This is a genomic window from Mesorhizobium sp. WSM4822 (assembly GCF_055811155.1).
On record NZ_JBVVQM010000008.1, the window covers coordinates 113,284 to 224,451 of the forward strand.

Consider the following 111,168-nt stretch of genomic DNA (forward strand, 5'->3'; position numbering starts at 1 on the left):
TTTGTGGCGTGTTTTTTTTTGTTTTCTTCGGCTTTTTTTCTGCCCTGTGGCGGGGGGCTTTGTTCGCCCCCCCCCCCCCCCCCAGCCCCCCGCGCGCCCCCCCCCCCCCCCCCCCCCTTCTGTTGACGTCACGTCAGCCTTTGTTTCGATGCAGGTCGTTTTTCCAAAACCGGAACCGCTTCGGGCGACATGCATCAGCTGTCGCGGAGCTTGACCAGATCGTTCAGCAGCCCGCCGGTTCCGTTGTGGACGGTCAGCCGCTCGACCTTGCCGGCGATGGTTTCCAGAGCCTCGAGCTCCTTCAACCGCAGCATCACCGGGTTTTCCGCCATCACCCTGGCCGTGTTGAGGAGGGAACGCGTCGCGTTCGTCTCCTCGCGGCGACGGATGATGTTGGCCTCGGCCTGCTTTTCGGCCGACACCACCTGGTTGAGGATCTCGCGCATCTCGCCCGGCAGGATGACATCCTTGAGCGCGATATCGCTGACCTCCACCCCGATCTCGGCCATATCGGCGCGGACCTTGCCAGCGGCCTCCTCGTCGATCGTCACCTTCTTTTCAAGGATCTGATCGAGTGTCAGCGCGCCAAGGGTCTTGCGGAAGGCGTACTGCAGGGCGCGGTAAAGGGCTTCGGAGAAGTCCTTCACCATGCTCACCGCCTTGACAGGATCGACGACCCGGTATTCGGCCGCGATGTTGACGCGGATCGTCACGCGATCCTTGGTCAGCACTTCCTGCCCGGCAACGTCGAGCGACTGGCGCTTGAGGTCGACGACCTTGATCTGCACCATGCGTCCGACGTTCCAGAAGCCATGCACGCCCGCCGTCAGCGTCCTGACCAGAACACCGTCGATGAACAGCAGTCCGGCCTGACCGTCGACGACCGGATGGACGGACATCAATTCCGCCTTCCGGGCCTGGCCGAGCCGGCGCATGACCGCCGCATCGATGGCGAGATCGACTGATGTGTCGATCAGCGTCACCTTCCACGGGCCGGCATCCGTCCACAGCACCAGCTTGCGGTCCGGCGCCAGCACGGCGTGCAGATTGCCGTCACGCTCGATGATGGCGACATCCGTGCGCCCGGTGCGAACGACGGTGAAATGACGCGCGGCTACATCCGGGAGCTTGTCGAACAACGCCTTCTCGTATGCCGAAACGAATTCCGGGTTCTTCAGATCGTGCCGGGACACTTCGAGGCTGCCGCGCCGGTTGGCGAGCCAGTGCTCGCCCGGCAGCAGGACAGTCTTGATTTCCCCCTTGTGGAGGGTGAGGGCACGTTCGTTTTCCTTTACGAGGACGCGCTCGCGCCCAAGAACCTTGTCGAGAATTGTCATTGTCTTACTCCTGTCGGGCATGGCCCCATGCGAGGCGTCAAGTCATGCGTCGATCGTTCCTTTCGTTTCTCGTTTCACGTCGTCTCTTGCGTCATAGCCCGGGCACGAATGATCCGGGGACTGGTGGCATCAATCCGTGGCGGGCCTTCGGGAGCGGATCGCGGGGCAGTGAAGCGGGCGCCGGAGGCCTTGGCCTCCCTTGCCGGCGACGCTGCGCCTTGATCGTCACCGCGGGCCTGGCCGCGAGCCGATGGCGAGAGACGCTTGGGATGATCCGCGCCCGAGGGCTTGGGCCATCCGTCCAGTCTTTCGCATTCCAGTCCCCGGACCGTTTTTCGGATGGCTTTTCAGGCCAATGGAGAAGGAATCGAACCTTCGACAGTCAGATTAACAATCTGATGCTCTAACCAAACTGAGCTATCCGTGGTGCAGATGAAGGGAATTGAACCCCCGACCTCCGGACCCAAATCCGGCGCTCTCCCGCTGAGCTACATCCGCGATCCCAATCCCCAAAGCAGCGCCGTATACAGGGCGGCAAAGCCGCCTGCACGGGCGGAGGCGAAAGCTCCAACCGTTTTGCTCACTTCGGTTCTCGTGACCGGGAGCGCGCCTATAGCCCCTGCGACGGGTTGTCGCAAGCGGCATTGTCGTGGCGGATTTGCGGCTTCTTGCGGCGGTGGCATTTAGGCAACACCGCTTTCGACGTCAGCGATCGCGCGCAGGGCGCTCAGAAGGTGACGCGGCCGAGCACGCGCAGGCCATCGCCCTGCGGCTCCACGACCACGGCCTCGCCTTCGCGCGGTGAGATGCCGGTCAGCGCCACGATGTCTTCCAGATGGGTAACCATGACCAGATTGTCGGAGCCGGAATAGGCGCGGATTTCTTTCAGGATCGCCGCGATCTGCGCGGCTTTCTGCGCCTCGTCGCCCTTCAGGAGATCGAGCGGAGCAAACAGCTCCGGCTCGGCCTCGAAGGCGATGCGGGCAGTGTCGAGGCAGCGGCAATAGCGGCTGGACAACACGCGCTCGATCGGTGCCGCACGGGCGGCAAACAGAGCGCCGATCTTGCTCGCCTGTTGCTTGCCACGCGCCGACAGGTTCATCTGGGTGGCACAACTGTCGATGTCGAAATTGGCCGGGTCGGTGGTGCCGGTGACCATGGCATGACGCAGCAGCACGACGTGTCCGCCATCGCGCAGCAGCGCCCAGCCTGCATCCGTGGCGTGGGCTACGCCGGGAATAAGAAACAGGAACAACGCCAAGGCAAATCGAATCATCCGCTATCCTTCTCCGGTTCCCGGCAATGGGTTCCGGTGACGGGACATATAGGGACGGTAAAGCCAGCCGAAAGACAAGGCGCGGTCGGCGGGATGCGTAGACCTACTTCTTCGCCATCTGCTTCTTCACCAGATCGATCTTCTGGTCGGTGAGCGGGATGGGGATCGTGTAGCCGGCTTCGGTAAAGCCCTGCTTGGCGTTCTCGAAGAATTCGATCGCCTTTTGATATTCGGCCTTGCCCCCGCCATAGCTGGCTCGGTTCCAGCTGACGTCACCGAGATTGTTCTGCGCGAAGGCCCATTGCATGGGCAGGCCTTCCCTCGAGAATACCTTCAGCGTCGCCGTGAAGGCGGCCTCGGCATCACCGAGATATTTGCCGGTGCGTTCGAGATTTCCGAGGTTGAGTAGGCTCATGCCGATGCCGTTCTGGGCGTTGGCCCAGTCGACCGGTGCCGCGTCGACGGTGAGTACTTCGAGGGCTGCCCGGCGGGCCGCTATGGACTCAAGCAGGGTCCTGGAGTCGGCATTGCTCATGCTCAGCCAGTGCAGCGTCGAGCCGAGGCCGGCCTGGGCCAGCGCCCATTGGCGGGGATTCGTCTCGCGCTTGTACTCGCGCAACGCATCGCGGTAGGCGGCAATGGCTTCACCATAATGTTCCGGCTTGTCGGTCACGCCGCCCAGAAGCTGCAGCGTGTTGCCGAGATTGTAGTGGCTCATTGCCCAATCGCGAGGGAATTTCCGTCTGACATAGACCTGCTGGGTCGCCCGGAAGGCGCTCGCCGACTGCTCCAGCTTGGCCGCGTCGCGGGCGCGCTGGCCAAGCGTCTGGTAGATCGAACCGAGATTGTTCTGCGCCGACGCCCAGTCCATCGGGAAACGCTGCCGGGTAAAGACCGTCAGTGCATCATCATAGGCGGCCGCGGCCTCTTCAAGCGCGCCGGTGCCCATATCGAAGCGGGCGACACCGCTCAGCGCATTGCCGAGGTTGAGCCTGCTGGTCGCCCATGAGACGGGGAACGTCTCACGGGTTCGCACCTCGAGCGCGGCACGGAACGCGTCGGCCGCTTCGTTTAGCTTCGCCTTGTCGTTGAACTGAATGCCGAGCGACACCAGGGTGTTGCCGAGATTGTTCTCGACCATCGCCCATTCCACCGGCGCCTTTTCGCGTGTGTATTCCTCAAGCGCCAGCCGGTAGGCCGCCTCGGCTTGCGTCAGATGTTCGCCGGCGGCCTCGCGCTCGGAAAGCGCATAGAGCGCCAGGCCGAGATTGTTCTGCGAAGCGGCCCAGTCGAGCGGCACTTTTTCGCGCGGGCGTTTCTGGAGCGTCGCGCGCATCGCCACCACCGCCTCGTTCAGGCGCTTCGGGTCGCTCTCGCGCTCGCCGATCTTCAACAGCACATTGGCCAGATTGTTCTGCGCTGCGGCCCAGTTGAGATCGTCCTTCTCGCGCTCGAACACGACAAGGGAATCGCGAAAGATCCGCGCTGCCTCTTCAAGGCGCGCGGTCTCCGTCTCGCGCTCGCCGATGGTCTGCAGCACCACCGCCATGTTGTTGCGGGTGATGGCCCAGTCGCGATTCTGTTCGCCATTGGGGATGAAGTTCAGGATGGTGCGATAGGCATCGATGGAGTGCTGCAGCGCATCGAGGTCGCCGGTGGCGTAGCCGTAGGCGTTCAGCGCCTCGGCTTCCTGGTTCTTGTAGTTCCAGCGCAGCTTGTCGTCCCATTTTTCGGCCAGCGAAAACGCCTTGGCGTAGTCGCCGGCGGCGGATTTGTAGTCGAACACCAGCCCCGAGGCATCGGCGCGCCTGGCATAGATCGCGGCATCGGCAAGACGCTTCTGCTTGACGAGATCCTCGGCTTGATCGACCGCATCGTTGGTCTGCTCGACCCGGCCGACCGCATCGTCGAGGAATTTGCGCGCCGTCACGATGGCGCCCTGGCCGATCGCCTTGTCGGCGGAAGCGACAAGCCGTTTGATCTCCGGGTCGTCGGTGCGCAGTGCTGCACGCTCGGACATCATCTTCCTCAGGCGCTCGGCCTGGGCGTCGAGCACCTTTTGCAGGTCGGTCGGGTCTTCGGGGATCTTTTCCGTGCCGAGCGCCTTCAGCACGCCATAAAGCGCGTCGAGCGGCACGCCTTCCTGCAGCGAGGCCAGTTCCACCTGTGCCCGTTTGGGGTCGGGCAGGTCGGAAATCGTCAGCAGGAGCTGGCGCCTCTCGCCTGTGATCAGCCCGTCGTCGCCGGTCAGCTCCGCCGGTGCGACGCCGAAATAGAGCAGCCGGCGCAGGCTTTCATTGACCCAAGGGCGCTGCCTTGCCTTGGTGTCGAGATAGACCTCCTCCGTCACCATGCGCATGACCGAGCCGAACTCGGTGCCCTTCATCGCTGCGAGGTGGCGCAGCAAAGCGGATGCGTAAGGGCTGTTTTCACCGGCGGCGCCATCGAGTGCCGGACGCCCCGGTTCGGCGGCAAAGCCGACCACCGTGCCCAGGCTCGCGTCGGCCTCCGGCGCATTGCCCAGCGCCTTGGCGCCGCGCACAGGTTCCAGCCCGCCGGCACCGATGGGCGAGGCGGAAGCGGTCGGTGAGCGCCGTACCACTGCGTCGGCGGGGAATGGATTGGTGCGGCAGGCGTCGAGCAGCATGATCGTCACCGGCACTGTCTTTTTCAATGCCTCCATGAGGGCAGATATCGGCACAAGGCTGGTGCGGGCATCCTTCAGAGACGAGACGTCGGCATCGACCGGAACCAGATAGTTTTCGCCGCCGGCCTCGATGCCATGACCGGAGTAGTAGATGAAGGCGACATCGGCGCCGTCGGCATCTTCGGTGAACCGCTCCAGGTCGCGCTTCAGCTTGGTGGCGTCGCGGTCGGTGACGCTGCGGGCGTCGAAGCCAAGGTCGGTCAGCATCTTGGCCATGTCGCGGGCGTCGTTGGCGGGGTTGGGCAGGGCGGCGATGTGCAGGTAATTCGACTGGCCGATGATCAGCGCCACGCCCTTAAGGCTTTTCGTCTCGGCAACTGCAAGCGCGGTCGCGGCAAGGCAAAGCAGTGCGGCGACGATAGCCGTCAGCCATGCCCGCCGCAAACGACTAAGGTTCGAGAGTCCGACAAAAGCCATTTGTCGTTCGTGTCCGCCCTGATGATCCAAACCCTCTATAACGCTGCCAGCCGACGATGATCAAATTCAGGCGCGATTGCGTCGCGGTCGTGGCTCGCCTATCACGGGAAATTCGCCCGTCACGGTAAAAATGTCTCCGCTCACCGAAACCGTCCTTTTCGTCTTCAGCCTTGTCGCGCTCGGCTATCTCGCCGGGTTTACCGGCTATTTGAAGCCAGCGAGCGGCGAGGGGATAGCCGATTTCGCGATCAGCGTGGCGATGCCGCTGCTGTTGTTCCAGACCATGGTGAATGCCGATTTCCACGGCGTGGCGCCCTGGTCGCTGTGGGGCGCCTATTTCGCGGCCGTGGCGATCACCTGGGCCGCCGGCCATCTCGTCACCACGCGGGTGTTCGGGCGCGACGCACGCGCCGGCGTTGTCGGCGGCGTATCGTCGGCCTACTCCAACGTTGTCCTGCTCGGTGCTCCCTTTATTCTCGGCATATTCGGCCCGAGCGGCTTTGAAGTGCTGTCGCTGCTGGTCTCCGTGCATCTGCCGATCATGATGATGGCTTCCATCGTGCTCTTCGAGATGTTTGGCCGGAGCGGTAGCGAGCACGTGCATCCCCTGCGTGTCGTCAGAAGCTTTCTGAAACGGCTGTTTCTCAATCCGCTGATCATCGGCATTCTGGCCGGGCTTGCCTGGCGCATGACCGGGGCGCCATTGCCCGACCTTGCAATGCGTCTGGTCGATGCGCTGGCCGACACGGCAGGACCGGTGGCGCTGTTTGCCATGGGTCTCAGCCTGCGCCGCTTCGGCATATCAGGCAATGTCCGCCCGGCGCTGGCGCTTTCAGCGTTGAAGCTGTTCCTGATGCCGGCACTGGTTCTCGCCTTCGTGTGGCTGCTTGCGTTGCCGCCGTTGACGGCCAAGGTGGCGGTGGTGGTTGCGGCGCTGCCATCCGGCATCAATTCTTATCTCATCGCCGTTCAGTTCAACACCGGCCAGGCGCTGGCGTCGAACCAGATGACCATCGCAACGGCCTGTGCAGCCATCACCACGGCTTTCTGGCTGACTGTCGTCTTGCACGTTTTCGGGTAAGGCATCGGGGTAAGCACGTCGCCTGCTCTCGTCTCGCTGTGGCCCAAGCCCTATATGCCATCTTGCGATTGCTTGCGGGCCTTGCCCTCGGTAAAGAGCAGTGGCTCCGGCGTGCCGGCTTCAGTCCATGGCGCACGCTCACCGAAGATTTCACAGACCGGCCCGTCAGGGCGCTGAACGGAGGATAGACCATGCTTCAGAAAACCAGCCATTTCATGCGGCAGGCCAATCTCATCAACGGCGAGTGGGTGCAGGCCGACAGCGGCCAGACAGTCGACGTCAACAATCCGGCCACCGGTCTCAAGATCGGCACCGTGCCGAAGTCGGGCAAGGCCGAGACGCGCCGTGCCATCGAGGCCGCCGCCGCCGCCTTCAAATCGTGGCGCAAGACCACCGCGCTCGAGCGCTCGAAGCTGCTGCGCAAGCTGCATGACGCGATGATGGACAATCAGGACGTGCTGGCCGAACTGCTGACCATCGAGCAGGGCAAGTCGCTGTTCGAATCGAAGGGAGAGATTGGCTCCGCCGCGGCCTACATATTGTGGTTCGCCGAGGAAGGCCGTCGCACCTATGGCGATGTCGTGCCCTCACCATGGGCGGACCGCCGCATCCTGGTGACCAAGGAGCCGGTCGGCGTCATTGCCGCCATCACGCCATGGAATTTCCCGTCCTCGATGCTGGCTCGCAAACTCGGCCCGGCGCTCGCCGCCGGCTGCACCGCGGTGGTCAAGCCGGCGTCGCAGACGCCATATTCGGGCCTCGCTTGGGGTGCGCTCGCCGAGGAAGTCGGCTTCCCCAAGGGCGTCGTCAACATCCTGACCGGTTCGGCCAGCGAGATCGGCGACGAGATTTGCGCCAATCCGCTGGTGTCGAAGATCACATTCACCGGATCGACCGAGGTCGGCAAGCTTCTCATCCAGAAGTCGTCGGTCACCGTCAAGAAGGTATCGATGGAGCTCGGCGGCAACGCGCCGTTCATCGTTTTCGACGACGCCGACCTCGAGCGTGCAGTCGCCGGTGCGATCACCGCCAAGTACCGCAATTCCGGCCAGACCTGCGTCTGCACCAACCGCTTCCTTGTCCAGGCTGGTGTCTATGACAAGTTCGTCGAGAAGCTCGCTGCCGCCAGCAACGGGCTGAAGGTCGGCTCCGGCCTCGAGGACGGCGTGCAGCAGGGGCCGCTGATCGACGAGAAGGCGGTGGAAAAGGTCGAGGAACTGATCGCCGACGCCACATCCAAGGGCGGCAAGATCGTCGCCGGCGGCAAGCGCCATGCGCTCGGCGGTTCGTTCTTCCAGCCGACCGTCATTGCCAATGCGACGCCCAAGATGCGCTTCATGAAGGAAGAGATCTTTGGCCCGGTCGCACCGGTGTTCAAGTTCGAGACCGAAGAGGAAGCCGTCGCCCTCGCCAACGACACCGAATTCGGCCTCGCCTGCTACTTCTACACGGGCGATCTCGGCCGCGCCTTCCGTGTGATGGAAGGGCTGAAATACGGCATGGTCGGCGTCAATGAAGGCCTCATCACCACGCCGGAAGCGCCGTTCGGCGGCGTCAAGGAATCCGGCCTCGGCAAGGAAGGCGGACATCAGGGCATCGAGGATTACCTCGACACCAAATATGTCTGCATCGGCGGCCTCGGCCTCTGATAGGCTATCCCTGAGATGAGCAGGCCGATAGCCTGCCCATCTCTCGTGGGAAAACCAGCCGAAGTCTTCTGGATCAACTGGCATTTACGAGCATGGCGATGAAGGACGGCGAGGTTTTCGGCACGACGCAGGCTGGCGAGCAGGTGCGTCGCTTCACGATCAGGGGCGGCGGCATCACAGCCAACATCATCGGTCTGGGCGCGATCATCCAGGATCTGCGCCTGACCGGGCACGATGCTCCGCTGGTGCTCGGCTATGACAGCCTGGAAGGCTACGAGACGGATACGGCGTTCTTCGGTGCTGTCGTTGGCCGCTACGCCAACCGCATCCGCGACGGCCGCTTCACCATTGGCGGCAGCCGCTACCAGACCGAGCAAAACTTCCTCGACAAGCATACGCTGCATGGCGGCTCGCAAGGCTATTCCCACCGGCCGTGGACGGTTTCCTTGCATGGCAGGGATTTCGTCACGCTGACCCTGCACGATCCCGACGGCGCGATGGGTTTTCCCGGCGCGCTTGATGTCACCTGCACCTACCGGTTGAAGATCCCCGGCACGCTTAGCGTCGAGCTGACAGCCACCTGTGAGGAGCCGACGCTGTGCAATCTCACCCAGCATTCCTACTTCAACCTGGACGATGGCGGCGCCGGAGACATTCTCGACCACAGGATGATGTTGAATGCCGGCGCCTATCTGCCGGTCGATGGCGACATGATCCCGACCGGGGTGGTCAAGCCGGTTGACGGCACGCCGTTCGATTTCCGCCAGGCGCGGCCGTTGCGCATGGAGACCGAGGGCGAACAGCTGCCCTACGACCAGAATTTCTGCCTCGCTTCGACACGCGGGCCGCTCAAACAGGCGGCGTGGACGCAAGGCGCCAGTTCCGGTGTCGAGATGGAGGTCTGGACCACTGAGCCCGGCGTCCAGCTCTATACCGGCCAGTATGTGACGCCGCGCACCGGGCTGGAAGGGCGGAACTACAAGGCCTTTTGCGGTTTCTGCCTCGAGCCGCAGATTTGGCCGGATGCGCCGAACCGGCCCTATTTCCCGCAGGCGACGCTGTGGCCGGGCGCGATCTACCACCACGTCACGGAATACAGATTCCGGTTACCTTAGCCTTCGAACGCCGCCCGCAGCGTCTCGAACGGCGCCAGTGCGCCACGTACCTGCACCACGGCGGCGGCGACACGATGGGCACGGCGTGCGGCTTCCAGCGGGTCGTGACCGGCAAGTCGAGCCGCAAGATAGCCGCCGTTGAAGGAATCGCCGGCGCCCGTCGTATCGGCGGGAGCCGCGACATGGATCGCCGGCACGTCGCGCAGCGTTCCTCCTTTGGCGATCAGCGCCGGCGCTTCGCCATTCTTGACGACGACCTCGCCAACCAATTTCCCGATCCGTTTAGCGGTCGCTTGCGGCGTTGCATCCTCAAACAGCATCTGCTCGTCGGGAAAGGTTGGTAATGCGATATCAGTGACAGCAAGGGCTTCGACGATCGCTGCCTGCGCCTCCTCGCGCTCACGCCAGAGCCGCGGCCGGTAGTTGGGGTCGAAGGCGATAAGGGAACCAGCCGAACGCGCCTTGGCGACGGCGGCCAGCAACGCAGCGCGCGCGGCTTTGTCCAGAATTGCCAAAGTGATTCCGGAAAAATAGACAAGTTCCTGATTTTCCAGGTTTTTCGATAATGCGGCCGGGTCCGAGGCAAGCTGCCGCGCGGCGGCGTCGCCACGCCAATAGGTGAAGGAGCGTTCGGCTCCCGTCAGCGTGATGGCATAGAGGCCGGGCCGCGCGCCCGCTATGAGCGGGCTGGAGCCGATGCCAATGCCGTTTTCAGCGAAGAAATCGATCTGGCCTTGCGAGAACGGATCGTCGCCGAACGCCGAGACATAGGTTGCCGGCCGCTCAGCGCTCAGTGCATGCAGCGCCCACAGCGTGTTGAACGTGTCGCCGGCAAAACCCATGCGCCAGTTCGGTCCCGTCTGGCCCGACAGTTCGAGCATGCATTCGCCGATCGAGGCGACGCCGTTTCCCGCCATCTACAATCCTCCAGTGATCCCGGTGCTGTAGCTTTTTGCCACCGGCAGCGCCATGCTTGGCAAGCAGGGTTTTTTCCGTCACAGCGTTTTCCCACAGGCTGGCGGGATGCGATCCGTCCGGCAGAGCGTTGTCTGCGGAAGAGGAACCGGTTTGGCATCGATATGGCGTTATCTTCTGGCGGGTCTTGGTCTGGCTGCCTTGCTGGTCGGCATTCTCGCGGTCGTCTTCCTGACGGCGCCGCGGTCGTCGCTGCCTGCCGGCCCGGATGTCTCGCGGACGAAGAACACCGCCAACGCGCTGTTCGTGGCCAGCTTCGCGCCGGAGCGGGGTGTCGTACGGCAGGGCGAACTGCAATCCTGGCTGCTGACCTTGAAGACAAAGGCAGGAGTTCCGGTGGAAGGTGCCGCGATCGCGATTTCGGGCGGCATGCCACTGCACAGTCACGGCCTGCCGACCAGCCCGCAGGCGACCGACTATCTCGGCGACGGGCGTTATCGAATCGAAGGAGTGAAATTCACCATGAGCGGCTGGTGGCAGTTGCATTTCGCCATCTCGGCCACCGCCGGCTCCGACACGGTGCTCTTCAACGTGGTGCTGTGAGCAGGACATGAGGCGGCTTTCGCGTTTTCTGGCGCTGATGCTGGCCGTTGTCCTTGCCGGTTGCACGAAGCCGGATTTTTCCGACGCCGAGAAGACAACCATCGCCTCGCTGGCGCTGTCGTCCCTGCCGGCGCTCAAGCCCGACACCACCAATCGTTTTGCCGACGTGCCGGCGGCTGCCGCACTCGGCTCGACGCTGTTCTTCGATCAGGGCATGAGCGGTGACGGGTCGGTATCCTGTTCGACATGCCACAAGATCGACCGTCAGTTCCAGGACGACCTGCCGCAGGCGGTCGGGGTCGGCCGCACCAACCGGCGCACCATGCCACTGGCCGGCGTGGCGCGCGATCCCTGGTTCTTCTGGGATGGCCGCCGCGACAGCCTGTGGGCGCAAGCGCTGACGCCGCTCGAAAACCCGCTGGAGCAGGCGGGAAACCGCACCGCCTACGCGCATTACATCAAGGCGCGCTTCGGCGAACGCTATGAGCGCATCTTCGGGCCGCTGCCTGATTTTTCCGGCATGCCGTTGGATGCCAGCCCGCTTGGAAACGATGTCGAGAGGGCGGCCTGGAATGCGATGAGCGGCCCGCAGCGTGACGCCATCAACGGCGTCTTTGCCAATCTAGGCAAGGCAATTGCCGCCTTCGAACGCTCGATCGCGCCGGCGCCAACGCGCTTCGACCGCTTTGCGCTGGACCTCGCCACCGGTGCCGAGCCGAAGGGCGATGCTGTCTTTTCCAAACAAGAAATCCTTGGGCTTAAACTGTTCATCGGCAAGGCCAATTGCGTGACCTGTCACAACGGCTCGCGCTTCACCGACAACAGCTTCCACAACACCGGCGTGCCATCCGTTGCGGGCCTGCCGCCGGATCGCGGCCGTATCGAGGCCGTGCACCAAGTCGAGGCGGACCCGTTCAACTGCTTCGGCGCTTATCGCGATGGCGACGCCAGCGCCTGCGGCGAGTTGCGCTTCATGGTCAAGGATGCGCCCGAACTCGTTCGCGCCTACAAGACGCCATCGCTGCGCGGAGCGGCAACGCGGCCGCCCTATATGCATGCCGGGCAGTTTTCGTCGCTCGACGAGGTGGTGGCGCACTACGCCAAGGCTGCCCCCAGCGTCGAAGGGGTATCAGAGGTTCACCCGCTGGAGTTGTCGGATCGCGAGCGCGGAGCGCTGGTGGCGTTCCTGAAGACGCTGGCGGAGTGAGGTTGCCGGCGATAGGAATAGTTGAGCGAAGCGAGGCGAGTTGGTGCTGAAGCGAGCAAAGGAGGTTCTATGAGCCGGAGTATGATTCCCGTCGAGGAACCCGCCAAGGAATGGTTCAAGGATTCAAAATTCGCTGCCCAATATGAGGCATTGGAAGAGGAATTCGCAATCGCAGAGGCTTCGATCAAGGCTCGGTGCGAGAAACAGGAAGCCAAAGTCGTGGGGCGACCGCTGAGCGCCTAATTCCTTAAGCACGGACCGCATGCTTTGGCGATTGGCGCAAACATCCATCGCTTCGTCATCCTGGGGCGTAGCAAGGAGCGAAGCGACGCGGCGCAGACCCCAGGATCCATGCCGGGACTCGGAAGCGCTGCTGCGGTGCGGAATTCTGCTCCGCTGCATTCTTCGGCCGAGGTCGCGGCATGGATCCCAGGGTCTCCGCGACGGAGCTTCGCTCCTGCTTCGCCCTAGGATGACGAAGTTGGGGAGGCTTCAGCCATCCCTACGCTCTACCGATCCTTGACCGTCTCCATTGCCACGAAGGTCGAGGTCTGGGCGACATGGGGCAGGGCCGAGATGCGCTCGCCCAGGACGCGGCGATAGGCGGCGATATCCCGGGTGCGCACCTTCAGCAAATAGTCGAAGCTCGACGCCATCATGTGGCACTGCTCGATCTCCGGCACGGCCTGTACGGATCGGTTGAAGGCATCGAGCGCGGCGGATCGGGTGTCGGACAATTTCACCTGGACGAAAGCGACATGGCCTTCGCCCATGCGCTCGCGGTCGATGATCGCCTGGTAGCCTCTGATATAGCCGTCCTTTTCCAGCCGCTTCACCCGCGCCTGCACCGGCGTCTTCGACAGGCCGACCTTTGTCGCGAGTTCCGACATGGAAAGCCGGCCATCGCTTGCCAGCGCCGACAGGATATTCCTGTCGATGCGGTCCAATTGGTCTTCTATCATCGAAAATGCAGTCCATATGTCAGTTTTGAGCCGTTATGATAGATCGAATGACCTGCAATGTCGATTTCTTCGGACCGACTGAAAATTCGTACCTGTGCTAGCTTGCGCCATTCGGTCCGGTGACCGCCGGCCCGATCTCCTTTGCTCGATCCATGGGACCGCCATGCCAGCGCTCGATGCCATCCGCCAGCAGGTTCGCGCCAACTACCTGCCCGACGAAGACGAGGCCGTGAAGCGGCTTGCCGACGCTACGGCGCTCTCCGGGAAAGACCGCAAGGCGATCTCGGCACGGGCCGCCGATCTGGTGCGGGCGGTGCGCGGCTCGTCGGATCCTCGGCTGATGGAAGTCTTCCTCTCTGCCTATGGTCTCTCCACCAAGGAAGGCGTGGCGCTGATGTGCCTGGCCGAGGCGCTCTTGCGTGTGCCTGACACCGAAACGATGGACGACCTCATCGCCGACAAGATCGCGCCGCACGACTGGTCGGCGCATTCGGGCGGTTCAAGCTCCATCTTCGTCAATGCCTCGACCTGGGCGCTGATGCTGACCGGCCGCGTCCTCGATGAGGGCGAGGGCGGCATCGAGGGCACGCTGCGTTCTATGGTGCGGCGGCTCGGCGAGCCGGTCATCCGCAAGGCGGTGGCCGCCGCCATGCGTGAAATGGGCGAGCAGTTCGTGCTCGGCCGCACCATCACGGAAGCCGTCAAGCGCGGCCGGCCGATGACGCAGAAGGGCTACCTCTACTCCTTCGACATGCTGGGCGAGGCAGCCCGCACCGAGGCCGACGCCTTGCGCTATCATAAGGCCTATGCCGACGCGATTTCGTCGCTCGATTCCGGCTCCAACGGTCCTGACATCAGGCAGAACCACGGCATCTCGGTCAAGCTTTCGGCGCTGCATCCGCGCTACGAGGTGGCGCAGAAGGACGAGATGCTGCCTGTGATGGCAGACCGGCTCTTGTCGCTGGCGCTGGCCGCGCGCCATTCGCGCATGGGCCTCAACATCGATGCCGAGGAGGCCGACCGCCTCGATCTGTCGCTCGACGTCATCGAGCGGGTGCTGGCCGAGCCGGAGCTCGCCGGTTGGAACGGCTTTGGCGTGGTGGTGCAAGCGTATGGGCCACGCGCGGCCTTCGCCATCGATTGGCTCTATGCGCTGGCCAGGAAATACGACCGCAACATCATGGTGCGGCTGGTCAAGGGTGCCTATTGGGACACCGAGATCAAGCGCGCGCAGACGCTCGGACTGTCAGGCTATCCCGTCTTCACCCGCAAGACCAACACCGACGTTTCCTACATGGCTTGCGCGAAAAAGCTGCTATCGATGACCGACCGCATCTATCCGCAATTCGCCACCCACAATGCCCACACCGTCGCTGCCATCTTGGCGATGGCGGACAATCGCGATTCTTTCGAGTTCCAGCGCCTGCACGGCATGGGCGAGGCGCTGCACGAGACGGTGCGCCGGTCCGAAGGCACGCGCTGCCGCATCTATGCACCGGTCGGTGCGCATTCCGATCTGCTGGCCTATCTGGTCCGCCGGTTGCTGGAGAACGGCGCCAATTCCTCCTTCGTACACCAACTGACCGACGAGGACGTCGAGCCGGAGGACATTGCGCGCGATCCGCTCGAAACGGTCGAGAGCCAGGGTCCGGCCGCCAATCCGGCGATTGCCCGGCCTTCCCAAATTTTTGGGGCCGGGCGTCGCAATTCGAAAGGATTCGACATCACCGACACGGTGACGCTGGCGGCGATCGACACGGCCAGGGCGGCCTTCGCTGGGCCGGATCGTTGGCATGCCAAGCCGATCACCCGTGCCGCCGGCTACGGCAAGCAGCGTCCGATCGTCAACCCGGCAAAGCCTTCCGAAGTGGTCGGCACGGTCAGCGAAGCCGCCGCAAAGCAAGTCGCGACCGCCGTGCGCTTTGCCGTGGAAGCGCAACCGGCCTGGGCAAAACGTCCCGTTGCCGAGCGCGCTGCCATCCTCAATCGTGCCGCCGATCTCTATGAGGCGAATGCGGTCGAGTTCTTTGCACTCGCCACCCGCGAGGCCGGCAAATCGCTGGCCGACGGCGTCGCCGAAGTGCGCGAGGCCGTCGACTTCCTGCGTTACTACGCCACCGAGGCGGCCAATGCGGAGGCGGGCACGCAAGCGCGCGGCGCCATCGTCTGCATTTCGCCGTGGAATTTCCCGCTCGCCATCTTCACCGGCCAGATCGCGGCCGCGCTCGTCACCGGCAATTCGGTTATCGCCAAGCCAGCCGAACAGACGCCGCTGATCGCCTTCCGGGCTGTCGAGTTGCTGCGCGAGGCTGGCGTGCCGGAAGACGTCATCCAGCTTCTGCCCGGCGACGGCCCGTCGGTCGGTGGCCCGCTGACCGCTGACCCGCGCATTGCCGGCGTTTGCTTCACCGGCTCGACCGAGGTTGCCAAGCTGATCGAGAAGCAGCTGGCCGAGACGGCCGAGCCCGACGCCATGCTGATCGCCGAGACCGGCGGCCTTAACGCGATGATCGTCGATTCCACCGCGCTGCCCGAACAGGCGGTGCGCGACATCCTGGCCTCGGCCTTCCAGAGTGCCGGCCAGCGCTGCTCGGCGCTGCGCGTGCTCTATGTGCAGAAGGACGTCGAGAAGAAGATGCTGGAGATGCTGAAGGGCGCCATGGAGGCGCTCAATGTCGGCGATCCCTGGCGGATTTCGACCGATGTCGGCCCGGTCATCGACGACGAGGCACAGAACTCGATCCGCGAGTACTGCACGAAAATGGGCCTGCAGGGCCGGCTGATCGCCAAGCTAGAGGCACCCAAGGAGGGCCGCTTCGTCGCGCCGCACGTCTTCCGCGTCAAGGGTATCGAGGACATGGAGCGCGAGGTGTTCGGGCCGGTGCTGCATGTCGCCAGTTTCGACGCCGACGAGATCGACTCGGTCATCGCCGCCATCAACCGCAAGGGCTACGGCCTGACCTTCGGGCTGCACACCCGGATCGAGGGCCGCGTCCAGCATTTCGTCGACGGCATCCATGCCGGCAACATCTATGTCAACCGCAACCAGATCGGCGCCGTCGTCGGTTCGCAGCCGTTTGGCGGCGAGGGGCTTTCAGGCACCGGCCCGAAGGCCGGCGGCCCGCACTATCTCAGGCGCTTCCGCAAGGGGCCGGAGGCCGGCACGCATTTGCAGGATGGCCATAAGGTCACGGCGACCGAACTTGCCGACAATCTGCCGGATCCCGCACTTGGCGGCTGGTCGACGCGGCCCGACCGGATCGCCATTCTGAGGAAGCATCTGCGCGGCAAGGGTGCTGCGGCCATTGGTGCGGCCGCCGGCATCGATTTCGGCCAGGTCGACCTGCCTGGGCCGACCGGCGAGGCCAACACGCTGTCGCTGTCGCCACGCGGACGGGTGCTGTGCCTTGGTCCTGACGGCGATACGCTGCTGGCGCAGACGATCCAGGCGCTCGCCGCCGGCAATGCCGTGCTGGCCGTTGCGCCAGGTGCACCGGCAGCCCTTTCCGCGTTGACCGGCAAGGGCCTGCCGCTGGCCGCCATCGACGGCCGGCCGGATCCGGTCGAGGCGCGCGCGCTACGCGTCGACGTCGTCGCTTTTTCAGGCACGTCCGAGGCCGCGCGCATCGTGCGCAAGGTCATCGCCGACCGCTCCGGCCCGATCGTGCCGCTGGTCACGGAGGTGCTCAACCCGGCGGCTTATGCGCATGAACGGGCGGTCTGCGTCGACACCACCGCCGCGGGCGGCAATGCGAGCTTGCTGGCCGGGGCCTGACCCCCGGTCAACTTTTGTTTTTATGCATGTCGTTGTCCCAAAAATCGGGACCACTTTTGGCCGACATGCATTACGCGCCTTCGACGACCGAAAAACCCTCGAACTGGGGGTGGCCGAGATAGTGGACCTTTGTCGTGCCGACATTCCTGTGGGCGGCGCGGAAATTCTCGGACTTGGTCCAGGCGATAAAATCATCGTGGCTGGCCCACACCGTGTGCGACGCGAAAAGCGTGTAGCCTTCGGTCTCGTTGACCGGGCCACGCAGCAGATGGAATTCCCTAAACCCCTTCATCTCAGCAAGGCTGGAATCGCGGTTCTTCCAGACGGCTTCGAAGTCGTTCTCCGAGCCGGTCTGCACCTTGAAGCGGTTCATTGCGATGTACATGGCGGTTCCTTTCGTGCGGATGTTGATGATTGGCGGCTGCAGCGTTTGTTCTGCGCACATTCAAAATGGGCCGATTTCGGTCTCGAACTCCAGATTTGCGCTTGCTGCCTGTGGTGGAATCGGAGGGAAGGGGGCTGCCTTGCGGACAATGCCAAGCGCTGCCTGATCGAAAGCCGCCGATCCTGAGGTTTCCAGAATGCGCAACTCGTTTATGTTGCCCTTCCTGCCTATGACGAATGTGACAACCGCATTGTTGCGTGCCGCCAGCTGTAGGGAAGGCGGGAGGGTGCGATTGACGCTGCCGAGCTTTCTAAAAACATCGCCGCGGTAGTTGTCTTCCGCGGCCGTGCCTGCCTCTTTTTGCCTTTTGCCCTTGCTGGCTGCTTGCGCCGACCGGTCCTCGCCATCCGCCGTGCCGCGCTTCTCATCCGCCGTCTTTGAAGGGACAGCTGCCGGAGTTGGCCTGGCTCTAGGGATCGGAGGCTGCTCCGGAACGGCGACAGGCGCTTCCGTGCTCTCGGCCTGAACGGTCGGCTGCGCCGGCGTTTCGGCCTTGGGAGCCACGCTCTGGTCATCGGGGCGAGGGGCGCCGGCCGCCAATATGTCGGGCGTCACCGTCTGCTGTTTGACAGGTTCCGGCAAAGGCTTGAGCGGCTTTGCTGCGTCCTTCGCGGGTTGCGAAGGCTCCGTTGGCGGCATTGGCTTGGGCGGCGTTGCTGGCTGTGGCCTGGCCGGCTGCGGGTTCGGCACCAGTGCAACGTTTATTGCCGGCGCTTCCTTATCTAGCGCGCTGCCGGCCACATTGGTGCCCGACTGTTCACTACCTTCCGGCTGCTCGGCGTCCTGGAAACTGGAAATCCCCGTAGGGGAGATCAGAAAGGCCGCCGCCACCGCGACATGGAGCAGGCAGGAGACGACGATCGCCGCCGTCCATTTGCGGCTCCAGGCCGATGGCCGCGGCAGCGCGAGCGGCTCGCTTGGCTCTATGGTCAGCTCGGCGCCGGCCTCGGGGAGGGGATTGATGTCCTGCATGTCTCGCCGCGAGACCTGCAGCGACAAGAGCAGAGTTGTCAAATCAAGATCGTTCGCCGGCAGTCTGCTATCGCCGGCCAGAGGCTGCACTACGGTGTTTCGCGGGAATGCATGATGCAGCCCCACCTCAGACTCCGAAAGCGATCCCGGTCTTGGTGTCCGTCTTCAGCTTTCGCATGCAGGCGTTCGGTTCGACGCCGGTACCGGTGCATTCGGTCGCGCTGTTGATCAGCACGCGGCTGACTTTCGAGCACTCGGCGCCGGCCAGATCGAAACGCGTCACCTTGGTCTTGCCTGCCGGCAATTCCTTGAAGTCGAGCACGGTCAGCCGGTCGACGACGCCGGCCTCGTTGAACAGGGCGATCTCGAACGCCGCCTTGGACAGGTCGGCGCCGAGATTGTTGTTGACCACGAACGTCAGGCGGCAACCCTTGTCGGAAGGTTGCGCACCGTTGAGTTCAAGGGTCAGCGCAGGGACCGGCGCGGACTCTTGTGCCCATGCCGGAACCATCGCAAGCGACATCGCCAGCATCGAGGTCAGCAGACGAAGGGATGTCATCAAGCTCGTCATGGTCATCAGCCTCCAAATCGCATCGTCGCCGCCAGCTTCAGGGTGACGCCGGGCTCGTAGGCCGCGAAAACCGGCTGCGGCGGCTGGCCGGCCGTGGTCAGGTTGAGCGGGTTGGCGTATTTTACATCGAACAGATTGTCGGCGCGGAAATCAATCTTCAAATTGTCCGTCGCCTGGTAGCTGGCAAAAGCATTGACCAGCGTGTAGTCCTCGGCGATCGGATTGCCCTTGGGCTTGCCATTGTATTGCACTTCGCCGCCCACGGTTAGCTTGTCCTCGAGGAAGCGCAAGCCGAGCTGCGCGGTGACCTGGGATGAGGGGATGGTCAGCAGGTCGGCCCGAACGTCCTTGTAGGAAATGGTATGACCATTGGTGATTGAGGCCGAGAGCCCGGCATAGCCCCATCCGGCATCATAGACGCCCTCAAGTTCGAAGCCGTCGATCTTGGCCTTGGCAAAATTCTGGTACTGGAAGCATATCGGGATACCGGGTCCGCTCGGGCAGCCGGCTGTCGGGTCAAACCGCGACAGGGTAACGCCATCGATGTAGTCTTCGACATCGTTGTTGAAATAGGCTGCCTTGATGCGCAGCGCATCGCCGGCTTCGAGGATGTCATCCTGCTTGTAGTTGACGCCGAATTCGACGGTCTTTCCGGTTTCCGGCCGCAGATTGGGATTGGGCAGGAACGGGAAGGTGACACCTGCCGGATGGCGACCGCTGATCAGTGTTTCCGACAGGGAGGGTGACCGGTATCCTTCCGCATAGGTGCCGTAGAATTGCAGGCCGGCAAGGCTGGCGCTGTCGAAAGGCGAGACGCCGACGGTGATGCGCGGCGACAACCGGTCCCCCGACGTTTCGTGGGTGTCATCCTTGAGGCTGTAATTGTCGTAACGCAGCCCGGCGATGACTTCGAGCCACTCCCAGGTGAGCTTGTCCTGGACATAGGCGCCGGAGACGTTCCGCTTGCCGGAAGGCGTATAGAAGCTGTCGCCACCGGCCGTGCCGCCGGTCTCGACTTTATCGCCGGCCCAGTCGCCGCCATAGGTCAGTTCGTGCGCGATTCCCGCAGTCTCGAATCTGGACGTGTTCCAAATGTCGATGCTGGTCGTGCCGATGTCGAATGTCGATGTCGAGCCAGCCGGCAAAACAACTGGAAGGCCGGTGCTCGGGTCAAACCGGTTGAGAGGCACGAGGCTGGTCAGATCGAGATTGGTCTTGTTGTAGGAGGTGTTGATATGGAGATCGAGCCAGCTCTTGTCCTCATCCGTAATGTTGTAGCGGGCGGTGAAGGTGTTCGACTTCAGGTCGACGTCATTGACCGGCACGCCGCCGCTGATCTCGTTCCAGCCGTCGCTTGAGCCGACCCAGCCGAGCTTCAGCTCACTGTTGTCGGTCGGCCGGATGGTGGTCTTGAGCAGGCCGCTAAGCACATCGAAGCCGGTGCCCTTGACGGTGTCGCCACCGCCATCCTTGTAGTCGTCATAGTTGCGGTAGACGATGTTGCCGAGCACATCCCAGTTCTCGTTGAGGCGGTAGGCACCGGATGCGCTTGTTGTCCAGCCCTTGCCGTTGCTCTCATAGCGTCCCGTGACGGAGCCGGCCCATGTTTCTTCCGGCTTAAGGAAATCCCCGGCGTCCTTGGTGTCGAAGAAGACGACGCCGCCGATGGCGCCTGAGCCATAGGTGTTGGCGACAGGACCACGGATAACATCCACGGATTTGACGAGTTCGGGGTCGATGTAGAAGGTCGACTGCGTGCCGTGGTCGGAACGCTGGAAGTTCTGACGGGCGCCGTCGACGATGACCGCGACGCGACCAAAATCCTGCAAGCCTCGGATGTTGATACTGGTGCTGACGCGTCTGGCGTCGGCCTGCGCCGCGACACCGGGCACGCCAAGCAGCATCTCATTCGGCGTCGTCGCCATGCGGCGGTCGAGCTGTTCCTGGCCGACATGGCTGGTCGATGCCAGCGATTCGATCGCCGTCTCGCCGGTGCGGCTGATGACGAGGATCTTGTCGAGCAGCGTTGCTCCCGCTGGTGCGGCGTTTTCTTCTTCAGCCTTCTTCGTTTGCTCTGTCGGCTGCGCCGCTTGCTGGGCGTTAGCCAATTGCGCCGACAAGGCGATAGCCGCCACGCTTGCCAACAATGCCGCCGCGCCGTTCGCCGCCGACCGGCCACGCCATTCCCAAGTCACCAACCCCATGCCCCAACTCCAAAGTCCAGGTTTCATGCTGGCTGGCCCGGGGCTGGCTGGCATTTTTGATCGTCTCCGGCGTCTTAAATGTTGACTCATTTAATCCGGTATTGCACTGACTAATAAACATGATTATTCAAGTCAAGAAATGAATCGGATTACGCAACGCCTAGCCAGACGCCCGGCACAGGAAAGGGATCGACAGAGATGAACACCCACAATCCCAACGATTTTCGCTATCGCGTCCGCCGTTCCGACGATGCCTCGGCCCCCACCCGTTTCGACCGGGTTCCGCTGGCGGTGCGAACCCTGTCCAGCAACACTCTGTTCCAGGGCGAGCACGAGATCGGCATTGAGCATCACGGTGCGCTCTACCGGCTGAAGATCACCCGTCAGGGCAAGCTCATTCTCAACAAGTAAGGCTAGAGCGGTTCACCGTTTCACGGAAACGCCGAACCGCTCTAGCTCTTTGTTTTAACGCAATTCCGGACGGAAAACCCTTTCACACTTTTCCCGGAATTGCTCTAGGCAGCAGGGACGAAACATGGACCAGCGCGTAAAACCCGCCCCGCATGAAATCCGGCGGGCACGGACAGACAATCCGAAGACGCGCGAGCGTGATCTGGCTGCCCAGCTCGGCATTTCGGAAGCCGAACTGGTCGCCGCGCACTGCGGCGACGGTGTCGTGCGCGTCGAGCCGCGCGTCAACGATCTTCTGACCGGCCTCGAGGCCGTCGGCGAGGTCATGGCGCTGACCCGCAATGAGAGCGCGGTGCACGAAAAGATCGGCGTCTATGACAAGGTCGTCACCGGCAACCACAATGCCATGGTGCTTGGCGAAAACATCGACCTGCGCATCTTCCCGAAGGTCTGGGCACACGGCTTTGCCGTCGAGAAGCGAGACGGCGACGAAATCCGCCGCAGCCTGCAGTTTTTCGATGCGGCGGGCGAGGCCGTGCACAAGGTGCATTTGCGTCCGGCCTCCAGCCTCTATGCCTATCAGAAGCTGGTTGCCGCGCTCGAATCGTCCAATCAGGAGCCGACCGTCGACATTTCGGGACCACTCCCCGATGACGAGAGCCATGGCGACGAAGCGGCCGCCAATCTCGACGATCTGCGCGACCGCTGGAGCCGGCTGACCGATGTGCACCAGTTCTTCGGCATGCTGAAGACTCTGAAGCTCAGCCGCCGGCAGGCGGTGCGCCTGGTCGGGCAAGACTATGCCTGGCAGCTCGACAATGATGCCGTCCGTGCCATGTTTCATCACGCTGCGGAGGGCGAGATGCCGATCATGTGCTTTGTGGGAAACCGCGGCTGCATCCAGATCCATTCCGGTCCGATCAAGTCGATCAAGCCGATGGGGCCATGGATCAACGTGCTGGACGAAACCTTCCACCTGCATTTGCGGACCGACCACATCCAGGAGGTCTGGGCGGTGCGCAAGCCGACCAAGGACGGTCATGTCACCTCGCTCGAGGTCTATGATTCCGGCGGCAAGATGTTCATCCAGTTCTTCGGCAAGCGCCATGAAGGCGAAAGCGAGCGGGACGACTGGCGCTTCCTGGCGGAAAACCTGCCGCGCATCCCAAGCCCGACCGCAGCCTGAGGAAAATGCGATGCGTTTTTTCCCAAGATTGTCGACCGTGCGCGGATCTATTTTCGGGCCGGTGATCGGTCTCTCCATGGCTGTTATCGCACTGCAATCCGCCAGCGCCATGGAAGGCACGGCCGTGTTTGCCGATCCTTCGAAAATCGTGGCCGTTGGCGGCTCGATCACCGAGATCGTCTATGCGCTCGGCGAGGAAAAGCATCTGGTGGCTCGCGATTCCACCAGCCGGTACCCAAAGGCGGCGCTTGATCTGCCCGATGTCGGTTACATGCGTGCGCTGTCACCGGAAGGCGTGCTCTCGGTCAACCCGACCGGCATCCTGGCGTTGCATGGCAGCGGTCCCAAGGAAGCCGTCGACGTCTTGAAGAAGACGAGCGTCCCGTTCATCGAAGTGCCCGAGCACTATAGCCACGAAGGCATCCTCGAAAAGGTCCGTATCGTCGGCAAGGCGCTCGGCGTCGACGCCAAGGCCGAGGTGCTGGCCAGGGAACTCGATGCCAAGCTCACGGCAGCCGAGAAGCAGACGACGTCGATCAAGGAACGCAAGCGCATCCTGTTCGTGCTGTCGATACAGGGCGGCAAGATCCTGGCGGCCGGCAGCGAGACCGCGGCCGACGGTATGGTCAAGCTGGCTGGCGGCGTCAACGCGGTCGAGGGCTTTTCCGGCTACAAGCAAATGTCCGACGAGGCGATTATAACCGCCAGACCGGACGTGATCCTGATGATGAGCAATGCCGGGCCTCCGGTGTCGGACGACGAACTGTTCGGCAATCCGTCGATCGCCTCCACGCCGGCCGGAACGGCGCGCAAGCTGATCCGCGTCGACGGCGCCTATCTGCTCGGCTTCGGTCCACGCACGGCCGATGCCATCCACGACCTCGCTGTCTCGCTTTATGGCGGGCAGGTCACGGACTGAACGGGCGGATCATGGTCGATCAATCGATCGCCGGCCCGGTGATGGCAAGCGTATCCGGAGGCGACAGGTCGGGCCGCGCCCGCATCGTCATCCTTCTGCTGTGCCTGGGGCTGGCGGCTGCCATTTTTCTGTCGCTGACATCGGGGGCTTCGGACGCATCGGCCGTCAACGTCATCGGGGGCTGGCTGTTCGGCACAGTGCCTGATGACGCCGCGGTGAGCGCCCGCGACAGCCTGATCGTCTATGACATCCGCCTGCCGCGAATCATCCTCGGCATGCTGGTCGGCGCGGCGCTCGCGGTCTCCGGCGCGGTCATGCAGGGACTGTTCCGCAATCCGCTGGCCGACCCCGGCCTGATCGGCGTCTCGGCCGGCTCCAGCCTCGGCGCGGTTGCCGTCATCGTGCTCGGCGCCACGATATTGGCTCCGGTGACCGCCTTGCTCGGCACGCTCGCACTGCCGCTGGCGGCCTTCTGTGGCGGGCTCGCCACCACGCTGGTGCTTTACCAGGTCGCGACGCGGCGGGGGCAAACCTCGGTTGCCACAATGCTGCTTGCCGGCATCGCGCTGGCGGCGCTCGCCATGGCGCTGACCGGCATCCTCATCTTCATGGCCGACGATCGCCAGTTGCGCGACCTGACCTTCTGGCAACTCGGATCGCTCGGCGGCGCAACCTGGGCGAAGATCGCGTCGGTAGGGCCGATCATCGTGCTGGCGCTGGCGGCGATGCCGTTCCTGGCACGCGGCCTCAACGCGCTGGCGCTTGGCGAGGCGACCGCCGGTCATCTCGGCATTCCGGTGCAGCGGCTGAAATACACGGCCATCGTCGGCGTCTCTGCCGCGGTCGGCGCATCCGTCGCCGTCAGCGGCGGCATCGGCTTCGTCGGCATCGTGGTACCGCATCTGCTGCGCCTGCTGATCGGTCCGGACAATCGCTATCTGCTGCCGGCGTCGGCGCTGCTCGGTGCCTCGCTGCTGCTTCTGGCCGACGCGGTCGCACGCACCATCGTTGCGCCGGCCGAACTGCCGATAGGCATCGTCACCGCGATAGCGGGCGCGCCGTTTTTCCTTTGGATCCTGCTGCGCAAGCGCGGCGTGGTTGATTTGTGAGGCTTGATGATCGAGGCCAAGGATGTTTCGATTGATATCGCCGGCAAGCCTATCGTCAGCGGTATCGATTTCCACGCGCGGCCCGGCGAGATCGCCGCCATCGTCGGCCCCAATGGTTCGGGCAAGACGACCTTCCTCAAAGCGCTTTCCGGCGAACTCGCCTACACCGGGCGCGTTGCCCTCAACGGCCGAGATCTCTCGACGATGAAGCCGGTCGAGGTGGCCGTCCATCGTGCGGTGCTGCCGCAGGCGACGACGCTGTCGTTCCCGTTCACCGTGCGGGAAGTGGTCAAGCTCGGCCTTGTCGGCGGCCGCTCAGGCGTCTTGCCGGGCGAGGATGCGCGGCTGCCGGAACGGGCGCTGGCGCGTGTCGATCTCGACGGCTTTGCCGGCCGTTTCTACCAGGAGCTTTCGGGCGGCGAGCAACAGCGCGTTCAGCTCGCACGCGTGCTGAGCCAGGTCTGGGCACCGGTGCTCGACGGCAAGCCGCGCTTTCTGTTCCTCGACGAGCCGGTTTCCAGCCTCGACATCAAGCACCAGCTGATCATCATGAACATTGCCCGCGACTTCGCCAGAAGGGGCGGCGGCGTGGTCGCCATCCTGCACGACCTCAATCTGACGGCCATGTATGCCGACCGGATCTTCGTCATGCATCGCGGCAGGCTAGCCGCCACCGGGTCGCCGCGGGATGTGCTGAGCGATGACCTGATCGAAAAAGTGTTCGACTGCCGGCTCAGGGTCGGCGTGCTGCCGGCCGGCAATATGCCGTTCGTGCTGCCTCAGTCAGCGGCCTGATTGCAGATCTAGCCCGCGCCCCTGCTGGGTCAGGCAGCTGGTGCGCGGCGCTCCAGCATGTCGATTCCGAGCAGGTTGCGCACATTTGGACGTGCCGCCACGAGGTCGGCGATCGTATAGCGCTCCAGCACGGCGAAGAACGCGTTCAGCGCCTCGCGCAGCGCCGAGTTCAGCGCGCAGCTATCGACGAGCGGGCATTCGGCGGCATCGTTCTCGAAGCATTCGGCCATAGCGAAGCTCTCTTCTGTCACGCGCACGACATCGAACAGGCTGATGGCTTCGGCCGCCCGGCCAAGCTTGACGCCGCCATTCCTACCGCGCACGGTCTGGACGAGGCCGTGCTCGACCAGGGGCTGCAGGATCTTGAACAGGAAAAGCTCCGACACCGAATAGGCGGCCGCGATCTCGGGGATGCGGCTCAATCGGTCATCATTGGCCGCGCAATACATCAAGATGCGCATGGCATAGTTGGTCTGGCGCGTAAGCCGCATTTTGTCCTCACAAGGCACTGGTGCGGTGCAACCACGCCAGATCTGGAAATTTTGCTGATATGGCTTTGACCCGAATTTCCGGATTCGCCACATTGGCTCGGGCGGAATATGGCCTATACCTTGGAATAATTCCAGACTAGCTTCGTGCGATAGATGAATTTTCTCCTCAACTTTGTGTGCGCGGCCGGGGAAAGTTCCGGACGAAACCCGCTGTCGCGGGTATTTCGGCCATCGGAACACTAAATAGGCTGAGATCGACGAGGAGCGGCTCACCCATGTCACAATCGGCTTCGCCCCTGGCGCCGGTCCGTTTCGATGCCGAGGCGGATGCCAAGCTTTCCGCGTTGCGGCGGACAAAATTCCTTGCGGCGGCCGCACTGGCGCTTTGCGTGCTGGTGTTTGCGCTCGCCAAATCCTTCGAGCGCACCTATCCATGGCTCGGCTTCGTCGCCGCCTTTGCCGAGGCCGCGACCATCGGCGGTCTGGCCGACTGGTACGCGGTGGTGGCGCTGTTCAGGCGGCCGCTGGGGCTGCCGATCCCGCACACGGCCATCATCCCGGAGAACCAGAACCGCATCGCCGACAATCTCGGTCGCTTCATCGAGGTCAACTTCCTGGCGCCTGAACCGGTGCGCGAAAAGCTCGCCGAGGTGGATTTCTCGGCACTCGTCGCCGACTGGCTGGCCGATACGGAGCGCGCCGCCGGCCTGTCGCGCTTCGTCGTGCGGCTGGTGCCGCAGACGCTGGCCGCTGTCGAGCAATCCGGCCTGCGCGGCTTCGTCACCAGCCGCATGCTGGAACAGATCGAAAAGGTGCCGTTGGCGCCGCTGGCCGCCGAGCTGTTGTCAGCGCTTACCGACGACCGCCGTCACCAAAAACTGTTCGACGAGTTCACCAAGGTGATCGGCAGGTTCCTCAATGACGAAAAGGCGCTGGCGACGATGCGCGAAAAGATCCGCGAGGAACTGCCGTCGCTGTTCAACCTGTTCCGTGCCGACGCCTATCTCCTGAAGAAGATCGTCGCCTCGGCCGGCTCGCTTCTCGACGAGGTGAGGGCCGATCCCGACCACCCGATGCGCGCCGAATTCGACCGCTTCGCCCAAGGCTTCGTCGAGAAGCTGAGAACATCGAAGCAATACGCCAAACGGGCCGAGAAGCTGAAGCGCGACTTCCTGGCCCGGCCGGAGGTAAAGGGGTTGGCCGGCGAGATGTGGGCAAGCCTCAGCCAGTTCATCGAGCAGGACGCCAAGGCGCCGAATTCGGTTGTCCGCGCGCATCTTGCCAACATGTTCGTCGAGGTCGGTCGCCATCTTGCCGGGGATGCGCAGATCCGGGCCGACATGAACCAAGGGTTCGTGGTGGCTCTGGCGTCGTTCGTGGAGAGCCAGAAGGCCGGCGTGTCGACATTCATCGCCGACCAGGTCAAGCGCTGGGATCTTGCGCAGCTCACGCGGCTGATCGAGATGAACATCGGTCGGGACCTGCAGTATATCCGCTTCAACGGCATGATCATCGGCGGGCTCGCCGGTGTCGTGCTCTATGTGGCCGAGCGGCTGTTCCTCGTGAATTGATGCGCGACCAGACTGGCGCTCACTCCTCCGTGTCCGAATGGACTCACGGCATGCGAGTGCTATTCTCCCGCCGAGGGTGCCCGCATCATGCGGCAAAGGGGAGCAAACGAGCATGGCGAAACAACCGGAATCCGATTCCTTCATGGACATGTTCGGCAGGTTCGGCCGCGACCTGAAGGTGCCCAATGTCGATGTCGAGGCGATCCTCGCCCATCACCGCAAGAACCTCGAAGCGCTAGAGAAATCGGCACGAGCCAGTGCCGCCGGCGCGACCTCGCTGTTGTCCAGGCAGCGCGAGATGCTGGAGGACACGCTGCGCGAGGTCACGGACATGGCGCAAAGCTACAGGGCGCCGGGCAATCCGCAGGAACTGATGACCAAACAGACGGAGTTTGCCAGAAAGTCTTTCGAAGTCGCATTGAAGAATGCGGGCGAAGTGGCTGAACTGGTCAAGAAATCCGGCGCCGAATCGGTCGACATCCTGCGCACGCGCATCAAGGAGGCGATGGAGGAAATCCGCGCCGGCTACGAGAAGAAGTAGCGGAAATGGCCGAGGCTGGCTCGTTGCTGCCAGCGGCCCCTGAAGCCTGGAAATCCCGATTTAGCCTGCGACTGCGCTCGCGGCGTGGCACGATTGCGGCCGAAACCGGCGGAACGGATTCGCGCCGAGCGAATTGACAGAGGCCGTCAGTTCGTGGTCCGGAGGCTTTGGAAGCGATCGGGAAACCAGGAATGAACGAAATACGGCCTAAAGCGCCGCCGACCTACGAGCAGTTGAGGATGATGGCCGGGCAGGAGCTTGGCGTATCGGAGTGGACGACGGTCGACCAGAACCGCATCGACCAGTTCGCCGAATGCACCGGCGACCACCAATGGATCCATGTCGACCCTGAAAGGGCGCGGCGGCAAAGCCCGTTCCGCACGACGATTGCGCATGGCTATCTGACGCTGTCGATCATCGGCGCACTGGCGCTCGGCATGGGCATCGTGCCCGAGAACACCCAGGCTGCCTTCAATTATGGCTTCGACAAGGTGCGCTTCCTGGCGCCGGTCAAGGTCGGCGCGCGCATCAGGCTGCGCATCACGCTGCTGTCCATGGAGGACAGGGGTCCCGGCCAGTATCTCATGAAGGCAGCCAATACGGTCGAGATCGAAGGCGAGGAAAAGCCTGCCTTGACGGCTGAAACGCTGGTCATGCTCTATGAACGCCGCAAGCGGGCAGGCGCCTGAGCCTGTTTGGGAATTCTACTCTCTGAGCGGTGTGGCGCGTCACGAACCCCTGGATTCCGTGCGGCCTGCGGCGCGGGCAGAGAGCAGCGCGAGGACCAGCGCGATCAGCGCCAGCACTGTCGCCGTCTGAAATGTGACCTGCATCCCCCGGGCGGCCTCGGAACTCAGAAGACCAATGCTTTGGTGCTTTTCGGCCGATGCGACGGCGAATATGGCACCCATCAACGAGGCGCCGGTGATCAGCCCGAGATTGCGCGAAAGGTTGAGCAGGCCGGAGACGACGCCGCGCTGGCCGGCACTGATGCCGGCCATGACGGCTGCATTGTTGGATGTCTGGAACAGCGCGTAGCCGATGCAGGTGACGGTGATCGGAACGACATAGCCGGCAATGCCGAGCGTCACCATGGCGAGCGACAGCAGGAACGTGCCTGTCGTGAGGCTGAGCAGGCCGGCGACCATCATCTTGTGGGCGCCGAAGCGATCGGTCAGGCGTCCAGCCACCAGCGCCGACAGGGCCGAGACAAGCGGCCCGGTCGACAGCACGAGGCCGACCATTGCGGCATCGAGCCCAAGTCCTCGCGAAAGATAGAACGGGGCAACCACCAAAGTCGCCATCATTACCGTCGCGACAACGAGGCTCATGGCGAGGCTGGCGCTCAGTTGGAAGTCGCGGAAGCTGGCAAGCTGGATCAAGGGGTTTTTCACACTCGCCTGCGCGGCGGCGAAAAGAAAAACACCGATGCCGGCAGCGACCAGCAGGCCGACGTTGAGCGGTCCGAAATTGCCTCTGCCAAGCGTCATGGCCAGCGCATAGGCGGCCAATGTCAGGGCCAGCAGGGCAGTGCCCATGACATCGAACGTGCCTCGGTCGAGCCGCGCGGTTTTATTGCGTGCCGGCAAGGCACGCCAGGCGAGAGCGAAGGTGAGCACACCCAGCGGGACATTGACGAGGAAGATCGCGCGCCAGCCAAAGCCGGCGATCAAAAGGCCGCCGAGCGAGGGGCCAAGTGTCGTGCCGATCGCGGACATGGCGCCGAGCAGGCCCATGGCGCTGCCAATTCTGTCTTTGGTCACGGTTTCGGCGACAAAGGCCAGCGTCAGCGCCATCATCAGCGCCGCGCCAAGTCCCTGCACGGCGCGTGCGGCGATCAGCAGCCACAGCGTCGGCGCCAGGCCGCAGAGCACCGATGCCGATGTGAACAGCGCGATGCCGCCAAGCAGCAACGGCCGGCGTCCAAACATGTCGGCCAGCCGGCCGGCGCTGACGATCAGTGTGGTGATGGCGAGCAGATAGGCCAGAACAACCCATTGCACGGACTGGAACGTCGCGCCGAAATTCTGCATCAGCGACGGCAGCCCGACGCTGGCAATGCTGGTTCCCAGCGACGACAGCAGCGTGGCGAGCGACAGGCTTGCCAACGCCCAGCTGGCGGATTGCATCCGTGGTGACGCCGATGTCAGCCCGTCCCGATTTTGCTCAGCGATTGCCACGGCGATCTCCTTCCACCAGTCCCACAACCGGAACTGCTGGAGATCTAGTTCTTTGGCCAATGTGGCGGAAGGCGCAGCATTTGCATCTTATTCGTGCGTTTGGCGCCATATCATGCCATTATCTGCCGATGACATCACCCGATCTCAACTTACTGTTCGCTCTCGACGTCCTGCTGACCGAAGGCAGCGTGGCGCGTGCCGCCAGCCGCCTGCGCCTCAGCCCCTCGGCTATGAGCCGGACGCTGGCGCGGCTGCGCGAGGCCACGGGCGATCCGCTGCTGGTTCGCGCCGGTCGCGGCCTGGTGGCGACGCCGCGTGCGGAAGAACTGCGACAACAGGTGGGCCGTGTCGTCCAGGATGCGGAGGCGCTGCTGCGCCCTGCCACCTTGCTCGATCTCCCGAGCCTGGACAGGGTCTTCACGCTGCGCACCAATGAGAGCTTCGTCGAAGAATTCGCACCTCGTCTCGTTGCCCGTATCCAGGCCGATGCGCCCGGCGTGCGGCTGCGCTTTGCGCCGAAGTCCGATAGAGACGTCATGTCGCTGCGCGATGCGGCGATCGACCTGGACATAGGCGTCGCTGGCGAGACCGGACCGGAGGTGCGCATCCAGGCATTGCTTCGCGACTGCTTCATCGGCGCCGTGCGAATGGGCCATCCGTTGAGCGAGGGCGCGGTGACGCCGGAGCGCTATGCCGCAGGCCGGCACATCAGCGTTTCACGGCGTGGCCGCGAGAAAGGGCCGATCGACGAGGCTTTGAACCGGCTCGGGCTGCAGCGGACGGTCGTGTGCATGGTTTCCGGGTTCTCGGCAGCCCTTGCCATGGCCCGCACATCAGACCTGATCGCAAGCGTTCCGGAGCGGCATACCGAGGGTGCACGCACCGGCATGCACAGTTTTCCCCTGCCGGTTGCCACCGCCGAGGTCACCATCTCCATGCTCTGGCATCCGCGCCTCGATGCCGATCCGGCGCAACGCTGGTTGCGCGACCGCGTGCGGGAGGTCTGCGCGGCGTCGCGCTGACAACGATGAGAAGCCTGCGCCAACCGCCCAGGCTTCTCATCTGTCCCGTCTATTCGGTTTGGCGTTTCTGCAAATGCCTCAGTGCGCCTAGTGTGAGCGTCGCCATGACCGAACAGTAGCCCACCAGCGGCCACGCCGTGTCTCCATCAAGCAGGATGACGAACAGCGTGCCGAGGATGCCGACGACAAGGCTCTGGATGCAGAAGTAGAGCGCGACGGCGGTTCCCGCGACATCGCCGAACGCCTCGAGTGCACCGTTCGCGGTGACTGAGACAGCGAAGACGATACCCGCGGCAACGACCCACATCGGTAAGACGAATGTCGCGAAGGACGGCGCCGCGAACAGTTGCCCGGCCGCCAGCAGAGCCGCGCCGAGCAGCAACATCGCCATGCCTCTGATAGCACTGCCCGCAATGCCCCAACGTGCAATGAACTTTTTGGCGAAGCGGGTGGTCACGATCATCACCAGCGCCGCGGTGGCGAAGGCCAGGCTGAAACCGAGCTGTGAAAAGCCGGCGCGGTCCATGAGCACCCGGGGCGCCGTCGAAAAGAACACGAAGAAGGCGCCCATGGCGGCACTGAAGCCGAGCGTATACGCCCAGAAGGCGAAGCTGGAGAGAATGGGACGAAACGCCATTCGCCTGTCGTTGCCATTCAATGGTCGTGTTTCATGCCATCTCGGCCATGCATTGAGGGTGGCGGCTACCGCCAGACCGCCGAGCGTCAGGAAGATCGCGCGCCAGCCGAGATTGTCGGCGATCAACGCACCGGCAATCGGCCCTAACGCCGGCACGAAGGCCAGCATCGAACTGAACAGGCCGTAGATGACGGCACTTTCAAGCCTCTGCGCATAGACGTCGCGAACCGTTGCAAAGGTCGCAACGAGAACGGCGGATGCACCGATGGCCTGCACGACCCGCAAGGCAACGAACACCATGGCCAGCGAGGTGCAGGCGAGCAGGACGGAAGCGCCTGCAAACAAAAGCGCGCTGCCGATCAGCACCGGACGCCTGCCGATCCTGTCGGAAATCGGGCCGAAGACGATTTGGCCGAGCCCAAGACAGATCATGTAGAGGCTCAGCGTCAGTTGGATGACATCAGGCGATGTCTTGAGGATCTCCGGCATCGCCGGGACGATCGGGAGGTAGATGTCCATGGCCAGCGAGGCCAGGATGTCGAAGGGCGCCATCAGCACCATGGCTGCTGGCAGGGAAGTGGTCCATGTCGGGTTTTTTGGACAAGGCATGATTGAACATCCGCTCAAATGGCTACATTTGGCGGCGATCTGCCGTTCTCACTGAAGATGGGAAATGACGGGCCGCCGCAACAACGAAGTGCTGTTGCGGCCTACTTGTCTGCTGACTTGCTGGTTCCCATAGTCGCTATCCCGGATCGCGCGGATATTCTCTCGACGCGCAGATCCGTCCCTTAGCAGCCGGAGTTTGTCCAGGCAACAGGATCAGCTTGGTCGCGTCATCGCAGCCTCGATCACCCTGAAAATCCGCTCGTCCGCGCATTGGGCAGCGTTGAAGCGCAGGAAGCGGCCAGCCGTCCCGGACAGGCTGAATGCGTTGCCGGGCGCCAGCACGATATTGTCGGCCAGAGCGCGGCGGGCCACTTCGGCCGCATCGACGCCATCCGGCAGACTGCACCACAGGAACAGGCCGGCCGGCTGGTCGATCCAGGGTGAGATGCCGATCGCCTTCAGGCGGGCGCCCGTCTCGCCCATGGCGCGCGCAAGCCGTGCGCGCAGCAAATCCATGTGCTTCCGGTAACTGCCGTCTTTGAGCAGCGTCAGCACCAATTCGGCCGCAAGCCGGCCGCCGCCAAAGGTGGTGGCGATCTTCAGGTCGGTCAGGGGCTCGATCCAGTCGCGGGGGGCTGCGATGAAGCCGCAGCGAACCGACGCCGACAGCGTCTTGGAGAAGCTGCCGATATGGACGACGCGGTTCAGACCATCGAACGCCGCCAGCCTGGGGGCGGGCGCATGTTCGAAATCGGCGAAGATGTCGTCTTCGACGATGGTCAGATCCGACTGGTCGGCGAGCTTGAGCAGCCGATGCGCGGTGACTGGCGACAGCACCGCGCCGGTCGGGTTGTGGATGGCGGAATTGGTGATGTAGAGGCGCGGCCGATGCTCGGCCAACGCCTGCGCGAACAGATCGATATCCGGCCCCGACGGCGTGTAGGGAACGCTGACGACCTTGGCCCGGTGGGCGCGCAACAAAGCGTGGAAGTTGAAGTAACAGGGGTCGTCGACCAGCACGGTGTCGCCGGGCTCGATCAGGAACCGGCACAGGAGGTCGATGGCCTGCGTGCCTGATTCCGTCAGCATGATCTGCTCGGGAGAGGCCTCGATGCCGTGCCCGGCCATACGCCGCGCCAGCAATTGCCGCAGCGGCGGCAGGCCGAGCGGCGTGCCGTAATCGGCCAGTGCGACATCGTCGGCACGCGCTACCGTGCGCAGTGCCCGGCGCAGACCTGCCTGCGGCATCCACGAGGCCGGCAGCCAGCCGCAGCCGGGTTTCAGCATGTCGTCGCCGGCCTCCAGGGACTGGCGTGAGATCCAGAGTGGATCGACCGCGCGGTCGAGGCGGGGGCCGATTTCGGCCAGCGACAGCGGCGCCAGCGATCCGGCGGCATAGAATCCGGAGCCCGGCCGCGAGCGGATCGTCCCTTCGGCGGCGAGCCGCTCATAGGCTTCGACCACGGTGGATTTGGACACTCGCATGGATTTGGCAAAGGCGCGGATCGACGGCAATTGCGCTCCCGGCGTCAGGCTGCGCGCCGCGATCCGCTGGCGGATCGTCGCCATGATACCTTCGACCAGCGTTCCGCTGCTCTCGCTTCCTGTGGTCTGTTTGTCCATCCGTACTGCTCTGCTAAGCATGACAGTTTTGCATAATTGTACCGCATTGTCTCTGGCGATGCCACCGGCTCCGCGCGATACGGAGCCGACAAACGGAGCATACGATGGACAAGACCGCGAGCGGCTGGATGAATGGATTCATCGGCGTGTTGATCTTCAGCGGCTCCCTGCCGGCAACGCGCGTGGCGGTGAAGGATTTCGATCCGACATTCCTGACCTCGGCCCGGGCGGCGATTGCCGGCCTGCTTGGCCTGGCGCTGCTGCTTCTGTTCCGGCAGAAACGCCCGGAGCGCGGCGATCTGCTGTCGCTGGTGATCGTCGCACTTGGCGTGGTTGTCGGCTTTCCCTTGCTGACCGCGTTGGCGCTCAAGCACGTCACCACGGCCCATTCCATCATCTTCGTCGGCCTGCTGCCGTTGGCCACTGCGATCTTCGGCGTGCTGCGCGGCGGCGACCGTCCGCGCCCGGCGTTCTGGCTGTTTTCATGCATCGGCAGCGCGCTGGTCGCGGGTTTTGCCCTGACGCAGGGCGTGACGGCCTCGCTGGTGGGCGATGGTCTGATGCTGGCTGCCATCATCGCCTGCGGCCTGGGCTATGCCGAGGGCGCTGCGCTGTCTCGCAGGCTCGGCGGCTGGCAAGTGATCTGCTGGGCGCTGGTGCTGTCGCTGCCGATCATGCTGGTGCTGACGCTGATGACCATGCCGCCTTCGTTCGACGGCGTCGGCGTCAGTGCGTGGATAGGGCTTGCCTATGTCTCGCTGTTCAGCATGCTGATCGGCTTCGTGTTCTGGTATCGCGGGCTGGCGCAAGGCGGCATCGCCGCGGTCGGGCAGTTGCAGCTGCTGCAGCCATTTTTCGGATTGGCACTGGCAGCGACGCTGCTGCACGAGCAGGTCAGCCCGCTGATGGTGGTCGTTACGGTCGGCGTGGTGCTTTGCGTCGTAGGCGCCAAGCAATTCGCGAAGCAGGAATTGCCACGACGCGCGATCGCCTGACGACGGTGCCGTCCTCGCCCAATGCATGTCGCCCAAAAGTGGCCCCGGTTTTGGGAGAACGACATGCATAAAAACAAGGACCTAAAGCGCGTCGCCTGGATCCGTTCAAACGCGACGCGCTTTAGAACTTCGTCACCACTCCAATACCAATCCCCTCGAAGCCGCCCATCGCCATCAAGGCCGCGGGCGCCTCGTCGAGACTGATTCTCTTGCCGACCAGCAGTTCGGGCTTCAGCTTGCCGTTGCGGATCATGTCCATCATCGCCTGGTAGCGATAGGCCTGCATGCCGTGGCTGCCGAGGATTTCGAGCTCGAAGGCGATCACCTTGTCCATCGGCACCTGCGGCCGGGCATGTTCGCCCAGCATCAGGCCGACCTGCACATGGCGGCCGCGCCGGCGCAGATTGGATATCGAATTGAACGAGGTGGTGGGGTGGCCGAGCGCGTCCATCGACATGTGCGCGCCGCCATTGGTGATCTGCTTGACCGCCTTGACCACGTTCGGCGTCGTAGATGCATTGATGGTGGCGACGGCGCCGATCTTTTTGGCGAAATCCAGTTTCTCGTCGGTGAGATCGATGGCGATGACATTGGCGCCCATGGCGCTGGCGATCATGATCGCCGACAGGCCGACGCCGCCGCAGCCATGCACCGCGACCCATTCGCCCGGCGTCACCCGGCCCTGGTCGACGATGGCGCGAAACGAGGTGACGAAGCGGCAGCCGAGGCTGGCGGCGGTGGCGAATTCCATCTCGTCGGGTAAGCGCACTAGGTTGGTGTCGGCGTGTTCGATGGCGACATATTCGGCGAACGAACCCCAGCCGGTGAAGCCGGGTTGGGTCTGATGCTCGCAGACCTGGTGATTGCCCGAATTGCACTCGAAGCAGCGGCCGCAGCCGACGGCGAACGGCACGGTGACGCGCTCGCCGGCCTTCCAGCGGGTGACCTGCTTGCCGGCGGCGACGACGATACCGGCCAGTTCGTGGCCCGGTACATGCGGCAGCGTGATGCCATCGTCATGACCCATCCAGCCATGCCAGTCGCTGCGGCACAGACCGGTCGCTTCGACCTTGATGACGACGCCATCGGCTGCCGGCTTCGGATCGGGAACGGTCTGGATCGTCGGCGCTTCGCCGAATTTCTCGAAGACGACGGCTTTCATCGGTCACTCCACCCTCTGTGCTGCAGGAAACGATAGCCGATTCCCTGTCTGGTCGAGCGGAAATCGATTCCGCCACGCCTGTTGGCAGGCAGCAGCTCTCAGCCGGTTTCGCGGTTGCGAAAGTCGGCAAGCCGGGTTTCGCCGGGGGCAAGCTGCCGCCCGTCCTCGGCATGGACTTCCAGGCGCTTGATCGGCCGGCCGGTGAGATTGTCGACCATGAAGGTATAGGGTTCGCCCGGTCCGGCGAAGTAGGTCTCGCCCCATTGCCGCAGGGCAACCAGGACATAGAACAGGCCGCGTCCCTTTTGCGTCAGCACATATTCATGGTGCGCGCTGCCGTCGGGTGCCGGGACCGTTTCGAGGATGCCATGCGCGACGAGATTGCGCAGCCGCGACGATAGGATGTTCTTGGCGACGCCGAGGCTCTTCTGGAATTCGCCGAAGCGCCGCAAGCCGTCGAACGCGTCACGCACGATGAGCAGCGACCACCAGTCGCCAATCGCGTCCAGTGGTCGCGCTATGAGGCAATCCGCTTCGTGGTGGCTCGTTCGTTTCACCATGGCAGTCGTTGGTCCAGCATTCGATTTTCGGTTGCAACATAAAACTGTTCTGCCTATCCAGCAAGAGGTTTCAAATTGAAACCTTTTATGGAGAGAGCAGACATGAACATGCAGGTGGTGAACAGCGGTGCAACAAGCCTCGAGCAATCCGATGGGCCGCCTCGGGTGGCGCCGCCACCTGCGGGATTGTCACGATTGACCGCGCTGATCTTCGCCATCGCCTGCGGCCTGAGCGTTGCCAATGTCTATTTCGCCCATCCGCTGCTCGACGCCATGGCGCATGATTTTGCTATCGCGCCGGCCTCGGTTGGCATCGTGGTGACGGTAACGCAGATCGGCTATGGGCTCGGCCTGTTCTTCATCGTGCCGCTGGGCGACCTGTTCGATCGCCGCAAGCTGATTGCAGGGCAGGCGATTCTGTCTGCCGTGGCGCTGGTGGCGGTCGGGGTCGCGCCCAATGCGGCGATGCTGCTGGCGAGCCTGGCGGTGGTCGGGCTGCTTGCGGTGGTGGTGCAGGTGCTGGTCGCCTTCGCTGCCGACCTCGCCGTAGCGTCGCAGCGGGGGCGGGCGGTCGGCACCGTCACCAGCGGCGTCATCCTCGGCATCCTGCTCGCCCGCTTTGCTTCGGGCGTCGTCGCCGATTTCGCCGGCTGGCGCTGGGTTTATCTTGTCTCGGCCATGTTGACGCTCGTCATGGCGATGGTTCTCTACCTGATCCTGCCGCGCCACGAGGCGGAGCGGCCACGCACATCCTATCCGCGCCTGCTCGCTTCGGTGCTGCTGCTGTTCGTACAGGAGCCGCTGCTGCGCGTGCGGGCGGTGCTGGCCATGCTGATCTTCGCCAGCTTCAACGTGCTGTGGGCGCCGCTGGTGCTGCCGTTGAGTGCTGCGCCATTTTCACTTTCGCATACCGAGATCGGGCTTTTCGGCCTTGCGGGCGTCGCCGGCGCGCTCGGTGCGCGCTGGACCGGCGGCCTCGTCGATCGCGGCCGTGGCCAGTTGGTCACCGGACTCGGCCTACTGCTGATGATGGCGGCCTGGCTGCCGATCGCCTTCATGGGCATGTCTCTGTGGCTGCTCGTCGCCGGCATAGTCATGCTGGATCTGGCGATCCAGGCCGTCCACGTCACCAACCAGAGCTTGATCTTCGCCCGCCGCCCGGATGCGCGCAGCCGCCTGGTTGGCGGCTACATGATCTTCTACTCGGTCGGCAGCGCCCTGGGCTCGATCGCCTCGACCATGGCTTATGGTGCAATGGGCTGGAGCGGCGTCTGTGTGCTTGGGGCCGGCATCGGCCTGTTGGCGTTGCTGTTCTGGGCGCTGACGCTGCGCGTCGGCAGATAGGCCTATGGCAACGGCGCGGTGTCGAGAAGCGGCTGCCAAGCCCGGAACCAGTCGCTCGCCTCGGCCTGCCACGGCCAGATGCCGTCCACAGTGGGATAGATCAGCTGGAGAACACCGAAATCCAGGCCGCCGTAGAACCAGAGGTCCCAGCCGAAATGCTCGCGGTAGTGGTCGATATGAACGGCGCCGAATTGACAGTCGAAACCTTCGATAAAACCGGACGATCGCTGCCCTGGTTGGAAAACCTCGCCGGAGCGGACGCGGCTGCAATACTCGTTGATGATGAACTGGGAGATTTCCGGCTTCAGGCCGATGACGATGAGTTCCGGCGCCTTGAAGTTGTGCTCTATTCCAACCGAATAGGTGAAAGGCGGATCGTCGCCTTCCTCCAGCACATGCAAGATGTGGCAGCCATAAGCCTCTATATCGGCCAGCGCCTTGGCTTCACCTGGGTCGGTGGCTTTTCTACTCGGCATCGATCTGGTTCTGGGGCGCGGCTTTCTGGAAGGCCGGCAGCGCCATGCAGGCGGCGTTGATGCGCGCGATCGTCGGGTAGGGCGTCAGGTCGACGCCGAAGCGGGCGTTGCTGGCAATCTGCGCGGCGAGGCAGATGTCGGCCAGGCCCGGCGCGTCGCCATGGCAGAATGTACCCGTCTCCGCCGCCGACGCCATGATCTTTTCAAGCGGCTGAAAGCCCTCGTTCACCCAGTGACGGAACCAGTTGGTGATGTCCTCGTCGCCGGCGCCGAACAGGGTGCGCAGCGAGGTCAGCACACGCAGATTGTTCACCGGGTGGATGTCGCAGGCGATCATCTGCGCCAGCATTCTCACGCGGGCCCGGCCGGCCGGGTCCTTCGGCAGCAGCGGTGGTTCCGGGCTGGTCTCGTCGAGGAATTCGATGATCGCCAGCGATTGCGTCAGCAGCGTGCCGTCGCCAAGGATCAGCGCCGGCACCAGCCCTTGCGGATTGACCGCGAGATAGGCTGGTTCCAGATGCTCGCCATGGCGCAAATGATGCGGGACGTAGTCGTAGCTCAGCCCCTTCATCTCCAGCGCGATCCGCACCCGATAGGAGGTGGAGGAGCGATAGTAGTTGTGCAGGATGAGTTCGCTCATGGCCTCACTTCGGTTGGCCGATGGTCACTTCGATGGTCCCGATGCCGTCGACGCCGCCGGTTATGGTGTCGCCGGGGCCAACCGCGCCGACCCCTGCCGGCGTACCGGTGAAGATCAGGTCGCCGGGCTCGAGTTCCATCGCCTCGCTGCAGATCGACACGATATCCGATATCGGCCAGATCAGTTCGGCGAGGTCGGCGTCCTGCCTGACCTTGCCGTTGACGGCGAGCCAGATGCGGCCCTTCTGCGGGTGGCCGGATTCCTGCGCTTGCACCAGCGGGCCGCAAGGCGCGGAGCGGTCGAAGGCCTTCGACCAGTCCCAGGGACGGGCGGCCTTCTTGGCCTCGTCCTGCAGATCGCGGCGGGTGAGGTCGATGCCGACGCCATAACCCCAGACATGATCCAGCGCCTTGTCACGGGGAATGCGGAAGCCGGCTTTGCCGATCGCGGCGACCAGTTCGATCTCGTGGTGCAGATTGGCCGTCAGCGGCGGGTAGGGGATAGCGGTGCCGGAATCGACCACCGCGTCGGCCGGCTTGGTGAAGAAGAAGGGCGGATCACGCTCGTCATTGCCGAATTCGCGGGCATGCGCCGCGTAGTTGCGGCCGACGCAGTAGATACGGCGCACCGCAAAACGATCGGACGAACCGGCAACGGCCACCGATGCGGTTGCGGGCAGGGGAAGGACGAATTCTGTCATCAAGGGTCTCTGCTTGGTTGCCGGAACATTCGACCGATTTAGGGCCTGGACAAGGCGATTTGGTCGAGAAAGTGCCGGCGGCACTTTCCGCCGGAGATGGCGATATACTATTTGGCAATAATCTGGCCATGGTGGAGAGGTTATTCTAATCGCTCACGAACTGAAATGAACCCCATGACCGCAACCCACGATCGCGCCCGGTTCCTGATCATCGACGACCATCCGCTGTTTCGCGAGGCGCTGCACAGCGCCGTGCAGATGGCCTATCCGGAAGTCGACACGGTGGAGGCGCGCTCGATCACCGAGGCGCTCGATCTTCTGGCCGATGCCAAGCCGTTCGACCTCGCGCTTCTCGACCTCTCGATGCCCGACGTGCACGGTTTTGACGGGCTGCTGCAACTCCGGACCCGCTATCCGCGCCTGCCCGTGGTCATCGTCTCAGGCTATGAGGAGCCGAAGATCATTTCCGAGGCGCTGTCCTACGGCGCTGCCGGCTTCATCCCGAAATCGGCGCGCAAGAGCGACCTCGCCGCCGCCATACGCTCGGTGATGGAAGGCGCGATCTATGTCCCGGAAACCTATGAAGGCCGCACGCCGGACGCCGACAGCGTCGACCGCGCCGACATGGTGCAGCGCCTGTCGACGCTGACGCCCCAGCAATTGCGCGTGCTGCAGATGCTGCGCCAGGGCCTGCTCAACAAGCAGATCGCCTACGAGCTGCAGGTCGGCGAGACGACCGTGAAGGCGCATGTCTCGGAAATATTGCGCAAGCTCAATGTCTACAGCCGCACGCAGGCGGTGATCGAGGTTTCGAAGCTGGACAATGCCGAGCTGTTTCGGGATCAGGCGGGATTTTGAGCTTTGCTGCGCTCGGCCCGCTGGAGACAAATGACTAGTTAAGCCAGCAAATGCGCCAGCAGCGCCCTTAATTGCGCAGGCTTCAGCGGCTTGCGCATCAGTTCGATGCCGCCGGAGCGGGCGGCTTTGGCGACCGCTTCCGAACTGTCGGCGGTGACGATCAGCGCCGGCACGGCGCGGCCGAGATAGTCGCGGACTTCGGCGATGGTCGTGGTGCCGAGATCGCCGCCGTCGAGATGCTGGTCGGCAATGACGATGTCGGGCACCCAGTCGGTGTCGCCAAGCATGTCGAGCGCATCGTCGGTCGAGGTCGCGGCCCGCACCAGGCATTGCCAGCGTTCGAGCAGGAAGGTCATGGCCTGCAGCACTTCGACATCGTTCTCGACCAGCAGCACCTTGGTGCCGAACAGGCCATAGCCGCGCGGCCGTTCCATGTCGGCAACGCTGGCGATGGCATCGGCTGGCGCACCGATGCCGACCGGAACATCGATGTGGAAGATCGTGCCGCGTCCGACCTTCGACGAGAATGTCACGGGATGGCCGAGCGCGCTGGCCATGCGGCGCACGATGGCGAGCCCGAGCCCGAGACCGCCACCGTCCAGTTCGGCATTGGCCGGCGAGGTGCCGCGATGGAATTCCTCGAACACCGCCTCGCGCTGGTCGTCGGGAATGCCGCAGCCCGTATCGGCGACGTCGATGCGGATGGTGTCGCCGCGATGCCTGGTGCCGACAAGCACGCCGCCCGAGCGTGTATAGCCCAGCGCGTTGGAGAGAATGTTCTGCAGGATGCGGCGCAGCAGCGTGCGGTCGGAGCGGACCACCGCATGGACCGGCCGGAATTTCAGCGACAGGCCTTTCATCTCCGCCACCGGCAGGAAATCCGAGCGGAGCGACGAGAACAGCGCTTCCAGGCTGACATCGCTTATGTCGGGCTGCACCACGCCGGCATCGAGCTTTGAGATGTCGAGCAGGGTTCGCAGCAGGTCCTCCATCGTCTCCAGCGAGCGCTCGACCTGCCGCACCAGTTTCTTGCCCTCGTCGCTGGTCTGAACTTCGGCGAGCGCCGAAACCGAGAGATGGGCCGCGTTCAGCGGCTGCAGCACGTCGTGGCTGGCAGCGGCGAGGAAACGGGTTTTCGACAGGTTCGCCAGTTCGGCGTTTTCCTTGGCGGCGCTGAGGTCGATGTTCGACTGCTCCAGCCGCCGCAAGGTCGAGTGCAGTTCCTCGGTGCGGGTGCGCACCCGGTTTTCCAGCGAAATCGCGGTCTGGAACAGCGAAAAGGCGTTGCCTTGCTGGTCCATAGAGCGCTCGACGCGGCTGACCAGTGCCGCGTTGATCTTCTTCAGCTTTTCAAGATCGTTTATGTCCCTCAGCGGCATCTTGTTTGCGCCGTCCTATTCCGCCGCCTGGCGCTCGCCAAAGGCGATGCCGGTGAAAGTCTGGTTCAGATGCATCGACCGGTACTGTTCGCCATAGGTGCCGAAGCCGATGACATTGTTGACCCGGTAGAGTTCCGAGATCTCGCGAAATACCTGCCGATTGCGCGCGTCCAGCCGGCGCAGCACGCAGTCGAAGCCGAGGATCATGTCGATACCGCCAAGCCTCTCCTCGACATCGCGCAGGGCGGCGCGCGTCGATTCGACCATGTCCTTGGGTTGAGCGATCGACAGCACAACGCCATCGTCTATGGCGCAGAAGAACGACAGCGAGCCGTCGGCATGCATCTTCTGGATCGACCGGCAATAATATTGGCCGCCCACCTTCACCACCACGGGATGCGAGGCGAAGCTCAGTGGCGTCAGCATCTGCGCGACGATGCCGACGGACGCGGAATATTCCTGCGCCGCATTGGTGGCATTGAACTCGCGCACGATGCGGTGATCGGGATCGGAAGCCGTCACCACCAGTTTTTCATCGGTGGGAACGAAATTGTCGGTCTTGAAGACATGGAAGGGAATTTCGGTCGATATCAGCACGATGATAGCGCTGTCGGAGGTGACCTTGCCGTTCGAGATCAGGCGCGTCGTCTCGAATTTCAGATCGTCGCCGGCGGAGCCGCCAAGCAGCGGAATGTCGTCGAGGCCCCAGTGGATGGCTGAACTCACCGCTTCTTCGGCATAAGAGAGCCCGTCGATGAAGCAGAGCGCGAAAGTGCCTTTGGTCCGATCGCAACCAAGGCGCGCGCGCAGCGATCGCCGCAGGGTCTCCACCTCGCCGGTGATCCTGTCCATACCCGACGAGGACAGATTTTCGACCATCACGCTGACGGCGGTGAACGCGGTGGACGGAAGCAGCATGGCCAGCACATGGCCATCCTCGAGACCTTGCGGCGTGATCTCGCCGGCAGTCGAACAGCCGGCGTGGTGGAGCGCCGGTGCGTGGGTCATGAGCGCCTGGGAAAGGGCGCTGGCTTCGACCAGGCTCTGGGAAAAGAACAGCAGGGCAAAGCCTGCGTCGATGGCGGCTGCTTCCAGTGCGATCGCCTTGGCGAACGCCTCCATGTCGGGCTCGTCCGTGGTGAGCGCCGACAGGCCGCATGCATAGCGCGTCTGTGAATTGGCCAGCGATGTTCTCCGCATTTCCTCCGACGCTTTTTGTGCGCGGCTGTTTTTAAATGCTTCTGGCGCGCGGGCGTCGACCGACATTGTTGCCTTCAATCGGCGGTTTGGCAATGGGGCCACCGGCACCGCATGTTTGGGCGCGGCCATGATCGAAAGTACAATGTTCCGCGTTTGCGACGTGCTGTTTTTTGTCCGATGTGCGGTGTACGAATAATGCACCACCGAAGCGCGAATACCGCGTCGGCAGCGTGGATACCAAGGTTGATACCCAGGGAGGGACCATGTCGGACGTTTCGTTGATGGTGAACGGAAAGCGGGTCAGCGGTGCTGCCGAGGACCGAACACTTCTGGTTCACTTCCTGCGGGAAAATCTCGGCCTTACCGGCACGCATGTCGGTTGCGACACCTCGCAATGCGGTGCCTGCGTCGTCCACGTCGATGGCAAGGCGGTCAAATCCTGTACGATGCTCGCGGTGCAGGCCTCCGGCTCCACCGTGCTGACGATCGAGGGCCTGGCCAATGGCGCCGACCTGCATCCGGTGCAGGCCGCCTTCAAGGAGCATCACGGGCTGCAATGCGGCTTCTGCACGCCGGGCATGATCATGACGGCGACCGACATGATCAGCCGCCACCCCGAAGGGCTCGACGAGGCGACGGTGCGTGCCGAGCTCGACGGCAACATCTGCCGCTGCACCGGCTACCACAACATCGTCAAGGCGATCCTCGCCGCATCGACGACGATGAAGGGGTCCAAGGGTAAGGCGAGACAAGCTGCTTAGGCAAGGGAATAAGGGAGTAGGGCAGTAGGGGAGTAGGGCAAAAAGGCCAACGCAACGAGGCCCTTTTTCCCTAGTCCCTTACTCCCTACTGCCCTACTCCCATAAATTCCGGAGGAATTTCTGATGGGCATTGAAGGTGTTGGCGCTCGGGTCGCGCGCAAGGAAGACAAACGGTTCATCACGGGCGCCGGCCGCTATGTCGACGACATGGTGGTTCCCGGCATGAAGCACGCCGCCTTTGTGCGCAGTCCGCACGCGCATGCGCAGATCAAGAAGATCGATGTGAAGAAGGCCCAAGGCATGCCCGGCGTCATCGGCGTGCTGACCGGCAAGGAACTCAAGGCCGACGGCATCGGCAATCTCATCTGCGGTTGGATGATCCACTCCAAGGACGGCTCGCCGATGAAGATGGGAGCGTGGTCGCCACTCGCCTTCGACCGGGTCCGTTATGTCGGCGACGCCGTCGTCATCGTCGTCGCCGAGACCAAGGGGCAAGCGCGCGACGCCGCCGAGGCGGTCGAGATCACCTACAAGGAGCTGAAGGCCGTCGTCGATGCCTCCAAGGCGATGGACAAGGGTGCGCCGCAAATCCACCCCGAAGCGGACAACAATCTGATCTTCGACTGGGACATCGGCAATGCCGACGACACCGCGGCGGCTTTCGGGAAGGCAGCCCATGTCGTCAAGATGGACATCATCAACAACCGGCTGGTGCCCAATGCCATGGAGCCGCGCGCCGCACTTGGTCATTACGACAAGGCCGAGGATCACTATACCTGCTGGACGACCTCGCAGAATCCGCATGTGGCGCGGCTGGTGATGAGCGCCTTCTACAATGTCGCGCCGGAAAACAAGCTGCGCGTGATCGCGCCCGATGTCGGCGGCGGCTTCGGCTCGAAGATCTACATCTATCCCGAAGAGATCGTCTGCCTGTGGGCGTCGAAGAAGACCGGCGTGCCGGTCAAATGGGTGGCCGACCGGACCGAGAGTTTTCTGACCGACGCGCATGGCCGCGACCATCACACCCATGCTGAAATGGCCTTCGACAAGGACCACAGGATCCTCGGCCTGAAGGTGGAAACCCAAGCCAATCTCGGCGCCTACATGTCGCTGTTTTCATCGGCGACGCCGACCTATCTCTATGCGACTCTGCTGTCGGGCCAGTACAACATCCCGGCCATCCACGCCAATGTGAAGGCGATCTACACCAACACCGCGCCCGTCGATGCCTATCGCGGGGCAGGGCGGCCGGAAGCGACCTTCGTCATGGAGCGTATGATGGAGACGGCGGCCCGCCAGTTCGGCGTTTCGCCGGCTGAGCTGCGGCGCAAGAACTTCGTCACCTCGTTTCCGCATCAGACGCCGGTCATCATGTGCTATGACGCCGGCGACTATGCCGCTTCGCTCGATGCGGCAATGCAGGCGTCGGATTATGCCGGCTTCGCCAAGCGCAAGGCCGCCGCCGCCAACAAGGGGCTGCTGCGCGGCATCGGCATGAGCTGCTACATCGAGGCCTGCGGCATCGCGCCGTCTGCGGCCGTCGGCTCGCTCGGCGCCGGTGTCGGCCTTTGGGAATCGGCGGAAGTGCGCGTCAACGCGGTCGGCACGATCGAGGTGCTGACCGGCTCCCACAGCCACGGCCAGGGCCATGAGACGACCTTCGCGCAACTGGTCAATGAGCGCTTCGGCGTGCCGCTCGATTCGGTCTCGATCGTGCATGGCGATACCGACAAGGTGCAGATGGGCATGGGCACTTATGGCTCGCGCTCGGGTGCGGTAGGGATGTCAGCCATCGTCAAGGCGCTCGACAAGGTAGAGGCCAAGGCCAAGAAGATCGCGGCGCACCTGCTCGAGGCCGACGAAGGCGACATCATCATCGAGAACGGCGCGCTGAAGGTGGCCGGCACCGACAAGAACGTGCCGTGGTTCCAGATGGCGCTGGCCGCCTACACCGCCCACAATCTGCCTGGTGGCATGGAGCCCGGGCTGAAGGAGACGGCGTTCTACGATCCGTCCAATTTCACCTTCCCCGCGGGCTGCTACATCTGCGAGGTCGAGGTCGACCCGGAAACCGGCGTGACCGAGATCGTCCAGTTCGTCGCCGCCGACGATTTCGGCAACATCATCAACCCGATGATCGTCGAGGGCCAGGTGCATGGCGGGCTGGCGCAAGGCATTGGCCAGGCGCTGCTCGAAGGCGCCTATTACGACAACAGCGGACAATTGCTGACCGCGAGCTACATGGACTACACCATGCCGCGCGCCGGCGATTTGCCGTCGTTCAAGGTATCGACCTCGAACACCCCTTGCCCGGGCAATCCGTTGGGGATCAAGGGTTGCGGCGAGGCCGGCGCCATCGGCTCGCCGCCGGCGGTAATCAACGCTATCACCGACGCCATCGGCAGCAACGATCTTGCCATGCCGGCTTCGCCGTCCACCGTGTGGGCCGCGATCCGCGCGACGAAACATTGAACGCGAATGGCGAATAGGGGTAGCGAATAGGGAAGAGAATGTTCGCTACTTCCTGCTCGCTCTTTCACCCAGGGGAGAAAGACAAATGTACGCAGTCAACTATCATCGCGCCGCCTCGGTCGCCGATGCCGCCAAGCTGATCAAGACCGGCGACGCCAAGCTGCTTTCGGGCGGTATGACGCTGATCCCGGCGATGAAGACGCGGCTTGCCGCGCCGTCCGACCTTGTCGACCTGTCGCGGATCACGGAGCTGCAGGGCGTCACGGTGTCGGGCAAGAACGTCACCATCGGCGCTGCCACCACGCATAGTGCTGTTGCCAATGACGAGAAGCTGAAGAAGGCCTGTCCGGCGCTTTCCCATCTGGCATCGCTGATCGGCGATCCGGCGGTGCGCCACAAGGGAACGATCGGCGGCTCGATCGCCAACAACGATCCGGCGGCCGATTATCCGGCGGCGCTGCTGGCGCTGGGCGCGACCATCGTCACCAACAAGCGCGAGATCGCTGCCGACAAGTTCTTCAAGGGCCTGTTCGAGACCTCGTTGAAGGATGGCGAGATCGTCACCGCCGTCACCTTCACCGCGCCGGCGAAGGCGGCCTATGAAAAATTCCGCAATCCGGCATCGCGCTACGCCATCGTCGGCGTGTTCGTGGCCAAGGGCAAGGATGGCGTCAGCGTTGCCGTCACCGGTGCCGGCGACGACGGCGTTTTTCGTTCGAAGGAGATCGAGGCAGCATTAGCCGGGAACTTCGCGGCCTCGGCACTCGAAGGGGTGAAAGTGCCGGCGAAGAATTTGATGACCGACATCCACGCCTCCGCCGACTATCGCGCCAATCTGATCACGGTGATGGCCAAGCGCGCGGTGGCTGCCGCCAACGCCTGATACGTCAGTTGTGGACACGGAGAAGGGGTCATGCGCCCCTTTTCCTTTTGTGGCGACCTGTAGTTGTCCAAACTTTTGATGGAATCGCCCTGCACCAATCGTTTGCCTGAGCAATTTCTTCCGCCGACACTTCACCTGGAACTGCACCGGCGGCAATCTCGCACTTGCACAAATCCATATTGCACTGCAATATGGATTTGGGCGGGAATGCGAGCCGGGTTCGAAATGTCGTGCCCTTTCGCATGCCTATTTGCGAGAGGATCGGCATGACCGACATTTCCGCGACGCATGTCGTTCCGTCCCGATCCGCCGCCGACAGATCAACCAGAACAAGACTGGCCTATCTCGACGGCTGGCGCGGGCTTTCGATCGCACTGGTGCTGATCGGCCATTTCTTTCCGGTTCCGGGAATCAATCTTGGCGTGCTGGGCGTCGAATTCTTTTTCGTGCTCAGCGGCCGGCTGATGGGCGAGATCCTGTTCATCGAACGCTACCCGCTGAAAAAATTCTTCAAACGCCGCTTCTCCCGCATCTATCCGGCTCTTCTGGTCTTCGTAGTCGTCGCGATGATTGCGCTGTCCGGCACATTCATCGCCTTCAAATGGAAGGCGGCGCTGACGGCGCTGACATTCACCTACAACTATGCCGGCATTCTCGTGACGCGGGCAGGGGCGCTCGACCATATCTGGTCGCTCTGCATCGAGGAGCACGCCTACATCATCCTGGCGCTGATCAGCGTCATCGTCTCAAGTCGCTCTCGCGTGGTCGTGCTGCTCCTGGCGCTGGCCTTGCTGGCCATGGCCAATGGCGCGGTTTCGTACTGGGTCTTCGGGATGGACTACGAAACCACTTATTGGCGCACCGACGTGCACATTGCGTCGATCCTGCTGTCGGCTTCGATCTGCCTGCTGAAGGCCGACGGCATGCTGCCGGCGTTTTTGAGAGGCAAGCATGTGGCCCTGGTGGCGACGATCTGCGCCGTTGTCCTGTTCCTGGATCAGGTGCCGACGCCGATCCACTATCTCTTCGCGGTGCCGCTGCTGGCTCTGGCCGTCAACGCACTCGATTTCAGCCCACGGTATTTTTCCGGATTGCTGTCCTCCTGGCCGATGGCGACGCTGGGTCTGTGGTCGTATTCGCTCTATTTGTGGCAGCAGCCGTTCTACAAATTCGTCTATGAGCAAGGCAGCGCGCCGATCCCGATGCTGGCCGCGGTCTTCGCTTGCGCGGCCTGCAGCTATTACCTCATCGAGCGCCCGGCGCGCGAATGGCTCAACCGCAACTGGTGAGCAACAGGGCGTTCAGGCCGTCTTGTGGCGCGCCCGCCCTCTCTATGCCTGCAGCGATCTGACGTAATAGCGGACTGCTTTCTTGCCGCCGTGGATGACGGCGTCGCCGGCCTCAGTGAAGCCAAGGGTGGCGTGAAAGGCATCCGAGGCAGGGTTCGGCGGGTCGGTGTTGACTTCGCAGGTGACCAGATTGTAGCCGGCGCGCTCAACATGGCCGAACAGATCCTGATAGAGCCGGCGGGCATGGCCTCGGCCGCGCGCGTGCGCCGCCACGACAACCCGGTCGACATAGACGAAGCGCTCGTAGCGTTCGTGAAACCAGAGGAAATTCGGGCTGTCGTAGCGGGCGTCCTGGTCGAAGGTCATGATGAAGGCTTCGAGATCGCCGATGCGCCTGGTGTAAAACGCTTCGCCAAGCAGGAAGGACAGCCGCTCAGCCTCCAGCCACGACAGTTCTGCGGCATGCTCGTTGTTGAGCGCCAGGATCGCCGCTTCGTCTGCGGCCGATACACGGGCTATCGGGGCAGGGGTCGAGGTCATGCCTTGGCTGCCGCGATCGTTGCCGCCACCAGCGGTGTGTCGGTGAGCGTGTTGCGGTATTCGCGATCGAGATCGGAACCACCCATGCCGACATGGGGATTGCGGTAGTCCATGGCACTCGGCACATCCTTGAGGGCGGCAAAATGCATTTCGGACAGGCCGGTTTTGCTGCGCACTTCGGCAATGTTGTGCAAATCCAGTCCGCCGCAGCCGAGGATGACGATGCGCTCGCCGGCCTGCCGCACCAGATCCGCCAACAGCGGCAAGCCTTCGATAGCAGTGTCACGCTGGCCGCTGGTCAGCACGCGGCCGACCTTGCTGCGGATCAGCGATTCGAGCGCCTCGGCCGGGTCGCGCGTCATGTCGAAGGCGCGATGACAGGTGACGTTCAAGGGGCCGGCCGCCTGCGTCAGTTCGCTCATGCGCGCCTCGTCCATGGTGCCATCGGCGTTCAGGCAGCCAAACACCACGCCGGGCACGCCGAATTCGCGCAATGCCGAGACATCGGCCAGCATCGAGGCGTATTCGGTCTCACTGTAGAGAAAATCGCCGCCGCGCGGCCGCACCATAACGTGAAACGGCACACTTGCCTGCTCGAGGGCGGCGCGGACCGTGCCGAGGCTCGGCGTGATACCGCCTTCGATGAGGCTGGCGCATAGTTCGACCCGGTCGGCGCCGGCGGCTTGCGCCGCGAGAAGGCCGTCAATGCCTTCGACACAGATTTCGATCAGCGGAAGGCGGAGAGCTTTGGTCAAGGGGCGATCCAGTCCATGATTTCTCGCCAGCCCTAGCACCGGGCCGGTCGCAGCGAAAGCGCGAACAGCCTTCCGCCTTCGGGCACGGACTTAGCGGTTATTGGCGCAATTCCGTATTCTTGGCGCCTTGCTCGACCTGATCGATCACAAGAAGCTTCACCTCTACATCCCCGATATTGGTGGCCTGATGCCACTGGCCGATCATTTCGATGATGAAATCGCCAGCCTTGTAGGTGTTGCTGATGCCGGTCTCGACATTGGTGACCTTCAGCGTGCCGGCCTGGACATAGGCGTAGCGCGGAAAGGGGTGCCTGTGGACCGGCAAGGTCGCGCCCGACGCGATGTCGTAGGTCGAGACCAGCACCTGCACGTTCTTCTGCGGCAACGTGATCGGTTGGCCGGACGCGGTCGTCGTGCGCGACGCAAGAGGTGTCACGACGACAGGCGTGCCGCTGCTGTCCAGCGCGTGGGCCGGGTTCGCGGAAAAGGCCACCGCGAGCAGCAGTCCGGACATCAAAATTTTTCGCATGATTTGCTCCACCCCTGGCGTCAACATCGCGCAGCGGCCAGCAGCACGCAAGGCAGCGCCTTGGGCACCTGCCTGCCGGCCAGAAAATTTTTTACGCCCCTCTTGACGGAAAAAAACAGGATTACCAGATCGTTTTCCGTCGAGGCTTCGGCTCGACATACTGGCGTCGCAGCGGCGCTGCGACAGCCTCGTAACCCATGTTGCTTCACGGAGGATATGGCTATGAGAAGCTTTGATTATACCCCTCTTTACCGCACAACGGTCGGCTTCGACCGTCTCTTCGATATGCTCGAAAAAAGCGTGCGCTCTGACTGGCCTCCCTACAATATCGAGAAGATTGGCGAGCACGACTATCGCATTACGATGGCTATCGCCGGCTTCGCTCTCGATGAGGTCGAACTCATGCAGAACGGCCCCGAATTGTCTGTCATCGGCCAAAGGAAACCCGACCAGGAAAATCGGGAGGTCCTTCATCGCGGCTTGGCGACGGGCAACTTCAAGCAGGTGTTCAAACTTGCCGACCATGTAAAGGTCAAGGCGGCCAACCTCGAGAATGGCTTGCTGTTGGTGGACCTGATCCGCGAAGTGCCCGAGGAACTCAAGCCTCGGCGCATTGAGATAGGGTCCGAAGCCAAAGCGGTTTCGCTCGAGCAACCCGGCAAGAAGCAGTTGATCGATTCGGATGCGGAGCCTCAGCGCGAGGTCGCCTGATTCCTGGAACCTAGATCTACGGTCCGCCTCCCGGTTCGGCCGGGAGGCACAGATCGCGGAGAATGGAGATGAGAACCGAAACCTACAGTTTTCACCAACCCGAACCGAAAAATTCTGCCGCGGAACCCGCTGGGTTGCGGACGCCGGATGATGTTCTGAACGAGGAGACGATGACGATCGGTGCAAAGCGGGCTTTGCTCGCATTCTGGGCTTCCGACATTCATGCGGTTCCTGACAATCCCGCGTTGCGGCAATTGGACAACGGCGCCATCGTGGAAGTCAGCGACATACTCCGCGGCCTCCGCGTCCTGGACGAATCCGGGCGGGAAACGCGTTTTTCAATGTTGCCGTCAGCCGTCAGCCTGTCTTTCGACCGGCGCCGCAGGAAGAGCCGTCTCGGTTGGATGCGGCACCCCTGGCGAGATGACGACGATGATCCGCCGCCAATCCCGGCCTTTGCAACGGTGCCGCCCGGGCGTGGAGGTGGCGGCATGTTGGCCGAGCCGGAGCATGCAATCGCATGATTTCCCGAACCACAACAACCCACCGTGCCGAATGGAGGATTACATGAGTGACAGGACGTTCGACCAACCGGTCCTGGTCAAGAATGGCGAGTTCATTCAAGAAATAGGGTGCCTCGACGACGCGTTCGACTTCTTTGACGAGTGGCCAAGGGAACGGCGGGGTCCGATTTTCGAAACGGCCTTTCGAGCCTGCCAGCGTGCTCACGACGGCCAGGTTCCGCTGACGGTGGCGCGCGATGCCGTCGCCGGCTTCGCAAGATCCGTCAAGATCCTGCAAGACCCGCTTGCTCAATTCCCTTGGATGGACGGCACAAGGTCAGGTCGCGGCGGGGTTACCGCTTAGCCTTGATAGGGGCGGCGCCGCCAGGATGGCCCGCTGCATCGTCGTCGTTCACATCGCTACAAGGTGAACTGCCCTACCATCTCACCTTGTAGTGGGGCGGCTCGATCGTTTGTTCGAACTCCTGGTGCGGTTTTTGGCGACTGGCTAGGTCAGCCTCGCAACAGTCAGCGCTAATATAATGTTCGAAGCGTCGCCACAGGAGGTTCAAATGGTTTCCGCTATCGCAAGTCAACATCCGCATGTCCCGGAAAAACAAACGGCAGTGGGGAAGTCGCAAACCGGCGAAGGATTTTCGCCGGGCCGCAGCGCGGACGCCGTGGGACATCTGGCCAAAATCATGGTTGCCGCAGGCGGCGATATGGATGCTGGCGCGCAAGGCCGCGCGGCATCCAAGATTGCCAGGATGGACATCACGGTTCTGACCGCACCACCCGTAGAAACACCAACAGAGTAAGATATGCTCGTTCGGGCGCCTCCGCGCCGTCATCAGCGGCATGGGCCGCTCTCGCAGATTACGCCACGGCTCTCAGCGGAGGCTCCGCCATCGTCCCCAGGCCGTCGCATTCCGCGCAGGCGCCCGTCTTTCCGGGGCAGCCACCCCGATGGGTCCCCTGCGGGCAGCAGTGCCCGTTTGACGCGTGCCACTTGGAGCAGTCGAAAACCCTGCCGCTGCCATGACAGCGCGGGCATTCCATATTCGATGAAATCATACCAATTCTTGCCCAACCCAAACGCACTCGCCCTGCGCCGCAAGTAACAGAAATCATTGCGCTTTCAAGCACATTGCCCTGACTTAAATTGGGGGGATCGACGGATGGCCGGCATCGATGGCAAGCTATTGTTGCGCCGCAATTACGTTCCCCGTGAAGATCTTGCTCGCCACAAGCCGCGTTGGGCATTGGCCGGCAATAATAGGCTGCGCCGGCTTGTCCCGTTCGTTCTCGGCGGTCACGGCAACTGCGTCATCGGGCTGCGCGTTGGCGGCCTGGGTGGCCGTGGACGCGAAGAGGACCGTCTGGGTGATGAGAGCCGAAAACGCGGCAACCTGGACCAGCACGGCGGCGAGGGCGATCTTCTTCAGCATGCGAGAAAACGCTCTTCGATGTTCCCGGTTCCCCACGCATTCAGGTTTTCTGCTCGCTACGGAACAAGAGACCGGCAGGGCGGTTAACTCGATTATGCCAAGCAAGATCAAAGAGCCACCATCGACGCCCGCACCGGAGAAGGTACCTGTGCAACGCCGGGACAAAGAAGCCCCGCCCGAGCTTGAGCATGTCGACCCGCCACCCCGAGATGTGCGAGAGGCACCGGCACCCAACCCGAACGGCGACAAGAGATGAGATCGCCGAGATCGCAGCAAGGCCTTATGCCTGCTCGCGCGAACCTTCCCGATGCCGCGGCGTCATTGAGAGCGCTGGACAGCGGCGCCAGGTCAAGTTGAGAATCAACCTGCTGATCGCGATTTTGCAGACATGCCATAGATCAGCCCCTATGGGCGACGTGACCGTCTCAAGGCCTTGAAAAATTTGGCTCCCCGGGCCGGATTCGAACCAGCGACCAACCGGTTAACAGCCGGTTGCTCTACCACTGAGCTACCGGGGAACGGATGCTCTTATGTGAGTGGCGCAGCCTATAGCTGCCCTTTTCGGCTTTGCAAAGAAGCTTTTCACATTTTTCCGAGGCTTTTTCGCGCAGGCCTTTCTCGCAATCGTCGACGGTTGCCCTCATATTAGCCGTCTTGGCAGGGATATGGAACCGAAAGCGCGGCGGCGGCTTTGGTTCCAGCATGCTTGCGAAAAATCAAACGGGTCAATTTTTCGAGACGATGACAGCACAAGACAACCAGATGCCGGCGCGGAAAATCTCCGTTTTCGGGCGCGAGTTCAAAATGCCGCGCTCGCGCGGGCTCAGAATCACGATCGGCATCCTGCTGACCATCGGCGGTATCCTCGGTTTCCTGCCGATCCTCGGCTTCTGGATGGTTCCGCTCGGATTGCTGGTGCTGTCCTATGAATTCGCCATGGTTCGCCGTCACCGGCGTCGCTTTGTCGTCTGGTGGGAACGGCGTCGCCGGCCCGATTGACCGCCGATAGCGCAGGGTGGGTGTTCAACGGGCGGCGTGTTCTTCCAGTGCCTCATGGATCTGCTTGAGAATCGCCGCGGCCGAGGCAAGCCTTGCCCTGTCGTGCGGCGACAGGCTGTCCGCACCTTCGGTGGACAGACGGTCGATTGCGTAATGCAGAAGCTCTCCGCATTGTAGCAGGGACAGGCCGGACGAGGCACTCGTATTTGCTGCCATTGTCCGGCGCATGGCTCTTCCTCCTGCCATGTCCAACGCACGGGCCGCCGATGAGTTTCTCCTCCGGGCAGGCTATGCTTAATTGTCCGCTAATGGAGCGGTCAGGCCCGGTCCGACGATTTGCCGGATGCCGTCCGGACTGACGCGAGGAAACCGTTCGGAATGCACGGTGGCCGCTTGACGGCATTTTCGCCGCAACCTATTGGAACCGGGTGGAACGCCGGGAGCAATGAGGCCTCGTGGCGGAGTGGTTACGCAGAGGACTGCAAATCCTTGCACCCCGGTTCGATTCCGGGCGAGGCCTCCAATGCCCGGGCCCCCGCGCGGCAGCGCAGGGGCCTGAAGTTCCTGACACAATGGACCGCGGTTCTGGCGCGGCAAGCGGATTGGTTGGGACATGAGCGCTGATTTCTCCGAACTACGCGTCAAGATGGTCGACGGCCAGGTCCGCACCACCGATGTGACCAGCGCGCCGCTGCTTGATGCAATGCTTGTCATCCCAAGAGAGATGTTTGTCGGCGCCGCCCAGCGCGATCTCGCCTATATCGACGAGGACATCCGCATTGCCGCCGGCGCGGACGGCGCACGCTACCTGATGGAAGCATCCCCGTTGGCCAAGCTTATCCAACTGGCCGAGATCAATCCGACCGATTCGGCGCTCGATGTCGGTTGCGGAACCGGCTACGCCTCGGCCATCCTGTCGCGGCTGGCCAGGTCCGTGGTGGCGCTTGAGAGTGATTCGGCGCTGGCGGAAACCGCCAGATCGACGCTTTCGTCGCTGGGCTGCGGCAATGTGACCGTCGTCCAGGGTGCGCTGCCGCAAGGGCATGCCGCCCAGGCGCCTTATGACGTCATCCTTGTCGGCGGCAGCGTCGCGGAAGTCCCTGTGACGCTGCTGGACCAGCTCGCCGAGGGCGGCCGCCTTGTCGCCGTCGAAGGGCAGGGCAATTCCGGCGTGGCTCGTCTCTTTTTCAAGGCCGGGGGGGTTGTAACCGGAAGACGGGCATTTAATGCGGCAATTAAGCCACTACCGGGGTTTGAACGCATTCGTGCTTTCGAATTCTGAATGATTTGGCCTTGCAGCAGAGGCTTTGTCATGGTCGCTTGCATTTGAACGATCGCTGCTGATGCCAAACTGGGGGCACTTTGGGGTGAGCAGCAGGGAACATCGAACACGCGGCGCCGGCTGATCTATGAGAGAAGCAGGCGCGGCGCGGTTCCCATGGAAAACGAATGAGGGTTTAACCGTGCCGTCTTTACGCAAGTCACTTTTCACCGCCGTCCTCGTTTCGGCGACCATGCTGTCCCCACTGGCCGCTTCAGCCGAAACCATCTCCGGCGCGCTTGCAAAGGCCTACCAGTACAATTCTTCGCTGAATGCATCCCGCGCCGGCGTTCGCGTCACCGACGAGGGCGTCGCCATCGCCAAGTCGGGCTACCGTCCGGTTGTCACCGGCTCGGCGAATATCGATTATTCGAGCAGCCATCTCAACGGCACCAATTCAAGCGTGCGGCTGACCACCGGCAATTTTGGCGTCCAGATCGACCAGACGCTGTTCGACGGCTTTCAGACCAGGAACAATGTCGCTGCCGCCGAAGCGCAGGTCCGGGCTTCGGTCGAAAGCCTGCGCAACACCGAAGAGGGTATCCTGTTCAGCGCGGCCCAGGCCTATATGAACGTGATTCGCGACCGGCAGGTCGCCGTGCTGACCGAGCAGAACCTGCAGTTCCTGACCGAAACGGCGCGCGCGGCGCGTTCGCGTTTCGAGGTTGGTGAAGGCACGCGCACCGATGTCGCGCAGGCCGACGCTTCACGCGCCGCCGCGGTGGCATCGCTGAGTGCTGCCCGGGCGCAGGCGCTGGCAAGTGCGGCGCTCTATCGCCAGATCGTCGGCGACGAGCCGGGCAAGCTCAAGGGCGCTTCGCCGGTGGCAAAGCTGTTGCCGTCGAGCCTCGCCGCCGCCGTCGGGGTGGCCTCGAACGAGCATCCGGCCATCCTTGCCACGCAGCATCTGGTCGACGCCGCCGCGTTTTCGGTGAAGTCGGCCGAAGGCGCGCTGTTGCCGCAGCTGTCGGCTTCCGCCGGCGTTTCGAGCGCCTATCGCAATACCTCGCCTTTGCCAGGCGTCGGTTCGCAGGATGGCACGACCAATTCAGCCAGTGTCGGGGCAACGCTGACCATCCCGATCTATTCGGGTGGCCGCACCTCGGCGATCGTGCGTCAGAACAAGGAATCACTCAGCCAGGCCCGCATCCAGGTCGACGTCAGCCGCGACCAGGTGCGCCAGGCCGTCACCGCCGCCTGGACCGAGTATACCGCCGCGCAGCAGCAGCTGACGGCCAACAGGCAAGTGATCGAGGCCGCGAAGCTGGCACTGAACGGTGTCATCGAAGAACGCAATGTCGGCCAGCGCACCACGCTCGACGTCCTCAACGCACAGGCGACGGTCATCACCGCCCAGATCAACCAGGCCGGTTACGAACATGATGTGGTGGTGGCGAGCTACGCCATCCTGCAGGCGACCGGCCGTCTGTCCGTCGACCGCCTTGGCTTGCAGGTAGCGAAGTACAAGCCTGAAGAGCATTACAACGCGGTCAAGGACAAGTGGTACGGCCTGCGCACGCCGGACGGCCGCTGAGGCGTTCTGCCAGGACTGGCCGTGTTCCCCGTTTGAGCAGGATCTTTCGCACTCGGGTTCAGATTGCGCTAATCTGTTGAAATCCCACAAGTCCCCAGATTGGGGATTCTCGTGCGGCGATCCGTCGGTTACGCTGTCGCCATGATTCGATCCGGCTCTGCCGGAGCGGAAACCCACAGGGGTCACAAAGGCGGCGGATGTGACGATGGCAACGGCAAGCAGCGCACAGCGCGAACCTTCCATGGAAGAGATACTGGCTTCCATCAGGCGGATCATCGAAGACAGCGACGGCGGCCGCAAGCAGCCGGGCGACGCCGATGAGCTGAGCCAGGATCTGGAGCGCGCGTCGAGCGCCTATGCGGCCCCCGACGTGGAAGCATTCCGTGCCGACCTGCATGCCGCCCCCGAAGGCAGGAAGCCAGTCACGCTGGCGGAAGTCCAGGCACAGTTGCCGGCGGCCGAGCCGGTGGTCGCGCGCATGGAAACGCCTGCGCGCCCCGATCCCAGCCCGGCAAAGCCATCGATGACACTTGCCGAAGTTAGCGCCCGCGTCGCCGCCGAGCCAATCACGGTTGAATCGCCGGGATCGCGTCCTGTCGCCGACGCTTCCATCGCCGATTGGCGTCGTGAGATCGCCGCGGTCGGTGAGCAGGCGAGGGCGGTGTCGGACCGGAGCGAGGCACGCAAGACGGCTGCCCAGCCGTCCGTGGAGACTCCAAGGGATGAACCGACCGCGAAAGTAGCCGTCGAACCCGAGCCGTCTCGTCCGGATGCAAGCGTGGTGCGGCCGGTGGCGGCCAGCGACGCGCCGCGTCCGGCGATCGTTTCCGAGCATACCGGCCGTCAGGTCGCGGCTGCCTTTGGCGAGCTTTCCGATGCGTTTGCCAGCCGCAGCAAGAAGACATTCGACGAGATGGCCGAAGAGATGCTGCGGCCGATGCTGCAGGATTGGCTGGACAACAATCTGCCGACACTGGTCGAAAGACTGGTGCGCGAGGAGATCGAGCGCGTGGCGCGCGGGGCGCAGTAGCTCCCCATGCCGATTGCCAGAGGAAACGGCGCCTTCGTGGCGCCGTTTCTTTTGGTGAGGTCAGTTTGTTGGCAGGACGGCGGATCGCTTTCCGTTGAAATGACCAAGGCCGCGCCTATCTGGTTGTGAGGGTCCGAGACAGCCCTTGCGGTTGACTTGGCCAAAACCTTCCGATTTACACCGGACCAGCAAAACTCCCGACAGCGCGGACCATTTTCCCATGCTTGAAAAGACCTACGACGCCAAAACCGTCGAGCCGAAGATCGCCAAAGTCTGGGAAGAGGCCGACGCGTTTCGCGCCGGTGCCGGCGCCGAGGAGGGGGCGGAAGCATTTACGATCGTCATCCCGCCGCCGAACGTTACCGGCTCGCTGCATATGGGCCACGCGCTCAACAACACGCTGCAGGATATATTGGTGCGCTTCGAGCGCATGCGCGGCAAGAACGTCCTGTGGCAGCCGGGCATGGACCATGCCGGTATTGCCACGCAGATGGTTGTCGAGCGGCAGCTGATGGAAAAGCAAATCCATCGCCGCGACCTGACCCGCGAGCAGTTTATCGAGAAAGTGTGGGAGTGGAAGGCCGAATCCGGCGGCGCCATCTTCAACCAGCTGAAGCGGCTGGGCGCCTCGGCCGACTGGTCACGCGAACGCTTCACCATGGACGAAGGCCTGTCCAAAGCCGTGCTCGAAGTGTTCGTCACGCTCTACAAGGAAGGGCTGATCTACAAGGACAAGCGCCTTGTGAACTGGGACCCCAAGCTGCTCACCGCGATCTCCGATCTCGAGGTCGAGCAGCAGGATGTCAACGGCAATCTCTGGCACTTCCGCTATCCCATAGAGGGCCAGGTCTTCGACCCGGAAAACCCAACAACCTTCATCACCGTGGCGACGACGCGCCCGGAGACGATGCTGGGCGACACGGCCGTCGCCGTGCACCCTGACGACGAGCGCTTCCGGCATCTGGTCGGCAAGAACATCGTCCTGCCGATCGTCGGTCGCAGGATTCCCGTGGTGGCGGACGAGTATTCCGATCCGGAAAAGGGTTCGGGCGCGGTCAAGATCACGCCGGCGCATGACTTCAACGACTTCGAGGTCGGCAAGCGCCACAAGCTGCCGGCGATCAATATCCTGACCATGGAGGCGGCGGTGAGCCTCAGGAACAATGAGGATTTCCTTGCCGGTCTCGAGGTGACGCCGGAGCGCCAGCTTGTCTGGGACGAACTTGATGGCCTCGATCGCTTCGTCGCGCGCAAGAAGATCGTCGAACTGATGGAAGAGGGCGGCTTCCTCGAAAAGGTCGAGCCGCATCGCCACGCGGTGCCGCATGGCGATCGCGGCGGCGTGCCGATCGAGCCGTTCCTGACCGAGCAATGGTATGCCAATGCGGCGGAACTGGCCAAGCCGGCAATCGCTTCAGTGCGCCAAGGTCGCACGAACTTCGTGCCGAAGAACTGGGAGAAGACCTATTTCGACTGGATGGAGAACATCCAGCCCTGGTGCATCTCGCGCCAGCTGTGGTGGGGTCACCAGATCCCGGCCTGGTACGGGCCGGACGGGCGCGTCTTCGTCGAGAAGACCGAGGAAGAGGCGCTGAGCGCCGCGATCGAATTCTATCTGGCGCTGGAAGGACCGTGGAAGGCCTGGGTCGAGGACAAGCTGGAGAACTTCAAGCCGGGCGAGATCCTGACCCGCGACGAGGATGTGCTGGACACCTGGTTCTCATCGGCGCTGTGGCCGTTTTCGACGCTGGGTTGGCCGGACGAGACGCCCGAGCTGAAGACCTACTACCAGACCGACGTGCTGGTGACAGGCTTCGACATCATCTTCTTCTGGGTCGCCCGCATGATGATGATGGGCCTGCACTTCATGGAAGAGGAGCCGTTCCACACCGTCTATGTCCATGCGCTGGTGCGCGACAAGAACGGGCAGAAGATGTCGAAGTCGAAAGGCAACGTCATCGATCCGCTCGACCTTATCGACGAATATGGCGCGGATGCACTGCGCTTCACCCTGACGGTGATGGCGGCGCAAGGCCGTGACGTGAAGCTCGATCCGGCGCGCATCGCCGGCTATCGCAATTTCGGCACCAAGCTGTGGAACGCGACGCGCTTCGCCGAAATGAACGAGGTCGCGCGCAATGACGATTTCTGGCTGAACGACGCCAAGCTGGCGGTCAACCGCTGGATCCTCACCGAACTGACGCGCGCGGCGCGCGAAATCACCGACGGCATCACCTCATACCGCTTCAACGAGGCGGCGGGTGCTGCTTACCGCTTTGTCTGGAACCTGTTCTGTGACTGGTATCTGGAATTGCTGAAGCCGGTGTTCATGGGCACCGACGAGGCGGCCAAGGCCGAAAGCCGTGCCTGCGTCGCCTTCGTGCTCGACGAGATCTACAAGCTGCTGCATCCGATGATGCCGTTCATGACCGAGGAACTGTGGGCGCAGACCGCTGGCGAAGGCAAGCAACGCCCCTCGCTGCTGTGCCACGCCGCGTGGCCGTCGCCGGACTTCGAAGACGCCGAGGCTGCAGCCGACATCAATTGGCTGGTCGATCTCGTCTCCGGCATCCGCTCGGTGCGCTCGGAGATGAACGTGCCGCCGGCAGCCATTGCACCGCTCGTCGTGGTCGGCGCCAACGCTGTGACACGCGAACGACTTGTCCGCGAAGAATCGGCGATCAAGCGGCTGGCGCGGGTCGGCGACATCTCGCTTGCCGATGTCGCGCCCAAGGGTTCGGCGCAGATCGTGCTCAACGAGGCGACGATCTGCCTGCCGCTTGGCAGCCTGATCGACCTCGCCGCCGAGGCCGCTCGGCTGCAGAAGGAACTGGCCAAGGTGACCGAGGAGATCGCGCGCCTGCACAAGAAGCTGTCGAACGAAAGGTTCGTCGCCAGCGCGCCGGCCGAGATCGTCGATGCCGAGCGTGAAAAGCTCGCTGAATACCGCGATGCGCAGGACAAGCTGTCGGTCGCGTTGGCCAGGGTTCGCGACGCCGGTTGAGGATAGATTCGCGAGACTTTAGCCCTCTCTAAAGTGCTGGTTTTTCGCGTTGAAAATCTGCATGCCGTTGCGTTAATATTGACGTAAACGGAAGTTTTAGCCCCATTGTTGCCATAATGTAACAATGGGGCTCCTGGAGCCCAAAAAAGGCCTGTTTTCGAGCCTTTTTGGATGGTTCTCTCTGTTTTTTGAGAGCCGCTCAGCCTTCACAGACCATTTTTCGGCTTTGCCGCACTAGGTTGCATTTCCTCGAAAATGCGCCTGGCCAATGCGTACATGTACGCCCGCGAATTCGTTGTTGCACCGTTAACCTGAATTGGTTCTAGCTTGATGCACTCGAATTCGGGGAGGACATTTCATGACTATTCTGCGACTGAAAGCGCTGCTGGGAGCTGGCTGCTTTTCGCTGGCTTTGATCGGGACGGCGATGAATCCGGCACATGCCGGCGGCCTGGAGCGCGGCGGTTACGATATCGATTTGCTGTTCGATCCGGCTCCGTTCGCGACCGAAGCGGAATCGACCTATGTGATGCCGCAACGCAAGCTCAAGAATGCGGTGGACACCAACCCGCTCGACGGCGATTTGACGCCTCTGGGCAGCACGGCGAAGGACAGCGAGAGCTATTGGGTGCCGCGGATCGGCGTCAAGGCGCAGATCGTCCAGGGTGTCGACTGTATGTTCGACTATTCCCAGCCTTGGGGTGCGCACACAAATCCGGGTCTTTGGGCCGGTGCCCAGTCCAACATGGAAACCGATATCAAAAGCAACAACTACGCCACAACCTGCTCCTACAAGATGGACGCCGGCAAAGGCCAGGTTCGCTTCATCGGCGGCGTCTACTACCAGGAAGTCTATGGCTTCAAGCAGGACCTGATATCGCCGCTGGTGCCGGATTTCCAGGGTACCGGGCGTGTCGATCTCAAGGGGACCGGCTGGGGCTGGCGCGCCGGCCTGGCCTATGAAATCCCCGAGATCGCACTGCGCGCCAGCCTCGTCTACAATTCGCGGGTCAAGCTCGACAATATCTCGGGCACGCTGGATTTGACGCATGTTGGCAGCGTGGTGCTGCCGATCTACGGCTCAACGCAATACATGCCGGATACAGTCGAATTGAAATTGCAGTCAGGCATTGCGCCAGGCTGGCTCGCCTTCGGTTCGCTCAAGTGGGTCAATTGGAGCCTGCTGCAGAGCGTTCCGATTTGCGTCGTAGGTACCCCCGCAGGGGCATGCGTCACTGGTGATGCTCTCCATTCGGGCCAGATCACCTCGCTGGACCTGATGTATCGTGACGGCTGGACAGTTACCGGCGGCATTGGCCACAAGTTCAACGATCAGTGGAGTGCTGCCGGCCAGCTTTCCTGGGATCGCGGCACGTCGCATGGCTATGGCTCGCAGACCGATACCTGGACACTGGGCGGCGGCGTCGCCTTTACGCCCAAGCCGAACATCGAAGTGCGTCTGGCCGGCGCGGTTGGGGTGCTGACCAGCGGCCATTCTGGAGCGTTGGCTGGTGAGAACGGATACGTCGCCGGCACGGATGTCAGCTACGACTTCGGCAACGATCTGGTCACGGCGATTTCAGGTGGCCTTAAGATCAAGTTCTAAGTCTCTGACAATTATAACAAAAGGCCGGGGATTGCCCGGCCTTTTTTGTTTGGGATCGCATCGCCCCGATTTGTCTCATCCAAGCTGCGTTGCATATTATCCGTACCGCTTTCGCCTCCTGCTATTGTGATGTTTTGGCAACACTTTCTGAGCAACCCCTGCGCTGGAAGCCGGGCTGAGGAAATTGCCTATTTCCCGCCATAAACCCGGCGCACCTCGATCTGGTCTCGGGACACGCGCCAAAAGGCTCGGCGAGGGGGCAGCCGCTCCGCCCCATTTGCAGGGAAGATGGGGCAAGGAAGAGTATGGACGCCAAAGTCATCTCCAAGGCTAAGCTCCCTAGCCGCTATGTGACCGTCGGTCCGGCGCGTGCGCCGCATCGTTCCTATCTCTATGCCATGGGTTTGTCGGCGGCCGAGATTGCCCAGCCGCTGGTCGGGGTCGCCTCCTGCTGGAACGAGGCGGCGCCCTGCAACATCTCGCTGATGCGCCAGGCGCAGGTGGTCAAGAAGGGCGTCGCGTCCGCCAGCGGCACGCCGCGCGAATTCTGCACCATCACCGTCACCGACGGCATCGCCATGGGTCACCAGGGCATGAAGTCGTCGCTGGTGTCGCGCGAGGTCATCGCCGATTCGGTCGAACTCACCATGCGCGGCCATTGCTACGATGCGCTGGTCGGGCTGGCCGGCTGCGACAAGTCGCTGCCCGGCATGATGATGGCCATGGTGCGGCTCAACGTGCCGTCAATCTTCATCTATGGCGGTTCGATCCTGCCCGGCAGCTATCGCGGCCGCCAGATCACCGTGCAGGATGTGTTCGAGGCGGTCGGCCAGCACTCGGTAGGCACCATCGATGATGCCGAACTTCTCGAAATCGAGCAGGCGGCCTGCCCGTCGGCCGGCTCCTGCGGCGCCCAGTTCACCGCCAACACCATGGCCACCGTTGCCGAGGCGATCGGCCTGGCGCTGCCCTATTCCTGTGGCGCGCCGGCCCCCTATGAAATGCGCGACCGGTTCAATTTCGCCTCCGGCGAAAAGATCATGGAGCTGATCGCGAAAAACATCCGGCCGCGCGACATCGTCACGCTGAAGGCGCTGGAGAATGCGGCCACCGTGGTCTCGGCCACCGGCGGTTCGACCAACGCGGCACTCCATCTGCCGGCGATCGCCCACGAGGCCGGCATCAAGTTCGACCTGTTCGACGTGGCCAAGATTTTCGAGAAGACGCCTTACATCGCCGACCTCAAGCCGGGCGGCAAATATGTCGCCAAGGACATGTTCGAGGCCGGCGGCATTCCGCTGCTGATGAAGACGCTGCTCGACCACGGCTATCTGCATGGCGACTGCATGACCGTGACTGGCCGCACTTTGGCCGAAAACATGCAGCACGTTGTCTGGAATGAGCATCAGGATGTGGTCCGCCCGGCCAACACACCCATTACCCAAACCGGCGGTGTCGTGGGCTTGAAGGGAAACCTTGCCCCCGAAGGCGCGATCGTGAAGGTCGCGGGCATGGCGGAGTTGAAGTTCTCCGGCCCGGCACGCTGCTTCGATTCGGAAGAGGAATGTTTCGAGGCGGTGACGCATCGCAACTACAGGGAAGGCGAGGTTCTCGTCATCCGCTACGAAGGACCGCGCGGCGGCCCCGGCATGCGCGAGATGCTGTCGACGACGGCAGCGCTGTACGGCCAGGGCATGGGCGGCAAGGTGGCGCTGATCACCGACGGGCGCTTCTCGGGCGCGACGCGCGGTTTCTGCATCGGCCATGTCGGCCCCGAGGCAGCCGTGGGCGGCCCGATCGGACTGCTCAGGGATGGTGACGTGATCTCGATCGACGCGGTGAGCGGCACGATCGACGTGGCGTTGTCCGATAGCGAACTGGCGGCGAGGGCAAAGACGTGGAAGGCGCGCGCGACCGACTATCAGTCGGGCGCGATATGGAAATATGCACAGACGGTAGGGCCGGCGCGCGATGGCGCGGTGACCCATCCGGGCGGTGCGAAAGAAACACACTGTTATGCGGACATCTGAGTTGTTGAGGTCGTCTGTTTTTTCGGCACTGGTCGTGGCCGCCACATTTGGCGCGACCTTTGGCGCCGTGGGCCAGGCCATGGCCTTCGACGACAAGGTGTTCGACGACAAGACCGGGGTGAAGCCGCAATCCAGCCCCTGGGCGGTCTTCCAGTTCGGCTTCTCCGCCTACAAGAACGGCCACAAGGAACAGGCTGCCGAGGCCTATAAATACGCTGCCGAAAACGGCCAGATCGGTGCCACCTGGAAGCTTGCCCGCATGTATGCCGAGGGCGACGGCGTGGCGCGCGACGACTATGAGGCGTTCAAGTTCTTCTCCGAGATCGTCGACCAGGACGTCGAGCCCGGCTCGCCTGAGGAAAGCTATGTCTCCGACGCGCTGGTGGCGCTTGGCGACTATTTGCGCACGGGCATTCCCGGCAGCCCGGTCGCCGAGAACGAGGTGGCGGCCCAGGAATATTACATGCGCGCCGCCGCCAACTACCGCAATCCGAACGCGCAGTTCGAGATGGGGCAGATGTTCTTGAAGGGCGAGGGCGGCGTGAAGGCCAGTGTCAAGCAGGCCGGGCGCTGGTTCCAACTCGCCGCCGAGAAAGGCCATGCCGGCGCCCAGGCGACACTGGGCCATTTGTTGTTCCAGAGCGGCAAGATCGTTCGCGGCCTGGCGATGATGACGGCAGCGCTCGAACGCGCTTCGCCGGCTGACCAGCCCTGGATCCGCGGCATGCAGGAAGAGGCATTCGCCACCGCCGGCGAGGCCGACCGCCGCACCGCAATCTCGCTGGCCGATGATATCCTCACCAAGGGCAACAACGCGGACCAGTAGTCTCGCGGCTGCGTCAGCTTCACCAGCAGCACTCGATTTTCGATCGCGATCAGTTCTCGATCGGCTCCGTCGGCACCATGCTGGGCGCCGGCATCGAGATCGGCGTGACATGGGGGTGTGGCGCCACGGTGTTTTCCGGGCAGCTATCCCCGATCTTCGTCCATGATGTGTTGTTGAGCACCATGTCGCAGCGGGCCAGATGGCTCTGCTCGGCCACCGTCAGGCAGGCGACCTGGCCAAGCTGGTAGGATTTTCCATTGGCCAGGCATTCCTGGTCGGCAAATGCCGCACCGGGAGCGGCCATGGCAAATGCCAGGCCGATCGGACAAAGATGAAATCGTGCGCTCATGGAACCCCAGCCGCCATGCTGGACCGCAATGAACGGCGCGAAATGTGGCGATATGAGGTCCAGCGCCTGCGTGCCCGGCGAGGGTTCTCTCAGGCCGGCTGAAGCGCGAGATCGATCGCCACGGGGACGTGATCGGACGGTTTTTCCCAGGCGCGCACGTGCTTTTCGATCGACGCGGAAGAAAACCGGTTGGCGGCTTCCGGCGACAAAAGCAGGTGGTCGATGCGGATGCCGTTGTTCTTCTGCCAGGCGCCGGCCTGATAGTCCCAGAACGTGTAGGTGTCGTGCGCGTCGGTGACCGCGCGCACCGCCTCGGTGAAACCAAGGTTGAGCAGCCGGCGGAAGGCTTGTCGCGTCTGCGGCTGGAACAGCGCGTCGCCCAGCCAGTTCTCCGGAAACCGCGCGTCGATCCGCTCGGGAATCACGTTGTAGTCGCCGGCGAGCACCAGGGCCTCCTCAAGTCTCAGCCGTTCTTCGGCCCAGCGCTCCAGCCGCGCCATCCAGGACAGCTTGTAAGGAAACTTCTTCTCGTCATCGATTGGATTGCCGTTCGGCAGATAGAGCGAGGCGACGCGCAAGGCACCCTTGTCGGTTGAGAAAACGCCTTCGATGAAACGCGCCTGTTCATCGGCGTCGTCGCCGGGCAGGCCCCGGATGACTTCGTCGAAGCGCAGCTTCGACAACAGGGCGACGCCGTTGAAACCCTTTTGGCCATGGGTTTCGACATTGTAGCCAAGCGCCTCGATCTCGGCGCGCGGGAATTGCTCGTCGACGGTCTTGATCTCCTGCAGGCAGACGATGTCGGGTGCGCTCTCGGTCAGCCAATGGGTGAGATTGCCAATGCGGGCGCGGACACCGTTGATGTTCCAGGTGACGATTTTCATGGCGGTCTCGATGCTGTTCAGTTGGATTCTTGCGGCGGATGGCGTTCGACGAGGCCAATCGTATTGCCAGCCGGGTCCTTTAGGAAGGCCATCCATTCGCTTTCCCCCGCTGGACCGAACTGGCCCTCCGTGTCGCGATGGACAAGTGTTGGCGGCGCGGTGAAGGGTACGCCTGCCGCGACCGCAGAGGCATGGAAGTCATCAAGGCCGGATATGTCGAGATAGACGGTTCCGGCCGGTATGCCGTCAGTGAACAGCAGCCTGATATCGCCGGCCATGATGAAGGCGATGCCCGGCGGATCGAAGCGCGCATGAACCGCCATGCCGAGCACGTCGCGCCAGAAAGCCAGCGTGGTGTCGAGATCACGGCCAGCCGACAGCGCGATCTGACGGATCGCACCAATGGCAGGCATTCTATATGGAGAAACTCGTGCCGCAGCCGCAGGAGGCGACGGCGTTCGGATTGCGGATCTGGAACGACTGGCCCATCAGATCGTCGACGAAGTCGATCACCGAGCCGCCCATATAGACCAGCGACAGATCGTCGATCAGCACGGTGGCACCGTCCTTCTCGATAGCGACGTCGTCGTCGTTGCGCGTATCGACCAGGTCGAACTTGTAGGAGAAGCCCGAGCAGCCGCCGCCTTCGACCGACACGCGCAGCGCCGTCTTGCCGGCCTCGTTCGAGACAATCCTGGCGATCCGCCTGGCGGCGGCCTCGGTCATATCGACTTTCATGGCAGTCTTGGCATCAGCGCCCATGGGCGTCACCTTGCTTTCGGTTTCACATGATAGGTATGAAGCGCGAGGGGCCAAGTCAACCTGGCTAAGTCAACTGCGGCAGCATCAGCCATGACCAACGAGTTGGGCGACATCGGATTCGGCTATCGGCCGCGCGCCGCCTATGCCTGCGATCCGGCAAAGTCGCGCGGGCGGCTGTTCGACGAGGTGGAAAGCCCGACCCGCACGCCATTCCAGCGTGACCGTGACCGCATCATCCATTCGACGGCGTTCCGGCGGCTCAAGCACAAGACGCAGGTCTTCATCGCGCATGAAGGCGACCATTATCGCACCCGGCTGACCCATTCGATCGAAGTGGCGCAGATAGCGCGCGCCCTGGCACGGGCGCTGCGCGGCGACGAGGATCTCGCTGAGGCGGTGGCGCTGGTGCATGATTTCGGCCACACCCCCTTCGGCCACACCGGCGAGGACGCGCTGAACGAGAAGATGGTTACCTGGGGCGGCTTCGACCACAACGCGCAATCGCTGCGCATCGTGACGAGGCTGGAGGCGCGCTACGCCGAGTTCGATGGGCTGAACCTGACCTGGGAAACGCTGGAAGGCCTGGTCAAGCACAACGGGCCGCTGACGGACGCCAACGGCAAGGGTCTGAAAGGGCCGGTGCCGCAGGCGATCCGTGATTACTCTGAACTGCACGATCTCGAACTCGACCGGTTCGCCGGCATCGAGGCGCAGTGCGCGGCGATCGCCGACGATATCGCCTACAACACGCATGACATCGATGACGGTTTGAGGGCAGGGCTGCTGACGCTGGACATGCTGGAGGAGGTTTCGCTGCCGGGAACGATCCTGAAAGGCGTTCGCTCACGTTATCACTCCCTCGATGATGTGCGCACCGGCCACGAGCTGATGCGGCGGCAGATAACCGCCATGGTCGAGGACGTGATCAAGTCCACGACCGCCAATCTCGATCGCATCAGGCCGCGGAGCGCCGATGCGGTGAGGGCAGCCGGCGAGACGATGGTGGTTTTCTCGGCCGAAATGGCTGCCTTGGAGAAAGAACTGAAGGCCTTCCTGTACAAGCACCTCTACCGGCACGCGGAGGTCATGCGGGTGCGCGCGGACGCCGAGCAGATCGTCAAAAATCTGTTCGACGCCTATTTCGCCGATCCGCGCGCCATGCCGGACGGCTGGCGCGAGGGGCTGGATCGGGCCGACGACCGCATCAAGGCGCGCAGCGTCGCCGACTTCCTGGCGGGTATGACCGACACCTACGCGCTCAAGGAACACCGGCGTTTGTTTGACCATACGCCTGAATTGGGCTAGGGCGGGCTCGATTTTGCCGGCCAACGAGCCGGATTCGCTGCAAAGCCGCCAGAGCCAGACCCCAGAGTCACACAAATGAACATCTTCGCCGATTTCACCGCGCGAATCATAAAAGCCGTCGAAGCGCTTGATCTGAAAGACAAAGACGGCGTTTCGCCTGACCTGTCGCGCATTGCCGTCGAGCCGCCGCGCGACGCCAGCCACGGCGACCTGGCGACCAATGCGGCGATGGTGCTGGCCAAGCCGACCGGCCAGAACCCGCGCGCGCTGGCTGAAAGACTGGCGCAGGCGCTGCGCGACGACAAGGATGTCGCGGCGACGGAAGTGGCTGGGCCCGGTTTCGTCAATCTCAGGCTGAAGGACGGCTTCTGGCAGGCACATCTGACCGCACTGCTCGGCGAGGGCCGCAGCTATGGCCGCTCGACGGTTGGCGGCGGCAGGAAGACCAATGTCGAATATGTCTCGGCCAATCCGACCGGGCCGATGCATGTCGGCCATTGCCGGGGTGCTGTCGTCGGCGACGCGCTTGCCAATCTGATGGCCTTCGCCGGCTACGACGTGACCAAGGAATATGTCATCAACGACGCCGGCTCGCAGATCGACGTGCTCGGCCGTTCCGCATTCCTGCGCTACCGCGAAGCGCTGGGCGACGATATCGGCGAAATACCCGCCGGTCTCTATCCCGGCGATTACCTGGTGCCCGTCGGCCAGGCGCTGGTCGCGGAATACGGCCGCTCGCTTCTGCAGATGCCCGATGACGAGGCGCTCGCCATCGTCAAGGATCGCACCATCGATGCGATGATGGCGATGATCCGCGAGGACCTTGCGATGCTCAACGTGCATCACGACGTGTTCTTCTCCGAGCGCACGCTGCACGCCGACAAAGCCAGGAAGATCCGCTCTGCGATCAACGATCTGACGCTGAAGGGCCATATCTACAAGGGCAAGCTGCCGCCGCCCAAGGGCGAGAAACCCGACGATTGGGAGGATCGCGAGCAGACGCTGTTCCGCTCGACCGCGGTCGGCGACGACATGGACCGGGCGCTGGTCAAGTCCGATGGCTCGTTCACCTATTTCGCCGCCGACGTCGCTTATCTCAAGGACAAGGTCGATCGCGGTTTCGTCGACCTGATCTATGTGCTCGGCGCCGACCATGGCGGCTACGTCAAGCGGCTGGAGGCCCTGGCGCGGGCGATTGCCGGCGACGAGGTGAAGCTCACTGTCCTGCTGTGCAATCTGGTCAAGCTGTTTCGCGAGGGCGAACCGGTGCGCATGTCGAAGCGGTCGGGCGATTTCGTGACGCTGCGCGAAGTGGTGGAGGAGGTCGGCCGCGACGCGATCCGCTTCATGATGCTCTACCGCAAGAACGATGCGCCCCTGGATTTCGATTTCGCCAAGGTGACCGAGCAGTCCAAGGACAATCCGGTGTTCTATGTCCAGTACGCCTCGGCGCGCTGTCATTCGGTGTTCCGGCAGGCGAGCGAGCAACTGGGCGAAGCCAATTTCGACCGCAACAGCCTGGCGTCTGCCGCGGCATTGCTGACCGATGAGGGCGAGATCGGCCTGATCCGCAAGCTTGCCGAATACCCGCGGCTGATCGAGTCCGCCGCCCTTGCGCTCGAGCCGCATCGGCTGGCATTTTACCTCTATGATCTGGCCTCCAGCTTCCACGGACACTGGAACCGTGGCACGGATAATCCGGACTTACGTTTTGTTAAGGTTAACGACCGACAATTGACGCATGCCAGACTAGGGCTGGTGCAGGCTGTTTCGGACGTTTTGACGTCCGGCCTGACGTTGATCGGAGCCGCCGCGCCCACCGAAATGCGTTAGGTTTGACTAAATAACCTGTCACCTTTTGCCCACATTGCGCTGGTAAGGGCCAACCCTACGCGACGTCCATGGCGTCCGAATGAGTGCGAGTTCGGGAACAATAATGGCAGACAGAACCCAGCTGAGAGTAGCCGACAACAACGACATCGCTGACGATGATCCGTTCGCGGAACTGACCAGGATCATGGGATTCGACCCGCGCCAGCCGGTCAGGCCGCAATCGCCCGCCCAGCCGCAGGCCCCAGCCGCCGATCACGGGCTCGAAAAGGGCGATTTCGATATCGATCTCGAGAAAGAAATGATGGGCGAGTTCGGCGCTGACGACAGCGACGCCGCTCCGGTTGTTCAGGCTCATGAGCCGACCTTCGTGCTTGAGCCGGCATTCGAAGCGGCTGACGCCAGCGCGATGGACGATGAGCTTTCGGTGTCGCTCGACAACGATTTCCAACTGGACATGGCTGAGATAGACGATCACGTCGCCGGCGCCAGCCATGCGGTCGCAGCTGAAGCGGCGCCGTCCGTCGAGCCGGCTTTCGCGTCTGATTTTGACGATGCCGTCGCCGGTTCGCTTGAGGACGTCTCTCCCTTCGAGGACGATCATTCGATGGCGGACGAGCTGGCCATTTCGCTCGACCAGGATCTCCGGATCGATGAGGAAGCCGAAGAGGCCCAGTACGCTGAAGAGGCCCAGTACGCCGTTGCCGACACGCCCGCTTCTATCGAGCCAGTTGCCTCCGATGACGAATTCGACGATGCGGTGGCAGTCTCGCTTGAAGACGAGCTGGTGCTCGACGACCATTCGGCGGCCGAACAGTCATTCATGGCCGCCGAGCCCGTCAAGTATCCCATGCCGGAGCAGGCGGCGCGTGACGGCCATGCAATCTCCGATGAGAGCTTTGCCGGCCATTTCGACGACGCGATGGCTGATGTCGACATGGATTTCGACGTTCGCGCGGATGAGCCGAATGCCTTCGACGAGCCGCACGCGCATGATGCGCTTGTCGATATCACTGACGCGAACGGCGATATTCCCATCCCTGAAGGCATGTCGGACGATGCTTTCGACCTAAGTTTGGACGACGCGTTTGCCGAAACGGCCGAAGAGCCGGTCGCCGAGGTTGCTGCCGCTACGGTCCAGCCGGCGGCGCCAGAGGCTCACGTTGCGCCGGCGGCGCATGCCCCGGCCGCGGACGAACGGAGCCTGGAAGACGAGTTGAATGCGCTGCTGGGTGCCATGACGGCGCGCACGGCGCCGGTGGCCAGTGAGCCCGTCACGGCTCAGCCGGCTGTCGCCGCCCTGCCGCCTGTTGCCGAGCCCGCCGAGGAACCGGCCGATCTTGTCGGCGACCTCGACTGGGATCTTGACGAACCCGCGCCTGAGCAGGACCGGCATGTTGGCACGGCCCAAGCGGCCGATGCGGATATTGACGACCTTATGCTTGATGAACTCCAGGATACGACTTGGCACACGGCTGGCGATGTCGATTTCGACGATGATGCGTTCGACGCGGCTTTGCCCAAGGATCTTGATCCGCGTGACGAAGCCGCTGACCGGGACAATTCGGCGGATTCTCTCGATTGGCTTGCGGAGCGTTCCCAACCGGCAGAGCCGACGCGTTCGTGGAGCCGCGTGACGCCCGTTCCGCAGCAGCCGTCATTCAGTGCTCAGCCTGCGTTTGCTCAGCCGGCCGCTTCGGTGGCATCCGTGGCCGCCGCGCCGGCAGTCGCCGCCATGACGTCCTACCGTTCGTCCGAGCCGGTCGAGGCCGTGGCTCCCGCTGCCCCGGTGTCGGCGCCCCAATCGCGCCAGCCTGCGCATTACGAAGACATGCCCGACGTCGAAACGGTCGATGTACCCGAGCGTGTCGTCGCGCTGGCCGACGATCTCGATATTCCCGAACTGCACTTCGAGGAAGACCAACCGGCGTCGTCTGGCTACGACGATCTCGATGCGGAGTTCTCCAGCCTTCTCTCCGAGATGAACGCGGTGGAGGTCGCTCCTGTTCCCACGAGCAATGTGGCCAGCGCGTCTTATGATGATGACTCCTATGCCGCGGGCTTCAAGCCGGGCTATGACAGCCTCAAGCCGGCATATGACGGGGTCAAGCCGGGCTATGACGGGGTCAAGCCGGGCTATGACGGGGTCAAGCCGGGCTATGAGCCGGAAGCGCGGACCTATGCCGCGCGGCCGATGGACATGTCCGCCCGCGCGGCGGCGCCCACGGGTTATGCCGACGCCTCCGGCTTCGACCTCGACGGCCTGCCAGGGAGCCAGCCGGTTTCGCAAGCCGATGATTTTACTGTCGATGAACTCGACTACGATCCCGAACTCGACGAGGCTATGGCTGTTCCGGGTCTCGGCGAGCGTGAGGCCGGGAGGCCGACGCGCGGACGCGGACTGTTCATCGCCGCGATTGTCGGCGCGGTCGCGGTCGCAGGCGGTCTCGGGGCCTTTGCGCTGTCCTTTGGCGGCAAGGGCGGCAGCGAAGCGCCTGTCATCGTCAAGGCCGACAACGCGCCGATCAAGGTCAAGCCGGAGAATCCGGGCGGCGCCGTGGTGCCCAATCAGGACAACAAGGTCTACGACGCGGTCAGGGGCGCCAAGCCAGCCGAGCCGGTCCAGGAAAAGCTGGTCACCAACGTCGAAGAGCCAGTGGACGTCCAGGCGAAAGATCCGGCCCGCGCCATCGACCTTTCGCCGGACCAGAATACAGCCGCCGCTGGAACCGATGTCGGCAATGCCGCGCCGATGGCCGGCGCCGCTTCGGCCAACGCTTCTGCCAACAATACGGCGCCCGCGCCCAAGTCCGAGGACCGCATTGCGCAGGTGCTGCAGGATGCCGACAAGGGCACCAATGCCGATGTCGTCGCCGTTGCGCCGCGCAAGGTGAGGACCATGGTGGTCAAGTCGGACGGCTCGCTGGTGCCGCGTGAAGATCCGGCGGCGCCCGCCGCGCCGCTAGTGGCCGCTACCGAGCCGGTCGATCCGGCGCCGCAGCATGTTGCCCCAGCGGCCCAAGCCAACGCGGACCAGACCGGCACCGTGGCGCCTGCCGCCGCCCAGGCGGACGACGAGCCGGCCCTCAAGCCGGTCGCCAAGCAGAAAGCCGAGGCCCAATCGGCGAACACGCCGGCAAAGGTTCCGCTCGCGCCGCAGCGTCCGTCCGACCAGCCGGTCGATGTTGTCGGCGAGGTCAAGCCCGATCAGGTTGCGTCCATAGATCCGGCATCGACCGCGGCCGGCGGTGGCTCGTGGTCGATGCAGATCGCCTCGCAGCCGACCGTCGAAAGCGCCCAGTCCAGCTATCAGGATCTGCAGCGCCGCTATGGCAGTGTGCTTGCCGGGCGTACCGCCAACATCGTCAAGGCCGAGATCGCCGGCAAAGGCACGTTCTACCGCGTGCGCGTTCCGGCCCAGTCACGCAATGACGCGATCAATTTGTGCACCAGCTACAAGGCCGCCGGCGGCAACTGCTTCGTCTCGCGCTAAAGCCGGGGCCAACCATCAAAAGCCGGCGCGGTCCACCGCGCCGGCTTTTTTCATGGGGAAAGCAGATCCGGCGTTATCCCGGATGAGTCCCTGGCGATTCCCTTTGATCGCACAAAGCCCTAAACTGCCGACATGACCGAATCAAAATCCATGATCCTCGGCTGTGCCGGGAAATCGCTTACCCGCGAAGAAATCAATTTCTATCGCAATGAATGCCCGTGGGCCTTCATCCTGTTTGCGCGCAACATTGGCGAGACCGAACAGATCCGCGATCTGGTCGCCGAGATGCGGGACTGCATAGGGCGTCCGGACGCGCTGGTGTTCATCGATCAGGAAGGCGGCCGTGTGCAGCGCTTGCGACCGCCGCTGGCACCGAACTATCCCGCCGGCGGCGCGCTCGGCGCGCTGTGGCGCGACGATCATGATGCCGGCGCCCGAGCGGCCTGGTTGATGGCGCGGCTGCATGCCTTCGACCTGCTGCGCTACGGCATCACAGCCGATTGCCTGCCGGTGCTCGACGTGCCGATCGAAGGCGCCAGCGATGTCATCGGCGCGCGGGCCTATGGCAAGGATCCGCGACCGGTGATCGAGCTCGGCCGCGCAGCCGCGGAAGGGCTGATGTCGGGCGGCGTGCTGCCGGTCATGAAGCATATTCCGGGCCATGGACGTGCCTTTGCCGACACGCATTTCGAACTGCCGGTGGTCAATGCCTCGCTCAGCGATCTGCAGCGGCATGATTTCGCCCCGTTCAAGGAGCTTAGCCATCTGCCGATGGCGATGACAGCCCATGTCGTCTACAGCGCGATCGACCCCAACAATCCGGCGACCACCTCCGGCAAGGTCATCGACGAGATCATCCGGCGCGAAATCGGCTTCGACGGGCTGCTGATGAGCGACGACACCTCGATGAAGGCACTTTCTGGGGATTTCCCGACAAAGGCGGCATCGATCCTTGCGGCGGGCTGCGATCTGGTCCTTCACTGCAACGGCGTTTTCGAGGAGATGGCCGGCATCGCATCGCGCACCACAGGGCTTGAGGGCACGTCGCTGGAGCGCGCCAAGCGGGCGCTGACCTATATAAAGAACCGTGACACGGTCGAAGAAACCGAAATACGCGCCGAATTCGCCACCTACTTCGATGCGGTGGCATAGCAAAGGGAAAGTGACAGGAGTGGCGGAGACATTGGAAAGCAAGGCCTCGAAGGCCGCACCGATGGACCGTCTGTGGGCCGAGAATGACGATTCACGCGTTACCGGCGACCCGTCGCTGGTTGTCGACGTGGCCGGCTTCGAAGGTCCGCTCGATCTTCTGCTGCATCTTGCCCGCACCCAGAAGGTCGATCTGGCTCGCATTTCGATCCTGGCGCTGGTCGAGCAATATCTGACCTTTGTCGAGACGGCGAGGGCGCTCAGGCTGGAGCTTGCCGCCGACTATCTGGTGATGGCGGCGTGGCTGGCCTTCCTCAAGTCCAAGCTCCTGATCCCCAAGCAGCCCGGCGACGAGGGCGAAAGCGGTGAGGAACTGGCGGCGGTGCTGCAGTTCCGCCTGAAGCGGCTGGAAGCCATGCGCGACGCCTCGGCGCGTCTGGTCAACCGCAACCGGCTCGGCCGCGATGTGTTCGCGCGCGGCATGCCGGAAATGGTCATCGTCGAAAAGCGTAACGCCTATTCGGCCTCGCTCTACGATCTCTTGACCGCCTATGCCCAGCAACGCCAGAAGCAGGCGATCAACAATGTGACGATCGCCAGGCGCGGTGTCTGGTCGCTCAAGGATGCGCGCGACATCCTGACCCGCCTGGTCGGGGCTGCAAGCGACTGGACGGCGCTGGAAAGTTTTCTGATCGCATACATGACCAGCCCCGAGGAGCGGCGCACGGCAATCGCCAGTTCTTTTGCGGCAACATTGGAACTGGTGCGCGACGGCACGATGGACGTGCGGCAGGATCAGACGTTCGCGCCGATCTACCTGCGCGGGCGCACGCAGGCAATCAAGGCAGTCGAGGTGGCATCATGAGCGAACGCGCCAACGCTTCGGTTATCCCGTTCAAGGTCGGCGATGCACCCGAAGAGGAGTCGCTTTCCCGGGATCCGGCCGAGCAGCTACAGAACCCGGCCGAGCGGCTGCATCTGGCCGAGGCCGTGCGCATGGCCGAGGCGATCGTGTTCGCCAGCGCCGAACCCGTCAGCGAAAAGCAGCTCGCGGCACGCCTCCCTGACGGCATCAACATTGCCCTGGCCATGGCCGAGCTGCAGCAGATCTATGTGCGGCGCGGCGTCAATCTGGTGCGTGTCGGCGACGCCTGGGCGTTCCGCACCGCCGGCGACCTGGCTTTCCTGATGAGCCGCGATACCGTTCAGCAAAGGAAGCTCTCCCGCGCGGCTCTCGAAGTGCTGGCGATCATTGCCTATCACCAGCCGGTGACGCGCGCCGAGATCGAGGACATCCGGGGCGTCGAAACCTCGAAAGGCACGCTCGACACGTTGCTGGAAACGGAATGGGTGCGCATGCGCGGCCGGCGAAAGACGCCCGGACGCCCTGTGACCTACGGTACGACGGAGACCTTCCTCGACCATTTCGCGCTGGAAGAGATTCGCGATCTTCCTGGCATGGAGGAACTGAAGGGGGCTGGACTGCTTTCGGGCCGCATGCCGTCGAATTTCTCCATTCCGCAGCCGCCGGCCGATCCCGACGCATTGACCGACGACGAGGATGCGCTGACCGACATCGATCTCGAGGAACTCGGCCTGCTGACGCCGCGCGTCACGGAAGATTGACTGGCATTGGCGGCCAACTTGATGAGGATGCGCGGATTCGTAGCGGGCGTTCCCGTCGAAAATGCGTGACATCCGTCACCCTTTCATAAACTCTGTCGCAGTTGTGTTTGAATCCCAACGCGAAAACGCATAGATCATCGCCAGGGAAAACATTCGAGAGAGATTTGCTATGGGTTCATTTTCGATTTGGCATTGGCTGATCGTGCTGGTGATCGTGCTTTTGGTGTTCGGCCGCGGCAAGATTCCCGAGCTGATGGGCGATATGGCCAAGGGTATCAAGAGCTTCAAGAAGGGCATGGCCGACGACGAGGTTGCCGAAGACAAGCGCACCGTCGAACATCGTGCCGACGAGACCGTTGCGGCCGCGAAGGAAAAAGCCAGCAAGAGCTGAGCCCAAGGTTCTAGTCGGAACAGAGTGCCATGTTTGAAGTCGGCTGGACCGAAATGCTGGTCATCGCGATCGTCATGATCGTGGTCGTCGGACCCAAGGATTTGCCCAATATGCTGCGCACCTTCGGCCGCACGACGGCGAAGCTGCGCGCCATGGCGTCCGATTTCCAGAAACAGTTCAACGAGGCGCTGAAGGAAGCCGAGCTCGACGACGTCAAGAAGTCCGTCGACGAGCTCAGGGGCATGAGCCCGATGGCTGAGATCAGGAAGCAGCTCAATCCGTTCGAACAGGCCGCGGCCGACGTTCGCTCCGGCGTCGATGCGGCGATGAAGCCGAAGCCGGCAGCCGATCCGGCAAGCTCTGTCGCTTCGACCCCGCAAGCGGCCGAGCCGTTGAAGAGCGGTGCAACGACCATGCCTGGCGTCAACGGGCCGGAAGCAGCGCCAGCAGCGCCGGTTTTTCCGGCAATGACCGACGAATCGGTGGTGACCTCGTCGGCGCCGGCGGAACGCGTTGCGGCGCCGAAGGCGTCGGCGGCGAAGAAACCAACCAAGCCTGCGCCGGCAAAAGCGACGCCGGCTGCAAAAGCTTCGGCAAATGGTGCAAAGGTTGCCGCGAAGGCAGCGTCTGCGTCCAAGACGCAGGCGAAGGCCATGACGGCGGCACAGCCTGAAGCGCCCAGGGCCAAGACGCCCGCTGAGGCCAAGGCTGTCGCGGCCAAAGCCGTGGCGACCAAGACTGTAGCGACCAAGATGGGGGCGAAAGCCGAACCGAAGCTTGCAGCGGTGAAGAAGCCGGTGGCCAAGAAGACGGCTGGAGCCGCCAAGTGAGCGTTTCGGACACCGAAAAGGACGAGATCGAGAAATCGTCGGCGCCGCTGATGGAGCATCTGATCGAGTTGCGCCGGCGGCTGATCTGGTCGCTGGGCGGCTTCTTCGTTGCCTTCCTGGTCTGTTTCTTCTTCGCCAAGAAACTGTTCAACCTCCTGGTCGTGCCGTTCAAATGGGCGACGCAATGGGCAGGGCTCGATCCGCACAAGGTCGAGCTGATCTACACGGCGCCGCAGGAATTCTTCTTCACCCAGGTCAAGCTCGCCATGTTCGGCGGCATGGTGATCGCCTTTCCGCTGATCGCCACGCAGATCTACAAGTTCATCGCGCCCGGCCTGTACAAGAACGAGCGCAACGCCTTCCTGCCGTTCCTGATCGCATCGCCGATCCTGTTCCTGATGGGCGCATCGCTGGTCTATTTCTTCTTCACGCCGATGGTGATGTGGTTCTTCCTCGCCATGCAGCAGGCCGGCACCGACGATCAGGTGCAGATTTCGCTGCTGCCGAAAGTGTCGGAATATCTCAGCCTGATCATGACGCTGATCTTCTCCTTCGGCCTGGTGTTCCAGCTGCCGGTGGTGACCAGCCTGATGACACGGGTCGGCATGCTCTCGTCCAAGGGACTGGCCGAGAAGCGCAAATGGGCGATCGTCATTGCCTTCGTCGTCGCGGCGATACTGACGCCGCCCGATCCGATGAGTCAGATCGGCCTGGCCATCCCGACCATCCTTCTCTACGAGGTGTCCATCTGGGCTGCCCGGCTGATCGAGCGCGATCGGGAAAAGCAGCGCGTGGCACGCGAGAAGCAGGACGCGGCGGAAGAGGTGGCGGACAAAGCACCGGACGAGCCCCCGGCACCTGCCTCCTCATAGGCGACAGAGCGGCTGCAGCGGCGGAAAAACACAGTCGTCGCCCCGTCCTCTTGCATCGATCTCGGATGCGGTTTACGCCCTCTGGCTGAAACGCATCGCGCTCAAAGCGATGCCTTTCAGTTTTGTTTTGAGCATGTCGTTGTCCCAAATCGCTGTGCACTTTTGGGCGACATGCTACCCAGGAGCGTTTCAAACCATGCTTGACATCAAATGGATTCGCGACAACCCGAAGGCCCTTGTCGAGGCGCTGGTGAAGCGCTCGTGGTCGGCCGGTGAGGCGCAGTCCATGGTCGACGGGCTGATCGCCTCGGACGAGGCCCGGCGCGAGCACGTCACCGAGCTGCAGACCAAGCAAGAGCGCCGCAATGCCGCGTCGAAGGAGATCGGCAACGCCATGCGTTCGGGCGATGCCGCCCTGGCCGAGACGCTGAAATCCGAAGTCGGGGAGATCAAGGTCTTCATCCAGAACGGCGAGGCGCGCGAACGCGAGCTCGACAAGGCGCTGAACGATGCGCTGGCGGTGCTGCCCAACGTACCATTTGACGACGTGCCTGTCGGCAAGGACGAGCATGACAATGTCGTCAAGCACATCGTCGGCAAGGTGCCGACGCGGCCGAACTGGGTGAAGGAGCACTTTGAGATCGGCGAAGCGCTCGGCATGATGGATTTCGAGCGCGCGGCAAAGCTGTCGGGCTCGCGCTTTACGGTGCTGAAAAGCGGACTGGCCCGGATGGAACGTGCGCTCGGCCAGTTCATGCTGGACCTGCATACGACCGAACATGGCTACGAAGAAGTCATCCCGCCGTTGATGGTCAAGGACGATGTTCTGTTCGGCACCAACCAATTGCCGAAGTTCGAGGAAGATCTGTTCTTCGCGCCGCACGGGGAGGGCAGGCTTGGCCTGATTCCCACCGCCGAGGTCCCACTCACCAACCTTGTGCGTGAAGAAATCACCGCGCATGAAAAACTGCCGCTGCGCTATACCGCGCTGACGCCGTGCTTCCGCTCGGAAGCGGGTTCGGCCGGGCGCGACACGCGCGGCATGCTGCGCCAGCATCAGTTCTACAAGGTCGAGCTGGTGTCGATCACCGATCAGGATTCGTCACTTGCCGAGCACGAGCGGATGACGCAATGCGCCGAGGAAGTGCTGAAGCGGCTCGGCCTGCCGTTCCGCACCATGACGCTGTGCACCGGCGACATGGGGTTTGGCGCGCGCAAGACCTACGATATCGAGGTCTGGTTGCCCGGCCAGAACGCCTATCGCGAGATCTCGTCCTGCTCGGTGTGCGGCGATTTCCAGGCGCGCCGCATGGACGCCCGCTACAAGGACAAAGACGGCAAGGGCAACCGCTTCGTCCACACCCTCAACGGCTCGGGCACAGCCATTGGCCGCGCGCTCATCGCCGTCATCGAAAACTACCAGAACGAGGATGGCAGCGTAACCATTCCTGAAGTGCTGCGGCCTTACATGGGCGGCCTGGAAAAGATCGAAGCGAAATAATGCGTATCCTCCTGACCAATGACGACGGCATTCATGCCGAGGGCCTGGCGTCGCTCGAACGCGTCGCGCGCACGCTGTCCGACGATGTCTGGGTGGTGGCGCCCGAGCAGGACCAGTCCGGCTACGCGCATTCGCTGTCGATCTCGGAGCCGCTGCGGCTGCGCAAGATCGGCGAGAAGCATTTTGCCGTGCGCGGCACGCCGACGGATTGCGTCATCATGGGCGTCAAGAAAATCCTGCCTGGCGCACCCGACCTGATCCTGTCCGGCATCAATTCGGGCGCCAATATCGCCGATGACGTCACCTATTCGGGCACCGTCGCCGGCGCCATGGAAGGCGCGCTGCTCGGTATCCGCTCGATCGCGCTCAGCCAGGGCTACAGCTATGTCGGCGAAGATCGCGTCGTGCCCTACGAGACGACAGAGGTGCTGGCGCCGGCGCTGCTGAAGAAGCTGGTCGCGACGCCGTTGCCGGACGGCGTGCTGCTCAACGTCAATTTTCCCAATTGCACGCCCGAAGAGGTCGCCGGCACGGTGGTCACCACGCAAGGCAAGCTCGTGCACTCCCTGTGGGTCGACGAGCGCCGCGACGGGCGCGGCCTGCCATACTACTGGCTGCGCTTCGGCCGCGAGCCGGTCGAGGGCAAGCAAGGCACCGATCTCTACGCCTTGCGCAACAGGCTGGTGTCGGTGACGCCGCTGCAGCTCGATCTGACCGCGCATGAAATCCGTGACCAATTGAGCAAGGCGCTTGCATGAATCAGGGGATCGATGACCGCGAAGGTTTTGCCGCCTTTCTGCTGCGTCTGCGCGGCCGGGGGACTGTGCCGAAGGCGCTGATCGCGGCCTTCGAGGCGACGCCGCGGCGCGGCTTCCTGGCGGCCCAGTTCCATCAGATCGCCTGGTCGGACCGTATGCTGCCGATCGAATGCGGCGAGGCGATCGAAGGTGCCGACATGCAGGCGGCGGTGATCGCGGCGCTCGCTATCGAGCAGGGCAACCGCGTGCTCGAGATCGGCACCGGCTCGGGCTACACGTCGGCGGTGATGTCGCGGCTGGCGGCGCGGGTCATCACCACCGATCGCTACAAGACGCTCGCCGAGCAGGCGCGGCAGCGCTTCGAGGCGCTCGGCATCGGCAATGTGATCGTGCGCCACGCCGATGGTTCCGGCGGGCTGCCGAATGAAGGGCCATTTGACCGTATCGTCGCCTGGACTGCCTTCGACAGCCTGCCGCGCTTCCTGCTCGACCAATTGTCGAGCGGCGGTATCGTCATCGCTCCGATCGGCCCCGAAGAGGGCGAACAGGTGCTGGCCAAGCTGACCAAGGTCGGCAGCCGCTTCGAGCGTGAAGACATCGGCCTCGTTCGCCTGCAGCCGATCCTGCGCGGTGTCGCCGCTATCATCTAGCGCGTCTGTCGATGTCAGGCCGCGCCGCGTCGGGTGCGTCTTCGACCCCGGCCGGCATGACCTGAAAATCTCCCCTGGGCTCGCTCTCTAATATTTTAAGAAAAATTGCGCCGGATTCCATGGGGTTAACCGTCGAGTAACATTAACGCGCTTTAATCATGCCTAGTTTGTACCGGGTATGTGCGGGTTAGTGCGATGCAACTCAGTGTTTTGAAGACAAACGGTCGCAATCTGGCGCGAGGCTGCGCCATACTGATGGTCGCGGGTGCTGCTGCGGGGTGCAGTTCCCAGGTTTCGCGGTTCAATGGCGTCGACGATGTCTTTACATCCTCGACCAACAATCAGCGCGCCATCATCAACAAGCAGGATGCCGTACAGCAGCCCTATCCGGGCGATGTCGCCGCCGCTCCGATCGATGGCAGCCATACACAGTCGGTCAGTCGCTCCAGCCTCGATCCGGTCTCGACGCGGCCGCTGCCGCCGCCCGTTGCCCAGGCTCCCGACGTGGCGCCGGTATCGAAGCCGGTGCGCACCGCATTGGCCCCCGCACCGCATGTCGACAGGACCACGACCGGCACCGTCGCCCCGGTGGCATCGCCTTTCAAGGTTTCGCAACCTGACGAACCCCGCGTGGCTGCTTCCGGCACTCCGCATGCAACCGAGATCGTCGTCAGGGACGGCGAAACGATCGGCGGCCTGGCGCAGCGCTACAAGGTGCCGTCCGACGTGATCATGAAGGTCAACGGGCTGAGCGCGACCAAGGGGCTGAAGACCGGCCAGAAGCTGGTCATCCCGGCCTACGCCTATTCGAGCAAGAGCGAGCCGAAGCTCGCGGATGCCAAGCCGGCGAAAGACACCAAGCACAACCTGCCGGCCACTGCGCCGGACAAAGTCGCCGTCCTGCCGCAGCAGCCGAAGCCTAGGGAGGGCAAATCCGCCGCTCAGGTCGACACGTCGGCCGCCGCGAGCCAGCCCAAGGAGCCCAAGCCGCAGGTGGCCGCGGCCAAGGCGACCAATGCAGCTGGCACCTATACGGTTCAGTCGGGCGACACGCTTTCCTCGATTGCCAGGAAAACCGGTGTCGGAGTCGTTGCCATCAAGCAGGCCAACGGCATGCAGGATGGCTTGCTCAGGATCGGCCAGACCCTGAAGGTGGCCGCCGGCGGAACCGCGACCGTCGCCGCCGCCAAGCCGGCCAAGGTCGATCCGGTGACGACGGCCACGACGCAGCCCGCGGCAAAGACCACGCCGTCGGAAACGCTGGCGTCCTACACGCCGCCGAAGAAGGATTCGAAGGTCATCCAGCAGGCCGAGGCCGACGATGCCGTCGCGCCTGACGCCACCGGCATCGGCAAGATGCGCTGGCCGGTGCGCGGTCGCGTGATCTCCGGTTTCGGCTCCGGCAAAGACGGCGTCGACATCGCCGTGCCCTCGGGCACACCGGTCAAGGCAGCCGAGAACGGTGTCGTCATCTATGCCGGCGACGGCCTCAAGGAATTCGGCAACACGGTGCTGGTGCGCCACGAGAATGGCCTGGTCACCGTCTACGGCCACGCCAGCTCGATCGAGGTGCAGCGCGGCCAGAAGGTCAAGCGCGGCCAGGAAATCGCGCTGTCGGGCATGAGCGGCACGACGGACTCGCCGAAGCTGCACTTCGAAGTGCGCAAGAACTCGGCCCCGGTCGATCCCTCGGGTTACCTCGAATAGAAGAAAAAAAGCAATTTGCGGGCCGTCTGACCTCCAGTCCGGCCCGCCGGCTCAGCCCGTTCCGAAAGGAGCGGGCTTTTTCAGTTTCAACGCGACGCGCCAGTCTTCAAGCTTCAAAGATGATCACGCAGAGTGTCGGCGATCATGACGTCAAGGCCGCTGGCCTTGATTCCGAGAAGCGTCTCCGCGTCGGAGGAATCGACCAGCAAGGGATTGTCGAAGAGATAGCTCATCTCGATGAGTTCATGCATGCCCAATGCTTCCATTTCGGGGATGGAATAGGAACGTGTTTCTGGAATTTCACGGTGAAGCATTGCCGCCGTCGTCAGGATGAGTTCCCGGGGTGAGGCGTGTTGCGATGGAACATGGAACGCCCGTCGCCATTCGCCCGTGTAGCGGGAAGCGGCGACCAGCGTCCTGGCCACGTCCTTCGTGAAGGACCAGGCATGAGTCGCGTCGAGGTTTCCAATGAAAGCAGTCGGTTTCCCCTCGATTATGGAGGGCAGCGCGACCAGTGAGAAAGAGCTGACCGCGCCATATCCAAGATAATCGCTGGACCGCACTTCGACTGCCGGCACGTCCGCACGGACCGCCCGTTGCCACATGATCGTGCGGGCGGTCCCTTTCTTCGACGTCGGATCCAGAGACAGGTCGGAGTGAAGCGGACTATCGGCATGTTTCCCATAGCCATAGAGGTTTCCGAGAACCACAAGCTTCGCGCCGACCGCTTCCGCGGCACGCACGGTGCCGTCGATGATTGGGAAGAAGTCGGTCGGCCACCGGTGATAGGCGGCCATGGCACACATGAAAATGGCGTCGGCGTTTCGGCAGATACGCGCCAGTTCAACGGCATCGGTGGCATCGGCCTGCACCGCCCGGACGTTCCGCAACGCGTTTGAGCCGACACTCCGGCTCGTGAGAACGACATCATGTCCTTCTTCGCCCAGAAGGCGCGCGGTCTCGTGCCCGACCGGGCCTGCTCCGACAACTACATAAAAACTCATGGCGTAACCTCTCGTCCAAGCTCGATGGAGAGGCGTAGGTACATGTCCATGGCATTGAAAATCGCGCGGGAATTGCCAATTCTTGGACAGGTTTTGCCAGGAAGCGAGAGAGCATGCATTCGCAGTCTGTTCCGGCCCGATTTCCGCCCGACGTCACAATGGCCTTCTGGCATATCGAAGCGGGCGTCCATCGTCTCTCCAGGGCGGCCCATCATCGCATCATGGTGCATGCAAGCGCGGCGACGCGTTCCTACTGCAATGAGGTTGGTCGATATTTCGTGAGGCGCGCTGGCGATATTGACCTGGTGCCCGCTGGCCAAGAGGGCGGCTTCGAGACCGAAACCCCGTTCGACACGATCGAGATCGCGTTACAACCAGCCCTGATGGAAAGGGTGGCGGCTGAGCTAGGTGGCAAGGCGCGCGCGTTGCCGCTCGACACACGTCATCTGCTTCGTGATCAGCGCATCCAACATCTCGCCCGTGCACTCGAGAGCGATCTCGGCGCAAACTCACCGAGTGGATCTTTGTTTGCCGACAGCATTGGCGCCGCTCTGGCGGTGAGGCTGCTCGGTCTTGAGAATTCCGATGTCGAGCGAACAAACCGGTTGTCAGATGCCCAGCTCAAGCGCGTGTTGGAGCATATCGAAGCTGGCTTGCACGAGCCCCTTTCAATCCAGCGATTGAGCCGAGTTGCCGGGGCGAGCAGCTCGCACTTGCGGGCTTGGTTCAAGGCGGCGACGGGCGTCACCCTGCACCGCTACGTGGTGCGACGTCGCGTCGAACGCGCACGCGCCATGCTGCAGCGAGGCGATCTCAGCACAAGCGAGGTGGCGGAATTGACGGGCTTTGCGCACCAGTCACATCTGGCGCATTGGATGCGCCGCGAGATCGGCCAAACGCCGCGTGATTTGCGCCGGGCGCAGCCCAAATGATCTTCTCATTGGATGGCCTTGGCGACGCCACCCAACGTGTCAGTCCCTCAGTGGCTTGCCGAGCCGTCCAGCCAGGTCCTGGGTGAACTGCCAGGCAACGCGGCCCGAGCGGCTGCCGCGCGTCGTCGCCCATTCCAATGCCTTGGAGCGCAACTGCTCGGGATCGATGACAAGGCCATGATGGCTGATATAGCCGTCGATCATGTCGAGATACTCGTCCTGCGAACATTTGTGGAAGCCGAGCCACAGCCCGAAGCGGTCGGACAGCGACACCTTTTCCTCGACCGCCTCGGAAGGGTTGATGGCGGTCGAGCGCTCATTGTCGATCATGTCGCGCGGCAAAAGGTGCCGGCGGTTCGAAGTGGCATAGAAGATGACATTCGCCGGCCGGCCTTCGACGCCGCCTTCGAGCGCGGCTTTGAGCGACTTGTACGAAGTGTCGTCATGGTCGAAGGAGAGATCGTCGCAAAACAGGATGAAGCGGAAGGGGGCCGCCTTGAGCAGGCCCATCAGCTTCGGTAGCGTGTCGATGTCCTCGCGGTGGATTTCGATCAGCTTCAGCGGCAGGTCGGACTTGGTCTTGGCGTTGATCTCGGCATGCACGGCCTTGACCAGCGACGATTTGCCCATGCCGCGCGCGCCCCACAACAACACATTGTTGGCTGGATACCCGGCGGCGAAGCGTTCGGTGTTGTCGACAAGGATGTCGCGGACACGGTCGACGCCACGGATCAGGCCGATGTCCACGCGGTTAACCCTGCGCACCGGTTCCAGATAGCCCGGATCGGCCTGCCAGACGAAGCAATCGGCCTCGCCGAGGTCGGTTTCGGGCACCGGCGGCGGGGCGAGGCGGCTCACCGCCTCGATCAGCCGGTCGAGTTTCTGGTTCAGGGCTTCAATGCTGCTGTCGGTCATGTCTGTCTTTTGTTTCGCGGTTTCGACATTTGGGAGCGTGAACGTGCCCGATTCCCTCTGATCCAAAACCGGTGGCAACCTTTTGTTCGAGCGTGATCTCTGGCAAACGGTTTCCGTTTGTCTGAGAAAACCGGCTCGCGCTTTTCGCGATCATGCTCTAACACGGCTCAACAGGCCGTAAAAGCAGCCGATTTGGCCGGCCGCGCAGTTGCATTGACAACTTTACCGACTATATTCCGGCCAAATTTCAAGGGCCGCCAAATTGGCGGCTGTTTTCAAAAATCAGGAGTACCTCGATGTTCGTGACACCGGCATACGCCCAAGGCGTCGGCGCTTCTCCCGACATGTTCATCAGCATTTTGCCGTTTGTCCTGATTTTCGTGATCATGTATTTTCTGATCATCAGGCCGCAGCGCACGCAGCTGAAGAAGCGCGGCGAGATGCTGGCGGCTGTCCGTCGCGGCGACACGGTCGTCACCGGCGGCGGCTTCGTCGGCAAGGTGACCAAGGTGATCGACGACAACGAGCTCGAGATCGACCTCGGTAACGGCTTGAAGGTGACGGCGCTGCGCTCGACGATCGCCGATGTGCGCGTCAAGGGCGAGCCGGTGGCCAACCAAAACGCCAAGAAATAATCCAATTTTAGGCGGAGCGATCCGCGGACACGCTCTGACGGACGACGCCATATGCTGTATTTTTCGCGCTTCAAGATGATCCTGATCTGGGTGGCCGTGGCCATCACAGTGATCCTCGCCGCGCCCAACCTGTTCTCCGCCAGCACGCTGGCGCAATTGCCCAGCTGGGTGCCGAAGCGGCAGATGACGCTCGGCCTCGACCTGCAGGGTGGTTCGCACATCCTGCTGGAAATGAACCAGAACGATCTGATCAAGGATCGGCTGGAGACGACGCGCGATGAAATCCGCACGATGCTGCGCGACGCCAAGATCGGCTATACCGGCCTTGCCGGCACGGGGCGGACCCTGCAGGTCCGCATCACCGATCCCGCCCAGATCGATGCCGCCAAGACGGCGCTGAAGACGCTGACCGATCCGGTCGCTGCCGGCCTGTTCACCGGCGGCTCCGTCCAGGAAATGACGCTCGACGATTCCGAGCCCGGCCTGCTCAAGTTCAACGTCACCGACGCCGGCATCAAATACCGCACGTCGACCGCGCTGACGCAGTCGATCGAGGTGGTCGAACGCCGCGTCAACGAACTCGGCACCACCGAACCGATCGTGCAGCGGCAGGGCGACGACCGTATCCTTGTCCAGGTGCCGGGTCTTCAGGACCCGCAGAGACTGAAAGAAATCCTCGGCCAGACCGCCAAGCTGACCTTCCAGATGGTCGACCAGTCGATGCCGGTGCAGGACGCGCTCAATGGCCGTCCGCCCGCCGGCTCGTCGGTGCTGTATTCGCAGGACGATCCGCCGGTTCCGTATCTGATCGAAAATCGCGTCATCGTCTCGGGCGAAAACCTCGTTGACGCACAGGCGACATACAATTCGCAGAACAACGAGCCGGTGGTGTCGTTCCGCTTCGATTCGAAAGGGGCGGCGCGCTTCGGTCAGGCCACGGCGCAGAATGTCGGCAAGCTGTTCGCCATTATCCTCGACAATCAGGTGATATCGGCGCCGCAGATCCGCGAGCCGATCCTCGGCGGCACCGGCCAGATTTCCGGCAATTTCACTGCCCAGAGCGCCAATGACCTTGCGGTGCTGCTGCGCGCCGGTGCGTTGCCCGCAACGCTGACGGTCATCGAAGAACGCACGGTGGGTCCGGGCCTTGGCCAGGATTCGATCCATGCCGGCAAGGTCGCCGGCATCATCGGTTCTATCCTCGTCGTCGCCTTCATGTTCGTCGCCTACGGCTTCCTCGGCTTCCTCGCCAACATCGCGCTGGCGGTGCACGTGGCGATGATCGTCGGCGTGCTCTCGTTGCTTGGCGCTACGCTGACCTTGCCTGGTATCGCCGGTATCGTACTGACCATCGGCATGGCGGTCGATTCCAACGTGCTGATCTATGAACGTATTCGCGAGGAGCGACGCGCCGGCCGCTCTGTGATCCAGGCGATCGATACCGGTTTCACCAAGGCGCTAGCGACCATCGTCGATTCCAACATCACTTCGCTGATCGCCACCGTAGTGCTGTTCTATCTCGGTACCGGGCCGGTGAAGGGCTTTGCCATCACCTACGCCATCGGCATCCTGACCACGGTCTTCACCGCCTTCACCTTCACCCGCCTGCTGGTCTCGATCTGGCTGCGCCGGGCTCGCCCGAAGGAATTGCCGAAGGCGCCGGTGACTTTCGTTCCACCCGGCACCAAGATCCCCTTCATGGGCATCCGTCGCTGGACCTTTACGCTCTCCAGCGCACTGTCGATCCTGTCGGTGGTGCTGTTCATGACCGTTGGCATCAATTACGGCATCGACTTCAAGGGCGGTTCGCTGATCGAGGTGCAGGCCAAGAGCGGCAATGCCGACCTCGCCGACCTCCGTGCGCGGCTGACCGAGCTCAACATCGGCGAAGTTCAGGTGCAGCAGTTCGGTACGCCGAACGACGTGCTGATCCGCGTCGGGACGCAGGATGGTGGCGAGAATGCCGAGCAGACCGTCATCGACAAGGTGCGTGGCGAGCTGCAGGACAATTACGATTTCCGCCGCGTCGAAGTGGTCGGACCGACCGTTTCTGGCGAGCTTGCCAAGCAAGGCACGATCGCCATGCTGATCGCGCTGCTTGGCATCCTGGTCTATGTCTGGTTCCGCTTCGAATGGCAGTTCGCGGTCGGCGCCATCGTGGCGACGGTGCACGATGTGGTCATGACGCTCGGCTTCTTCGTCATCACCGGACTGGAGTTCAACCAGTCATCGCTGGCGGCGATCCTGACGATCATCGGCTATTCGCTGAACGATACGATCGTGGTCTATGACCGTGTTCGAGAGGATTTGCGAAAATACAAGCGCATGCCGCTGCCGCAGCTGTTGAACAACGCCATCAACGAGACGCTGTCGAGAACGACGCTGACTTCGGTGACGACGATCCTGGCGCTGCTGGCGCTGGTGCTGTTCGGCGGCGAGGTGATCCGCTCGTTTACGATGGCCATGCTGTTCGGCGTCGTCTTCGGCACCTATTCGTCTATCTTCATCGCCGCACCGCTGCTGATCCTGTTCAAGCTGAGGCCGCAGGCTTCGGCCGACGAGGAGAAGCCGGTCAATGGCGGCAAGGCGGTCGCGACCTGACGCGCCGCCCCGAAGGGGTATAGCGGTGACCGGCAAAGGCATCGTCATCCGCGAGGCGCATTTTCCGGGCCGCGCGCCGATCGAAGCCTATGGCAATGGCGGGTTCCGCTTTGCCGACATGTCGCATCGCGGTTCGCTCATGTGCCTGCCATCCGGCATCCATGGCTGGGAACCGGCTGATCCTCTGGTGCTGACGGTGGCGGATTTCGACAAGCTGCTGGCTGAGGCCGGCAAGGTCGAGATCCTGCTGGTCGGCATGGGCAGGGATCTCCGGCCATTGCCCGCCGCACTGCGAGCCGCGCTGAAGGCTGCCGGCATTGCGTCCGACCCGATGTCGACCGGTGCCGCGGTACGGACCTACAATGTCCTTCTGGCGGAAGAGCGCGCGGTGGCCGCGGCGCTCATCGCCGTAGATTGACATGTCCCAGAATGCCAAAATCGTCATGGACGCGGTGCGCGCCGCCGACCATGACCGCTATCTGACTGCGCTCTACGCGCCGGCCGACAAGCGCGGCGCGCTGTTTTCGCTCTACGCCTTCAACGCCGAGATCGCCGGTATTCGCGATCGCATCCATGAGGCGCTGCCGGGCGAGGTGCGGCTGCAATGGTGGCGCGATGTCATTGCCGCCGGCGGGGAGGCGGGCGCCGGCCATCCCACAGCCGAAGCCTTGAATGCCACAATAGCGACATTCAACCTGCCGAAACCGGCCTTCGAGAACATGCTCGATGCGCGCATTTTCGACCTCTACGACGACCCGATGCCGTCGCGCACCGATCTGGAAGGCTATTGCGGCGAGACGGCCGCAGCACTCATCCAGCTTGCGGCGATGGTGCTCGACCCCGGCGCGGCGCCGCGCTTTGCCGAACTGGCGGGCAGGGCAGGCTGCGCGCAGGCGATGATCGGCCTGTTGCTGCTGTTGCCGCTGCACCGCAGGCGCGGACAGTGTTTTGTCCCGGCCGACATTCTGGCGGCGGCGGGATCGTCGCCGGAAGAATTCATTGCTGGTGATGGCGGACCCGGCGCCAAACGCGCGGTGGCGGCGATGATGGCGCTGGCACGGGAACATCTTTCCGCCTTCGAGCAAGGCGCACCGACCTTGCCTGTCTCGCTGCGTCCGGCATTCCTGCCGCTCGCCCTGTCACGTGCCTACCTCGGCAAGATGGAGAATGGTTCGCCGCTCGAAGGCGTGGCGCGGCTGTCGGCCTTGCGCCGGCATTGGCTGCTGCTGCGTCGCGCGAGCAAGGGCTAGCCTGCGCTTTGACGTAAACGTCAATCATGTTAAGACTTCCCCGCGCCAAAACTGTTGCCGAAGACAACAGACCGGGCCGGAGGAGATCAATGAGCTTACCTGTACTGGTCGCGATCGTTGCCTTTGGCATCGCGCTGTCGGTTGCCGCGGTGCATTTCACAGGCGGCAGCAAGACGGCGACGCTGGCCGGCATTGATCAGGCGAGGAGCCGCTTCGCCGAGGATTTTCCCGACGAGATCACAGCAGCGGTTCGACTGACGGCGGATGGCCGATCGGCTTTCCTCGACCTCGCGCGAGGGCGCATCGGCATCGTTCACGGCATCGGCGACTGCTTTTTGACCCGCATCGTCACGCCTCAAGATGTCGCGGTTTTGAACGCCGAAGATGCGAACACGGTCTCGTTCCGGCTCGCCGATTTCACCTGGAAGGGCGGCCGCTTCCGCTTTGCCAGCGCAGTGGATGCGCAAGGCGTGCTGAAAGCACTTGAGCCGCAACATTCAAATTCCACCAGGCAGGCCGCATGATGGACAGCTACAATTTCCCGCAAGTCACCCAACTGGCCATCCCGTTCTTCGTGGTCGCGATCCTGATCGAGCTTTGGTTGGTGCGCACCGGCCGTGCCAAGGGTTCGTTCGAGACGCGCGACACCTTGACCAGCCTGATGATGGGCACCGGCAATGTCGTTGCCGGGCTGCTGCTTGGCGTCGTGTCTTACTGGGCGCTGCTGTGGCTGTGGCAATTCCGCGTCTTCAATCTCGGCCTGTCGGTCTGGGTTTTTCTGGTGGCCTTCCTGCTCGATGATTTGCGCTACTATGCCTATCATCGCATCGCGCACCGGGTGCGCTGGGTGTGGGCCGAACACGTCAATCATCATTCCAGCCAGCACTACAATCTGTCGACGGCGCTGCGGCAGAGCTGGACGGGCCTGTTCACCTTCATGTTCGTGCTGCAGGCGCCGCTGGTGCTGCTCGGCTTCCACCCGGCGGTGATTGCCTTCACCTTCGGCTTCAATCTGGTCTGGCAGTTCTGGATCCACACCGAGACCATCGGCAAGATGTGGGGCTGGTTCGAATTCGTCTTCAACACGCCGTCACACCACCGCGTCCACCACGCCACCAATCCGCGCTATCTCGACGCCAACTATGCCGGCACGCTGATCATCTGGGATCGCATGTTCGGTACCTTCGTCGGGGAACTGGAAGAAGACCGGCCGCGCTACGGCATCGTCAGGAACCTCGGCACCTTCAATCCGCTGAAAGTGGCGTTCCATGAATGGATCGGCATGTTCAGGGATGCGTTTGCGCCAAGGCTGACGGTGCGCGACCGCATCAACTACTTGATCAAGCCGCCGGGGTGGAGCCATGACGGCTTGCGCGAGACTTCGGAGAGTTTGAAGGCTGCCTATGTCAGGCGAAATCCTGCTGAGGCGGGGAAGCCGGGATTGCCAAGCGTGGGTGTCGAGCCCGCCGAGTAGAACTTCTTATGTCAGGAGGGTCCGTCGTCATCGCTGTCGTACGCCAATTGCGCGATTCGTTCCCTCACTTGCGCGATGGCGTGATCCAGCGGAGCAGCGGGACGGGTATCTTCGATCGAAGCCTTTATCTTGGCCCGGATCGCGGCTAGGCGCTCGGCATGCTCCTCTTCCTCGCGCTGGAAGGCCCGGAGCGCCGCGCGGATGACTTCGCTCGCCGAGCCGAAAGAGCCGTCTTCGACTTTTTGGTGGATAAGGCGGGCCATTGCTGGCGTGACTGTGACAGAAAGTTTCTCGGCGAATTCCATGGAACGGCTCCCATTGGACAGCAAGTAGGATTGTATCCTACTTCATCCGTGCGGCCAACGATGAGGTCCTAGCGCCTGGGTTTCGCCCGGCCGGCTTCCGAACCATCCGGCATGGTGGCGCTAATGCGCCGAGTTGTGCCGAAATGCCGGCCGAATTCACGGCCCCCCAAATCTGTAAAATTGGCTTCGAACTCAACCAGCGCGTCGACGATAGCCGGCGCCTCCGAGCTGGGAGCCTCCTGCGTGAATCGTGCACTGAGGTAGACGCCATGAGGATGTGAGGGATCCAGACGGGCTTGGATCGCCCAGAAGGATGACAGCGAATAGAGCGCTTTCATGAGATCCAGAAGGAGCCGGTCATTGTAGGGACCTTCGACAGGCTGAACGGCAATGATTCTCTTTAAGCTTCGATCGCGGTTCTCATTGTAATTTTCATTTTCGTACAGCCAACCTTGGCCTCCGTGAGGCTCACCTATTAGCGCCTCGATAGCGGGTATATGAACTTCGCGCAGCTTCCGCAGGTTGGTGCATCTGACATAGATGCTCCAGCAAATTTCGTAGTCGCCGGCGAAAGGTTCGCCACTCGGCGGCAGGTCCGACGGCAGAAGCTGGTGCAGCTCGGAGCGCTTGGCCATGGACTACTCGGCGGCTTGCGCTTGCACCGGCAGTCCCAGCCACTCCCTGCAATCGGCGCGTGCGCGCGATGTGATGGCGTGCCGCTTGGCAACGGTCTTGTCCGTGCCGCGCAGGCGCTTGCCTTCGATCTTGACCGCTTCGACAGGCGGGAACAGGCCGAAATTGACGTTCATCGGCTGGAAGGAACGCTTTCCCGGCTCGTCGTCCGAAACAATGTGGCCGCCGGTGATGTGGTTGAGCAGCGCGCCGAAGGCCGTGGTCAGCGGCGGCAGCGACGGTGAGTGGCCGAGCCGCTCGGCGGCGGCGAAGCGGCCGGCAAGCAGGCCGATCGCGGCACTTTCGACATAGCCTTCGCAGCCGGTGATCTGGCCGGCGAAACGCAGGCCGGGCCGCGACTTCAGTTGCAGCGAGGCGTCCAGCAAGGTCGGCGAGTTGATGTAGGTGTTGCGGTGCAGGCCGCCGAGGCGGGCGAAATCGGCGTTTTCGAGACCCGGTATGGTGCGGAACACGCGCACCTGCTCGGCATGCTTCAACTTGGTCTGGAAACCGACCATGTTGTAGAGCGTGCCCAGCGCATTGTCCTGCCGCAGCTGCACCACGGCATAGGCCTTTACGGTCGGATTGTGCGCGTTGGTCAGCCCCATCGGTTTCATCGGCCCGTAGCGCAGCGTCTCGACGCCGCGCTCGGCCATGATCTCGATCGGCAGGCAGCCGTCGAAATAGGGCGTGCCTTCCCATTGCTTGAATTCGGTTTTCTGGCCGTCGACCAGCGCTTGCACGAAGGCAAGGTACTGGTCCTTGTCCATCGGACAATTGATGTAGTCCTTGCCGGTGCCGCCTGGCCCGACCTTGTCGTAGCGCGACTGGAACCAGCAGGTATCCATGTCGATCGTGTCGAAATGGACGATTGGCGCGATGGCGTCGAAGAAGGCGAGCGCATCGGCGCCGGTCGCTTCCGCGATCGACTGGGCAAGCCCGGGGGCGGTCAATGGGCCCGTGGCGACGATCGCCTGGTCCCAATCCGCCGGCGGCAGACCAGGCACTTCCTCGCGTTGGATGGTGATCAGCGGGTGTGCTTCGAGTTTTTTCGTCACGGCATCGGCGAATCCGTCGCGGTCGACGGCCAGCGCGCCGCCGGCCGGAACCTGGTTGGCGTCGCCGGCGCTCATGATCAACGAGCCGGCCAGCCGCATTTCGGCATGCAACAGGCCGACCGCGTTGTTGTCGGCGTCGTCGGAGCGGAAGGAATTGGAACAGACGAGCTCGGCCAGGCTGTCGGTCTTGTGTGCATCGGTGCCGCGAACGGGCCGCATTTCATGCAGGATGACCGGAACGCCGGCCTGCGCTGCCTGCCAGGCGGATTCGGAACCGGCGAGGCCGCCGCCGATGATGTGGATTGGATTTTTGCTCATGGACGCCGGAATAATCGCTTGGTGCGGCGATTGCAATTGCCGTGCGCGGTGCGGGGCAAACGGCTGCAGATGGGAGCGCCCCCCAAAAACGACAACACCCGCCGGGGGAGGAGGTCCGGCGGGTGTCGTTTTTGGGGTCGACCCTCGGGAGGAGGTGAAGGCCGACCATATTCGTCATCGCCGGGGAGGAGGTCGGCTTTGACGAAATTCCTTTCGCCATTTTAAAAGGGGCGAAACCTCTGGAGCAAATTCGTTTTACTCCGGGGAAACAGCGCCCGCCGCGGGAGGAGGTGCAGCGGGCGCCGTTTTTGTGGCCAACCCTCGGGAGGAGGTGAGGGTCGGGCCTATTCGTCATCGCCGGGGAGGAGGTCGGCTTTGACGAAAACTCTTTCGCCGTTTGAAAGGGGCGAAACCTTTTGGGGCAAAATTCCTTTTGCCCCGGGTAACAGCGCCCGCCGCGGGAGGAGGTGCGGCGGGCGCCGTTTTGGTGGTCAACCCTCGGGAGGAGGTGAAGGTTGACCGGATCCGTCAGGGTCGGGGAGGAGGTCGACCCTGGCGAAATTCTGGTTAGATCGCCTGGCGGGCGATGATCTTGATTTCGTCGCGGACGATACCGAGATCATGCAGCTGGCGGTTGGAAAGGCGACCCAGCTCGGTAACCGTCTCGCGATATACGCGCCAGTTACGATAATTGCGGATCAGGTTCATTGTCGTTCTCTTTTTCAAAACTGGTTCGGACCATTCGCGGTCCGAAGAATTAGACCGCCTTGCGAGCGACGTAAGGAATGTCGCTGCGGCTGATGCCGAGGTCGGTCAGTTCACGGTTGCTCAGGCGGCTCAGCTCGGACACGGTGTCCCTGTAGCGGCGCCAGTTGCGGTAGTTGCGGATCAGGTTCATGGTAGTTCTCGTTTCGTCTTTCTTGCGGATCATTCCGTTTGTGTACGAACTATAAATAGGCGGACCCATATCGATTTAAAAGCGCTATGGCTGCATGGCAGCAATGCAAATTGTGCAATGCAGCATTAACAGGCGTTCACGGACCTGACACAAAGAAACCCGAATCGGAAAATGTCGCCACGTCAACGATTTGACCGGATCGGCTGAAAAAAAGACCAAACTTGGGGGAGACGCAGCATGGCGGGGTATTCGTCGCGGGTCAGGGCGGATATCGCGCGTTGGCTGCAGGCCGGGCTGATTGACGCCGCCACAGCCGATTCGCTTTCGCGCGATGTCGAGGCCAACGAGCGCAAGTCGCTCAGCTTCGGCTCTATCCTGGCGATGATGGCTGCCGTGCTGTTCGGAGCCGCCATCCTGATTTTCGTCGCCGCCAATTGGGACGCGATCCCGCGGCTGGCGCGCGTGGCGGCACTGTTTGCCGTCATCCTTGGTGGCTATGTCGGCGGCGCGGTGCTGAAGGCCCGCGACCATGCGGCGATCGGCGAAGCGCTCTGGATCGTGGCGGCTGCGGCTTTCGGCGGCTCGATCGCGCTGATCGGCCAGATGTATCATCTCTCGGGCGACGAGGCCTCGGCTCTGGTCACCTGGGGCGCCGGCACGGCGCTGGCGGCGGTTGCGCTGCGTTCTAATCCGCTGACAGTCGCTTCGGTCGGCATCGCCGATGCCTGGCTGTTCCTGAAAGGCTTCGACTACTACAGCCGCAGCGAATTTCCGCATGCCTTCTTGATCATGGCGATCGTGCTGTTTGCCGTCTCGTTCTGGACCCGCAGCCAGGCGGCTCGCCACCTGATCATCCTGTCGGTTCTGTTCTATCTTGTGCTGCTGGTCACCAACCACGACACGCTGCAGGTGGCGATCCCGCTGGTCGTCGTCTCGGCGCTGCTGTTCGCGGCCTCGGTCTTCGCGCCGGATCCAGTCGACCGGGTCGTGCAGCTCGGCGGCCGCTTGCCCTTGCACGCACTGCTCGGCTTCCTCACCGGCCTCGCAATGATTCAGTTCGAACTCGCCGACGAGAGCACCTACAACAGCGGTTTTGCCCTCGCTTCGGTGATCGCGCTTGCCGGCATTGTCGCCGCAATCGTGCTGGCAGGGCGGGAAAGCCGTGGGCTGCGCTGGTTTGCCTATCTCGGCTTCGCCTTCGAACTCGCCATCATCTATGTGGTGACCTTGCAATCGATGCTCGATACGGCCGGCTTCTTCCTGGCCGCTGCGGTGCTGCTCGGCATCCTTGCGATCGTCATCATCCGCGTGGAAAAGCGTATGAAAGGTCCAGATGCCAAAGGAGCCACGGCATGATCACCGGGAAAAGGCTTGTCATCTCGGCACTGGTGCTGGCGCTCGTCCAGATCGGCTTCCTGAGCTGGATCATCGCCGGCCGCGCGGCGATCCTGCGCAACGGCAAAGAGGTGCTGCTGAAGATCGAGCCCGTCGATCCGCGCGACCTCCTGCGCGGCGATTATATTATCCTGAGCTACGATATTTCGCGCATACCGGTGAAAATGATCGCCAACATTCCGCCCGACAAATTTTCAAGCGACGACACCTCAATTGTCGTGCGCCTGAAGAAGGGCTCCGACAGCTATTGGCAGCCGACGACAGCCTGGTTCGGCAAGGCACCGACGCCGGCCGCTGCCGACGAGGCCGATATATCAGGCCACGTCGCCGAGGGCTGGGACCTTCGCGGCGAAGAGGCGACCGTCGCGCCGGACTACGGTGTCGAGCGCTTCTATCTGCCGGAAGGCGAGGGGATGGCAATCCAGAACGACATGCGGGTGCGGCCGTTCGGCATCCGTCTTGCGCTCGCCGGCGACGGTACCGCGCAGATCAAGGCGCTGGTGGACGGCGACAAGACGCTGTTCGAGGAACCACTCTACTAAAGCCCCTTAATTCCAGCGGTGTGAAGCATGCCAGTTAGCCTGTCGACGCGTGAGGACATCAACCTCGACACTGTTTTCCGCGTCGCCTGGAAGAAGGACACGGTGGCGATCGGCGAGAAGGCGTTGCAGCGCATCGCTGAATGCCGCGCTTCGTTTCTCAGGCTGATTGAATCCGATCCGCCACCGGTCATCTATGGCGTCACAACCGCCATGGGGGAATTGGCGAGCCGCAAGCTCGAACTCGACGAGCGTGATCGCCATGCGCGCATCAAGGCGTTTGCCGCCGCCACCTCGTTCGGCGATCCCTTGCCGGATCGCGTGGTCAGGGCGATCGTGCTTGCCCGTCTGACGAATTTCATCGAGGGCAACGCCGCCACAACGCCGCGCATCGCGCTAGCCGTGGCCGCAATGCTCGACGGGGAGCCGATGCCTGTCGTGCCGGCCTCCGGCCAGGGCGGCGCCGGTGAGATCCTGGCGCTCTACCCCTTGTTTGCAGAACTTTCGACGCGTTTCGACCTCGAGGTCAAGGAACGGGGTTCGCTCATCAACGGCTCGCCTTGCGCTGCCGCTCTGGTGGCAGACGCAGCGCTCGCGGCGCGCCGCCGGATCCGCATGGCGCACCAGGTGTTCGCGCTGTCGATCGAGGCGTTTCGTGCCCCCCTCGAACACTATGACGCCGCCCTCGACACGCTCTGGGGCGATGAGCATGAGGCCGCGGCCCTGCAGGGTTTGCGGGAATTTCTGGTTGGCGCCGGCGACGGGCGGCGCAACTATCAGGCGCCTGTCAGCTACCGCATCGTGCCGCGCGTCCTCGGCCAGGCGCATCGTGCGTTGTCGTCGGCCGAGCGGGCGGCCAATGTGTCGCTGGCCTCTATATCGGATAATCCGGTCTACATCCCGCCCGACGATGCACATCCGCTCGGCCGCTGCATCTCGACCGGCGGCTATCACAATGCCATGGCGACGCCGGCGTTGGACGATCTGGCGGCGATATGGGCCGATATCTGCCTGCTCTGCGACCGCCACGCCTCGAAGCTTCTGAACGGCAAGGTGTCGCTGCTGCCGGATCTGCTGATGACCGGACGTCACTCAGCCGACAGCGACGGCCACGGCAATGTCGGCTACGTGCCGATGGCGATCACCGGCTATCTCGAGCAGGCCAAGCTGGCCGCACAGCGCACCTTCATTCCGGGCACGGAATCGGCTGGCGCGGGGCAGGACGACGTCGCCACGACGGCGTTCTTCGCATGGACAAAGGAGGCAACCGCCGGCCGCTGCGTCGACGCCGCCATGGCGATGCTGGCGATGATCGCCTCGCAAGCGCTGCACGTCACCGAACGCACGCCGCCGCCGGCACTGCGCTCCTTCGTCGATCAAATCAGAGCTATCGTGCCGCCTGTCGGCGCCGATCGCGTGCTGGGGCCGGAGCTTGCCAGGTTGGCGGAATGGTTCACTGAGAAAGTGTTCGAAACGTAGAGATGCCGACAAAGCGGTAGCCGGTGAACTGGTGCGCCTGAACGGATGAAGTTCGAACCTGCCGAGCTTCAGGTGGCCCGCCACCCGAAGCTCGAAGAGCGAAGGGTGGTGCGGACGACGGGAATCGAACCCGTACGATCAGAGATCGAGGGATTTTAAGTCCCTTGCGTCTACCAATTCCGCCACGTCCGCAGGCCAGCCCTTTTCAGACGCCAGACACAGCCCGTCAAGTCGTGTTGTTGAGCGTTCGCCGAACGTGCGAACAGACCGGGCGACTTGATGATACTGGCGCGATCACGGAATTATCGGCGCGGCGGGTAATGGTAGGATGCGTGTGGTGGATTTGATCCGCCAAGGCCGGCGCCTCTCAGGCCCAACCCATTCCCCCGCCCACTGGGAGCGCCGGCCGCTCTTCCATGAAAGAGCCCTTTGAGTGGTTGCCTGGTCCGGCAGCGTCGCGATTGTGGCCCTGCTCAGAACTTGTAGCTCAAATTGATGCCTACCGTGTTGAGCTTCACGTTCTGATCGCGATCGTTGAAGGGTTCCGCTACGTCGTAGTGCTCGGAGCCGAAATCATAGTAGCGATACTGTGCGCCGACGACGAACTTGTCGGTCAACGCGTAGTCGACGCCGGCACCCACGGTCCAGCCGACATTCGTGCGCGTGCTGTCGAACGCCGGACCCGCGACTTGCGATGTTTCGATGCCGGCAAAGGCGACGCCGCCAATGCCATAGACCAGCAAGCGGTCCATGGCGTAGCCCGCCTTGGCGTTGACCGACCCGAACCACTTGATGTCGGTGCCGAATGTGCTTCCGAAGGCCGATACCGTCGTGCCGCGGACCGAGGAATAGTTGAGTTCCGCCTCGGCGCCCAGCACCGCCTGGTCGAATTGCCACAGTCCGGCGACATGGCCGCCGACAAAACCGCCGTCAACATCGGGTGTGGCCGAAAACGGCTCGCCCTCTGTTCCTGATATGTCGGACCGACCCCAGCCATAGCCGGCTTGCATGCCGGCATAGTAGCCGGTCCAGTCGAAGCCGGGCGCGGTCATCGGAACATCGGCCGCTGGGTCGGCGGCGAAAGCCGGCACGGCCAGAGCGGCAAGAAAACCGGCACTTGCGACCATCAGGCGATACATCGAACTCCCCGAAATGACGGTTCAGAAAGATCCTCGCCAGAAGGATAACCGCATTCGCCGCAATCGCAATCCCCCTGTCGCCGCACAGAATCCTCTATTTGGCGTCGATGAAGTCCAGCACAGCCTGGTTATATTCATCCGGCGCTTGCAGCATGGCGAAATGACTGGCGTTGGGCAGGATAATCAGCTTCGCGCCCGGGATGGCGGAGGCGATATATTCGGTGTGTTCGCGCTTGATCGCTTCATCATGGTCGCCGGCAACGATCGCCGTCGGCGTGGTTATCTCAGCGAGCTGCTCCTTGGTCCACGCCGGCTCGGTCTCCCACATATGGCTTATCTGCGCCACGAAGGCGTCATACTGGTCCGGTGTCTTCGACATCTTCTTGTAGTCGCGGCCGGAGCGGTCGATGTAGGCGGCAAAGGTCTTGTTGGTCATCACGCCCGGATCGACGCCGTCGGTGGTTACGTTGGCGGCTTGCGCAAAGAGCCTTGTCAGCCGCTCCGGATGATGCAGTGCGATGTCGATACCGATAATTCCGCCATCGCTCCAGCCGACGAGCGCGGTCTTGTCGATCTTCAGGTAATCGAGCAGTGCCAGATAGTCCGACGCCATCAAGTCATAGCCATAGGGCTGCTCGGTGCGGGTGGAGCGGCCGTGACCACGGCTGTCGGCGACGATCACCTTGTGCGTCTTGGAAAACGTGGCCACCTGGCTGGCCCAGATGTCGGCGTGGCCGAGGCCGCCATGGATGAGCAGCACGGGGTCACCCGCTCCGAAAACGGCGTAGTACATCTGGATGCCGTTCACCGGCGCATATCCGCTCTGATCGGGCTTGGGCATGGCCGCAGGCTCCGGCAAGGTCTGCCAACGTTCCTCGGCGGCGGCAAAAGCGCTCGAGGCGGCGAACAGGATGACGATGGCGAACACTTTGCAAAACCGGGTCATGTCTTCCCTCATATGGTTCGGTCCGCGGTCAGCATCGCCTTCCAGCCGGATTAGTCAACAAGCTCTCCCTGACGCGGCGTGTCGGACCGACGGCTCTGGCGGCGCCCGCCGACATTTGCGAGACTGGCGACAACCGAAGGAATCGCGAATGACGAAAGCAACGCCCGCAAAACCCAGACCGTGGACCGAGATGGCGACAAACCTGGTCGATGTCGCCATGGGGCGCAAACCCGCTGACCTGGTCGTCCGCAACGGCCGTTGGGTGAACGTCCATTCGGGCGAGATCATCGCCGGCACCGACATCGCCATCGCCGGCGGTCGTTTCGCTTATTGCGGGCCGAACGCCAGCCATGCCATCGGCCAGGGCACCAAGGTGGTCGACGCCGGCGGGCGCTATCTGGTGCCCGGCCTCTGCGACGCGCATATGCATGTCGAAAGCGGCATGGTGACGGTGACCGAGTTCTGCCGGGCCGTTATTCCGCACGGCACCACCTCTATGTTCATCGACCCGCACGAGATCGCCAATGTGCTTGGCCTGCCCGGCGTGCGGCTGATGCATGACGAGGCCGTCGCCATGCCCATCAACGTGCATGTGCAGATGCCGTCCTGCGTGCCCTCGGCGCCCGGGCTTGAACATGCAGGCGCCGAGTTGACGGTCGCCGATGTCGCGGAGGCAATGAGCTGGGAAAACATCATCGGTCTTGGCGAAGTGATGAATTTCCCCGGCGTCGCCGCCAACGATCCTGTCATGTCGGGCGAGATCGCCGCGACGGTGAAAGCGGGGAAAACGGTCGGCGGCCACTATGCCTCGCGCGATCTCGGCCTGCCGTTCCACGGCTATGTCGCCGGCGGCCCCGAGGACGATCATGAGGGTACGCGCGCCGAGGACGCCATCGCCCGCGTGCGCCAGGGCATGAAGGCGATGCTGCGGCTGGGCTCGGCCTGGTACGACGTCGCCTCGCAGATCAAGGCGGTGACGGAGAGCGGCATCGACCCGCGCAACTTCATCCTGTGCACCGACGACAGCCATTCCGGCACGCTGGTCCAGGAAGGCCATATGGACCGCGTGGTGCGCCACGCCATTCAACAGGGCTTGAAGCCGGTGACGGCGATCCAGATGGCGACGCTCAACACTGCCCAGCATTTCAAACTGGAGCGCGAGATCGGCTCGATCGCGCCGGGGCGGCTGGCCGACCTGCTGATCGTCTCGGATCTCGCCGCAATGACCATCGACGAGGTCTATGCACGCGGTGTCAGGCTGGCCAAAGGCGGCAAGCTCGAAATCGATATTCCGGCCTATGACTATCCCCGCTCGGCGAAGAACACCGTCAAGCTCGGCAAGAAGCTGAAGGGCGGCGACTTCGATATCGCAGCTCCCAAGGGCGCCAACGAGGTGCGGGTGCGCGTCATCGGCGTCATCGAGAACCAGGCGCCGACGCGCGCGCTGGAGGCCGATCTGCCGGTCGAGGACGGGCTGGTCGCCATGGATCGCCGCAACGATGTCTGCCAGATCGCGCTGGTCGAGCGCCACAGGGGCACGGGCGGCGTCACCAACGCCTTCGTCTCCGGCTTCGGCTATATCGGCGACTGCGCCATGGCGTCCAGCGTGGCGCATGACGCCCACCACATCATCTGCGTCGGCACCAACAAGCAGGACATGGCGCTGGCCGTCAATCGCCTGGGCGAAGTCGGCGGCGGCGTCGTGCTGTTCTCCAAGGGCAAGGAACTGGCGCTGGTCGAAATGCCGATCGCCGGGCTGATGTCGGACGAGCGGGCCGAGATCGTCGCGGCCAAGGCAGAGAAGCTCACCGAGGCGATGCGCAAGATGGGCTGTTCGCTGAACAACGCCTACATGCAGCACTCGCTGCTGGCGCTGGTCGTCATTCCCGAACTCAGGATTTCCGATGTCGGCCTGATCGACGTGACGACGTTCCAGAAGGTCGATCTGTTCGTCTAGGATTGTTGATATTCAGGCCATGCCCGGCGGGCAATCGCTTCAGGTTCGAATTCACCTTTGCCGAGCGTCGGCGCCGCCCCTCATCGCCCTGCCGGGCACTTCTCCCCGTATAGTGACGGGGAGAAGGGGCTGGCCGCAACGACTGTGCTCTTCTTGCAATGCTGGTCATTGGCGAAACCGGTGATAATAGCGCCCCTCTCCCCGTCACTATACGGGGAGAGGATGCCGGCAGGCAGGTGAGGGGCAGCGCCGACTTCGACACCTGATGGTCTCCACCAGGAAGCTGCCCCCGGCTACCCGCCGGTGGCGATGGTCAGCACCTTGAACGGCGTGGTGATGACGATTTCCGCGACCGAGCCGACGGCCTTGCCGAGGCCCTGGCCGAGATTGTTGAGCTGAGTCGGGACGGGCTCGTCCGAGGCAAGGCCGGCAGGCGCCCGCAGCCGGTCGCCCAGCAGTTGCACCAGCATCGGGTTGTCGGCGAATTTGGCGTGGTTGAGGCGGTCACCGCCCTTGGCCTGGGAAAGGTCGACCACCGACACGCCATAGCTGGCGAGGTCGGCCGCATCGCCGTAATCGCCGACGCGCGGCTTATCGCCCGAGATCAGGGAGGACAGCTTGAGAGCCCGGTCATCCGCCGAGAGCAGGATGGCGAATGGCTTGTCGGGTTTGCCGTAACGGATCATCTGTTTCTTGAACACGTCGACATCGATGTCGGGCGAGGCCAGGATGACGTAACCGAGTTTGTCGTCGAGATCGCGATCGCCGGTGATGGCAAGCTGGCGCAGAGCCTCCATGGTCACCCAGGTCCCCATCGAATGGGCGATGATGTCGATGCTCTTGACCTTGGTCTTGGCCAGCATCCTGAGCGTCGCCTCGAGGTCGTCGCGCGCTGCGTTGGCGCTTTCCTTGTCGTAGATGTAACCCGTGGTCTTGCCGCTCGAAGCCCATGAGAACAGCACCGGCGTGCCGGGATATTTCGTGTCGTGCGCGATCTGCGTCAGCCGGTAGATGCCGTCATCGAAGCCGTTGTTGAAGCCGTGCACGAAAACCAGCGCACGGTCGCCGCGCATGGCGATGTCGGCGCCGACCGCCTTGGCGAACTGCGGCGCGCCTTCATAGAAGGTGACGTCCTTGGCGGTGAAATCCTTGGCCGGGTTGCTGTTTGCCGATCCCTTGGCCCGCTCGATGGCGCCGACCTGATGGTTTTTCGGGACGGTGACGTCGACACGGGCAAAGCTGGTGGTCAGCGAGCGATCGCCGTCGAACACCTGTCGCGGGTCCTTGGTTGCCCTCTGGCGGGTGGTGGCGACGAAGATTTCATGCGTGGCCGCGATGTCGGAAGCGGGCACCGTGACCGTCGTCTTGTTGAGCAGGTCGTGCGTTTTGCCGCCGGCGCAGCCGGTGACAGCGAGCGCCAATGCAACGACGAGGTAGCTCTTCGAACGCATGGTCATACGCCGGCTCCCGCCAAGGGGGACGTCAAACGCGTGACGTCGCTGGCTATTCCGATAAGGCCAGAGACCGGCGCGGTCCAGTTCAAAGTGAATCCACACGTCCGCGATGCCGGGCAGGCACGGCGAAAACCGCGGGACCGCACCTATTGGCCAAGCAGGCTGATGCGGTCTGTCACGTCACGGTCGCTGGCAAAGCCGTCATCCTCGCGCAGCCGCTGGCCGATCATCTTCACCAGCGTCGGATTGTCGGCGAACTTCGTGTGGTTGAAGCTGTCCGATCCCTTGACCTTGGACAGGTCGACGACCGACACGCCATAGGAGGCGAGATCGGCGGCATCCTTGTAGTCGCCGACGCGCGGCCGGGATCCGGCGATCAGGCCGGAGAGCCGCAGCGCGCGGTCGTCGTCCGACAACAGCAGGATGAACGGCTTGTCGGGCTTGCCATAGCGCCGCATCTGGCTCTTGAACACGTCGACATCGATGTCGGGCGAAGCCAGCACCACGTCGCCGAGCTTGCCGCCGAGATCGCGGTCGCCGGTGATGGCCATCTGCCGCAGCGTTTCCATGGTGACCCAGGTTCCGAGCGAATGCGCGACGATGTCGATGCGCCGCGCGCCGGACTGCTCCAGCATCCTGAGCGTCACCTCCAACTGGTCGCGGGCAGCGCTGGCGCTTTCCTTGTCATAAACGTAGTCGGTGGTTCTTGCGCCTGATGCCCAGGAAAACAGCACGGGCGTGCCGGGATAGCCGGAATCATGGACGATCTGGGTGAGGCGATAGACGGCGGCATCGAAGCCGGTGTTGTAGCCATGCACGAAGACCATGACGCGGCCGCCACGCGCGGCGATGTCGGCGTTGAGCGCGCTGGAGAATTTCGGCTGCGTGTCGTAGCCGACGACCTCGGAAGCCATGAAATATTTGGCCGGGTCGTCCGACTTGCCGCGCGAGCGGCGCTCGATCTGGCCGGTCTTGTGAAGCCCCGGAACGGTGACGTTGACGCGGGCATAGTTCAGCGTCGCCGAGCGTTCGCCGTCGAAAACCTTGTTGGGATCGTCGGATTTCTTGCGCGTCGTGGCGATGAAGATCGAGTGGTTGCCGGCGATCTCCGTCACCGGCGCGGACACCATGGCGCTGCCCAGCAATTCCTGTGTTTGCTGGCCGGCGCAGCCGGCGACGAACAAGGCCAGGAGAACGGCAAAAATCTTCTTCAAAGGCACGCCTGAATTTCCAACTCCGGCCGAAAGGCCTGTCTATCCTCACGATACCTCCCGGACAGGCAGAGTGCGGCAGAACTAAGTCATGTCCAGTCGAAATGTGATCGGCGCCCCGCTGCGGCCATCGCAGTGTTGCGCGAAAGCCAAAATGGCGGGAAACGGCTGCGTGATGCGTGCAATGAGCGGCGCCGTCGCCGGCTTTCCAATTCCCGCAGAGATAGCGAGTTCAAGCCGCCCGATACGAAGGGGCATTAGAATGCACCCACAAGTAGCTGAAAATATTCCGCAAAATTTCCGCTCGGAACGACGCACATGATGGATGATGGCGCCACGTAGCCGGATATGCAATAGGCTGGCTCGCGCCGCACCTTGTCCCGGCGCTCAACAACCGAACGTGCGCGACCCGATCAAAGATAGAGGTCGGCGGACAGCATGCAACGCAAGGTGGTTTTCGCTAAGGGTGGTTTCCGATGAACAGTTTCTCTTCCCGCGTTGCTGCCGCTGCCGCCGCGATCCGCCAGATCTTTCCTGAAACGCCGCTCCAGGAAAACGATTATCTGTCGAAAAAGACCGGTGCGCGGGTGCTGTTGAAGCGCGAGGACCTGTCGCCGGTCCGCTCCTACAAGATCCGCGGCGCCTTCAATTTCTTCCGCAAGACACTGGCGGCCGGCAACGAGGCTGAACTGTTCGTCTGCGCGTCCGCCGGCAACCACGCGCAGGGTTTTGCTTTCGTCTGCCGCCATTTCGGCAGGCGAGGCGTCGTGTTCATGCCGGTGACGACGCCGCAGCAGAAGATCGACAAGACCAAGCTGTTCGGCGGCGATTTCATCGAGATCAGGCTGGTCGGCGATTTCTTCGACGACTGCTATCGCGCGGCCCTGGAATTCACCGACAGTTCCGGCGCCCATATGGTGCCGCCCTTTGATCACAAGGACATTATCGAGGGCCAGGCAACCGTCGCCTACGAGATCGCGGATCAGATGCCGGGCGCCCGCATGCCCGATATCGTCATGCTGCCGGTCGGCGGTGGCGGACTTGCCGCGGGCGTCACCCATTATTTCGCCGATCAGGGCAGGGAAGCACGCTTCGTCTTCTGCGAACCGGCAGGCGCGCCGAGCCTGCGCGAAAGTCTTGCGGCGGGAAAACGGCTCAAGCTCGCCAAGGTCGACAATTTCGTCGATGGCGCCGCGGTGGCCGAGATCGGCCGCGAGCCGTTGCGTCATCTCAAGGATTTTCCGGCCGAAACGGTGCGGCTGATCCCGGAAAACCGGCTCTGCGCCACCATGATCGAAATGCTCAACGTCGAAGGCGTCGTGCTGGAGCCGGCTGGCGCGCTGGCGATCGATGCGCTCAAGGATTTCTCCAAGAAGGAGATCAGGGGCAAGACCATCGTTGCCGTGGTTTCGGGCGGCAATTTCGATTTCGAGCGGCTGCCGGACGTAAAGGAACGGGCGCTGCGCTTCGAGGGGCTGAAGAAATACTTCATCATCCGCTTTCCGCAGCGGCCCGGCGCGCTGCGAGACTTCCTCGAACTGCTCGGGCCCGACGACGACATCGCCCGTTTCGAATATCTGAAGAAATCGGCGCGCAATTTCGGTTCGGTGCTGATCGGCATCGAAACCAAGGACCGCCGCAATTTCGATCTGCTCAAGGCGAAGTTCGAGGCCGAGGGCGTCCAGTATCAGGACATCACCGACAACGAGACATTGGCCGGTTTCATCATATGAGCGGCAAGGAGGCAGGAAAAATCTTCGTCGCGCTGTTTTCCGGCATCAATGTCGGCGGCAACCGCATCGTCAAAATGGCGGAGCTGCGGTCGTTCTTCGAGGATCTCGGCTTTTCCGATGTCGCCACCTACGTGCAGAGCGGCAATGCCGTGTTCCGGGCGAAGAAGGGCGACGCAGCGACACTGGCGAAACAGATCGAAGCAGCCTTCGAGAAGAAATGGGGTTTTTATTCGCGCATCATGGTGCGCGATCTTTCCTGGTTCGAGCGGCTGGTGAACGAAAACCCTTACCCGGAAGTTGCCGGGGACCATACCAAGCTGCATGCCTATGTGCTGGAGCGCGAGCCGACAGCGGACGAGGTGGCGCGACTGACCGAAAAGTGCACCGGCCCCGAACGCTTCGAGATCAAGGGCGATGTGCTCTACTTGCACGCGCCGGACGGGCTGGGCAAATCGGTGTTTGCCGGGCTGATCCCGCGCACGCTGAAAGTGCCGGGTACCGCGCGCAACTGGCGCTCGGTGCAGGCGCTGCTGGAGATGGCCGCTCCGGCCGGTGGGAAGTAAGTCGCCGCCTAAGCTGCCGGAGCGGGTTTCCAGTCGAAGGTCAGTTCTTCGCGGAAAGCAAAGCGCTTGATGTGATCGGCGACAACGCCTTCCAGGCGCTCGATCGATCCTGCTTCGTCAGTCGACACCGTGATATGCAGTGTCGCCGCATCGGCATCCATGACGGTACGGCCCATTGAGAGATCGATGGTGCCGTGGGTGGGATCGAACTCGACCGGGAATTTGTGCGCCCAGTGCTTGCACAGCTGCTGCAGGTAGCGGCTGGCATGTTCGGTGGTGACGTCGGCATGGCTGGTCGGCATGAATTCTCCTGGGCAAGCGCCTGTTGCATGGCTGGGCGCCGGCCCAAGCCTGGCGCCTCAGCCAGACAGATAGGCGCCGCCCCTGAAAAACCAAACGGTACTGGGCCGTCAGCCTGGTATTGTCCGCTCAAGACAGCGTGATCGGCTACCAGCTTCCGGTGTTCGCCATCGAAGCCCAGGGCTCCGCCTTGGCCTTGGCCGGGCCTTTCTGCAGAAGCTCGATCGAGATGCCGTCCGGCGACTTGACGAAAGCCATGTTGCCGTCGCGCGGCGGCCGGTTGATGATGACGCCATTGTCCATCAGGTGCTGGCAGGTGGCGTAGATATCGTCGACCTCGTAGGCGAGGTGGCCGAAATTGCGTCCGCCCTTGTAGTCTTCCGGATCCCAATTGTAGGTCAGTTCGACCAGCGGTGCCTTGTCGGCGATGCCGCTTTGCTCGTCTTCGGAGGCCGCGAGGAAGATCAGCGTGAAGCGGCCTTGCTCGTTTTCGTAGCGGCGCACTTCCTTGAGGCCGAGCTTGTTGCAGTAGAAGTCGAGCGAGGCATCGACGTCGGTGACGCGGATCATGGTGTGCAGATAGCGCATGTGATTTCCTCGATAAATTGCGTTGCGGCGCAACATAGGGTCGGCCCTGTCAAAGGGCAATCGTGCGGCGGTGCGCAATGCCGGCAAAGAACAAATCCGGTATTGCCCAAATGAACCGTGAAAAAAGGCACGGCAGGTCTTGCACAGACCGGAAGCCGCAGTGTTAATCTGTTGGCAAGAATCAGTTGCGGTGTTCTTGAAAAAAGGGGGCATTCTTATGGGGGAAAAGGCCTCTTTGACGGGGCGGGACGGACCCCTCGGCGACGCCTTGCAGCGTGACGAAGGCGGCGATGCCGCGGACTTGCTCGAAATAGCCGGCGCCATCAAGTGGTTCGATGTGGCCAAGGGCTATGGTTTCATTTTGCCGGATGACGGCATTTCCGGCGATATCCTCCTCCATGTGACATGTCTTCGAAGGGATGGCTTTCAGACGGCCCTGGAGGGCGCACGCGTGGTCTGCCTCGTCAAACATGGCGACCGCGGATTGCAGGCCTTCCGGGTGCTCTCTATGGACGTCACCACCGCGGTCCACCCGGCCGAGATGCAGGAGCAGCGCACCCATGTCGCGGTGACGCCTGAGAGCGGTCTCGAACGCGCCCTGGTGAAATGGTTCAACCGCACCAAGGGGTTTGGTTTTCTCACCCGCGGCGAGGGCACCGAGGACATCTTCGTCCATATGGAGACCTTGCGCCGCTACGGTATCACCGAGCTTCGGCCGGGGCAGGTCGTGCTGGTTCGTTTCGGACGCGGCGACAAAGGCCTTATGGCCGCCGAAATTCACCCCGATATGGGGACCTTGCCGGTCTCGCACTAGGGCGTTTCCGGCCGAGGATTTCGAATGGCTTACAGGAACTGGCTGACCGCGGGCGCGATGTGCGCGATTGCCTTCATCGCCGCCGCCGGTGGTTACTTCTATTCCGAAAAGCCGACCTCGGCGGACAGCCGGGCGATGATCCTTCCGGCCGATCCGACGCCATTGGTCGTGGTGACGAAAGGCGGTGATCGCTCTTTTTCCATCGAAGTCGCCGACACCGCCGCGGAGCGCGAGGCCGGCTTGATGTACCGCCAGGACATGGCGGACAACCACGGCATGCTGTTCGTCTTCGAGGTCCAGCAGCAGGTCGGCTTCTGGATGCACAACACGCCAATGCCGCTCGATCTGATTTTCGTCGGCCAGGATGGCAAGATCCGGGCGGTCAAGCACGGCGAGCCGCAATCGGACGCCGTCATTTCGCCCGGTGTACCGGTGCGCTTCGTGCTCGAGCTCAAGGCCGGCACCGCCGCCAGGAACGGCATCGAGTATGGCGACCTTTTGCGCCATCCGGCCGTGGGCACGGTATCCGGCCCCGGCATGCCACCAGCCGACAATGGCGATGCGCCCAATGGCGGTGGCGGTTGAGCACGCAGGCGGGATCGCAGATGCAGTTTTTCACCCATGACGGCTTCGACCTTGCCTTCCTCGACCGCCAGCCGGAATCGGGCGAGGGCGATCCGGTGCTGATGATCCATGGCTTCGCCTCGAGCCATTATGTCAACTGGGTGTCGCCCGGCTGGTTCAAGACGCTGAACGGTGCCGGCTACCGCGCCATCGCCTTCGACAATCGCGGCCACGGCTCGTCGTCGAAGAGCTATGAGGAGGCCGACTACACGCCGGTCAAGATGGCTTCCGATGCCGCCGCCTTGCTCGGCCATCTCGGCATCGAGCGCGCTCATGTCATGGGCTATTCGATGGGTGCGCGCATCGCGGCATTCATGGCGCTGTCCGATCCGGACAAGGTGGCGACGCTGGTCTTCGGCGGTCTCGGCATCG

The 111,168-nt window shown here is 62.9% G+C and carries 106 protein-coding genes and 5 tRNA genes (1 of these 111 only partly in view); 65 read left to right on the forward strand and 46 right to left on the reverse strand.

What is annotated here, in order from left to right:
* Positions 1-194 precede the first annotated feature (194 nt).
* From AC0L3E_RS19450 to AC0L3E_RS19470, 5 genes are all read right to left on the reverse strand, one after another.
* Positions 195-1,337: a slipin family protein gene (locus tag AC0L3E_RS19450; protein ID WP_023812260.1), complete on the reverse strand. Its 1,143-nt coding sequence runs from the start codon at positions 1,335-1,337 to the stop codon at positions 195-197.
* Positions 1,338-1,689: 352 nt separating this feature from the next.
* Positions 1,690-1,759, reverse strand: a tRNA-Asn gene (locus tag AC0L3E_RS19455).
* Between the two features lie 2 nt (positions 1,760-1,761).
* Positions 1,762-1,835, reverse strand: a tRNA-OTHER gene (locus AC0L3E_RS19460).
* A gap of 229 nt (positions 1,836-2,064) precedes the next feature.
* The gene (locus AC0L3E_RS19465) at positions 2,065-2,613 is read right to left on the reverse strand and encodes a histidine phosphatase family protein (RefSeq protein ID WP_127267431.1); all 549 of its coding nucleotides are present in this window, start codon (positions 2,611-2,613) and stop codon (positions 2,065-2,067) included.
* 103 nt (positions 2,614-2,716) lie between these two features.
* Complete coding sequence (locus AC0L3E_RS19470; RefSeq protein WP_473605393.1) at positions 2,717-5,737, reverse strand: caspase family protein; 3,021 nt, start codon at positions 5,735-5,737, stop codon at positions 2,717-2,719.
* A gap of 130 nt (positions 5,738-5,867) precedes the next feature.
* On the opposite strand from AC0L3E_RS19470, the gene AC0L3E_RS19475 reads away from it, so the two are divergent.
* From AC0L3E_RS19475 to AC0L3E_RS19485, 3 genes are all read left to right on the forward strand, one after another.
* Positions 5,868-6,818 carry an AEC family transporter gene (locus AC0L3E_RS19475; RefSeq protein WP_256747605.1) on the forward strand — a complete coding sequence of 317 codons (951 nt, stop codon included), beginning with the start codon at positions 5,868-5,870 and terminating at the stop codon, positions 6,816-6,818.
* Positions 6,819-7,009: 191 nt separating this feature from the next.
* Entirely contained in the window at positions 7,010-8,467 is a 1,458-nt protein-coding gene (locus tag AC0L3E_RS19480) for an NAD-dependent succinate-semialdehyde dehydrogenase (RefSeq protein ID WP_109668700.1), read from the forward strand.
* Positions 8,468-8,559: 92 nt separating this feature from the next.
* The gene (locus tag AC0L3E_RS19485) at positions 8,560-9,582 is read left to right on the forward strand and encodes an aldose epimerase family protein (RefSeq protein WP_127267427.1); all 1,023 of its coding nucleotides are present in this window, start codon (positions 8,560-8,562) and stop codon (positions 9,580-9,582) included.
* Here AC0L3E_RS19485 and AC0L3E_RS19490 read toward each other — a convergent pair.
* Complete coding sequence (locus AC0L3E_RS19490; RefSeq protein WP_292336557.1) at positions 9,579-10,499, reverse strand: sugar kinase; 921 nt, start codon at positions 10,497-10,499, stop codon at positions 9,579-9,581. The genes AC0L3E_RS19485 and AC0L3E_RS19490 overlap by 4 nt on opposite strands.
* 151 nt (positions 10,500-10,650) lie before the next feature.
* Here AC0L3E_RS19490 and AC0L3E_RS19495 point away from each other — a divergent pair, with 151 nt between their 5' ends.
* The 3 genes from AC0L3E_RS19495 to AC0L3E_RS19505 all read left to right on the forward strand — a co-directional run bounded on the left by AC0L3E_RS19495 (position 10,651) and on the right by AC0L3E_RS19505 (position 12,550).
* Positions 10,651-11,100: a FixH family protein gene (locus AC0L3E_RS19495; RefSeq protein WP_027039042.1), complete on the forward strand. Its 450-nt coding sequence runs from the start codon at positions 10,651-10,653 to the stop codon at positions 11,098-11,100.
* 7 nt (positions 11,101-11,107) lie between these two features.
* Positions 11,108-12,307: a cytochrome-c peroxidase gene (locus tag AC0L3E_RS19500; protein WP_473605394.1), complete on the forward strand. Its 1,200-nt coding sequence runs from the start codon at positions 11,108-11,110 to the stop codon at positions 12,305-12,307.
* Between the two features lie 69 nt (positions 12,308-12,376).
* Positions 12,377-12,550, forward strand: a complete 174-nt coding sequence (locus AC0L3E_RS19505; RefSeq protein ID WP_473605395.1) for a hypothetical protein — start codon at positions 12,377-12,379, stop codon at positions 12,548-12,550.
* Positions 12,551-12,816: 266 nt separating this feature from the next.
* Here the strand turns inward: AC0L3E_RS19505 and AC0L3E_RS19510 are convergent, their stop codons facing one another.
* Positions 12,817-13,269, reverse strand: coding sequence for an Lrp/AsnC family transcriptional regulator (locus AC0L3E_RS19510; RefSeq protein ID WP_127399081.1), 453 nt, complete (start codon positions 13,267-13,269; stop codon positions 12,817-12,819).
* 163 nt (positions 13,270-13,432) lie between these two features.
* On the opposite strand from AC0L3E_RS19510, the gene putA reads away from it, so the two are divergent.
* Positions 13,433-17,044, forward strand: coding sequence for a bifunctional proline dehydrogenase/L-glutamate gamma-semialdehyde dehydrogenase PutA (putA, locus tag AC0L3E_RS19515; protein ID WP_473605396.1), 3,612 nt, complete (start codon positions 13,433-13,435; stop codon positions 17,042-17,044).
* Between the two features lie 70 nt (positions 17,045-17,114).
* Here the strand turns inward: putA and hmuQ are convergent, their stop codons facing one another.
* The 4 genes from hmuQ to AC0L3E_RS19535 all read right to left on the reverse strand — a co-directional run bounded on the left by hmuQ (position 17,115) and on the right by AC0L3E_RS19535 (position 21,236).
* On the reverse strand, positions 17,115-17,429 hold the full coding sequence (gene hmuQ / locus AC0L3E_RS19520) for a heme-degrading protein HmuQ (protein ID WP_027039045.1): 315 nt from the start codon (positions 17,427-17,429) through the stop codon (positions 17,115-17,117).
* Between the two features lie 60 nt (positions 17,430-17,489).
* Entirely contained in the window at positions 17,490-18,503 is a 1,014-nt protein-coding gene (locus AC0L3E_RS19525; RefSeq protein WP_473605397.1) for an energy transducer TonB, read from the reverse strand.
* A gap of 85 nt (positions 18,504-18,588) precedes the next feature.
* On the reverse strand, positions 18,589-19,032 hold the full coding sequence (locus tag AC0L3E_RS19530) for a hypothetical protein (RefSeq protein ID WP_128307871.1): 444 nt from the start codon (positions 19,030-19,032) through the stop codon (positions 18,589-18,591).
* Between the two features lie 5 nt (positions 19,033-19,037).
* On the reverse strand, positions 19,038-21,236 hold the full coding sequence (locus AC0L3E_RS19535) for a TonB-dependent hemoglobin/transferrin/lactoferrin family receptor (RefSeq protein WP_128307869.1): 2,199 nt from the start codon (positions 21,234-21,236) through the stop codon (positions 19,038-19,040).
* 198 nt (positions 21,237-21,434) lie between these two features.
* Between AC0L3E_RS19535 and hemP the strand changes: the two genes are divergently transcribed.
* The 5 genes from hemP (at position 21,435) to AC0L3E_RS19560 (ending at position 25,656) form a co-directional block, all read left to right on the forward strand.
* On the forward strand, positions 21,435-21,647 hold the full coding sequence (hemP, locus tag AC0L3E_RS19540) for a hemin uptake protein HemP (RefSeq protein WP_127271521.1): 213 nt from the start codon (positions 21,435-21,437) through the stop codon (positions 21,645-21,647).
* A 124-nt stretch (positions 21,648-21,771) separates the two neighbouring features.
* Complete coding sequence (locus tag AC0L3E_RS19545; RefSeq protein WP_473605398.1) at positions 21,772-22,833, forward strand: hemin-degrading factor; 1,062 nt, start codon at positions 21,772-21,774, stop codon at positions 22,831-22,833.
* A gap of 10 nt (positions 22,834-22,843) precedes the next feature.
* Positions 22,844-23,752, forward strand: coding sequence for a heme/hemin ABC transporter substrate-binding protein (locus AC0L3E_RS19550; RefSeq protein WP_352581637.1), 909 nt, complete (start codon positions 22,844-22,846; stop codon positions 23,750-23,752).
* Between the two features lie 11 nt (positions 23,753-23,763).
* Positions 23,764-24,861: a FecCD family ABC transporter permease gene (locus AC0L3E_RS19555; RefSeq protein ID WP_352581636.1), complete on the forward strand. Its 1,098-nt coding sequence runs from the start codon at positions 23,764-23,766 to the stop codon at positions 24,859-24,861.
* 6 nt (positions 24,862-24,867) lie between these two features.
* Positions 24,868-25,656 (forward strand): heme ABC transporter ATP-binding protein, encoded by a 789-nt coding sequence (locus AC0L3E_RS19560; RefSeq protein ID WP_128307866.1) that lies wholly within the window; start codon positions 24,868-24,870, stop codon positions 25,654-25,656.
* A gap of 29 nt (positions 25,657-25,685) precedes the next feature.
* On the opposite strand, the gene rirA is transcribed toward AC0L3E_RS19560, so the two are convergent.
* Entirely contained in the window at positions 25,686-26,147 is a 462-nt protein-coding gene (gene rirA / locus AC0L3E_RS19565; RefSeq protein WP_127267528.1) for an iron-responsive transcriptional regulator RirA, read from the reverse strand.
* Positions 26,148-26,422: 275 nt separating this feature from the next.
* Between rirA and AC0L3E_RS19570 the strand changes: the two genes are divergently transcribed.
* From AC0L3E_RS19570 to AC0L3E_RS19580, 3 genes are all read left to right on the forward strand, one after another.
* A complete protein-coding gene (locus AC0L3E_RS19570) occupies positions 26,423-27,718 on the forward strand; it encodes a DUF445 domain-containing protein (RefSeq protein WP_128307865.1) in 1,296 nt (431 codons plus the stop codon).
* Positions 27,719-27,830: 112 nt separating this feature from the next.
* Positions 27,831-28,259, forward strand: a complete 429-nt coding sequence (locus AC0L3E_RS19575) for a phasin family protein (protein WP_292680192.1) — start codon at positions 27,831-27,833, stop codon at positions 28,257-28,259.
* 191 nt (positions 28,260-28,450) lie between these two features.
* Complete coding sequence (locus AC0L3E_RS19580) at positions 28,451-28,948, forward strand: MaoC family dehydratase (RefSeq protein WP_127267530.1); 498 nt, start codon at positions 28,451-28,453, stop codon at positions 28,946-28,948.
* Between the two features lie 39 nt (positions 28,949-28,987).
* Here AC0L3E_RS19580 and AC0L3E_RS19585 read toward each other — a convergent pair whose 3' ends face one another.
* A complete protein-coding gene (locus AC0L3E_RS19585) occupies positions 28,988-30,439 on the reverse strand; it encodes an MFS transporter (protein WP_473605399.1) in 1,452 nt (483 codons plus the stop codon).
* A gap of 128 nt (positions 30,440-30,567) precedes the next feature.
* Between AC0L3E_RS19585 and AC0L3E_RS19590 the strand changes: the two genes are divergently transcribed.
* On the forward strand, positions 30,568-31,461 hold the full coding sequence (locus tag AC0L3E_RS19590; protein ID WP_473605504.1) for a LysR family transcriptional regulator: 894 nt from the start codon (positions 30,568-30,570) through the stop codon (positions 31,459-31,461).
* A gap of 49 nt (positions 31,462-31,510) precedes the next feature.
* Here the strand turns inward: AC0L3E_RS19590 and cml are convergent, their stop codons facing one another.
* Complete coding sequence (gene cml, locus AC0L3E_RS19595) at positions 31,511-32,707, reverse strand: CmlA/FloR family chloramphenicol efflux MFS transporter (RefSeq protein ID WP_473605400.1); 1,197 nt, start codon at positions 32,705-32,707, stop codon at positions 31,511-31,513.
* A 213-nt stretch (positions 32,708-32,920) separates the two neighbouring features.
* Positions 32,921-34,330: an aminotransferase-like domain-containing protein gene (locus AC0L3E_RS19600; RefSeq protein WP_473605401.1), complete on the reverse strand. Its 1,410-nt coding sequence runs from the start codon at positions 34,328-34,330 to the stop codon at positions 32,921-32,923.
* Positions 34,331-34,434: 104 nt separating this feature from the next.
* On the opposite strand from AC0L3E_RS19600, the gene AC0L3E_RS19605 reads away from it, so the two are divergent.
* Positions 34,435-35,325, forward strand: coding sequence for a DMT family transporter (locus tag AC0L3E_RS19605; protein WP_473605402.1), 891 nt, complete (start codon positions 34,435-34,437; stop codon positions 35,323-35,325).
* 121 nt (positions 35,326-35,446) lie between these two features.
* Here the strand turns inward: AC0L3E_RS19605 and AC0L3E_RS19610 are convergent, their stop codons facing one another.
* Both AC0L3E_RS19610 and AC0L3E_RS19615 read right to left on the reverse strand, forming a co-directional pair.
* Positions 35,447-36,487 (reverse strand): zinc-dependent alcohol dehydrogenase family protein, encoded by a 1,041-nt coding sequence (locus AC0L3E_RS19610; protein WP_127258661.1) that lies wholly within the window; start codon positions 36,485-36,487, stop codon positions 35,447-35,449.
* Positions 36,488-36,585: 98 nt separating this feature from the next.
* Positions 36,586-37,047 (reverse strand): winged helix-turn-helix transcriptional regulator, encoded by a 462-nt coding sequence (locus tag AC0L3E_RS19615; RefSeq protein ID WP_127271974.1) that lies wholly within the window; start codon positions 37,045-37,047, stop codon positions 36,586-36,588.
* 102 nt (positions 37,048-37,149) lie between these two features.
* Between AC0L3E_RS19615 and AC0L3E_RS19620 the strand changes: the two genes are divergently transcribed.
* Positions 37,150-38,391: an MFS transporter gene (locus AC0L3E_RS19620; protein WP_473605403.1), complete on the forward strand. Its 1,242-nt coding sequence runs from the start codon at positions 37,150-37,152 to the stop codon at positions 38,389-38,391.
* Between the two features lie 2 nt (positions 38,392-38,393).
* Here the strand turns inward: AC0L3E_RS19620 and AC0L3E_RS19625 are convergent, their stop codons facing one another.
* Genes AC0L3E_RS19625 through AC0L3E_RS19635 form a run of 3 tightly spaced genes read right to left on the reverse strand, consistent with a single transcriptional unit; the run spans position 38,394 to position 40,207 of the window.
* A complete protein-coding gene (locus AC0L3E_RS19625; protein ID WP_473605404.1) occupies positions 38,394-38,867 on the reverse strand; it encodes a DUF4262 domain-containing protein in 474 nt (157 codons plus the stop codon).
* Complete coding sequence (gene maiA / locus AC0L3E_RS19630; protein ID WP_473605405.1) at positions 38,857-39,507, reverse strand: maleylacetoacetate isomerase; 651 nt, start codon at positions 39,505-39,507, stop codon at positions 38,857-38,859. The genes AC0L3E_RS19625 and maiA overlap by 11 nt, the downstream gene beginning before the upstream one ends.
* Before the next feature lie 4 nt (positions 39,508-39,511).
* On the reverse strand, positions 39,512-40,207 hold the full coding sequence (locus AC0L3E_RS19635; RefSeq protein WP_473605406.1) for a fumarylacetoacetate hydrolase family protein: 696 nt from the start codon (positions 40,205-40,207) through the stop codon (positions 39,512-39,514).
* 174 nt (positions 40,208-40,381) lie between these two features.
* On the opposite strand from AC0L3E_RS19635, the gene AC0L3E_RS19640 reads away from it, so the two are divergent.
* Positions 40,382-41,065 carry a response regulator gene (locus tag AC0L3E_RS19640; RefSeq protein ID WP_164762678.1) on the forward strand — a complete coding sequence of 228 codons (684 nt, stop codon included), beginning with the start codon at positions 40,382-40,384 and terminating at the stop codon, positions 41,063-41,065.
* 38 nt (positions 41,066-41,103) lie between these two features.
* On the opposite strand, the gene AC0L3E_RS19645 is transcribed toward AC0L3E_RS19640, so the two are convergent.
* Both AC0L3E_RS19645 and AC0L3E_RS19650 read right to left on the reverse strand, forming a co-directional pair.
* Positions 41,104-42,444 carry a hybrid sensor histidine kinase/response regulator gene (locus tag AC0L3E_RS19645; protein WP_473605407.1) on the reverse strand — a complete coding sequence of 447 codons (1,341 nt, stop codon included), beginning with the start codon at positions 42,442-42,444 and terminating at the stop codon, positions 41,104-41,106.
* Positions 42,445-42,459: 15 nt separating this feature from the next.
* Complete coding sequence (locus AC0L3E_RS19650) at positions 42,460-43,644, reverse strand: FIST signal transduction protein (protein ID WP_127329575.1); 1,185 nt, start codon at positions 43,642-43,644, stop codon at positions 42,460-42,462.
* 263 nt (positions 43,645-43,907) lie between these two features.
* Here AC0L3E_RS19650 and AC0L3E_RS19655 point away from each other — a divergent pair, with 263 nt between their 5' ends.
* The 4 genes from AC0L3E_RS19655 to AC0L3E_RS19670 all read left to right on the forward strand — a co-directional run bounded on the left by AC0L3E_RS19655 (position 43,908) and on the right by AC0L3E_RS19670 (position 49,049).
* Positions 43,908-44,405, forward strand: coding sequence for a (2Fe-2S)-binding protein (locus AC0L3E_RS19655; protein ID WP_127272058.1), 498 nt, complete (start codon positions 43,908-43,910; stop codon positions 44,403-44,405).
* Positions 44,406-44,528: 123 nt separating this feature from the next.
* On the forward strand, positions 44,529-46,877 hold the full coding sequence (locus AC0L3E_RS19660) for a xanthine dehydrogenase family protein molybdopterin-binding subunit (protein ID WP_352736427.1): 2,349 nt from the start codon (positions 44,529-44,531) through the stop codon (positions 46,875-46,877).
* Positions 46,878-46,962: 85 nt separating this feature from the next.
* Positions 46,963-47,760, forward strand: coding sequence for an FAD binding domain-containing protein (locus tag AC0L3E_RS19665; protein ID WP_473605408.1), 798 nt, complete (start codon positions 46,963-46,965; stop codon positions 47,758-47,760).
* A gap of 266 nt (positions 47,761-48,026) precedes the next feature.
* Complete coding sequence (locus AC0L3E_RS19670) at positions 48,027-49,049, forward strand: acyltransferase family protein (protein WP_127329571.1); 1,023 nt, start codon at positions 48,027-48,029, stop codon at positions 49,047-49,049.
* A 42-nt stretch (positions 49,050-49,091) separates the two neighbouring features.
* On the opposite strand, the gene AC0L3E_RS19675 is transcribed toward AC0L3E_RS19670, so the two are convergent.
* The 3 genes from AC0L3E_RS19675 to AC0L3E_RS19685 form a co-directional block, all read right to left on the reverse strand.
* Positions 49,092-49,589, reverse strand: coding sequence for a GNAT family N-acetyltransferase (locus AC0L3E_RS19675; RefSeq protein WP_473605410.1), 498 nt, complete (start codon positions 49,587-49,589; stop codon positions 49,092-49,094).
* Entirely contained in the window at positions 49,586-50,356 is a 771-nt protein-coding gene (locus tag AC0L3E_RS19680) for a copper homeostasis protein CutC (RefSeq protein WP_473605505.1), read from the reverse strand. Before AC0L3E_RS19680 ends, AC0L3E_RS19675 begins: the two co-directional genes overlap by 4 nt.
* Before the next feature lie 85 nt (positions 50,357-50,441).
* Positions 50,442-50,873 (reverse strand): cupin domain-containing protein, encoded by a 432-nt coding sequence (locus AC0L3E_RS19685; protein WP_127322303.1) that lies wholly within the window; start codon positions 50,871-50,873, stop codon positions 50,442-50,444.
* Between the two features lie 222 nt (positions 50,874-51,095).
* Between AC0L3E_RS19685 and AC0L3E_RS19690 the strand changes: the two genes are divergently transcribed.
* From AC0L3E_RS19690 to AC0L3E_RS19705, 4 genes are all read left to right on the forward strand, one after another.
* Positions 51,096-51,584 (forward strand): Hsp20 family protein, encoded by a 489-nt coding sequence (locus tag AC0L3E_RS19690; protein WP_473605411.1) that lies wholly within the window; start codon positions 51,096-51,098, stop codon positions 51,582-51,584.
* Positions 51,585-51,652: 68 nt separating this feature from the next.
* Positions 51,653-52,108, forward strand: a complete 456-nt coding sequence (locus tag AC0L3E_RS19695; protein ID WP_256747584.1) for a hypothetical protein — start codon at positions 51,653-51,655, stop codon at positions 52,106-52,108.
* A gap of 43 nt (positions 52,109-52,151) precedes the next feature.
* Positions 52,152-52,451, forward strand: coding sequence for a DUF982 domain-containing protein (locus AC0L3E_RS19700; RefSeq protein ID WP_127268340.1), 300 nt, complete (start codon positions 52,152-52,154; stop codon positions 52,449-52,451).
* Positions 52,452-52,659: 208 nt separating this feature from the next.
* Positions 52,660-52,905, forward strand: coding sequence for a hypothetical protein (locus tag AC0L3E_RS19705; RefSeq protein ID WP_256747583.1), 246 nt, complete (start codon positions 52,660-52,662; stop codon positions 52,903-52,905).
* A 381-nt stretch (positions 52,906-53,286) separates the two neighbouring features.
* Here the strand turns inward: AC0L3E_RS19705 and AC0L3E_RS19710 are convergent, their stop codons facing one another.
* Together AC0L3E_RS19710 and AC0L3E_RS19715 are read right to left on the reverse strand one after the other, a co-directional pair.
* Positions 53,287-53,535, reverse strand: a complete 249-nt coding sequence (locus AC0L3E_RS19710; RefSeq protein WP_256747582.1) for a hypothetical protein — start codon at positions 53,533-53,535, stop codon at positions 53,287-53,289.
* Positions 53,536-53,978: 443 nt separating this feature from the next.
* Positions 53,979-54,053, reverse strand: a tRNA-Asn gene (locus tag AC0L3E_RS19715).
* Between the two features lie 223 nt (positions 54,054-54,276).
* Here AC0L3E_RS19715 and AC0L3E_RS19720 point away from each other — a divergent pair.
* Positions 54,277-54,534: a hypothetical protein gene (locus AC0L3E_RS19720; RefSeq protein WP_024503836.1), complete on the forward strand. Its 258-nt coding sequence runs from the start codon at positions 54,277-54,279 to the stop codon at positions 54,532-54,534.
* 24 nt (positions 54,535-54,558) lie between these two features.
* Here AC0L3E_RS19720 and AC0L3E_RS19725 read toward each other — a convergent pair whose 3' ends face one another.
* Entirely contained in the window at positions 54,559-54,762 is a 204-nt protein-coding gene (locus AC0L3E_RS19725; protein ID WP_473605412.1) for a hypothetical protein, read from the reverse strand.
* 221 nt (positions 54,763-54,983) lie between these two features.
* Between AC0L3E_RS19725 and AC0L3E_RS19730 the strand changes: the two genes are divergently transcribed.
* From AC0L3E_RS19730 to AC0L3E_RS19765, 8 genes are all read left to right on the forward strand, one after another.
* A tRNA-Cys gene (locus AC0L3E_RS19730) sits at positions 54,984-55,057 on the forward strand.
* A gap of 90 nt (positions 55,058-55,147) precedes the next feature.
* Positions 55,148-55,816, forward strand: a complete 669-nt coding sequence (locus AC0L3E_RS19735) for a protein-L-isoaspartate O-methyltransferase family protein (protein WP_127267806.1) — start codon at positions 55,148-55,150, stop codon at positions 55,814-55,816.
* A 181-nt stretch (positions 55,817-55,997) separates the two neighbouring features.
* Positions 55,998-57,389, forward strand: coding sequence for a TolC family outer membrane protein (locus tag AC0L3E_RS19740; protein ID WP_127322716.1), 1,392 nt, complete (start codon positions 55,998-56,000; stop codon positions 57,387-57,389).
* 205 nt (positions 57,390-57,594) lie between these two features.
* Entirely contained in the window at positions 57,595-58,419 is an 825-nt protein-coding gene (locus tag AC0L3E_RS19745; protein WP_127267804.1) for a PopZ family protein, read from the forward strand.
* A gap of 220 nt (positions 58,420-58,639) precedes the next feature.
* The gene (locus AC0L3E_RS19750) at positions 58,640-61,423 is read left to right on the forward strand and encodes a valine--tRNA ligase (RefSeq protein ID WP_128308161.1); all 2,784 of its coding nucleotides are present in this window, start codon (positions 58,640-58,642) and stop codon (positions 61,421-61,423) included.
* A 358-nt stretch (positions 61,424-61,781) separates the two neighbouring features.
* Positions 61,782-63,029, forward strand: a complete 1,248-nt coding sequence (locus tag AC0L3E_RS19755) for an OmpP1/FadL family transporter (protein ID WP_127267802.1) — start codon at positions 61,782-61,784, stop codon at positions 63,027-63,029.
* Positions 63,030-63,334: 305 nt separating this feature from the next.
* The gene (gene ilvD / locus AC0L3E_RS19760) at positions 63,335-65,059 is read left to right on the forward strand and encodes a dihydroxy-acid dehydratase (protein WP_127329521.1); all 1,725 of its coding nucleotides are present in this window, start codon (positions 63,335-63,337) and stop codon (positions 65,057-65,059) included.
* Positions 65,046-65,885: a tetratricopeptide repeat protein gene (locus AC0L3E_RS19765; protein ID WP_127270686.1), complete on the forward strand. Its 840-nt coding sequence runs from the start codon at positions 65,046-65,048 to the stop codon at positions 65,883-65,885. The genes ilvD and AC0L3E_RS19765 overlap by 14 nt, the downstream gene beginning before the upstream one ends.
* Before the next feature lie 49 nt (positions 65,886-65,934).
* Here the strand turns inward: AC0L3E_RS19765 and AC0L3E_RS19770 are convergent, their stop codons facing one another.
* The 4 genes from AC0L3E_RS19770 to erpA form a co-directional block, all read right to left on the reverse strand.
* On the reverse strand, positions 65,935-66,234 hold the full coding sequence (locus AC0L3E_RS19770; RefSeq protein ID WP_127329519.1) for a hypothetical protein: 300 nt from the start codon (positions 66,232-66,234) through the stop codon (positions 65,935-65,937).
* 89 nt (positions 66,235-66,323) lie between these two features.
* Positions 66,324-67,118: an exodeoxyribonuclease III gene (gene xth / locus AC0L3E_RS19775; protein ID WP_127270660.1), complete on the reverse strand. Its 795-nt coding sequence runs from the start codon at positions 67,116-67,118 to the stop codon at positions 66,324-66,326.
* A gap of 17 nt (positions 67,119-67,135) precedes the next feature.
* Positions 67,136-67,531, reverse strand: a complete 396-nt coding sequence (locus AC0L3E_RS19780) for a VOC family protein (protein ID WP_127329517.1) — start codon at positions 67,529-67,531, stop codon at positions 67,136-67,138.
* A 1-nt stretch (position 67,532) separates the two neighbouring features.
* A complete protein-coding gene (gene erpA / locus AC0L3E_RS19785) occupies positions 67,533-67,880 on the reverse strand; it encodes an iron-sulfur cluster insertion protein ErpA (protein WP_127270656.1) in 348 nt (115 codons plus the stop codon).
* A 90-nt stretch (positions 67,881-67,970) separates the two neighbouring features.
* Here erpA and AC0L3E_RS19790 point away from each other — a divergent pair, with 90 nt between their 5' ends.
* The 13 genes from AC0L3E_RS19790 to AC0L3E_RS19850 all read left to right on the forward strand — a co-directional run bounded on the left by AC0L3E_RS19790 (position 67,971) and on the right by AC0L3E_RS19850 (position 83,992).
* Positions 67,971-69,185, forward strand: a complete 1,215-nt coding sequence (locus AC0L3E_RS19790) for a deoxyguanosinetriphosphate triphosphohydrolase (protein ID WP_127329513.1) — start codon at positions 67,971-67,973, stop codon at positions 69,183-69,185.
* A gap of 75 nt (positions 69,186-69,260) precedes the next feature.
* A complete protein-coding gene (gene argS / locus AC0L3E_RS19795; RefSeq protein WP_473605414.1) occupies positions 69,261-71,018 on the forward strand; it encodes an arginine--tRNA ligase in 1,758 nt (585 codons plus the stop codon).
* 103 nt (positions 71,019-71,121) lie between these two features.
* A complete protein-coding gene (locus AC0L3E_RS19800; RefSeq protein ID WP_473605415.1) occupies positions 71,122-74,508 on the forward strand; it encodes an SPOR domain-containing protein in 3,387 nt (1,128 codons plus the stop codon).
* Between the two features lie 132 nt (positions 74,509-74,640).
* Positions 74,641-75,660, forward strand: coding sequence for a beta-N-acetylhexosaminidase (gene nagZ, locus AC0L3E_RS19805; protein WP_127267596.1), 1,020 nt, complete (start codon positions 74,641-74,643; stop codon positions 75,658-75,660).
* A 61-nt stretch (positions 75,661-75,721) separates the two neighbouring features.
* Positions 75,722-76,522 (forward strand): segregation and condensation protein A, encoded by an 801-nt coding sequence (locus tag AC0L3E_RS19810; protein ID WP_050596706.1) that lies wholly within the window; start codon positions 75,722-75,724, stop codon positions 76,520-76,522.
* A complete protein-coding gene (gene scpB, locus AC0L3E_RS19815) occupies positions 76,519-77,283 on the forward strand; it encodes an SMC-Scp complex subunit ScpB (protein WP_473605416.1) in 765 nt (254 codons plus the stop codon). The genes AC0L3E_RS19810 and scpB overlap by 4 nt, the downstream gene beginning before the upstream one ends.
* Before the next feature lie 169 nt (positions 77,284-77,452).
* The gene (locus tag AC0L3E_RS19820; protein WP_023812188.1) at positions 77,453-77,674 is read left to right on the forward strand and encodes a twin-arginine translocase TatA/TatE family subunit; all 222 of its coding nucleotides are present in this window, start codon (positions 77,453-77,455) and stop codon (positions 77,672-77,674) included.
* Positions 77,675-77,703: 29 nt separating this feature from the next.
* Entirely contained in the window at positions 77,704-78,504 is an 801-nt protein-coding gene (gene tatB, locus AC0L3E_RS19825; protein WP_473605417.1) for a Sec-independent protein translocase protein TatB, read from the forward strand.
* Positions 78,501-79,376: a twin-arginine translocase subunit TatC gene (gene tatC / locus AC0L3E_RS19830; protein ID WP_127320714.1), complete on the forward strand. Its 876-nt coding sequence runs from the start codon at positions 78,501-78,503 to the stop codon at positions 79,374-79,376. The genes tatB and tatC overlap by 4 nt, the downstream gene beginning before the upstream one ends.
* Positions 79,377-79,572: 196 nt before the next feature.
* Positions 79,573-80,877 (forward strand): serine--tRNA ligase, encoded by a 1,305-nt coding sequence (gene serS, locus AC0L3E_RS19835; protein ID WP_127329505.1) that lies wholly within the window; start codon positions 79,573-79,575, stop codon positions 80,875-80,877.
* Entirely contained in the window at positions 80,877-81,635 is a 759-nt protein-coding gene (gene surE, locus AC0L3E_RS19840; RefSeq protein ID WP_127329503.1) for a 5'/3'-nucleotidase SurE, read from the forward strand. Before serS ends, surE begins: the two co-directional genes overlap by 1 nt.
* Positions 81,632-82,285: a protein-L-isoaspartate(D-aspartate) O-methyltransferase gene (locus AC0L3E_RS19845; RefSeq protein WP_127329501.1), complete on the forward strand. Its 654-nt coding sequence runs from the start codon at positions 81,632-81,634 to the stop codon at positions 82,283-82,285. The genes surE and AC0L3E_RS19845 overlap by 4 nt, the downstream gene beginning before the upstream one ends.
* 195 nt (positions 82,286-82,480) lie before the next feature.
* On the forward strand, positions 82,481-83,992 hold the full coding sequence (locus AC0L3E_RS19850; protein WP_473605418.1) for a peptidoglycan DD-metalloendopeptidase family protein: 1,512 nt from the start codon (positions 82,481-82,483) through the stop codon (positions 83,990-83,992).
* Between the two features lie 113 nt (positions 83,993-84,105).
* Here AC0L3E_RS19850 and AC0L3E_RS19855 read toward each other — a convergent pair whose 3' ends face one another.
* Positions 84,106-84,996: an NAD-dependent epimerase/dehydratase family protein gene (locus tag AC0L3E_RS19855; RefSeq protein WP_127320716.1), complete on the reverse strand. Its 891-nt coding sequence runs from the start codon at positions 84,994-84,996 to the stop codon at positions 84,106-84,108.
* A gap of 113 nt (positions 84,997-85,109) precedes the next feature.
* On the opposite strand from AC0L3E_RS19855, the gene AC0L3E_RS19860 reads away from it, so the two are divergent.
* The gene (locus AC0L3E_RS19860) at positions 85,110-85,928 is read left to right on the forward strand and encodes a helix-turn-helix domain-containing protein (RefSeq protein WP_473605420.1); all 819 of its coding nucleotides are present in this window, start codon (positions 85,110-85,112) and stop codon (positions 85,926-85,928) included.
* Positions 85,929-85,967: 39 nt separating this feature from the next.
* Here AC0L3E_RS19860 and AC0L3E_RS19865 read toward each other — a convergent pair whose 3' ends face one another.
* Positions 85,968-86,843 (reverse strand): ATP-binding protein, encoded by an 876-nt coding sequence (locus AC0L3E_RS19865; RefSeq protein ID WP_127323075.1) that lies wholly within the window; start codon positions 86,841-86,843, stop codon positions 85,968-85,970.
* Positions 86,844-87,139: 296 nt separating this feature from the next.
* On the opposite strand from AC0L3E_RS19865, the gene yajC reads away from it, so the two are divergent.
* The 6 genes from yajC to AC0L3E_RS19895 all read left to right on the forward strand — a co-directional run bounded on the left by yajC (position 87,140) and on the right by AC0L3E_RS19895 (position 92,803).
* Positions 87,140-87,478, forward strand: coding sequence for a preprotein translocase subunit YajC (gene yajC, locus AC0L3E_RS19870; RefSeq protein WP_127270542.1), 339 nt, complete (start codon positions 87,140-87,142; stop codon positions 87,476-87,478).
* A gap of 51 nt (positions 87,479-87,529) precedes the next feature.
* Complete coding sequence (secDF, locus tag AC0L3E_RS19875; protein ID WP_128289442.1) at positions 87,530-90,079, forward strand: protein translocase subunit SecDF; 2,550 nt, start codon at positions 87,530-87,532, stop codon at positions 90,077-90,079.
* The gene (locus AC0L3E_RS19880) at positions 90,054-90,497 is read left to right on the forward strand and encodes an Mth938-like domain-containing protein (RefSeq protein ID WP_164748856.1); all 444 of its coding nucleotides are present in this window, start codon (positions 90,054-90,056) and stop codon (positions 90,495-90,497) included. Before secDF ends, AC0L3E_RS19880 begins: the two co-directional genes overlap by 26 nt.
* A 1-nt stretch (position 90,498) precedes the next feature.
* The gene (locus AC0L3E_RS19885; protein WP_473605421.1) at positions 90,499-91,329 is read left to right on the forward strand and encodes a phytoene/squalene synthase family protein; all 831 of its coding nucleotides are present in this window, start codon (positions 90,499-90,501) and stop codon (positions 91,327-91,329) included.
* 89 nt (positions 91,330-91,418) lie between these two features.
* On the forward strand, positions 91,419-91,853 hold the full coding sequence (locus tag AC0L3E_RS19890; protein WP_127397141.1) for a hypothetical protein: 435 nt from the start codon (positions 91,419-91,421) through the stop codon (positions 91,851-91,853).
* A complete protein-coding gene (locus AC0L3E_RS19895) occupies positions 91,853-92,803 on the forward strand; it encodes a sterol desaturase family protein (protein ID WP_189367825.1) in 951 nt (316 codons plus the stop codon). Before AC0L3E_RS19890 ends, AC0L3E_RS19895 begins: the two co-directional genes overlap by 1 nt.
* Before the next feature lie 11 nt (positions 92,804-92,814).
* Here AC0L3E_RS19895 and AC0L3E_RS19900 read toward each other — a convergent pair whose 3' ends face one another.
* From AC0L3E_RS19900 to AC0L3E_RS19920, 5 genes are all read right to left on the reverse strand, one after another.
* The gene (locus tag AC0L3E_RS19900; RefSeq protein WP_473605422.1) at positions 92,815-93,108 is read right to left on the reverse strand and encodes a type II toxin-antitoxin system ParD family antitoxin; all 294 of its coding nucleotides are present in this window, start codon (positions 93,106-93,108) and stop codon (positions 92,815-92,817) included.
* Positions 93,109-93,176: 68 nt separating this feature from the next.
* Positions 93,177-93,743 (reverse strand): hypothetical protein, encoded by a 567-nt coding sequence (locus AC0L3E_RS19905; protein WP_127397144.1) that lies wholly within the window; start codon positions 93,741-93,743, stop codon positions 93,177-93,179.
* A 3-nt stretch (positions 93,744-93,746) separates the two neighbouring features.
* On the reverse strand, positions 93,747-95,156 hold the full coding sequence (gene trmFO / locus AC0L3E_RS19910; protein WP_473605423.1) for a methylenetetrahydrofolate--tRNA-(uracil(54)-C(5))-methyltransferase (FADH(2)-oxidizing) TrmFO: 1,410 nt from the start codon (positions 95,154-95,156) through the stop codon (positions 93,747-93,749).
* Between the two features lie 567 nt (positions 95,157-95,723).
* Positions 95,724-95,864: a DUF1127 domain-containing protein gene (locus AC0L3E_RS19915; protein ID WP_013531314.1), complete on the reverse strand. Its 141-nt coding sequence runs from the start codon at positions 95,862-95,864 to the stop codon at positions 95,724-95,726.
* Positions 95,865-95,913: 49 nt separating this feature from the next.
* Positions 95,914-96,054 (reverse strand): DUF1127 domain-containing protein, encoded by a 141-nt coding sequence (locus AC0L3E_RS19920; RefSeq protein ID WP_013531315.1) that lies wholly within the window; start codon positions 96,052-96,054, stop codon positions 95,914-95,916.
* 237 nt (positions 96,055-96,291) lie between these two features.
* Here AC0L3E_RS19920 and AC0L3E_RS19925 point away from each other — a divergent pair, with 237 nt between their 5' ends.
* The 3 genes from AC0L3E_RS19925 to AC0L3E_RS19935 are packed head-to-tail and all read left to right on the forward strand — an operon-like array spanning position 96,292 to position 99,467.
* Positions 96,292-97,410: a DUF2157 domain-containing protein gene (locus AC0L3E_RS19925; protein WP_292566754.1), complete on the forward strand. Its 1,119-nt coding sequence runs from the start codon at positions 96,292-96,294 to the stop codon at positions 97,408-97,410.
* The gene (locus AC0L3E_RS19930) at positions 97,407-97,991 is read left to right on the forward strand and encodes a GDYXXLXY domain-containing protein (RefSeq protein ID WP_473605424.1); all 585 of its coding nucleotides are present in this window, start codon (positions 97,407-97,409) and stop codon (positions 97,989-97,991) included. The genes AC0L3E_RS19925 and AC0L3E_RS19930 overlap by 4 nt, the downstream gene beginning before the upstream one ends.
* A 27-nt stretch (positions 97,992-98,018) precedes the next feature.
* Positions 98,019-99,467, forward strand: a complete 1,449-nt coding sequence (locus AC0L3E_RS19935; RefSeq protein WP_473605425.1) for an aromatic amino acid lyase — start codon at positions 98,019-98,021, stop codon at positions 99,465-99,467.
* Positions 99,468-99,573: 106 nt separating this feature from the next.
* On the opposite strand, the gene AC0L3E_RS19940 is transcribed toward AC0L3E_RS19935, so the two are convergent.
* The 3 genes from AC0L3E_RS19940 to AC0L3E_RS19950 form a co-directional block, all read right to left on the reverse strand.
* Positions 99,574-99,659: transfer RNA gene (locus AC0L3E_RS19940), tRNA-Leu, on the reverse strand.
* Between the two features lie 281 nt (positions 99,660-99,940).
* Positions 99,941-100,606, reverse strand: coding sequence for an outer membrane protein (locus AC0L3E_RS19945; RefSeq protein WP_127272804.1), 666 nt, complete (start codon positions 100,604-100,606; stop codon positions 99,941-99,943).
* Between the two features lie 94 nt (positions 100,607-100,700).
* Positions 100,701-101,552: an alpha/beta fold hydrolase gene (locus AC0L3E_RS19950; RefSeq protein ID WP_473605426.1), complete on the reverse strand. Its 852-nt coding sequence runs from the start codon at positions 101,550-101,552 to the stop codon at positions 100,701-100,703.
* Between the two features lie 148 nt (positions 101,553-101,700).
* Here AC0L3E_RS19950 and ade point away from each other — a divergent pair, with 148 nt between their 5' ends.
* Entirely contained in the window at positions 101,701-103,509 is a 1,809-nt protein-coding gene (gene ade, locus AC0L3E_RS19955) for an adenine deaminase (protein WP_473605427.1), read from the forward strand.
* 293 nt (positions 103,510-103,802) lie between these two features.
* On the opposite strand, the gene AC0L3E_RS19960 is transcribed toward ade, so the two are convergent.
* Both AC0L3E_RS19960 and AC0L3E_RS19965 read right to left on the reverse strand, forming a co-directional pair.
* Entirely contained in the window at positions 103,803-104,966 is a 1,164-nt protein-coding gene (locus AC0L3E_RS19960; protein ID WP_127270257.1) for an alpha/beta hydrolase, read from the reverse strand.
* Positions 104,967-105,109: 143 nt separating this feature from the next.
* Positions 105,110-106,183 carry an alpha/beta hydrolase gene (locus tag AC0L3E_RS19965; protein WP_473605428.1) on the reverse strand — a complete coding sequence of 358 codons (1,074 nt, stop codon included), beginning with the start codon at positions 106,181-106,183 and terminating at the stop codon, positions 105,110-105,112.
* A 467-nt stretch (positions 106,184-106,650) separates the two neighbouring features.
* Between AC0L3E_RS19965 and ilvA the strand changes: the two genes are divergently transcribed.
* Both ilvA and AC0L3E_RS19975 read left to right on the forward strand, forming a co-directional pair.
* On the forward strand, positions 106,651-107,907 hold the full coding sequence (ilvA, locus tag AC0L3E_RS19970; RefSeq protein WP_127332088.1) for a threonine ammonia-lyase IlvA: 1,257 nt from the start codon (positions 106,651-106,653) through the stop codon (positions 107,905-107,907).
* Positions 107,904-108,470 (forward strand): DUF1697 domain-containing protein, encoded by a 567-nt coding sequence (locus AC0L3E_RS19975; RefSeq protein ID WP_128308265.1) that lies wholly within the window; start codon positions 107,904-107,906, stop codon positions 108,468-108,470. The genes ilvA and AC0L3E_RS19975 overlap by 4 nt, the downstream gene beginning before the upstream one ends.
* 8 nt (positions 108,471-108,478) lie before the next feature.
* On the opposite strand, the gene AC0L3E_RS19980 is transcribed toward AC0L3E_RS19975, so the two are convergent.
* Complete coding sequence (locus AC0L3E_RS19980) at positions 108,479-108,772, reverse strand: DUF2218 domain-containing protein (protein ID WP_127332090.1); 294 nt, start codon at positions 108,770-108,772, stop codon at positions 108,479-108,481.
* A gap of 145 nt (positions 108,773-108,917) precedes the next feature.
* Complete coding sequence (gene gloA, locus AC0L3E_RS19985; RefSeq protein ID WP_127332092.1) at positions 108,918-109,358, reverse strand: lactoylglutathione lyase; 441 nt, start codon at positions 109,356-109,358, stop codon at positions 108,918-108,920.
* 217 nt (positions 109,359-109,575) lie between these two features.
* Between gloA and AC0L3E_RS19990 the strand changes: the two genes are divergently transcribed.
* The 3 genes in view from AC0L3E_RS19990 to AC0L3E_RS20000 are tightly spaced (at most 24 nt apart) and all read left to right on the forward strand, a layout consistent with a single transcriptional unit that may run on beyond the window.
* Complete coding sequence (locus AC0L3E_RS19990) at positions 109,576-110,172, forward strand: cold-shock protein (protein ID WP_032901396.1); 597 nt, start codon at positions 109,576-109,578, stop codon at positions 110,170-110,172.
* A gap of 24 nt (positions 110,173-110,196) precedes the next feature.
* Entirely contained in the window at positions 110,197-110,757 is a 561-nt protein-coding gene (locus tag AC0L3E_RS19995; protein ID WP_127382930.1) for a DUF192 domain-containing protein, read from the forward strand.
* Positions 110,758-110,777: 20 nt separating this feature from the next.
* Positions 110,778-111,168, forward strand: the 5' portion of a protein-coding gene (locus tag AC0L3E_RS20000) for an alpha/beta fold hydrolase (protein WP_164898616.1). The gene runs 377 nt beyond the window's last position; the window shows 391 of its 768 coding nt (coding positions 1-391); the start codon lies at positions 110,778-110,780; its stop codon lies beyond the right edge, outside the window.

Bases quoted from the DNA above. Each gene is read 5' to 3' on its own strand.
- AC0L3E_RS19890 (WP_127397141.1), top strand. From the start codon at position 91,419: ATGAGCTTACCTGTACTGGTCGCGATCGTTGCCTTTGGCATCGCGCTG.
- yajC (WP_127270542.1), top strand. From the start codon at position 87,140: ATGTTCGTGACACCGGCATACGCCCAAGGCGTCGGCGCTTCTCCCGAC.
- AC0L3E_RS19920 (WP_013531315.1), bottom strand. From the start codon at position 96,054: ATGAACCTGATCCGCAACTACCGCAACTGGCGCCGCTACAGGGACACC.
- AC0L3E_RS19470 (WP_473605393.1), bottom strand. From the start codon at position 5,737: ATGGCTTTTGTCGGACTCTCGAACCTTAGTCGTTTGCGGCGGGCATGG.
- nagZ (WP_127267596.1), top strand. From the start codon at position 74,641: ATGACCGAATCAAAATCCATGATCCTCGGCTGTGCCGGGAAATCGCTT.
- AC0L3E_RS19555 (WP_352581636.1), top strand. From the start codon at position 23,764: ATGGTCGATCAATCGATCGCCGGCCCGGTGATGGCAAGCGTATCCGGA.
- hemP (WP_127271521.1), top strand. From the start codon at position 21,435: ATGAACACCCACAATCCCAACGATTTTCGCTATCGCGTCCGCCGTTCC.
- AC0L3E_RS19935 (WP_473605425.1), top strand. From the start codon at position 98,019: ATGCCAGTTAGCCTGTCGACGCGTGAGGACATCAACCTCGACACTGTT.
- AC0L3E_RS19880 (WP_164748856.1), top strand. From the start codon at position 90,054: ATGGCGGCAAGGCGGTCGCGACCTGACGCGCCGCCCCGAAGGGGTATA.
- AC0L3E_RS19810 (WP_050596706.1), top strand. From the start codon at position 75,722: ATGGACCGTCTGTGGGCCGAGAATGACGATTCACGCGTTACCGGCGAC.
- AC0L3E_RS19660 (WP_352736427.1), top strand. From the start codon at position 44,529: ATGGGCATTGAAGGTGTTGGCGCTCGGGTCGCGCGCAAGGAAGACAAA.
- AC0L3E_RS19605 (WP_473605402.1), top strand. From the start codon at position 34,435: ATGGACAAGACCGCGAGCGGCTGGATGAATGGATTCATCGGCGTGTTG.
- hmuQ (WP_027039045.1), bottom strand. From the start codon at position 17,429: ATGTACATCGCAATGAACCGCTTCAAGGTGCAGACCGGCTCGGAGAAC.
- AC0L3E_RS19635 (WP_473605406.1), bottom strand. From the start codon at position 40,207: ATGACAGAATTCGTCCTTCCCCTGCCCGCAACCGCATCGGTGGCCGTT.
- gloA (WP_127332092.1), bottom strand. From the start codon at position 109,358: ATGCGCTATCTGCACACCATGATCCGCGTCACCGACGTCGATGCCTCG.
- AC0L3E_RS19950 (WP_473605426.1), bottom strand. From the start codon at position 101,552: ATGACCCGGTTTTGCAAAGTGTTCGCCATCGTCATCCTGTTCGCCGCC.
- AC0L3E_RS19770 (WP_127329519.1), bottom strand. From the start codon at position 66,234: ATGAGCGCACGATTTCATCTTTGTCCGATCGGCCTGGCATTTGCCATG.
- AC0L3E_RS19710 (WP_256747582.1), bottom strand. From the start codon at position 53,535: ATGCTGAAGAAGATCGCCCTCGCCGCCGTGCTGGTCCAGGTTGCCGCG.
- AC0L3E_RS19600 (WP_473605401.1), bottom strand. From the start codon at position 34,330: ATGGACAAACAGACCACAGGAAGCGAGAGCAGCGGAACGCTGGTCGAA.
- AC0L3E_RS19850 (WP_473605418.1), top strand. From the start codon at position 82,481: ATGCAACTCAGTGTTTTGAAGACAAACGGTCGCAATCTGGCGCGAGGC.
- AC0L3E_RS19705 (WP_256747583.1), top strand. From the start codon at position 52,660: ATGGTTTCCGCTATCGCAAGTCAACATCCGCATGTCCCGGAAAAACAA.
- AC0L3E_RS19900 (WP_473605422.1), bottom strand. From the start codon at position 93,108: ATGGAATTCGCCGAGAAACTTTCTGTCACAGTCACGCCAGCAATGGCC.
- AC0L3E_RS19860 (WP_473605420.1), top strand. From the start codon at position 85,110: ATGCATTCGCAGTCTGTTCCGGCCCGATTTCCGCCCGACGTCACAATG.
- AC0L3E_RS19865 (WP_127323075.1), bottom strand. From the start codon at position 86,843: ATGACCGACAGCAGCATTGAAGCCCTGAACCAGAAACTCGACCGGCTG.
- cml (WP_473605400.1), bottom strand. From the start codon at position 32,707: ATGCCTTGTCCAAAAAACCCGACATGGACCACTTCCCTGCCAGCAGCC.
- AC0L3E_RS19720 (WP_024503836.1), top strand. From the start codon at position 54,277: ATGACAGCACAAGACAACCAGATGCCGGCGCGGAAAATCTCCGTTTTC.
- AC0L3E_RS19480 (WP_109668700.1), top strand. From the start codon at position 7,010: ATGCTTCAGAAAACCAGCCATTTCATGCGGCAGGCCAATCTCATCAAC.
- AC0L3E_RS19695 (WP_256747584.1), top strand. From the start codon at position 51,653: ATGAGAACCGAAACCTACAGTTTTCACCAACCCGAACCGAAAAATTCT.
- secDF (WP_128289442.1), top strand. From the start codon at position 87,530: ATGCTGTATTTTTCGCGCTTCAAGATGATCCTGATCTGGGTGGCCGTG.
- AC0L3E_RS19670 (WP_127329571.1), top strand. From the start codon at position 48,027: ATGACCGACATTTCCGCGACGCATGTCGTTCCGTCCCGATCCGCCGCC.
- AC0L3E_RS19450 (WP_023812260.1), bottom strand. From the start codon at position 1,337: ATGACAATTCTCGACAAGGTTCTTGGGCGCGAGCGCGTCCTCGTAAAG.
- AC0L3E_RS19640 (WP_164762678.1), top strand. From the start codon at position 40,382: ATGACCGCAACCCACGATCGCGCCCGGTTCCTGATCATCGACGACCAT.
- xth (WP_127270660.1), bottom strand. From the start codon at position 67,118: ATGAAAATCGTCACCTGGAACATCAACGGTGTCCGCGCCCGCATTGGC.
- AC0L3E_RS19820 (WP_023812188.1), top strand. From the start codon at position 77,453: ATGGGTTCATTTTCGATTTGGCATTGGCTGATCGTGCTGGTGATCGTG.
- AC0L3E_RS19625 (WP_473605404.1), bottom strand. From the start codon at position 38,867: ATGCCGAGTAGAAAAGCCACCGACCCAGGTGAAGCCAAGGCGCTGGCC.
- AC0L3E_RS19975 (WP_128308265.1), top strand. From the start codon at position 107,904: ATGAGCGGCAAGGAGGCAGGAAAAATCTTCGTCGCGCTGTTTTCCGGC.
- AC0L3E_RS19615 (WP_127271974.1), bottom strand. From the start codon at position 37,047: ATGGTGAAACGAACGAGCCACCACGAAGCGGATTGCCTCATAGCGCGA.
- AC0L3E_RS19530 (WP_128307871.1), bottom strand. From the start codon at position 19,032: ATGACGAGCTTGATGACATCCCTTCGTCTGCTGACCTCGATGCTGGCG.
- AC0L3E_RS19610 (WP_127258661.1), bottom strand. From the start codon at position 36,487: ATGAAAGCCGTCGTCTTCGAGAAATTCGGCGAAGCGCCGACGATCCAG.
- AC0L3E_RS19930 (WP_473605424.1), top strand. From the start codon at position 97,407: ATGATCACCGGGAAAAGGCTTGTCATCTCGGCACTGGTGCTGGCGCTC.
- AC0L3E_RS19960 (WP_127270257.1), bottom strand. From the start codon at position 104,966: ATGACCATGCGTTCGAAGAGCTACCTCGTCGTTGCATTGGCGCTCGCT.
- AC0L3E_RS19925 (WP_292566754.1), top strand. From the start codon at position 96,292: ATGGCGGGGTATTCGTCGCGGGTCAGGGCGGATATCGCGCGTTGGCTG.
- AC0L3E_RS19800 (WP_473605415.1), top strand. From the start codon at position 71,122: ATGGCAGACAGAACCCAGCTGAGAGTAGCCGACAACAACGACATCGCT.
- scpB (WP_473605416.1), top strand. From the start codon at position 76,519: ATGAGCGAACGCGCCAACGCTTCGGTTATCCCGTTCAAGGTCGGCGAT.
- AC0L3E_RS19685 (WP_127322303.1), bottom strand. From the start codon at position 50,873: ATGCGAAAAATTTTGATGTCCGGACTGCTGCTCGCGGTGGCCTTTTCC.
- surE (WP_127329503.1), top strand. From the start codon at position 80,877: ATGCGTATCCTCCTGACCAATGACGACGGCATTCATGCCGAGGGCCTG.
- AC0L3E_RS19590 (WP_473605504.1), top strand. From the start codon at position 30,568: ATGACATCACCCGATCTCAACTTACTGTTCGCTCTCGACGTCCTGCTG.
- AC0L3E_RS19665 (WP_473605408.1), top strand. From the start codon at position 46,963: ATGTACGCAGTCAACTATCATCGCGCCGCCTCGGTCGCCGATGCCGCC.
- AC0L3E_RS19580 (WP_127267530.1), top strand. From the start codon at position 28,451: ATGAACGAAATACGGCCTAAAGCGCCGCCGACCTACGAGCAGTTGAGG.
- AC0L3E_RS19780 (WP_127329517.1), bottom strand. From the start codon at position 67,531: ATGCCTGCCATTGGTGCGATCCGTCAGATCGCGCTGTCGGCTGGCCGT.
- AC0L3E_RS19675 (WP_473605410.1), bottom strand. From the start codon at position 49,589: ATGACCTCGACCCCTGCCCCGATAGCCCGTGTATCGGCCGCAGACGAA.
- AC0L3E_RS19575 (WP_292680192.1), top strand. From the start codon at position 27,831: ATGGCGAAACAACCGGAATCCGATTCCTTCATGGACATGTTCGGCAGG.
- argS (WP_473605414.1), top strand. From the start codon at position 69,261: ATGAACATCTTCGCCGATTTCACCGCGCGAATCATAAAAGCCGTCGAA.
- AC0L3E_RS19915 (WP_013531314.1), bottom strand. From the start codon at position 95,864: ATGAACCTGATCCGCAATTATCGTAACTGGCGCGTATATCGCGAGACG.
- AC0L3E_RS19990 (WP_032901396.1), top strand. From the start codon at position 109,576: ATGGGGGAAAAGGCCTCTTTGACGGGGCGGGACGGACCCCTCGGCGAC.
- AC0L3E_RS19855 (WP_127320716.1), bottom strand. From the start codon at position 84,996: ATGAGTTTTTATGTAGTTGTCGGAGCAGGCCCGGTCGGGCACGAGACC.
- AC0L3E_RS19655 (WP_127272058.1), top strand. From the start codon at position 43,908: ATGTCGGACGTTTCGTTGATGGTGAACGGAAAGCGGGTCAGCGGTGCT.
- AC0L3E_RS19765 (WP_127270686.1), top strand. From the start codon at position 65,046: ATGCGGACATCTGAGTTGTTGAGGTCGTCTGTTTTTTCGGCACTGGTC.
- AC0L3E_RS19465 (WP_127267431.1), bottom strand. From the start codon at position 2,613: ATGATTCGATTTGCCTTGGCGTTGTTCCTGTTTCTTATTCCCGGCGTA.
- AC0L3E_RS19550 (WP_352581637.1), top strand. From the start codon at position 22,844: ATGCGTTTTTTCCCAAGATTGTCGACCGTGCGCGGATCTATTTTCGGG.
- AC0L3E_RS19755 (WP_127267802.1), top strand. From the start codon at position 61,782: ATGACTATTCTGCGACTGAAAGCGCTGCTGGGAGCTGGCTGCTTTTCG.
- AC0L3E_RS19745 (WP_127267804.1), top strand. From the start codon at position 57,595: ATGGCAACGGCAAGCAGCGCACAGCGCGAACCTTCCATGGAAGAGATA.
- ilvD (WP_127329521.1), top strand. From the start codon at position 63,335: ATGGACGCCAAAGTCATCTCCAAGGCTAAGCTCCCTAGCCGCTATGTG.
- maiA (WP_473605405.1), bottom strand. From the start codon at position 39,507: ATGAGCGAACTCATCCTGCACAACTACTATCGCTCCTCCACCTCCTAT.
- serS (WP_127329505.1), top strand. From the start codon at position 79,573: ATGCTTGACATCAAATGGATTCGCGACAACCCGAAGGCCCTTGTCGAG.
- ade (WP_473605427.1), top strand. From the start codon at position 101,701: ATGACGAAAGCAACGCCCGCAAAACCCAGACCGTGGACCGAGATGGCG.
- AC0L3E_RS19570 (WP_128307865.1), top strand. From the start codon at position 26,423: ATGTCACAATCGGCTTCGCCCCTGGCGCCGGTCCGTTTCGATGCCGAG.
- AC0L3E_RS19560 (WP_128307866.1), top strand. From the start codon at position 24,868: ATGATCGAGGCCAAGGATGTTTCGATTGATATCGCCGGCAAGCCTATC.
- AC0L3E_RS19510 (WP_127399081.1), bottom strand. From the start codon at position 13,269: ATGATAGAAGACCAATTGGACCGCATCGACAGGAATATCCTGTCGGCG.
- AC0L3E_RS19750 (WP_128308161.1), top strand. From the start codon at position 58,640: ATGCTTGAAAAGACCTACGACGCCAAAACCGTCGAGCCGAAGATCGCC.
- AC0L3E_RS19885 (WP_473605421.1), top strand. From the start codon at position 90,499: ATGTCCCAGAATGCCAAAATCGTCATGGACGCGGTGCGCGCCGCCGAC.
- AC0L3E_RS19650 (WP_127329575.1), bottom strand. From the start codon at position 43,644: ATGCGGAGAACATCGCTGGCCAATTCACAGACGCGCTATGCATGCGGC.
- AC0L3E_RS19895 (WP_189367825.1), top strand. From the start codon at position 91,853: ATGGACAGCTACAATTTCCCGCAAGTCACCCAACTGGCCATCCCGTTC.
- AC0L3E_RS19845 (WP_127329501.1), top strand. From the start codon at position 81,632: ATGAATCAGGGGATCGATGACCGCGAAGGTTTTGCCGCCTTTCTGCTG.
- ilvA (WP_127332088.1), top strand. From the start codon at position 106,651: ATGAACAGTTTCTCTTCCCGCGTTGCTGCCGCTGCCGCCGCGATCCGC.
- AC0L3E_RS19905 (WP_127397144.1), bottom strand. From the start codon at position 93,743: ATGGCCAAGCGCTCCGAGCTGCACCAGCTTCTGCCGTCGGACCTGCCG.
- AC0L3E_RS19475 (WP_256747605.1), top strand. From the start codon at position 5,868: ATGTCTCCGCTCACCGAAACCGTCCTTTTCGTCTTCAGCCTTGTCGCG.
- AC0L3E_RS19945 (WP_127272804.1), bottom strand. From the start codon at position 100,606: ATGTATCGCCTGATGGTCGCAAGTGCCGGTTTTCTTGCCGCTCTGGCC.
- trmFO (WP_473605423.1), bottom strand. From the start codon at position 95,156: ATGAGCAAAAATCCAATCCACATCATCGGCGGCGGCCTCGCCGGTTCC.
- AC0L3E_RS19535 (WP_128307869.1), bottom strand. From the start codon at position 21,236: ATGGGGTTGGTGACTTGGGAATGGCGTGGCCGGTCGGCGGCGAACGGC.
- AC0L3E_RS19700 (WP_127268340.1), top strand. From the start codon at position 52,152: ATGAGTGACAGGACGTTCGACCAACCGGTCCTGGTCAAGAATGGCGAG.
- AC0L3E_RS19505 (WP_473605395.1), top strand. From the start codon at position 12,377: ATGAGCCGGAGTATGATTCCCGTCGAGGAACCCGCCAAGGAATGGTTC.
- AC0L3E_RS19790 (WP_127329513.1), top strand. From the start codon at position 67,971: ATGACCAACGAGTTGGGCGACATCGGATTCGGCTATCGGCCGCGCGCC.
- AC0L3E_RS19980 (WP_127332090.1), bottom strand. From the start codon at position 108,772: ATGCCGACCAGCCATGCCGACGTCACCACCGAACATGCCAGCCGCTAC.
- AC0L3E_RS19500 (WP_473605394.1), top strand. From the start codon at position 11,108: ATGAGGCGGCTTTCGCGTTTTCTGGCGCTGATGCTGGCCGTTGTCCTT.
- AC0L3E_RS19645 (WP_473605407.1), bottom strand. From the start codon at position 42,444: ATGCCGCTGAGGGACATAAACGATCTTGAAAAGCTGAAGAAGATCAAC.
- AC0L3E_RS19735 (WP_127267806.1), top strand. From the start codon at position 55,148: ATGAGCGCTGATTTCTCCGAACTACGCGTCAAGATGGTCGACGGCCAG.
- AC0L3E_RS19725 (WP_473605412.1), bottom strand. From the start codon at position 54,762: ATGCGCCGGACAATGGCAGCAAATACGAGTGCCTCGTCCGGCCTGTCC.
- AC0L3E_RS19545 (WP_473605398.1), top strand. From the start codon at position 21,772: ATGGACCAGCGCGTAAAACCCGCCCCGCATGAAATCCGGCGGGCACGG.
- rirA (WP_127267528.1), bottom strand. From the start codon at position 26,147: ATGCGGCTTACGCGCCAGACCAACTATGCCATGCGCATCTTGATGTAT.
- putA (WP_473605396.1), top strand. From the start codon at position 13,433: ATGCCAGCGCTCGATGCCATCCGCCAGCAGGTTCGCGCCAACTACCTG.
- AC0L3E_RS19490 (WP_292336557.1), bottom strand. From the start codon at position 10,499: ATGGCGGGAAACGGCGTCGCCTCGATCGGCGAATGCATGCTCGAACTG.
- AC0L3E_RS19485 (WP_127267427.1), top strand. From the start codon at position 8,560: ATGGCGATGAAGGACGGCGAGGTTTTCGGCACGACGCAGGCTGGCGAG.
- AC0L3E_RS19620 (WP_473605403.1), top strand. From the start codon at position 37,150: ATGAACATGCAGGTGGTGAACAGCGGTGCAACAAGCCTCGAGCAATCC.
- tatB (WP_473605417.1), top strand. From the start codon at position 77,704: ATGTTTGAAGTCGGCTGGACCGAAATGCTGGTCATCGCGATCGTCATG.
- erpA (WP_127270656.1), bottom strand. From the start codon at position 67,880: ATGGGCGCTGATGCCAAGACTGCCATGAAAGTCGATATGACCGAGGCC.
- AC0L3E_RS19690 (WP_473605411.1), top strand. From the start codon at position 51,096: ATGAGAAGCTTTGATTATACCCCTCTTTACCGCACAACGGTCGGCTTC.
- AC0L3E_RS19995 (WP_127382930.1), top strand. From the start codon at position 110,197: ATGGCTTACAGGAACTGGCTGACCGCGGGCGCGATGTGCGCGATTGCC.